This window comes from Acinetobacter sp. X9 (assembly GCF_054889255.1).
The window spans coordinates 1,095,758-1,211,100 of record NZ_CM142679.1 but is presented as its reverse complement, the minus strand read 5'-3'; the positions used below and the strand labels follow the sequence as shown (position 1 = coordinate 1,211,100).

The window sequence follows — 115,343 nt, the reverse complement described above, 5'->3', positions numbered from 1 at the left end:
AACGTGCCGAACATTATTTAGAAAAGCTAGGCCTCTGGGAAAAACGCAATATACAAGCACGTATGCTATCGGGTGGTATGAAGCGCCGTCTCATGATTGCCCGTGCCATGATGCATGAACCTAAACTTCTTATTTTAGATGAACCTACTGCGGGTGTTGATATTGAATTACGCCGCTCTATGTGGGATTTTCTAACCGAAATGAACGAAAGCGGTACTTCTATTATTTTGACTACACATTATCTCGAAGAAGCAGAAATGTTGTGTCGTCAAATTGCTATCATTGACCGCGGTGTCATTAAAGAAGACACAAGCATGAAAAGTTTCTTAAACCAGCTGAGTGAAGAGTCTTTTATTTTTGATTTGGCAGAACCCATTGCCCCACTCCAATTAAATATTATTGGTGTGAAGTTCAACTTAATTGATAGCAGCACTTTAGAAGTGACGATGGATAAAGCACATACATTAAATGACTTATTCCAACTTTTAGAATCACAAGGTATTCGTGTTCGTAGTATGCGAAACAAATCGAACCGTCTAGAAGAGCTATTCGTCAAAATGGTTGAGAAAAATCTTGAAGGAGAGGCAAAATGAATTTTAGCCAACTGCAAATTGCCCTCTGGACTCTAGTTCGTAAAGAAGTACGCCGATTTCTACGTATTTGGCCACAAACCTTATTACCACCTGCGATCACGATGAGTTTGTACTTTGTCATTTTTGGTAATTTGGTTGGTTCGCGCATTGGACAAATGGGCGGCGTGAGCTACATGCAGTTTATCGTACCCGGCCTCATCATGATGGCGGTTATTACCAATAGTTATGCTAACGTATCTTCAAGTTTCTTTAGTGTGAAATTCCAAAAGAGCATTGAAGAACTGATTATGAGTCCTGTGCCACTACATATTATTTTGTGGGGCTATGTCATTGGTGGTATTTGCCGTGGTGTATTGGTCGGAGCAATTGTGACAACAATGAGCATGTTCTTTACAGACCTTTTTATACATAACTGGTTTGTGACTATATATACAGTCTTAATTACATCTGTTTTATTTTCCTTAGGCGGCTTCATTAATGCAGTCTATGCAAAATCATTTGATGATATTTCTATTATTCCAACTTTTGTCCTTACACCTTTAACCTATTTAGGTGGTGTGTTCTATGCCATTAGTGCACTTGGCCCTTTTTGGCAAAAACTTTCTTTAATTAATCCTATTGTGTATATGGTTAACGCTTTCCGTTTCGGCATTTTAGGTCATAGTGACGTGAACGTTACGTTCTCTTTAATCATTGTGACATTATGCTGTGCTGTACTTTACGGAATTGCTTACTATTTACTTGCTCGTGGTTCAGGAATGCGTGAATGAGTGTCGAACAGTCTTTATTGGGTAAAGAAACTCAATATCCAACTAACTATCAACCTGATGTTTTATTTCCAATTGCTCGTGCTCAGTCTCGTGAAGCCTATTCGCATATTGAAGGTATTACACAAGGTAAAGATTGGTGGCATGTTTTTGAAATTTCATGGTTAAATGCTCATGCCATTCCGCAAGTTGCTATTGGCAGAATTACACTGCCAGCTTCTTCACCAAATTTGATTGAATCAAAGTCACTAAAACTTTACTTCAATAGCCTTAACTTCACTCAGTTTGACTCTAAACAGTCGTTTATTGAAACGGTTGAAAAAGATCTATCTGCTGCGGCAGGTGCAAAAGTTGAGTTAACCTTATTTCAAGTAGATGATTTAGAGATTTCTAAGCCTCAAGGCATTTGTATTGATGACTTAGATCCAGAGCGTTTAGAGCAACATCCAGATGCGACTCTATTAAAACGAGATGCGTCTGATGAAGAAGTCGAAATTGAGCTATATTCTCATCTTTTAAGAAGTAACTGCCCAGTCACGGGACAACCGGATTGGGGTACAGTTTTTATCCGTTTTAAGGGCAAAAAACCTTGTTATCGTAGTGTTTTAGCTTATATTATCTCGTACCGTCAGCATAACGGCTTTCACGAACAGTGTGTCGAGCAGATTTTTGCTGATATTTGGCAAAATTTGCAGCCTGAAAAGCTGATGGTTTATGCAACTTATACTCGTCGCGGCGGACTTGATATTAACCCTTGCCGAGTATCGGATCTTTCATGGATGCCAAAACCGATTCGATTGGCACGACAATAAAACGAATAATTTGAGGATACACCATGCCGTTTTTTGGTTTTACCCCTTCTGAAGGCTTATTGAACGATATACAAACTGGAATTGCGAACAAAAATTCTAGTGAGCCTTTATACCCACTTCGCGATAAGATTGCTTTACAACTTAATGAAGAGATTATTGATAATGTCTTAATTCAGTTAGTTCAGCACTTCCCTGCAAGTGAAAAGCGCGATACCGCCGAAAAACTAGCAGGCTATGTCAAATCAACAGTCGCTGTTCTTTTAAAACAATTGTTAAGCAAAGCGCCAAACGATGTTGTTAAACAGTCGGTAGAGTTCTCTGAAAAAAGCTTATTTAAAGATCCACAAGGTCAATATAAAGTAGGTGTAACTCTAGATCCTAGTTTAGTGACTAATCTTCAGCATAACTTCACTGAGCTTAAAGCGGGTAACGATATCAATAAAGCTGCATTGGCTGAACTGTATAAACAGTTTGGAGATGCTATGGTTAAACATTTTATGTCTGATTTTAATAAGACATTAGACCTTGGCATGATCAAGCGTAAAGCAGCTGATATTGGTGCGGCAGCTGTAACAAAAGCAGTTCATATTGCGATCGACAAACTCATCCCTAGCTTAAATCGCACTGAACTAAAAGCGATGGCTGAATATCACGAAAGTCTATTCTTTAACTAATAAAAAATAGCCTATCGGAAACCTAGCGAGAGCTAGGTTTTTTTATTGCAAAATATTGATATACATTGCCATTAATCAGGTTTATGTTAGCATGCGCCAAGCACTGATTGACCTAGTTAACGCCGCATGTCTCCTAGCCCACAATATAAGTTTTTACGCCAAGCTCCTCGAGATGGTCTTAGCACCGCTATGCAACCATCAAGGTGGCAACAACTCCACATTGACCCGTGGTTATGTCTATTTTTGCTGTTAAATGCGCTATTAGGTTTAACTGTACTATATAGTGCTTCGGCACAGGATGTAGGTCTGGTTAGTAAGCAAGCCATGAGTTTTGGTATTGGCTTTTTAGTAATGTTTGGTCTAGCCCAAATTCCGCCTAAGGTCTATCAAGCGTTTTCCCCATACTTTTATTTGTTCGGCCTATTTTCGCTTGTGGCAGTTATGGTATTTGGTGAAGTCCGAATGGGTGCTCAGCGCTGGATTGATATTCCCGGTTTCGGGAGTGTCCAACCCAGTGAGTTCATGAAAATCGGCATGCCGATGATGATTGCATGGTTTTTAGCACGAAAACCTCTTCCCCCTAGTTTTTCACAAGTTGTTTTATCATTAATGTTAATTGGTATTCCCTTTTTACTGATTGCAGAACAACCTGATTTAGGAACATCACTTTTAGTATTAGCAAGCGGTATATTTGTCTTATTTTTAAGTGGACTATCATGGCGAATGATTGGTGCAGCTGCCGCATGTGCAGCAATCGTAATTCCAATTGCGTGGGAATTTCTTTTACACGACTATCAACGCCAAAGGGTTTTAACCTTACTTGATCCAGAGGCAGATGCACTCGGTACGGGTTGGAATATTATTCAATCTAAAACTGCAATTGGTTCTGGTGGTTTTTCAGGTAAAGGTTTCCTTGAAGGCACCCAATCACATTTACACTTTTTACCCGAAGGACATACTGACTTTATTATTGCTGCATATTCCGAAGAATTTGGGCTCATCGGTGTACTTATTTTAGTAATCCTTTATTTTGCCATTATTTTTAGAACATTCCAGATCGGTTTACAAAGCTTCCATAACTATGGACGTTTAGTTGCTGGCGCCTTTGGTTTGTCTTTTTTTGTTTATGTATTTGTAAATGCGGGAATGGTCAGTGGTATTTTACCTGTAGTAGGTGTTCCTTTACCTTTTATGAGTTATGGTGGAACAGCTATTATTACTTTAATGGCCACCTTTGGTTTAGTCATGTCCATTCATACACATCGATAATCTGGAATTTTAAAACGATATGTTGTCTCAACACTTAAATAAAACTTTAAAAATGCTCGCTTTGTGTACTGGCTTAATCAGTACAAGTCATTTCGCTCAGGCCAACGATTTTGCAACACATCCTGATTATTTGAATTTTAAACAAAAAACGATGAATGCTTATGGCTTAAGTAGCGATCAAGTCGATGCAGCCATGAGTGGTGCAAAAAATTTACCAAACATTCTAAATATTATGACTCGCCCGGGTGAAAGTAAGCCTTGGTATGATTATCGCTCTATGTTCTTGGTTGAAGGCACAATTCAACGTGGTGTCCGTTTTAAAAATCAATATGCAGATGCGTTAAATCGTGCAGAACAACAATATGGCGTATCTCAAGCTGTCATTTTAGGTATTTTGGGCGTTGAAACAGGTTATGGCGCAAATAAAGGTTCTTTTATTACACGTGATGCTTTAGCTACCCTTGCTTTTGGCTACCCTCGCCGTGCTGAATATTTTGGTGATGAGCTAGCTGCTCTTATTGCATGGACTTATAAAGAAGGCTACCCAACAAATAGTATTGTTGGTTCCTATGCAGGTGCGATTGGCTATCCACAATTTATGCCAAGCAATATTAGTAAATATGGGGTGGATTATGACGGTAATGGACATATCGACTTAAGAAACTCAGCAGAAGATGCTATTGGATCAATTGCAAACTACTTAGCAAAACAAGGTTGGCAACGCGACCAACCGATCGGGTTTATGGCTCGTTACACTGGGTCAAATCCAGAAAGTATTATTGCTAAAGATTTAACGCAACCTTTCCCATATGGTGCATTAAAGACACTCGGTATTTCTCCATTGAATCCTTTAGTTAAAATTGATGATCTCGATATGGTGAATGTTATTCAATTACAAGACTATAATGGTCCAATTTACTATTTAACTTACCCGAATTTTCAAGTGATTACGACTTATAATAAGAGCCGTATGTACGCTACTGCTGTATGGTTATTAGGCACCGAAGTAGCTAGCCGATAGGCTAGCTTTTTATACTTTATGTAAAAGTCAATAAATATTTTTGTTAAATAGATCGCAATACATACATCTTTAATAACTTGTTACATTATTGATTATTTTTTAACCTAAAACTGTAAGTTTTTGCCCTTTTTGTAAAGATTTCTCGTTAAAGACTAGACACTCTCCGTAACCGATGAATATTATCCCCCCCAATATAGCAATTGCAAAAGTGAATAATAAGGCATGTTCACTTTAAATTTCAGTCAATGGCTGGAAGAAAAAAGTACATGTTCTCAGGAGTTTATACAAATGCAGTTATCGCTGAAATACGTTCTTGCACTGACGGCTAGTTTAAGTATGGCCCCACTGCACGCTGAAATGGTGCAGTCATCATCATTAAACAGTGATGTAGATGGTCCTAATCTAGCAGCACGTGTATTGAGTAAAGATACTCAAAACTTTAATTCTCGTTTTTCTAACATTAACAGTCTTTCAATCACTGAACGTTCTGGCGATCAAATCCGTCGTCAAGCTATCGCAGCAAAAATTGAAATCCCTGAAGATGAGCCTTCAGTGATTGAAAAACTTAACACAGTAGCTTCAAACACTGTTCGTAAGTTTAGCCAAACTGGTATGGCATCTTGGTATGGCCGCCAATTCCATGGTCGTAAAACTGCAAGTGGTGAAACATTCGACATGAATGCTTTAACTGCTGCTCACCGTAGCCTACCGTTGAACTGTTACATTCGAGTAACGAATAAAGACAATGGTAAAAGTGTGGTTGTAAAAGTAAATGACCGTGGTCCTTTCCATGGCAACCGTGTACTTGACCTATCATACGGTGCAGCTAAACGTCTTGGTATTACCAATGCTGGAACTGCTAAAGTAAATATTGAGCGTGTTGATGGCCCAACTTCATAAGTTATAGCCTCTCGAGTTCATGTAAAAAGCCGCAATTTTTTCTGCGGCTTTTTTATATTTTAAGTTATTAAAATGATGCCTAACTTAAAGTTAAAAAATCCTCTTTTTTTAACCCTTATCTAACTCCGAATTTGAATATTTTTTAAACAAAAAACTATGCTTATTTAGTATAAGTCAATTTCATCTCTAATTTGCGCTTAGAGCGACTTTATTAAATTTGCGCTACCCTAGTACCATTTTTCCAAAATAAATGCTATTTATGGCGTTTTTAGAGTAGATGAGTAGAGCTTTTTCATATAATTTTCCCATCAATCACAAAATTACCCTTTTTTAGATGATTTCATCATTTAGCAACACAGAAAAAATATTATAAAAAATTGCATCATTCTTGAGGTCGAATTGACCACCCTTTCAATCACAGTCACATTATTTTTTCGTTTGCCCTTTCTTCGGTTTTTTTAATGCAATGTTCCCTATAGTTGAATAGTGTTAGTTTCTTGTCGAGATCCTCAAGAACAGGCTAAAATATACTCACAAAAATAAATCGAAGTTAAAACAAGGAGTGTGCTACCAATGAAATCCATTACTGAATGGTTTGATGAATATAGCGAAAGTCATCAAAATCCAACCAATAAACAAATTCACTGGCTTTGCGTTCCCGCCATTTTATTTTCTATTATTGGAATCATTGCGCATTTCAGCACATTGCTTACTGCTTTATTACTTGTGTTGACCTTAGTATTTTATGCACGTTTAGATCTTGTACTTGCTGTTGCAATGGCTGCCTTACTTGTTGTTATGGCATGGCTCATTTACACCCTACCTGTAGGAGTCGGATTTTATATCGCTATTTTTGTGATTGCTTGGGTTGGACAATTTTACGGACATAAAGTCGAAGGCAAAAAACCGTCTTTCTTTAAAGATTTACAATTCCTATTGATTGGACCAGTTTGGTGTATGGATGCTTATCTCTCAAAAATCTTACCTAAATGGAAAAGCAGACAAAAACAAGCTCTTGCTTAAAGATGAATTTAAAGCTGAATCCTTTCGATTCAGCTTTTGCATGTTAGTAATTGATTAGAAAATTTATAAAATAAAAAAATCCTAAACTTGCTATCACACTTAAAAGAACTTTTTTTAGGTAAATAGCGATTACAATACAAAATATTGCTGCATAAATATAAGAATTATTTATCACACCTCTTAAATGGTCACCATCGAAAAAAATAACTGGAATACAGATTGCAGTTAACAAACAAGGTGCAGAATAGTTAAGCATCTTATTCAGAATAAGCGGCAGTTTAATTTTTACTTGAGGTTCTAAAAAATAATAGCGATTAAAAAAGATGATTGCTGCCAAGCCTAAAATCATAAACCAAGACATATTATTGCTCCTTACCTATTTTTTCAGTTAAAACAGCAATTAACATTCCCATTAATCCTGAAAGTAAAATCGCCCCCTCAATTTGATAAAATTTAAATAAAAACCCACTTAAACAAGTTGTTAGCACACCAGCTATGACCGGAAATCCTTTACATAACGGCACAATCATGGCAATAAAAATAGCAACGATCGAAAAATCCAAATGGTAATTTAAAAGATCAGGTATCACTGTCGCCAGCAGTATTCCCACCAAGCTAAAAGCAACCCAAAATAAATAAAAACACAGTCCAGCTCCGAGCAGATATTCCGAACTTCTTTTTTCAAATGGAGCACTCACCGCAAACAATTCATCTGTTAATAAAAAGCCTAAACTCAATCGCTTAGGTAGGGACAAAATAGAAATGTCATTTCTTAAAGTTAATGCATAAATAAAATGCTGAGCCGTTAAAAAGAAAATAGTCAAATAAATTGTAAAAACAGATGCTCCTTCCATAGCCATGCTTAAGCTAACCAACTGAGCAGCTCCAGCAAAGACGAGTCCAGACATTGCTAGTGCTTTATAGAAAGATAATCCTGCATGAATTGCCATAGATCCCGCTAAGATTGCCCACGGAATAACAGAAATTGACAAGGGCAAAATATCTATTGCACCACGTAAAAATAAATAGGATGGCTTATTTTTTGAAAACCCAACTGGCTGATTAAGCTGAATATTCATATATAAAATCCAATATAAGTAACATCTCTATACCATGCTTGATGAGTGCCGACTTATATTGGATAAAATTGCTTTAAAACTAATTTATTTATATGTTCAAACTTGCTACATATTGAGTGGGTGTGACGCCCATTGCTTTTTTAAAGTGACGGTTAAAATGGCTTTGGTCAGAAAAACCACATTGTTGTGCCACCATGGCAATTTGGTCCCCCTGTTTTAATAACTGTCTTGCTTTTTGTAAACGTGCTTGTACAAGCCAAGCATGAGGTGGCAAGCCCACATATTTTTTAAATTGCCTTAAGAAATGCCAAGCGCTCAAGCCGACCATGTCAGCCAAGTCTTGTAAAGAAAAGTTGGTTTCAGGCATTTCTACGAGCAATTCTTTAATTCTTAATATTTTTGAATATGCTTCTGGCAAATCACAAAAAGTATGATTTGATTTACTATGCCTCTTCATCAGACAAGCTAATGTCGTTAAATACATCGTTTCTTTGAGTAAAAAATTATCTTTTTGTTCTAATAAATCAAAAAGTAAGCAAAGCTGTTGAGCCAAACCTAGGTCGCGAATCACAGCTTGAGGAAACCATGGTGCTCCATGTGGATTTTCAAAAAAATCTTGGCTAACTTCTGCTAACATTTCAGGTGTTGGATAGATCGCTCGATAACGCCACCCTGATTCAACAGCCGATGAACCCGTATGAATCTCGTCAGCATTAACTAAAATAATATCACCTTTAGGAGCTACATGTAGCTGTCCCGTCCTAAAAAAAGACTGTGCTCCTTCTTCAATTACACCAATACAGTACCCTTCATGAGTATGCTTTGAAAATTGTGTTTGGTGATAATGTGCTTTTAATAACTCTAAACCGCCCAACTCTCGCACATGCAGATAATCGGCTTGCTCCCGCTGCATAAATACGTCTCATCTATTCAATAAAAAAACCATAGCATGTTTTAACAAACTGAATAGAACAAAATTGCTCTATGAAAATAATCTGATTAAACGTTCACTTGGGCTTTATTGATAGATCAGTCCGTCATGTTTAAGCCATCCACCTTCATGACGACCTTGTGGATCGTGATGAGTCCAATGTAGTACACCACCTTTTGGGTTATATTCATATTCGCCATAAAACTCAACGATGTCGCCTTTATTTAGATTAGAAATTTTAGGTGCCAAATCTATATTATGTGCAACCAAAATTGAAAGACCATTTTTTAACACTAGAATGAATTTCTGGTGTCTTGACCCATCATTATCGTCTCTTAAAATTGCTTTGACTCGACCACTTCCCTGCACTTGAACATTACTTTGTCTCTGCTCATAAGCAGCTTTTACAGTGTCCACCCCATTATTTGAAAGTGTAGTTTCATTACGCTGAGCTGCGGGTATAGTTGATGATGGTGATTGACTTTGCTTATGCCCAGATAAATCTAGACCAAAATACGCAGCAATCAATAAAATAATGACACCACCAATACTGAGATTTTTTTTATTTGTCATTGTATACCCTTATTTTAACTGAGATAAAAAAAGCCCCAATGGGGCTTTTTTTATTGTGATACGAATTACTTCGCAGCAGCTTGAGCAGCAGCAACTTCTTCAGCGAAGCTAAGTTCTGCTTTCTTCTCAATACCTTCACCAACTTCGAAACGTACGAATTCAGCAACAGTAGTACCAGTTGCTTTTAATACATCAGCAACTTTCTTGTCGTTGTCGATTACATACATTTGACGATCAAGAGCAACTTCGTTCAAGTATTTATCAACTGAACCAGTTACCATTTTCTCAACGATGTTAGCTGGCTTACCAGATTCTAACGCTTTCGCTTCAGCAATTTCTTTTTCTTTAGCGATAAGGTCAGCAGGAACAGCTTCAGCATTTACAGCTACTGGGTTGAATGCAGCAACGTGCATTGCAATACCTTTACCAGTATCAGCATCACCAGTATAAGAAACTACAACACCGATTTTTAAACCGTGTTTGTAGATAGCCAAGTTTTCGCCTTCAACGATTTTCGCGCGACGAACTTGGATGTTTTCACCGATTTTTTGAACAAGTGCAATACGAGCTTCTTCAACTGATTGACCGTCTGCTAATTTTAATTCAGCGATTTTAGCAGCATCAGTTTCACCAGCAGCTAAAGCAGCAGTAGCAACAGCTTTAGAGAAGTTAGAGAAGTTTTCGTCTTTAGCAACGAAGTCAGTTTGACAGTTAACTTCAACTAAAATTGCTTTGTTGCCTTCTTGAACGATTGTGATTGCACCGTCAGCAGCAATGTTACCAGCTTTTTTAGCAGCTTTAGCTTGACCAGATTTACGAAGGTTATCAATAGCAAGCTCGATGTCACCGTTCGCTTCTGTTAATGCTTTTTTGCATTCCATCATTGCAAGACCAGTACGGTCACGTAATTCTTTTACCATGCTTGCAGTAATTGCAGTCATGTTGATCTCCTAAAATCGGTAGAAAATAAATCTTTTCAACAAAAACGGCCCAAAGAAACTCTGGGCCGTTTGCACTCTCGACGCTTAATTTGCCACCATTACATGTCGCAAAAATGACAAGCCTGCGTCAAAACGCATTAAGCCTCAGAAGCGTCTTTCGCAGCGTCATCGCCTTTTGCTTGAGCGTTCGCTTGAGATTGAGCGTATTCTTTACCAGCAAGAATTGCGTCAGCCATAGCTGAAGCATATAGAGTTACTGCACGGATCGCATCATCGTTACCAGGAATAACGTAATCAACGTTGTCTGGGTTAGAGTTTGTATCAACGATACCGATAACAGGAATACCTAAGTTCTTAGCTTCTTTGATTGCAATCGCTTCGTGATCAACGTCGATTACAAATAATGCGTCAGGTAAACCACCCATGTTTTTAACGCCGCCTAAAGAGCGCTCAAGTTTTTCCATCTCACGAGCACGTTCTAAAGCTTCACGTTTAGTAAGCTTAGCAAAAGTACCATCTTGAGATTGAGTTTGAAGATCTTTTAAACGGTTGATAGATTGGCGAAGTGTTTTCCAGTTCGTCAACATACCACCTAACCAACGGTGATCTACATATGGTTGACCAGCGCGTTGAGCTTGTTCACGGATGATGTTAGAAGCAGCACGTTTTGTACCAACGAACAAAACTTTGTTCTTTTTGCTTGCTAATTGGTTAGCGAAGTTCAAAGCATCATTTAACGCAGGAACAGTGTGCTCAAGGTTGATGATGTGAATTTTGTTGCGCGCGCCAAAAATGTATTGACGCATTTTTGGATTCCAGAAACGAGTTTGGTGACCAAAGTGCGCACCTGCTTGAAGAAGGTCGCGCATGCTTACGTTGTAATCTGCCATTTTCTTTACCTTAAAAGTTGGGTTAGGCCTCCATATATCCGCATTCTCCACCTTTTTACGGGCACCCAGAGTAATGTGACGATATATGTGCGGATTTTTTACTCCATCTATCAAAATTGTTCGTAAAAGATATTCACGAAAAGCATTTGATAAAATGGGCGGCTATTTATACCATAGACACTTGTAAATTACCAAAAGTTTTTAGAGATCATGAACAGTACTTATACAGCTCCACGTCGATTAATCAAAACTCCAGATGAAATTGAAAAAATGCGCATTGCAGGACGACTGGCGGCTGAAGTTCTAGAGATGATCAAGCCCCATATTAAGGCAGGTGTGAGTACACTTGAACTTGATACCATTTGTCGCAATCACATTGAAAATGTGCAGCATGCTATTCCTGCATGTGTAGGCTATGGTGGAGCTCCTGGGCGCCCTGCTTTTCAACACTCTATTTGTACTTCGGTTAACCATGTTGTCTGTCATGGTATTCCCTCTGAAAATAAAATTTTAAAAAATGGTGACATCCTTAATATTGATGTCACTGTCATTAAAGATGGTTATCACGGCGATACCAACATGATGTATGTCGTTGGTGGTGAAACTTCTATTTTAGCCAACCGTCTATGCAAAGTTGCTCAAGAAGCGATGTATCGTGGGATGGCAACTGTTAGAGATGGTTCATATTTAGGTGATATCGGCCACGCAATCCAAAAGTATGTCGAATCAGAACGTTTTAGTGTAGTACGCGAATATTGTGGTCACGGTATTGGAACTGTTTTCCATGATGAACCTCAAGTACTCCATTATGGTCAAGCTGGTACAGGTATGCGTCTAGAAGCAGGTATGACTTTTACAATTGAACCAATGGTAAATGCTGGCGTATGGCAAACTAAATTGTTAGGTGACAAATGGACTGTCGTAACCAAAGACCATAAACTTTCAGCTCAGTATGAACATACTATTTTAGTCACCCAAACAGGCATTGAAGTTTTAACTGCTCGTCCTGAAGAAGACTTATCCCGTTTCAACTAATAATTTAAAAATCTTAAATAAAAGGCTACTTTATGTAGCCTTTTATTATTTATTATGTATTTTTATTAATAAATCTTTCTAAATATAAACAAATATTTCAAAAAAATTACAATTATTAATTTTTAATACACAATCTATTCAATAAAACAAGGTATGGTGGGCTCAATAAAAATCAGTAAACAAATGTCGGACATGGAGTCCTTTTATGATGAAAAAGTCATTATTTTGTATGACAGCTGCCTTTTTTGCTCTGCCAACATTCACTTATGCCGCTTCACCATATTTTAGTTTTAAAGATGGTGATGGCTTCAAACGTTTTTCTGTCTCTGCGGGTTGGCTCCATGCTATGCCTCAAGGCTCAGGAAACCCTGTCAATATCAATACTAGCGTCGCAGAAGGTACAACATCTAAAGTTGGAGATGTATCTACAAAAGCCGTTTTAGATGCAATCGACCAAAGTAAAACTTCAGGAAAATTCTGGTATAGCACTATTAGCCTTCTTGATAAGTTTACAGACACTCTTCCCTCATCACTTGCAGGTACAGCAGAAGTTAATGGTCTTTCTCAATGGCAACAACAAGGTTCTGGCTTAGAAGCTGCTGATGTTGATACTGTTGGTCTTATGTTTAATTACAACTTTACGGACAATTTATCTTTAGAAATTAAAGGTGGTATTCCTCCTAAAGTAGATATTAATGGAAAAGGTAATATTTACGCTCCCCTTTCTGGAAAAGCGACTCCACTAAAAGATGGATCTTTAATAGGAGGAATCATAGGAGATGGAATTTCCGAGGCGGGTGGAGATATTCCTTTAAAACAAGACCTGCATATTACTGATCTTTCTCAGGGAGGTAAGGCTGCGACTGCTCGTGCATGGTTACCAGCCGTTGAACTACATTATCAATTTGGTAAATCAGGGGTAAATAAGTTCCGTCCTTATATCGGAGCTGGCGTGATGTATGCATACTTTAATGATTTAAAAATGAATCCCGGTATTGAGGCCGATTTAATTCAAGCGGGTCACATGATCCAGAATATCCATGATGGTAAAGCTGGTGCAGCATTAGATCGCAAAACATCATCAGCAAATCCTATCGTTAAACTAGAAGCAACCGATACTTTTGCCCCTATTGTGACTTTAGGTGCATCTTATGACTTCAACCCGAACTGGTTTGCTGTTGGTTCAGTTTCATATTCCAAAATGAATAGTGAAGCAAAAATCTATGTGACTGACCAAAATACAGGTAAAGAGCTAATTAAAGCGAATACCAAAATTGATATTGATCCACTCATTACATATGTTGGTGTCGGTTACCGCTTCTAACTTTTGTGTCACACAAAGCTATAAAAACTTATGCACGTTTTTATAGCTTTCTTTTTTGTAGATTTTGCTTCTTTTTAAATCAAAACGCTAAAAAAATGAGCACTTTTATGAAGCCAATAGAAAAAATTTACTACTCTCCTCTCTTATGAGTATTTACTGATTTATTTCTATTTTTTAATTAATTTTATTTTTAATAAACTAACTCAATAGAATTAGAAAGTAATTTTTCCTTTTTAGTAAAATTAATTTTTTGGCACAAGCTTTGCTTTATTCATAGCAAGATGAGTCAACGATGATTCAATGAATAAACCAAGACGGCCAACGATGTCCGCTCTGATCGGTTTGCAGATAGGCAATAAATCGCCTTGCAAATTAAAATTTCGTTCAGTTCAGAGGGACGCCGTATGTCTTCAAATGTCAATCAAGATGCAAAAAAAGCAACTGAAATAAAATTATTTAGCTTTTCTACTCCTGCAATGCGTGCTTTCCACATGACATGGCTCGCATTCTTTGTGTGCTTCTTCGCATGGTTTGCCTGTGCTCCACTTATGCCAGTGATTAAAGGTGAATTTGGCTTAACCAAAGACCAGATTGCCAATATTAATATTGCCGCCGTTGCAATTACGATTTTAGTACGACTTGTCGTAGGTCCGCTTTGTGATAAATATGGACCGAGGATTACCTATACAGCCCTTCTCTTGCTTGGCAGTATTCCTGTATTTGGTGTTGCTGCTGCCAACAGTTATGAGTCTTTTTTATTCTTCCGCTTACTAATTGGTGCAATTGGCGCAAGCTTTGTTATTACGCAATACCATACAAGTGTTATGTTTGCGCCTAATGTTGTAGGCACGGCAAATGCAGCTGCTGCTGGTTGGGGTAATGCTGGTGGCGGTGCAACTCAAGCCTTAATGCCTTTGTTACTTGGCGCAATTGTCATGTTTGGTGTTGAGCAAACTATGGGTTGGCGTGTTGCATTAATCGTACCAGGCCTGATGATGGTCATTGTCGGCATTCTTTACTGGAAATTAACCCAAGACTGCCCTCAAGGAAACTTTAAAGAAGTCCGTGCACAAGGTATTGAAGTTGGCAGTGGTAAAAAAGGTGGTATGGCTATTTTAATGCAAGCTGCTCGCAACTACCGTGTCTGGATTTTATTTGTGGCTTACGGTGCATGTTTCGGTATTGAAATTTTTATCCATAACGTTGCAGCAATGTACTATGTTGATCAGTTCAAGATGGATTTAAAAACTGCTGGTTTAACCGCGGGGATATTTGGCCTTCTTGCACTCTTTGCTCGTGCACTTGGTGGTATTATTTCCGATAAAGTCGCACTCAAAAAAGGTTTAGATGGCCGCACGAAAGTACTGGTACTGATGATTTTGGGCGAAGGTTTATTCTTAATTCTCTTTTCTCAAATGAATGTCGTTGCACTTGCAATTATCTCTATGACGATTTTTGCCCTGTTTACTCATATGGCTTGTGGCGCGACATATGCTCTCGTACCATTTATTGATCGTAATGCATTAGGTGGTGTCGCAGGAATTATTGGTGCAGGCGGAAATGTGGGTGCTGTCGCAGCTGGTTTCTTGCTTAAGGGTTTACTTGATATTCAAACTTGCCTGTTTATTTTAGGTGGTCTGGTTATAGTTGCAGGCTGTAGCGTAATTTTGATTCGCTTTACAACAGAACATAAAGCAAAAGAACAAATTCTTTTTGAACAAGCCTTGCTGGAACGTAACTCTGCTGCTTAATTTTTACAAGGAGTAGAAATCAGGATTTTTTCTACTCCCTTATTTTTTATAAAAGCATACAACTCATACTTACTTTTTAATTCTTCTTAAGTATTCTTGCTGTCTATATCGATATTTTTCGATATATCTTCTACAATAAATTATCATTATTATAATTTTCCATTAATCATGACTAAAACTGGCAACCAATTTTCTCAGTCCCTCATCTATATGCTGATTGGCAGTGCAATTATTCTGGCACTTTCTCTCGGTGTACGGCATGGTTTCGGTCTCTACCTTGTACCGATGAGCCATGAATTTGGCTGGGGACAGCATGTTTTTAGTCTTGCGATAGCCATGCAGAATCTGATCTGGGGAGCTGTTCAGCCTTTTACCGGGGCAATTGCAGATAAATATGGCAGTAAAGTTGTGGTTGCTGTTGGTGGCTTACTTTATACCCTAGGCCTACTTTTAATGGCTTTTAGTTCAAGTGTACTCATTTTGAATTTAAGCTTAGGTCTTATTATTGGCTTAGCTTTATCAGCAACCTCTTTTACGGTTTTACTGAGTGCAGTAGGCCAAGCCGCCCCACCAGAAAAAAGAAGTATGGCAATGGGTATTGCCAGTGCAGCAGGCTCTTTTGGTCAGTTTATTATGCTACCTTCCACCCTTCTCTTGCTTAAAACGGTAGGATGGTCGTCAGCTTTAATGGTGAGTGCGTTGTTAATTGCGCTTATCATTCCCCTAGCGTGGATGCTAAAAGGGCCAAGCAATCAAAAACCAAAAGCAATTACTCAACCTCAGCTCACATTTAAACAAGTACTGAATATTGCTAGAAAACATAAGCCATTCTGGTGGTTAGCTTTAGGCTTTTTAGTGTGTGGATTTCAGGTGGTCTTCTTAGGTGTTCATCTACCGGGCTATTTAATCGATCACGGCTTTGATGCAGCTACAGGTACTATGTTTCTAGCACTAGTAGGACTATTTAATATTGTGGGAACTTATGGGGCAGGTTGGCTAGGAGATCGATTCTCAAAACCTAAATTATTAATGGCGCTTTACGGTAGCCGAGGCATCGCAATCATCGCATTTTTACTATTACCTCTAAGCACTTATACGGTATATGCTTTTGGCGTCATTATGGGACTTTTATGGCTCTCTACAGTTCCACTTACCAACGGGATTGTCGCAAATATGTTCGGTGTTAAATACCTTTCAATGCTCAGTGGTATTGTGTTTTTCACCCATCAAGTCGGGTCTTTCTTTGGCGGTTGGCTTGGCGGTGTTAACCATGACTTAACAGGTAATTACAATGCGATTTGGCTATGTTCAATAGCATTGAGTATATTAGGGGTAATCGTACATTTCTTTGTAAATGAGGAGGCTGTTATTCATGACGCATAATGCCTTACTTTTGAAAACAATTATGACTTTGCTCGTGATTACTCTGCTGGCCTGTTCAATCATTTTATGGAAACAAACTCCTGATTTATTTGTATATTTCAATCAAGCTTTTTGTGCCCACTAGAGATATAGACAGCCAGATGCATACTGCAAATTGTCATAAAAATATAAAAAACCTATGGTCTAATGAAAATAAAAAAGCCGGCAAGTTTGCGGGCTTTTTTATGGAAAACTTATTTAAAATCAAAACAAACGATTCATACCATTAAGTGCAGCTACACGATATGCTTCGGCCATTGTTGGATAGTTAAACGTTGTTTCGACAAAATATTTCAGAGTATTGTTTGGGCTGTGCATAACTGCTTGCCCAATGTGGATAATTTCGGCAGCGTTATTACCAAAACAGTGAATACCTAAAATTTCCATAGTGTCACGGTGGAAAAGAATTTTTAACTCACCCACTGTATCACCGGTAATTTGTGCACGAGCCAAATGACGGAAAGAAGCCTGACCTACTTCATACGGAATTTTCTCTTCCGTTAATTCCTGTTCATTTTTACCAATTGATGAGATTTCCGGAATAGTATAAATACCAGTCGGGATATCACGTACTGGCTTCGCATCTTCACCACTCATGTTTGCGCCAGCACAGCGCCCTTGGTCATAAGCAGCAGAAGCAAGTGATGGCCAACCAATCACATCACCAGCAGCATAAATATTTTCAACTTCAGTTTGATATTGATCATTTACTGAAAGTTGACCACGGTTATTTGGTACTAACCCAACATTCTCAAGACCTAAGCCTTCTGTGTTACCTGAACGGCCGTTACACCAAAGAATCGCATCGGCTTTAATCTTTTTACCACTTTGTAAATGTAGTACAACATGGTCGTCAAACGTTTCCAGGTGATCCATTTGCTCATTGTGACGAATCAATACACCTTGTTCACGTAAGTGATAAGACAATGCATCAGCAATCTCATCATCTAGATAACTTAATAATTTTTGCTGAGTATTAATCAAGTCAACTTTATGGTCTAAACCAATAAAGATTGAGGCATATTCACAACCAATAACACCTGCGCCGTAAATAATGATTTTTTGAATTGAATAATCAAGATCAAGGATTTTGTCCGAATCGAATACGCGAGGATGATCAAAGTCTAAACCTTGCGGATGATAAGGACGACTACCTGTCGCAATCACGATTTGCTTACAAATAATTGTTTCTTTAATGCCTTCATGGCTAAAAACTAAAACTGTATTTTTATCTTGGATATATGCACGGCCGTGGAATACACCGATTTTGTTACGATCGTAAAAACGTGTATGCGTATCAACCTGTTGTTGAATTACTTTATGTGCATTACGCAAAACCTGTTTCATGGTGAACTGTTTCCATTCACCTACTTTCTGAAACATTGGATCGCGCTGATAGCGGATAATACTAGAAACTGTTTGACGTAATGCTTTACTTGGAATGGTACCTACGTGTGCACAGTTACCACCCAGTTGATCACGCACATCTACAATTGCAACACGCTTACCCGCTTTTGCAAGCTTCATTGCCGCGCCTTCACCTGCAGGTCCAGAACCGAGAACTACCGCATCGTATTTAACGAAATTCCCACTAACGACCTCTTTTTTACGTGGCATTGAAAGCTCCTTCCTCACTTGAATGACCATATTTTATAATAAATTATGGCTAATATGCGGTGAATTTATGTATTTCTCAACCCTATATTTCTGAATAACCACATTTATTATATGAATAGTTATTTTCCGCTATTAACCGTAGAAGTTCGCTATAATACAATGTCAATGTCTCTATAAACGAGTGGAAAAGTTAAATATGTCAGAACACCGTAAACCTGAACAGGGTGTAAAACTTCGTGGCGCAGAAAAAGTCGCAAGAATTCCTGTAAAAGTTGTACCTACGGTTGAAGTGCCGCGTAAACCTGACTGGATTCGTGTCAAGATGACGGCACCAGAAGAAGTTCAGCGTATTAAAACCACTTTACGTGCTCAAAAACTCCATACCGTTTGTGAAGAAGCTGCTTGTCCAAACCTACCAGAATGTTTTGGTGGTGGTACAGCAACATTCATGATCATGGGTGATATTTGTACACGTCGTTGCCCTTTCTGTGATGTAGCACATGGTCGTCCAAATGCACTCGATGCAGATGAACCTCGTCACATGGCAGAGACAATTGCTAATCTTAAGCTCAAATATGCAGTAATTACTTCGGTTGACCGTGATGACTTACTTGACGGCGGTGCACAACACTTTGTGGACTGTATCAAAGAAGCTCGTGCACTAAGCCCAAATACATTGCTTGAGATTTTAGTACCAGATTTCCGCGGACGTATGGATATTGCTTTACGCATTATGACTGAATGTCCACCAGACGTATTTAACCACAACATCGAGACTGTGCCACGTCTATATAAAGCAATGCGCCCAGGTTCAGACTATCAACATTCTTTAAACTTATTAAAAATGTTTAAAGAATATTGCCCTGATATCCCAACAAAATGTGGTTTGATGGTGGGTATCGGTGAAACTGAAGAAGAAGTTATTGCTTTGCTTGATGACTTGCGCGCTCACGATGTTGACTATGTGACTATTGGTCAATACTTACAACCTTCTAAACAACACGCGCCAATTGACCGCTTTGTAACACCAGAAGAGTTCGAACGTTATGCAGAGCATGGCCGTAAACTTGGCTTTAGAAATATTTGGTCTGCACCAATGGTTCGTTCAAGTTACTTTGCTGATCGTCAATACCACGGTGAACCAGTACCGGAAGTTCGTCGCAAAGTAGATCCAGCTAAAAAAATCGCTGTTCAAGTTGTCGAAGCTTAAAAATTAAATATCTATAAAAGCCCTCTACGTTAGAGGGCTTTTTATTTGTATAAGAAAATCAATAACATTTCTTGACAAATCGATAAAACAACCCATTACACTTTCACTTAAAAATATCTTATACCTAAAAGTACGATATATCCCTGCTCTAGCATATACATCAATTGCGACATAAAAAATTAAATTTAAACAGCATTAAAAATTAGCTAGTTAAGCCTTAAATCTCTCCTCGCTTTTTTGTAACTTCTAACTTGAGGGCTTATCTAGCAAGGAGCAAGTATGATTTTCCTACTCTTTGTTTTAAGCGTTGTCATTCAGCTTTTTGCAATATGGGCAATTTTCTTTTTTAATCTAAACAGAACCATTGGTAGTGTTATTACGATTGCTGTAACCATACTTACTGCACTCATACTAACGCCATGGGCTCTCCTTTTAGGTATTCCCCTTATTGTCCTTAGTATCATTATTTTATTTGCACCATTACGCTTTAACCTGATTACTCAACCTGCATATAAAACATTAGCAAACTCAATGCCGAGCATCAGTACGACTGAACAAGAGGCTTTAGAGGCAGGTACCAGTTGGTGGGAAAAAGAATTATTTATGGGGGCACCCGATTGGTCTCAATTTGAAAAATATCCCTACCCAACCTTGTCAGCAGAAGAACAAAGTTTTATCGACAATGAAGTTGAGCTCCTTTGTAGCATGCTAGATGAATGGGAAATTCATCATCACTTAAAAGATCTGCCACCAGAGGTTTGGCACTTTATTAAAGACAAAGGATTTTTAGGACTCATTATTCCAAAGTCCTTTGGTGGCAAAGAATTTAGCTCATTTGCTCAAAGCCGTATTATGAGCAAAATTGCTTCCCGCTCACTCACCACAGCTGTGAGTTGTATGGTTCCAAACTCGTTAGGACCGGGTGAGCTACTCATGCACTACGGTACCGATGCACAAAAACAGCAATATTTACCGGGCCTTGCTAAAGGTGAAGAGATCCCATGCTTTGGTTTAACCAGCCCAGAAGCAGGTTCAGATGCAGGTGCCATTCCAGATTCGGGCGTTGTTTGTTACGGCGAATATGAAGGTGCTCAAGTCCTTGGACTTCGCATGAATTTCTCTAAACGCTGGATTACGCTTGCGCCAATTGCCACCGTTGTTGGTCTAGCCTTTAAACTTTATGACCCAGAAGGCCTATTGGGAGATAAAAACAAAACAGAATACGGTATTACTTGTGCCTTAATTCCTGCAAGTCATGCGGGTGTAAAAATAGGAGCACGCCATTATCCTGGTTCACCATTTATGAATGGAACAGTAGAAGGAGAAGATGTTTTTATTCCTATTGACTGGATTATTGGTGGTCAAGAAAATGCCGGTAAAGGCTGGCGAATGCTCATGGAATGTTTAGGCGTGGGCCGTGGTATTTCCCTTCCAGCTCTAGCAACAGCCGCAGGTGAAATGAGCTATTTAACCGTTGGTGCTTTTGCGAAAATTCGTCAACAATTTAATATTTCTGTCGGTAAATTTGAAGGCGTACAAGAAGCGACCAGTGAAATTGCCAGCGATGCCTATATGCTTGAAGCATTCCGTTATTTAGTGACATGTGGCCTAAACCAAGGTGGAACACCTGCCGTGATGACTGCCATGGCAAAATATTATTCAACTGAAACGATGCGTAAAGTCGTAAATCACGGAATGGATATTGCTGGCGGACGTGCAATTCAACTTGGGCCACGTAATTTCCTTGCCCTTACCTATCAAGCAATTCCAATTGCTATTACGGTAGAAGGCGCAAATATTTTGACCCGTTCATTGATGATTTTTGGTCAGGGCTCAATGCGTTGTCATCCTTATCTATTTGAAGAGTTACAACTCCTTCAATCTGAAAATAAAAATAACTCAGTCAAAAAATTCGATGATTTGTTATTTAAACATTTAGCCTATACCTTTAACCGTGGTGCAAGATCATTTGCTTACGGTTGGACAGGTGGCTCAAGCGATGCGCCTCAGTCAGCAGATCAATTCACTGCAAGTTACTATAAAACGATTAATCGTTTTAGTGCCAACTTCGCACTTGTTTCAGATATGTCTCTTGGCTTACTTGCAGGCGACTTAAAACGCAAAGAAATGTTATCCGGACGCTTGGCAGATATTCATGCGCACCTGTTTATTTCTACTGCGATTTTAAAATTTTATGAAGCTGGACAAAAAACTGAAGCTGAACAACTTCACGCTAAATTAGCGCTACAAAAAGCTTTCTTGAATATTCAGGAAGCATTTTGGGGATTATTTGAAAACTTCCCAGCTAAACTTCCGGCAGCATTTGTGAAATGGATCTGTTTCCCTTTTGGTCGTGTCATTTCAAAACCAGATGATGAGTTAAAACAACAAGTCGCTGAACTTATGATGCAAGAGCACCCTTTCAGAGAACAGCTTAAACATCACGTCTTCTATTCAACCAAAGCCGATGATGTAACTGGTCGTTTAGAGCATGCTTTCCAAATTCTACGAACCCTTGAACCACTTTGGGATAAGTTTAAAAAAGCTGAATCTAAAGGCAAATTTACGGGTCTTACTTTTGAAGAAAATATTGCACAAGCAATAAAAGAAAGTTTTATTTCTGAAAGCGAAGCTCAACAATTATTGCAATACAACGCAATTCGATTCGACAGCATGCTTACCGATGTTTTTGATGAAGATTTAAATAAAGATCTTCCGTTGTCGAACCCTCATCAAATTTAGTGACTGATGCCTCCACTAATTCACTATTGCAATCATTTTTGATTCGCATTAATTAATAAACAGCCATAAAAGCGTCAATCGACGCTTTTATTTTTAGGAGAAATTAATGTCTAAGCAAGATTACGAAAATGGATTAAAAGTTCGCACAGAAGTGATGGGAGAAGCTTTTGTAAAGCGCGCCCAAGAAAATACCGTACCCTTTACCCAGCCTTTACAAGACTGGATTAATGAGCATGCATGGGGATCGACTTGGCAACGTGAAGGTGTGCTACCTCGTAAATATCGTTCATTAATTACTTTGGCAATGCTCACGGCACTAAAATCACCAACTGAACTCAAAGGCCATGTTCGTGGTGCACTCAACAATGGTTGTACAGTTGAAGAGATTCAAGAAACTTTATTGCACAGCCTGCCATATTGCGGCGCCCCTGCTACACAAGAAGCTTTTCGTGCTGCTTTAGAAGTAATTCAAGAATATCAACAAAAATAACTTCAATATGAGCCAGCACACTACTGGCTCTTTTTATCTAATTCAATTTGGATGAATGCATCTGAAACTTACAATCATCAATCACAATAGCCTGACGGCAAATCCCCTCTACTTGACGCTGCTTTTCAAAAACTGCCGCTGACATCGGTTCAAAACTATCAAAAAAGCAGATTTCATTTTGATCTATAGAATAAATGAGCGACTGATTTCCAACACCTGCTAAAGTATCGTAATAGACAATCACCATTTTTCCATTTTCAATTGCAGCTTGAATATCTTGATAGCTTAGTGCTGGTCCAGTTGGAATTTTTAATACCTTTGCTTCTTTATAGCTCATTCGTTCGCTTTGGCTAATGCTAGGATCCTCATCTGAATGAAATGACACCTCAAATCCTAGTTTCTTTAAAGCGACAGCTAAGGCAATAGTATAGGTGCCTCCTTCATCGTGTCGGCAAACATTAATCAGCTCAACCACATCAATTTGTACTCCATGATGCTGAAGCAACATCCAAACTGCAAAAACGCCACAGTTTGACTCTAGGCTTGCCAACGACTCGGGAATATTTAATGCCATAATTAGAATCTAAAGTGATAATTACGCAGATAATAAACAAAACTGGATTGGCACTAAAAGCTTTTCCAAGTACAATGTTTCGCTAGTCGAGGGATGCTGCGACAATTGATCGGCACTAAAGATCAATTTGCCAGGCTCGACGATCGGTTAAACACTCGTTTTAACCAACAACGGCATCCGCGAACAGAATGATCAATACTATTTTTTCCTAGGAGATCCTGATGAACGCGGTTAATGCTTCATTTACAGATTACAAAGTTGCTGACATCTCTCTTGCTGATTACGGTCGTAAAGAAATCAAACTTGCTGAAGCAGAAATGCCAGCTTTGATCGGCTTACGTAAACGCTATGCAGCTTCTAAACCACTTGCTGGCGCAAAAATTCTTGGTTGTATTCATATGACCATTCAAACAGCTGTTCTTATTGAAACGCTTGTTGAATTAGGTGCTGAAGTACGCTGGACATCATGTAACATTTTCTCAACTCAAGACCACGCTGCTGCTGCAATTGCTGCACGCGGTATTCCAGTGTTTGCTTGGAAAGGTGAAACTGAAGAAGAATATGTATGGTGTTTAGAGCAACAGATCAATGTAAATGGTCAACCTTGGGATGCCAACATGATCTTGGACGATGGCGGTGATTTAACTGCTCTTGTTCATGAAAAATATCCTGCGCTTTTAGAACGTATTCACGGTATTACCGAAGAAACTACAACAGGTGTTCAACGTCTTATCGAAATGTGGAAAGACGGTTCTTTGAAAGTTCCTGCAATTAACGTAAATGACTCGGTTACTAAATCTAAAAACGACAACAAATATGGTTGCCGTCACTCATTAAATGACGCAATCAAACGTGCAACTGACATGCTTTTGTCTGGCCGTCGCGCACTTGTAGTGGGTTATGGTGACGTAGGTAAAGGTTCTGCTCAATCTTTACGTCAAGAAGGCATGATCGTTCGTGTAACTGAAGTTGACCCAATTTGTGCAATGCAAGCATGTATGGACGGCTATGAAGTTGTATCTCCATACAAAAATGGCGTACAAACAGGTAAAAAAGAAGATATTAACCATGATCTTCTTGGCAACACTGACCTCGTTGTAACAACAACTGGTAACTACCACGTATGCGATGCTGCAATGTTAGATAGCTTAAAAGCTGGTGCAGTTGTATGTAACATCGGTCACTTCGACACAGAAATCGACACAGCTTATTTACGTGGTTACAAGTGGGTTGAAGTTAAGCCACAAGTTCACCAAGTTTATCGTTCAGAAGACGAAAATAACTACCTGATTCTTCTTTCTGAAGGTCGCCTTGTAAACCTAGGTAATGCAACTGGTCACCCATCACGTGTGATGGACGGTTCTTTTGCTAACCAAGTGTTAGGTCAAATTCACTTATTCCAAGAGAAATTTGCTGACCTTCCTGCAAGTGAAAAAACTGCAAAAATTCGTGTAGAAGTTCTTCCTAAGAAACTTGACGAAGAAGTTGCTGCAGCAATGGTTGCAGGTTTTGGTGGTGTACTTACTCAATTAACTCAAGAGCAAGCTGGCTATTTAGGTGTTGCTGTTGAGGGACCATTCAAGTCTGACGCTTACAAATACTAAGAACTTAAGGGCAGACGGTGAACCGACTGCCCTTTTTTCTAAAAATATTGTTTCGCTGTTTACAAGGATTTGACATGACTAAACGTATACCCATTTCTTTTGAGTTTTTCCCACCGAAAACTGATGCCGGTGCTGAAAAACTTCGTATTGTTCATCAAGAATTACAACTATTAAATCCAGATTTTTTCTCGATTACATATGGTGCTGGTGGTTCTACTCGCGAACGTACTCTTGCTGCTATAGACGATTTCAATGGTAAAGGTACACCAGTTGCACCTCACCTTTCATGCATTGGTGATGATAAAGCGCGTATTGCTGAGTTACTAGATTTATATAAAACCCAAGGCATTAATCGTATTGTCGCTTTACGCGGTGACTTACCTTCTGGTCAAGTCGGGCTTGGGGAACTTCCTTATGCTCAAGATTTAGTACGTTTTATTCGTGAGCACTCAGGTGATCATTTTCATATTGAAGTTGCAGCTTATCCTGAAATGCACCCTCAAGCTGAAAACCTTGATTCAGATATCCAACGTTTTATTGAAAAAGTACAAGCTGGCGCTAATGCAGGAATTACACAATTCTTCTTTAATCCAGACTCATACTTTTATTTTATTGAGCGTCTGGAAAAAGCTGGAGTTAATATTCCGGTGGCTCCTGGTATCATGCCGATTACCAATGCCAGCAATTTAATTCGCTTTGCTGATGGTACTGGCGCAGAGATTCCTCGTTGGATCCGTAAACAATTACAAGCCTATGGCGATGACAGCGAGAGTATTAAAGCTTTTGGTCATGAAGTTGTTGTGAAGCTATGTGAACGCCTGATCGCAGGTGGTGCACCAAGCTTACATTTCTATTCAATGAATCAAGTCGAACCAACTCGTCAACTCGTTGTTGATCTTGGTTTAAATTAATTTTGTAAGGCGTACCCAATGAATCGTTTTTTTATCGAAACTGAACTTACAGTTGGTTCAACTATTCAACTGACTGAATCAGTATTTCATCATTGGGTGCGTGTCTTACGTGCACAATTACAAGAACAAGCTACTCTATTTAATGGCCAAGGTGGCGAATATCTCGCGACTTTGACAGAAATTAATAAAAAAAATGCGTTTGTCACAATTGAGAATTTTAACCCTGCAAACCGTGATGCCCCTTTTAAAGCTGTTTTAGGTCAAGTCATGAGTAAAGGCGATCGAATGGATTATGCCATTCAGAAAGCCACTGAATTAGGTGTAAGCCAGATTCAATTGCTAACTAGTGACCGCTGTGAAATGCGTTTAAAGTATGACCGAGATCAAAAAAAATTAGATCACTGGCAAGCTGTTGCAATTGCAGCATGCGAACAATGTGGTTTGAACTTAGTCCCAGAAGTATTAGCCCCTATTTCTCTTAATGAATGGTTAAGTTCTTCAGAACTTCCTCAATCTAAATTCGTTTTAGCGCCAGAAAAAGAACAAAAAGATGTATTAGCAGACATACAACCTGAACTTGCCTTATTGATTGGACCAGAAGGCGGTTTAAGCGAAAATGAAATTACTCAAGCCAATCAAGCTGGATTTATGAACTGGTGCATTGGTGACCGAGTTTTGCGTACAGAAACTGCCCCTGTTGTTGCCTTGTCTATTTTAAATTATCGATTTTTATCCACCTAAGTTCTCTGCACATTGATTAAATCATTATTTAAAGTTAACTTACTTTTATTGTATGAATAAAATTTCAAATTCTTTTTCACTGATAAATCAGATTCTTTCTGTATATATGTAAAAAAATAGGATAGAAAAATCTTATGTCTGGGCTTCAGGAAGAATATCTACAGCATCAAACAAAAATTGAACAGCTAAAACTTTCAATTCAATATATACGCTGGTATTTAGTTAGCTTAATACTGCTATGTCTCATCTCATACGCTATTTTTTCTTATTATTTTTTATCTTCAGTAACAATATTTAATTGGTCTATGGGCCTTACTATTGCATCTCTTATCTGCCTATTATTTGTTCCAAATATTTTAACGCACTATCGTACTATTAATTTTATTAAAAAAGCTGATTTTATCTTACAAAGTATTTGTTTTATTTCAGGAGTTTTATTAGGGGCAACCGTTACGGTTATTCATTTTTATCTTCCTCAAGAGCTAGTTACCCTACCAGATACTCATATTTTAATTGCTTTGTTTATCACTTCTGCCCATATCATTGGACTGACTTTTTTAACGCAACAACCTCGATACTTTTATCTCTTATTTATTCCCAGTACATTACCCCTATTAATCGCTCAATTTACACATACCCCAATTACTCAGCTGCCTTTTTATTTCGCCTATAACATCGCTTTCATAGCTACCATACTCTGTGCATACGCAACTCAACGTAACTATCAAAAAATTTCTCAACTATTATTTAGAAATAAACAGCTCATTCAAATTTCAGAACAACATACCCAGTGGGCTGAAGAGTTATGTGTACAACTTCAACAAGAAGTGAATAAATCGAAAGATATTGAAGCCCAGCTCCAATTTAATAACCATTTACTAGAACAAAAGGTACGTGAACGCACATACGATCTCACTAAAATGAATGAGCAACTCGAAAGCCATCACTATAATTTAGCTTTTGCACATGAAACGGCAGGTATTCGACCTTGGGATTGGGATATTGAAAGTCAAAGATTAGAAATTACGTTTTTCGATCAACAAAAACAAACTCAAACCGCCATTATTCATCTCAATACAATATTAGATCGTATACACCCAAGCGATAAAAAACTTTTTGATGAACGTTTAAAACAACATTTGGAAGGAATTACAGATCATTTTAATATCAATTTCAGGATTTTACGTCAAGATGGTTCATGGCGATGGATTCATGATGTAGGTCGTGTCATTACCAGAGATCCCAAAACACAAAAAGCGCTTCGTATGGTTGGAATGACCCGAGATATACATCAAGAGAAAAAAGACCAAGAACACTTAAGACTATCCGCAATTGTGCTTGAACAAGCAGCAGAAGGAATATTCATTTTAGATGAACACCTGAATTATATTGATATTAACCCTTACTACGAAAAATTAACTGGATTTTCTAAATCAGAACTTTTAAATAAAGAATTATTTAGCATTGCGATTAATCAAAAGGAATTACAACAACAATTTCATACCTCAATTACCCAACAGCTCCTCGAAACTGGGGAATATATGGGCCAATTTGATGAAAAATTTAATTCTGGCAAAAGCGTCTATTTGTGGTTACACATCAATGTGGTCAAAGATGAGTTCCATCAAATTACAAATTATATTGGATTTGCACGTGACCTCACTGAACAAAAACGTCAGGAACAGCATCTATCCTATTTAAAAAATTACGATAGTCTCACCCACTTGCCTAATCGCCTTTACTATTACAATCAATTACATCAATATCTTGTAAATCCTTCATATAACATTAAAAATTTAGCACTAATACGAGTAAATATTGACCGTTTCCGCGCTTTTAATGAATTTTTAAATAATGATAGTGGTGATGAACTCCTTAAACAGTTCGCACAAAGATTACGCTTAATCAATATCAATGCGATTTTAGTCGCCTATTTAAATAGTGATGATTTCGCAATCATTTATGAGATTTCGCCAATTCATCCAAATGTTGAGCAATATTGCCAAAACATTTTACAAGCACTCAATGCGCCTTTTTACATTGATAATCACGAATATTTTATTACCGCATCTATCGGTGTTGCATGTTTTCCTGAACATGGCAGACAAATTGATCATCTCAACAATCATGCAGAGCAAGCGCTTTCAGAGGCAAAACGTTTAGGTGGTAATACAATTTGCTATTACTGCAATAAAACAAATCACTCATATAAAACTGCCGATTTAGAGCAAGAATTACGTAAAGCTATTCAAAATGATGAATTTGTCGTTTATTACCAACCCAAAATTAATCTACACGATCAATCAATTATCGGTTTTGAAGCACTCATTCGTTGGCAGCATCCTGAAAAAGGATTAATCCTGCCAAATATGTTCATACCATTTGCTGAGCGTAGTAGCCTGATTTCAGATATTGGGAAAGTTGTTTTAGATAAAGTTGGAAAGCAACTCCAAGAGTGGAAAAATGCTGGTTATATCAATATTCAAGTCTCTGTAAATATTGTCGCTCAACAAATACATCGAGGCTTATTACTCAACGACTTAGATGAGGTTTTGCAAAAATATAATATTCAAGGTTCAGATCTCGAACTTGAAATTACAGAGTCAGCCCTTTTAGACAATACTGCCAATGTAAAAACGCTATTACATGCTATAAAACAACGAGATATCTCCATTGCCTTAGATGACTTTGGTACGGGTTATTCCTCTTTAGCCTATCTGACAGAGTACCCAATTGACGTATTAAAAATTGATCGTGCTTTCATTTCGAAAATTGGTGATCACAAACAAGAAGCAATTGTAAATGCAATGATCGCGATGGGTAAAAGTATGGGACTTAAACTGGTTGCTGAGGGTGTAGAAACAAAAGAACAAGTCACCTATCTACAAAAACAGCAATGTGATTTTTTACAAGGCTATTTCTTTAGTCGCCCTATTCCTGCCGAGCAGATTATTCCTTATCTACAAACAAATCCGCATATTTCTTAATTGTTCCAATCATCTATTTTACCTATGCTGCTTTTTCCAAAAATGAGCGTTTTTGACTGTGAGAAATAAAGAAGTAGTGTTATATTCTTTAGCATTTAGCTCACCACGGGGCTATTGGCAATTCGTCTACTATTCTCTTAATTGGTAAAAATTAAAGCGTAGTTAAAGAAGTGAGTTGCCTCTCCCTAAATGAGCAATTTGACTAGTTTGCTTTTTTGTATCAAATAGAGACTCAGATGGACGATCAATCTTTAAAACAGGCCGCTTTAAATTACCATGAATATCCAAACCCAGGGAAAATCAGCGTCACCCCAAGTAAGCAACTTGTCAACCAACGAGATTTGGCTCTAGCCTACTCACCAGGAGTTGCTGCGCCATGTTTAGAGATTGAGCGTGATCCATCAGCTGCTGCTAAATATACAGCTCGCGGAAACTTGGTTGCCGTAGTCAGTAACGGTACAGCTGTTCTTGGTTTAGGTAATATTGGACCATTAGCGTCTAAACCTGTAATGGAAGGTAAAGGCGTACTCTTCAAAAAGTTTGCTGGTGTTGACGTATTTGACATCGAAATTGCAGAAAACGATCCAGATAAAATTGTAGATATTGTTGCCTCTCTTGAGCCAACTTTCGGTGGTATCAACCTCGAAGATATTAAAGCGCCAGAATGTTTCTATATCGAAAAGAAACTTCGCGAACGCATGAAAATTCCTGTATTCCATGACGATCAACACGGTACAAGTATCATTGTAGGTTCAGCTTTGCTTAATGCATTGCAACTTGTAAATAAGAAAATTGATGAAATCAAAATTGTAGCTTCAGGTGCAGGCGCTGCTGCTCTTTCTTGTTTAGATTTACTTTGTGCTTTAGGCGTAAATAAAGAAAATATCATTGTTGCCGATTCTCGCGGTCTACTCACTACTTCACGTGAAGGCTTGGATGAATCGAAAAAACGTTATGTTCAAGACATCAAAGCAACTCAGTTACATGAAGTAATGGCTGGTGCTGATATGTTCTTGGGTCTTTCTGCTGCTGGTATTCTCACCAAAGAAATGGTGAAACAGATGGCTGAGAACCCTATTATTTTTGCTTTAGCAAACCCAGATCCAGAAATTTTACCTGAACATGCACATGAAGTACGTCCTGATGTAATCATGGCAACTGGTCGTTCTGACTATCCAAACCAAGTAAACAACGCATTATGTTTCCCTTATATTTTCCGTGGTGCGCTTGACGTTGGTGCAACAACAATTAATGAAGACATGAAAATTGCATGTGTACATGCAATTGCACGTATGGCACACGTAGAAGCAGATGCAGCTACTTATGGTGAGAAATCTGCTTCATTTGGTCGTGACTATTTAATTCCACGTCCACTTGACCAACGTTTAATTTTGGAAATTGCTCCTGCTGTTGCTAAAGCTGCAATGGACTCAGGTGTTGCAACTCGTCCGATCGAAGATTTCTCTGCATACCGCCAAAAATTATCTGAGTTCGTTTATAACTCTGCATTCTTGATGAAACCGATTTTTGCTCAAGCAAAAACTGATCCTAAACGCATCGCATATGCTGAAGGTGAAGATGAGCGCGTATTACGTGCAGTGCAAATCGCAGTTGATGAAGATTTAGCTAAACCAATTTTAGTAGGTCGTACTGCTGTTATTGAAGCTAATATCAAAAAATTAGGCTTACGTTTACAACATGGCGTAAACATTGAGATTGTAGATCAAGAACAAAACCCAATGTATGAAGAGTTTTGGAAAGACTACTATCAAACTATGCAACGCAAAGGCATTACTGTTGAATATGCTCAACGTGAAGCTCGTCGCCGTTCAACTTTGATTGCATCTTTACTGGTTAAATTTGGTAAAGCAGACGGTATGTTATGTGGTACTTACAGTAGCTATAACATTCACCTTGACTTTGTACGCAATGTCATCGGTCTAAAAGAAGGTATGAATAACTTCTTCACCTTAAATGCATTAATGCTCGAAGATCGTAACTTGTTTATTGCTGATACATACGTAAATACAAACCCGACTGCTGAACAACTTGCTGAAATGACTATTTTAGCAGCTGAAGAAGTACGTCGTTTTGGTATTACTCCGCGTGTAGCCCTGCTTTCTCATTCAAGTTTTGGTAGTGACCAGACTGACTCAAGTGCTCAAAAAATGCGTGAAGTTTATCGTATTTTATCTGAGCAAGCTCCTGAGCTTGAAGTTGAGGGTGAAATGCACGGTGATGCAGCATTAGACGAAAACATTCGTCAATTTGCATTCCCTGGCTCACGTTTCAAAGGTTCTGCAAACTTGCTCATTATGCCAAACTTAGATGCAGCAAATATTTCATTTAACTTGTTGAAAGCGACTTCTGGTAACAACGTTACTATTGGTCCAATTTTACTTGGGGCAGCAAAACCTGTTCATATTTTAACACCGACAGCAACAACTCGTCGTCTTATCAATATGACTGCTTTAACTGTTGCTGAAATCCAACAACAAGAAAAGTAATTTAGAAACTGCTTTTTACGAAAAGCATCTCTAATGACTTGAGAAAACCTCTATTCTGTAGCATGATTGCTTGAAGAATAGAGGTTTTTTCATGCAAGTGTATTTAGTAGGCGGTGCCGTCCGTGATTTTTTACTTGGGCATCCCTATCAAGAAAAAGATTATGTTGTTGTCGGTGCAACGCCGGAACACATGCTCGCCCAAGGTTTTCAACCTGTAGGCAAAGATTTTCCTGTGTTTCTTCATCCCGAAACGAAAGAAGAATATGCACTTGCACGTACTGAAAGAAAATCTGGTAAAGGCTACCACGGCTTTCAATTTTTTACTGATACCACAGTAAGTTTAGAAGAAGATTTAATCCGCCGTGATTTAACCATCAATGCCATAGCAATGGATCAAGATGGCAAACTATACGACCCATATGGCGGTCAAACCGATTTAGAAAATAAAACTTTGCGTCATGTTTCAGAAGCTTTTGCTGAAGACCCTTTACGTGTTTTACGTGTTGCACGCTTTGCGGCCCGCTATTCTTCATATGGTTTTCAGATTGCGCCAGAGACAATGCAGCTTATGCAAACCATGGCCGAATCAGGTGAGCTTGATGCCTTAACACCAGAACGTGTATGGAAAGAGACTTCTCGCGCACTTTTAGAAGATCATGCAGATGTTTATTTTCAGACATTGCGTGACTGTGGGGCGTTGAAACATCTTTTCCCTGAAATTGACGCATTATTTGGTGTACCACAGCGCCCTGAATATCATCCAGAAGTGGACTGCGGCATACATACCTTAATGTCCTTACAGCAAGCTTGTAAGTCAAACTATTCGCTTGATGTTAGATTTGCTGTTTTAGTACATGATTTGGGTAAAGCATTGACTCCAGCTAACGAACTTCCTCGCCATATCATGCATGAAGAACGTGGAGTAAAACCTGTTACCGAATTATGTGAACGTTTAAAAGTTCCAACTCAAACTCGACAGCTGGCTTTATCAGTATGTAAAGAACATCTAAAATGTCATCAGATTATGTCGTTAAAACCAGGAACTATATGGCGTCTATTACAGCGTCTAGACGTACTACGTCGCCCTGAGAGAGTGGAAGCTTTTGTACAAGCATGTGAATGTGATGCTAAAGGAAGACTCGGTTTAGAAGATCGTCCCTACCCCCAAGCTCAGTACATGTTGGATGCGATGCAAATCGTTCGCTCTATTAAAGTTCAGGATTTACCTGAAAACATTAAAGGTGCTGAGATTGGTGAAATGCTCATTCAGTACCGTATTGATGCTTTAACTGAGTTCAAACATCAGCATCAAGCCCTCTCTCATACTTAATTAACACCAAGAAAAAAGCCTCATTACGAGGCTTTTTTATCTTTACTGTTTAGGCAGCGGTATAAATTGTGATTGAGTATTTTGGTTTTTTCTTTCCCCTACTGTCACCACAAAGTTTTGTTGCTTCCCATCTCGCTCGACCATTACATTAATTTCGCTGTTAGGCGCTTGTAATGCAACATAATTAATCAAATGAGATGCTGAAGTGATTTGTTGATTATTCACCTGAATAATTTTATCACCAATCTTAATACCTGCTGATGCAGCTGGACCATTTTTCAAGACATCTGCAACCACAACACCAATTTGCTGTTTAGGTGCTAATACGTCTTCTTGTGTAGGTGGTACTAAACTAATACCTAACCATCCACGGACTACACGGCCATCTTTCAAAATTGAGTTTAGTACTTGTTGGCAAACTTTTGCAGGAATTGCAAAACCAATTCCTAAAGACCCACCTGACTGAGAGAAAATAGCAGTATTTACACCAATTAAATTCCCAGCCACATCAATTAATGCTCCACCAGAGTTACCTGGGTTAATTGCGGCATCTGTTTGAATAAAGTCTTCATAGGTATTAATGCCTAAATCAGAGCGTTCAGTCGCAGAAATAATACCTTGAGTTACCGTTTGACCTACGCCAAATGGGTTACCAATAGCCAAGACCACATCACCTACTTCATTACCACTCAACTTAAATGGCAATACAGGTAATTTATCTAAATCGATTTTAATTACGGCTAAATCAGTATCAGGGTCTGTTCCAACAATCGTTGCTTCTGCACGACGGCCGTCATGTAATGCAACTACAATCTGATCAGCTTGAGCAATTACATGATTATTGGTCAGAATATAACCATCAGCTCGTACAATAACCCCAGAGCCTAAGCTATTTTCATTTTGCTGTTGTTGTTCTGGAACCTGATTTCCAAAAAACTCACGGAAGACCGGATCACTTAATAAAGGATGATTTTGTTTAACTTTCTGGGTCGTAAAAATATTAACAACTGCTGGCGCTGCAACTTTTACTGCAGCGCTATAAGATACCACCCCGCCCGCTCGCGAAGTATCAACGAGTGGTTCAACTTTCTCAGCAGGCATTTGCACCCCATCAACTGCAACAGTTGGTTTCGGCTGATGGTATTTTTGCCATGCAATAAAACTGGCAATTACAATAATAAGTAACACCCAAGGTAACCATGTAAAGGTGCGGCGCACGTTCATATCCTCTACGCAAAGAAGTTTTTAATTAAATTAATATATTGAACAAAAAGAGTTTTCAGTTAAGCATTTTAAATTAAATATGTCGATATACATAAAAAAGTCAAAAAAGATTTGTCTAGCTTTAGTTACACAACAAAATATGTTTCTATAGCTTTAGCAATTATTACTACTCAATTCAGGAAATATCATGGCAAATTTGCATGAAATTATTCAGTGGAGCGACCAAACCTTAAAAGCAGCAGAATTTAAAGATTACGCACCGAATGGACTGCAAATTGAAGGTTCAACTGAAGTTAAGCGTATCCTTTGTGCGGTTACTGCTTCCGAAGATGCAATTGATGCTGCAATTGCTCAGAATGCAGATCTATTACTCGTACATCACGGTTATTTTTGGAAAGGCGAACCGTATCCAATTACAGGAATGCGTGGTAACCGCATTAAGAAACTCATCCGAAATAATATTTCATTAGTTGCTTATCATTTACCTTTAGATGCTCACCCAACTTTAGGCAACAATGTAGCCATTGCAGAAAAACTAAACTTGAAGAATTTAGAACCACTCGATTTAACCGAAAAACATCCGATTGGTAATATTGGTTATTTAGAGCAAGCACTTTCTGTGGATGAATTTAAAGCACAGCTTCAAAACAGTTTTGATTTTAAAGTGATTCATTTGCCAGCAGAAAAGCAAAGCATTCAAAAAGTAGGCTTCTGTACAGGTGGCGCTCAAGATTTTATTGCTAAAGCTGCTTTGCAAAATTGTGATGCTTACATTTCAGGTGAAGTCAGTGAACGAACTTTTTATGAAGCGAAAGAATTAGGGGTTCACTATTTCGCCTGTGGTCACCATGCTACTGAGCGTTATGGAGTTCAGCGTTTGGCACAAGCGATCTCAAAACAGTTTTCAATTGAAGTAGAATATTTTGAATTGAATAATCCGATTTAATTAAGTCTTTTTTTCAATCTGTGTTATGCGTATTAATTAGATCTTTATTGTGTATAGTTCTTTAAAACGATGCCCTATTGTTACCAGAATCATTTACAATAGAGCCACTTAATTGTATAACCCAGCAAATGCAAGGAATAGGAACATGACAACCATTACTTTACCTGCACTTCCATATGGCTATGATGATTTAGCGCCACATATTAGTAAAGAAACTTTAGAATACCATCACGATAAACACCACAATACCTATGTTGTTAACTTAAACAACTTAATCAAAGGGACTGACCTTGAAGGTAAAACTTTAGAAGAAATCATTAAAGCGACTGCTGGTGATGCATCTAAAGCTGGTATTTTCAACAATGCTGCTCAAGTTTGGAACCACACTTTCTACTGGAACAGCATGAAGCCAAATGGTGGTGGTAAGCCTACTGGCGCAATCGCTGCTAAAATTGACGAAGCTTTTGGTAGCTACGAAAAGTTTGCAGAAGAATTTACTGCTGCTGCAACAACTCAATTCGGTTCAGGTTGGGCTTGGTTAGTTGCTGATGAAGTAAATGGTAAATTATCTATTACTAAAACTTCTAATGCAGACACTCCACTTGCACATGGTCAAATTGCTGTATTAACAATTGACGTATGGGAACATGCTTACTACATCGATTTCCGTAACTTACGTCCTAAATACATCGCAACTTTCTTAGAAAGCCTTGTGAACTGGGACTATGCAAATGCAAAACTTGCAGGTCAACCAGCTGGTGTAGAGAAATAATTTTATTTCTTTATGAAAAACCACCCTATTTTGGGTGGTTTTTTTTATTTTTAATACAGCAAAAGCATATTAATCAAGCAAACGATTCATTTTCTTTAATATTCTTATTGACGCTTTTCGATTTCATCCATAAAATGCGCATCAGATTCTCCAATAGCTCAGTCGGTAGAGCGACGGACTGTTAATCCGCAGGTCCCTGGTTCGAGCCCAGGTTGGAGAGCCATCTACTAATCTCCCATAGCTCAGTCGGTAGAGCGACGGACTGTTAATCCGCAGGTCCCTGGTTCGAGCCCAGGTGGGAGAGCCAAGATTCTAAAAGCCCGCATTTATTGCGGGTTTTTTCTTTTCTAAGATTTAATAATTTTCCATTATTTTGAATAAAATCAATGTTTCGAATATTTTTAAACCAAACGATGAGATATTCCCTCTAATTCTGCCATTAAGGCTTGACCCAGCCCCTTTTCCTGCCTAAAATCCTTTTCCAGATTCTCCCATAGCTCAGTCGGTAGAGCGACGGACTGTTAATCCGCAGGTCCCTGGTTCGAGCCCAGGTGGGAGAGCCAAGATTCTTAAAAAAACCCACTCATCATGAGTGGGTTTTTATTTGTATGATGCCTTCACATGTTCGAATCGAGTCACTTATTTTTTATTGTTTTAGGTTGCGTAAGCACCTGTATTTTTCTTCTTGTTTGTTTACGCCCTTATTTATTTCCAAAACAAAAATTCTTTGCTCGCCCTGTCATTACAAACTTTGAAACTCAAATGTTTATACGTTTAAAACAAAGTTTTCCAAATTATCATGTGTTAGCACAAGTGGCTTTTAGCGCATTAATTACAAGTAATGACTATAAAATTCGTAGTCAGTTCAACCGTAAAGTCACTGACTTTGTCGTGCTAAATGATAAGATGGAAGTAATGGCCATTATTGAGCTAGATGACCCGACTCATCTTGAAAAAGTAGAAGAAGACCGTATTCGTGATCAAATGCTCACTGAAGCAGGTTACCTTGTAAAGCGCTACACAAATATTCCTACTGTACGCCAATTACAAAAGGATATTCATTAACAAGCTAATTGGTTTCAGAATTTGCAGCTTCTTTCTCAGCTATTCTTTTTGCCATCTCTAAACGCTGTTGTTCATATTGTTTTTTATTTTTAGCATCACTTTTTGCAGCCAAGAAAAGTATTCCAATAATCAGAAAAGGAATAAGTAAACCTAATCCCATTAATAACCAAGGAACAGATTTTTTTTCAATAGGTTGCTGGCTCATAAGTTCTTTAAACTCAAATAGTATCGATTTCAGAATGCGTAACAATATAACAAAAAAAGGGCCCTCTTTAGGACCCTTTTAATTTGAATATTTTAAATCCAAAAAATTATTGTGCGACTCCAGTACATTCTGGTTTTCCACTAGCATCAATTATAGATGGATCTACAACTGCATTTGTCTTAGCGGGCATATTAGTTTGAATAAATTGATAGATATCAGCATTTTTACAAACAATTGCTTGAGTATGCGTAGCATTTTCTACTAAATCTAGTTTAATGTTAGGTGAACCTAAAGTTACCAATCCAGCTACCATCATTTGAGTAATTGGATAAGGCACATTGGTATCATTTTTACCTTGAGCAATATATACCGGTTTATCTAAACGCTTTGTACCAGGCTGACTTGCGAGTAAAAATTTCTGAACCGTCTCATTTGACCTAAAATTAGTAACATCAAGTCCCGGATAATCGATAACTTTTTTACCTGGATTATCAGTCATAAATTTAATAATATCTTCTTTAAATTTATTAATTAGACTAAGGCTCGGATCAGCACTATCTAAACAAAGACCATTTTCTCCTGTAGTTCCTTCTGCAAACTCAGCTAAAGACTTCGCTCTTGTTTGAAATATATCTCTATATTCAAAACGTGGTTCATAGGCTTTAATACCAACACCAGTTAAAGCGGCGTAAGCTAGCAGAGTAGCATAGGAGTCAATAGAAACTCGTTTATCTAAAGCTACATTACCTGCAATTTCTTGCTGCTCAATTAATGCTAATGCATTTGGTGCTACATCAAGAATAATTGTTCCCAAACTCGACGCAGGCGCGCCTGCAACTGCACCTTTATATGTTATATCTGTATTTGCATATTCAGCAGTACCTATAGATGCCTGACCTCCTTGTGACTGACCTACAGACATCCAATCGCCGTTTAATTGTGAGCCATAACGATCTTTTACTGCTCTAACAGCTGCTAATGCTGATTTTGCTTCACTCGCTAAATTAAGATATGGATGGATTCCTTTTGTACCAAGCCCTTCATAATCTGGGGCTACAATCACATATCCAGCAGCTAATAAAGTATCAGCTAAAATTTTGAAGCGTGGATTAATCGTATTATTGCTTGGTGCACAACTATCCCCCACTCCTACAGTGCCGTGCTCCCATACCACTACGCGATAACCATCCTTTGGTTGAGCAACTTTCGGGAACATGACTAAAGCAGTTGCTTCAGCTGTTTTCCCTTGTACATTCACCATGTTATAAGTCATTACTTTTATAGATGAAGCACCACTTAAGGTATCCTTAGAATAGGCTTTTTCAGAAACATAAGTTTTATCGGGATTAACACCAATATAGTCATCATCATCGTCATTACACGCTGTAAGAAATAATGCTGAAATTGATAATGTTATAGCTAAAGCAATTTTTGACCGTTTCATAGAATATCCTTTTTATGTGTTCTTTATTCCGCATATTTTTTATGCACAAATATTAAGACATAAAAAAAGTGCTCTGCATAGAACACTTTTCAACCTCACGGTCATTTTTACTATATGAAATTTAAAAATATTCCTAGAAAAATGATTAATCCTACCCAACGATTGTGACGAAATGCCCAAAAACATACTTGAGGGTTGCGGTCTTTGGTTTTAATTGTTTGATATACAAAATCGAATGCGACTACAACTAAAGCAATAACTGCCCATGGGAATAAGATATTTTCTAAATATAGTGCAGTACCAATCAAAACAAGACTAGTTGCTTGTAAAAGAGCAATGATCTGGATGTCATATCGACCAAAAAGAATAGCTGTAGATTTCACGCCAATCTTTAAATCATATTCACGATCTGTAATTGCATATTGAGTATCATAAGCCACTGTCCATGCCAAATTACCAAAATAGAGCAACCAGCAAGTTAAATCTGGAGTTTTACCTACCGCGGTAAAGGCCATAGGAATTGACCATGAAAATGCTGCACCTAAAAATACTTGGGGTAAGTTGGTATAGCGTTTCATAAATGGATAAATAAACGCTAGAAGTAATGCCCCAAATGACCAGTAGAAAGTTTCGATCGGTAAAAAGAACAATAAAGCTGCACTTGCTAAAACGAGGCCTAAGAATACATATACAGCTTCTCTTGCACGAATCACTCCTGTTGCTAAAGGGCGCGTTTTTGTTCGCTCTACATGACCATCTACTTTACGATCAGCAAAGTCATTAATCGCACATCCAGCAGCGCGCATAAAAATCACGCCTAAAATCATGACAAATAAAATACCTAAATCAGGTATTCCTTTTGATGCAACCCAAAGTGCCCACATGGTTGGCCAAAACACCAGTTCAGTACCAATTGGCTTATCAAATCGACATAGATAATAATAAGCTTCTAAACGCTGACGCCATGTTGTGCCTGTTGCAGTCGTCATAGTGATTCCTTGTCGTGCTGCTGATTTAAAAAAGCTTCAAAAGCCGGTAAGAATGTTTCTTGGACGATAAATTTACATCCATGCCAAGTATAGCAACTTTGTCGCGTCCATCCTTCTGGCAAACGAATGACACGACGGTCACAAAGCGGAGTCGTTCTTTGAAATAGAAAAAAGCCAATCGGTTTAGAGCCGATGTGCTGAAATATACGCGCTTTTTTTTGTAAACTTTGAATTGGGAAAATACTTTTTGCTTTCACCCACGGCTCTGCTTCACAGCCATATAAGTAGGTTTCCCTCACCCATGAAGTGTGTGCATGAGGCATGTTCATCCATTGACTATCTACCAAAGTTAAACGCTGAAAGTGTTCTTTAAAGGGCTTCACACTAAACTGGCCGCCACCGAGCTCAGTGAGTTGTTGAGTCAGAGAACCAGAAGCATACAACCATGTTTTCAACTCAGGATTTAAAGCCTTTTCCTGTTTAAGTACTGGTTGCCGTTTACGCATAATCTGCTCACATGAAAACTCGCACCTAGTTTACTCCAATTTTTTGATAAAAAACGTAGATAATTCAATCAACATTCTAAGCAATAAAAAAGCCTGCATATGCAGGCTTTTTTACGAAATACGTATTACAAGCTGTAGTACATATCAAATTCAACTGGGTGAGTAGTCGTGTTAAGACGACGTACATCTTCAGTTTTAAGTTCAATGTATGCATCAAGCATTTCTTTAGTGAACACGCCGCCTTTTAACAAGAATTCGTGATCTGCTTGAAGTGCTTCAAGAGCCATATCTAGGCTATGAGCAACTGTTGGGATTTTTGCTTCTTCTTCTGGAGGAAGATCATACAAGTTCTTATCAGCAGCTTCGCCCGGATGGATCTTGTTTTGGATACCGTCGATACCAGCCATCAACAATGCAGCGAAACCTAAGTATGGGTTCATCATTGGGTCTGGGAAACGAGCTTCGATACGCTTACCTTTAGGGCTAGAAACGTATGGAATACGGATAGAAGCAGAACGGTTACGCGCTGAGTAAGCAAGCATAATTGGTGCTTCGAAGTGAGGAACCAAACGCTTGTATGAGTTTGTAGATGGGTTTGTGATTGCATTCAATGCACGAGCGTGCTTGATGATACCACCAATGAAATACAACGCCATTTCTGAAAGGCCTGCATATTCATCACCAGCAAACAAGTTTTTGCCATCTTTAGAGATAGACATATGAACGTGCATACCAGAACCGTTATCACCTACCATTGGTTTAGGCATAAACGTAGCTGTTTTTGCATATTGATGTGCAACGTTCCAAACAGCATATTTGAACTGTTGAACTTCGTCAGCTTTACGTACAAGTGTATTGAAGCTCACACCAATTTCTAACTGGCAAGAAGCAACTTCGTGGTGATGTACTTCTACACGACCTGGACCCATGATGTCTTCGATTTTTGCACACATTTCTGCACGCATATCTTGTGAAGAATCAACTGGAGGAACTGGGAAGTAACCACCTTTAACACGTGGACGGTGACCAGAGTTACCAGACTCGTAGTCTTTACCAGTAGACCAAGCAGCTTCTTCAGCGATTAATGTATGACGAGCGCCAGACATATCGATGTCCCACTTCACTTCGTCAAATACAAAGAATTCTGGTTCTGGACCAAAGAATGCAGTATCACCGATACCTGTAGATTTTAAGTATTCTTCTGCACGGCGAGCAATCGAACGTGGGTCACGCTCATAACCTTGACCAGTTGAAGGTTCAATAACGTCACAAGTCACAACTACAGTTGGTTCAGCAAAGAACGGGTCGATAAAACCAGTTTCCGCATCTGGACGTAAAATCATGTCAGATGCTTCAATGCCTTTCCAACCAGCGATTGAAGAACCATCAAACATTTTACCGTCTTCAAAAGTATCTTCATCAATAGAATCAGCTGGGTAAGTTACGTGCTGCTCTTTACCCTTAGTATCAGTAAAGCGAAAATCGACCCATTTTGCGCCACTTTCTTGTATGAGTTGAAGGACCTTGTTCGCCATGCTCATTTTGCTCCAATGAAATTTTGTTGCACTTGTTAAGTGCGTGTTAGTTGCTGGTATTTATATAGCAATTCTCATACCAACTTTATAAGACTTACCTAAAACATTGAATTGCTTATAACTATCCATGATTTAGGCCCCTTGTCTTGAACCCATTATACTGTTTGCATAGTTAAATGCACCATATTCAGACATTTTCAAATTATGGCATACAAGAATAGCTCGCAATCGCCCTAATTTAGTGCAAAATTGTTGCGCTAATATGAATCACCGCATCAATATCTAACAGTAATTTGTGATCATAATACTTTCTTATATAGAAATCTGACTTTCTTACTGTAATCCTTAAAAATAATAATCTATTGCCGATAGAACTATTAATCTCTAAATTAGACGATGGTATCTACAGTATGCCCTTGCCAAAAAAGTTTGAACATAAATACGATTTCTAAGTAACTCTACACAATTTTTTTAAATAACATCAATTACCACTCTTCACTGCCCATCCATAGAAAGGTTAAGGTTTTAAAGTGCTAATTTGATTTTTCTCATCGTAGTTTTACGCTAGGGCTGGCCTGATCAGCTTTGGTGCGCCAAGAGGAATCTTTTCAACTGATAATTTCAACTTTCTAATTTTTTACCATTTGTTATATACCTTTTTTATACATGACCAACTTGCTTTTTCATTTTAAAAAATCTAAAAAATAAAACATAACTTTTTTTTATAATTAAACAAACTAAAAGTTTTGTTTTATCTAAACTACAAATATGTTCAAAGGATTTGAAATGAAGCATGAACTCGAACAATATGACAGAGCTTTTTTCGGCCATCCAAAACCATTAAAAACTTTATTTTTTACAGAGCTTTGGGAAAGATTTTCTTATTATGGTATTCGGCCTTTACTCGTTCTTTATATGATTGCAATGGTTAATGACGGTGGTTTAGGCCTTGACCGTCCAACTGCAGCCGCGATTGTTGGGTTATTTGCTGGATCTATGTATTTAATGACCGTTTTTGGTGGCTGGATTGCCGATAACTGGTTAGGTCAGGCACGATCGGTCTGGTATGGTTCTATTATTATTGCATTAGGCCATTTATCTATTGCTCTAACCGCACTCTTTGATCAATTCTTTTTTTATTTCGGTTTAGTCCTTATTGTTATTGGCTCAGGATTATTTAAAACCTGTATTTCGGTAATTGTGGGAACATTATACAAAGCTCAGGATAGTAGGCGCGATGCTGGTTTCTCCATTTTTTATATGGGGATTAATATGGGGTCGTTTATTGCCCCGCTTATTACAGGTATATTGGCTCGCGATCATGGCTGGCATCTAGGTTTTGGGATTGGCGGCCTTGGAATGTTGATTGCTTTACTTATTTTTCGTACATTAGCGATTCCACAGCTACAGTCTTTCAATCAGTTGCGCCAACAAACTGACAACTGCAATAAACCTGTCGTAGAAAATAAAAATGCGCCTAAAATTGTATTTAGCTTTTTATTCGCAGTTGCAGTCATTATTACGCTTACCTTATTTGGTGTCATTCATATTAATCCGGTCGCGGTAGCAACTTATTTAACAGTTGGGATTGGCATCGGCATTATTGCTTACTTTGCTTATTTATTACTTTTCTTGAATTTAGAGCAACATGACAAATTTAAAATTATTATTTGTTTTGTTTTATTAGCAACATCAGCATTGTTCTGGTCTGCTTTTGAACAGAAACCAACTTCTTTTAATTTATTTGCGCAAGACTATACAGATCGTATGGTTTTCGGATTTGAAATCCCAACTGTATGGTTCCAATCAATCAATGCCCTTTTTATTATTATATTCGCTCCAATTGCAGCATGGCTTTGGGCAAGACTGGGTAAATCAAATAAAGATCCAAGCTATATCAGTAAATTTATCATTGCATTGTTACTTGCAGCTGGTGGCTTTCTCGTTATGTCTTTTGCCAGTCGTTTCGCAATTGCTGGCGGCTTAGTTTCACCATTTTGGTTAGTAGGAACTTTGTTTTTGCTTACCATGGGAGAACTTTGTTTAAGCCCGATTGGGCTATCAACTATGACTAAACTTGCACCTGATGTGATTCGAGGCCAAATTATGGGACTATGGTTTACTGGCTCAGCTTTAGGTAATCTCATCGCTGGTCTCATTGGCGGGCACGTATCGTCAGATGGTATTGATCATTTACCGACTCTCTTTATGCGATGCGTTTTGGCATTAATCGTTGGTGCAATCGTGTTATTTTTATTAAAGAAACCTATCAATAGATTAATGAACAAAAGTACCAGCAAAGTTCAACCTGACTTGGAAACTATATGAGCGTTTTAACTGTTCCAGAAAAACTAGAGAAACTTCGCAAACTCATGCGTACTCAGCAGATTGATGCGTTTGTTGTGATGAGTGCTGATCCCCATATGTCAGAATATTTACCCGACTATTGGAAAGTAAGGCAGTGGTTAAGCGGTTTTAGTGGTTCTGTTGGTACGCTAGTCGTAACTCAAAACTTTGCTGGTCTCTGGGCTGATGGTCGCTATTGGGTACAAGCCGAACAACAACTCGCTGGAACTGGCTTTCAATTACAAAAACTGACCAGTGATGAAACTTCTACACATCTCGCGTGGATTGAGAAAAATCTACCAACTGGTTCGGTCATTTCAGTAAATGGCCAAACATTATCCATTCAACAATTTAAGGCGCTCGAACATACTGCACGAGTTAAGAATTATAAACTTGAAACCCAGCAAGATTTAGTCGGAGAGTTTTGGTTAGACCGTCCTGAACTTCCATCAGAAAAAATCCATTTAATGCCTGAAGGGTTAAATGCCCTCTCACGTAAAGAAAAAATTCAGGCAATTCGCGAAAGCTTAGCTAACAAGAATATTGCGGGTCATTTTATTTCATCTTTAGATGATATTGCATGGGTCCTAAATGCACGTGGGCAAGATGTAGAATATAACCCTGTTTTTCTTTCTCATTTTTATATTAATGCAGAGCAAGCTATTCTTTTTATTGATGCTGAAAAAGTTGATGTAAGCATTCAACAAGCTTTAGCAGCCGATGGTATTGAAATTTGTAACTACGAAGATACCGCTAAGTTTTTATCGAATATCTCTGATACCTCAGTACTTTTAGATCCCGCCAAAGTATCGATTTTTCATGAACAGGCTATCGCAAAAGATATTCAGGTTGTATATGACATCAATCCGAGTACACTTTTTAAATCGCGTAAGCATGAAAGCGAAATTGCTTATATCCGTCACGCAATGGTTAAAGATGGAGTCGCGCTTTGCCACTTTTTCCACTGGTTAGAGAAAGCCCTTCATCATGGTGAAAGCATTTCAGAACTAACTATTGATGAGAAAATTACGGCTTCCCGTGCTCAGCAAGATGGATTTATAGGGCCGAGTTTTTCAACGATTGCTGGCTTTAATGCTAATGGTGCTCTACCCCACTACCGTGCAACTGAGGAGCACTATTCATTTATCGAAGGTGATGGTCTATTGCTAATTGACTCAGGTGGGCAATATGTAGATGGAACAACCGATATTACTCGTGTTGTTCCTGTAGGCACGCCGACAGGGCAACAAAAACGTGATTACACATTGGTTTTAAAATGTCACATTGCCTTGGCAAAAGCGATTTATCCAGAAGGTTTAGCCGCTCCTCTACTCGATTCAATTTGTCGCCATACTTTATGGCAACATGGTTTAGATTATCGACACGGAACAGGTCACGGCGTAGGCTTTGCGCTTAATGTTCATGAAGGGCCGCAAGTTCTTTCTTATTACGCGCCTATCCATGCCTATAGTAAGTTGCGTGAAGGTATGATTCTTTCAAACGAGCCGGGCTTATACCATGAAGGACAATACGGTATTCGTATTGAGAATCTGGTTGCAAACAGACTTCACTCAGGGTTTGAGAAAACCTACGGCGATTTCTTAGAGTTTGAAACGCTGACCCTTTGCCCGATTCATTTAGATTGTATCGTCGTTGCCATGCTAACGAATGAAGAGAAAGACTGGTTAAATGGTTATCATCAAACTGTTCAAGAAAGACTGGCCGAACATTTATCTGGCGATGTTTTAGATTGGATGATCTATAACACACGTAAAATTTAATCTTCTTGTGTGAAGAAGGCAGAATAATTTTTATTTCCAATACAAGTTTATTCTGCCTTATTTGTACTTACTATAATTTTAAAAAGCACCCATTTCCAAAGCTTTTTTCAGCAAATTTCTAACGAATGAAATAGTTAAACTGGTTACTTCTTTTTTTGTTATATTAGCCGTTTAGAAAGCGGCTTTTTATTTGAGCAAATAAAAGTACTTTTTAAAAAGTGAGTAACATTGTGAGTAATACTCTAGTCACTTATTAAATATATATTAATTATCATGAGGTTAAGTTCATCATGCTTCTAATGATCGACAATTACGACTCTTTTACCTACAACATCGTCCAGTATTTTGGCGAGTTGAATCAGGAAGTAAAAGTAGTTCGCAATGATCAAGTCACATTAGAGGATATTGAACGATGGCAACCTAAATATCTGGTTATTGGTCCTGGTCCTTGCTCCCCAAGTGAAGCTGGTATTTCAATTCCTGCAATTAACCACTTTGCCGGGAAAATTCCTTTGCTTGGCGTGTGTTTAGGACATCAAAGTATTGGGCAAGCTTTTGGCGGAAAAATTGTAAGAGCGAAAACGGTGATGCATGGACGTTTATCTGATATGTACCATAGCAATAAAGGTATTTTCAGTAATCTTCCTAGCCCTTTCTCAGCAACTCGTTATCATTCATTGGTGATTGATCAGCAAACCCTGCCTGATTGCCTTGAAGTAACGTGTTGGACCAATGAAACAGATGGCTCCATGGAAGAAATCATGGGTGTTAAACATAAGACATTGCCTGTTGAAGGCGTGCAGTTCCATCCTGAATCTATCTTGAGTCAACATGGCCATCAAATCTTTAAAAACTTTTTAGATATTTATGCATAAGTGATCCCTATGAATATTCAACAAGCACTTAACCATATAACAAAAAATATTCACCTGACTCAGCCGCAAATGGAAGACATTATGCGTAGCATCATGCAAGGTGAGGCAACCGAAGCACAAATTGGTGCTTTGATGATGGGCCTTCGCATGAAAGGTGAAAGTATTGACGAAATTACTGCTGCTGCACGTGTCATGCGTGAATTTGCGATCAAGATCGATGTCAGTGATATCAATTATTTAGTTGATATTGTCGGCACAGGTGGTGATGGTCAAAACTTATTTAACGTCTCTACTGCTTCAAGCTTTGTAATTGCGGCGGCAGGTGCAACCATTGCCAAACATGGTAACCGTGGCGTTTCAAGCAAATCAGGTTCATCTGACTTACTTGAGCAAGCAGGTATTCATCTTGATTTAGACATGCAACAAACTGAACGTTGCATCCGTGAGATGGGTGTAGGGTTTTTATTTGCTCCAAACCATCATAAAGCAATGAAATATGCTGTTGGACCACGTCGTGAGCTTGGTGTTCGCAGCATTTTCAATTTACTTGGCCCGCTTACGAATCCGGCCGGTGTAAAACGTTTTGTGATTGGGGTATTTTCAGATGAACTTTGTCGTCCAATTGCCGAAGTGATGAAGCAGCTTGGTGCTGAACATGTCATGGTGGTTCATTCAAGAGATGGACTTGATGAAATCAGCCTTGCTGCTCCTACTGCTGTTGCAGAACTCAAAGACGGCGAAATTACTGAATGGACGCTTAACCCAGAAGATGTCGGAATTGAATCACAAACTTTAAATGGTTTAGTTGTTGCGGATGCCGCTGCCAGCTTAAAGCTAATTAAAGATGCGTTAGGTAAAAATAAATCCGATATTGGTGAAAAAGCAGCAAACATGATTGCGCTTAATGCAGGCGCAGGTATTTATGTAGCAGGCATTACCAAAACTTATGCTCAGGCTGTTACATTTGCGCAAGATATTATTTACGGCGGGCAAGCATTAGAGAAAATGAGTGTTTTAGCTGAATTTACTAAAACATTAAAGCAATCTCAGGCAGATTAAGGACTTCTCATGATTAATATTCAAAATACCATTTTAGGTAAAATTGTTGACCGTAAACATGAGGAACTTGCTGCGCGTTTAAAACAACGTAATTTGCAAGATGTTGAAGAATTAGCGAAAGCGGCAACACCAGTTCGAGGTTTTGCTAATGCTTTGCAACATAAACGTCCGGGTGTGATTGCTGAAATTAAAAAAGCCTCTCCATCAAAAGGAATCATTCGCGCAGACTTTAATCCTGCCGAAATTGCCCAGCAATATGAACAAGCTGGAGCAGCATGTCTATCGGTACTGACCGATGTTGATTTCTTTCAGGGAGCAGATGAAAATATTGCGATTGCTCGCAATCATTGTGCCCTCCCTGCTTTACGTAAAGACTTTTTGGTAGAGCCATACAATGTAGTTGAAGCACGTGCTTTGCATGCGGACTGTATTTTATTGATTGTTGCTTGTTTGTCTGACCAGCAACTTGAAGAAATGTCTAAAACTGCGTTTGAGCATCAACTTGATGTATTGGTTGAAGTTCATGACGAAGAAGAAATGGAACGCGCTTTAAAGCTTTCTGAGCAATGTTTATTAGGTGTGAATAACCGTAATTTAAAAACGTTTGATGTAGATTTAAATACATCCGTTCGATTGAAAAAATTACTTCCGACCTCACGTTTATTAATTACTGAAAGCGGTATTGCGACACCAGATGATGTACATATGATGCAAGAGCATGATATTCACAGTTTCTTGGTCGGCGAAAGTTTTATGAAACAACCACGTCCAGATCAGGCTTTTACTGCTCTTTTTGGACAACCTCAAACGGTTTAATGAAGATATATGAGTAATAAAGATTCATCGCTTTCTAAAGAGCAACAGAAGTTATTGAAGCAATTTAAAAAGCAAATCTCCAATCCTCATTCAAGCAAAATCATAAATCAGCCTGAGTCTAAAAAATCTCAGGCTGAGTCTGAAGAATTGGAAGATAGCCATCTGTTTCAACAGGCTGTTGCAGGTGTTAAACGTATCAACAATAGTAATGTTGCCGATGTAAAAACACCTCGTGCCAGAAAAGTCGACGCACAAACGCTAGCGAAACGTGCAGCTGCCGAAGGTGGTCGTGATACCGAACATGCCGAGTTATCAGATACGCAAGCTGCTTTAAATCCGGTCGCAAGCCAAGCAACGCTAAGCTATCGCATCGCGACTCTGCAACATAAGGTTTTTGAAGACTTAAAAGCAGGCAAGATGCGTTGGTTTGAAGCTGTAGATTTACACGGCTGTACCATTGAACAAGCACGTGACGCAGTTTTACAGATTATCCAGATGGCAAAAGATGAAAATCAAAATGTCATCAAAATTGTGCATGGTAAAGGCCCAGAAGCGGTCTTAAAAACCTATGTCAATGGATGGTTACGTCAGCACCGCGATGTTTTGGCCTTTGTAAGTGCCCCTGAAAATCAAGGTGGTACAGGTGCCGTTCTCGTACTGCTTAAACGTGCAGAAAAAAATCCTAAGTTCGAACAAAAAAAATGATCCTTTGGGATCATTTTTTTACATCAAATACCTGTAATAATTGAGCAACTACTGCAATGGCAATCATTGCAGGTTGTTTCGATGAAATCCCTTCTATCCCGATTGGGCAAACCAAACGTTGTAATGTTTCCTGAGTATAACCACGTACTTGCATACGTTTTTCAAAAATAGCCCTTTTACTTTTTGAACCAATCATTCCTACATAAGCAAATGGTTTTGCCGTAGGTTTTAAAGCTACAAAACACAGTTGCAAATCTAATTGATGGTCATGAGTTAATATTAAAATTGCTCCTGAACGGTCAAAATGCTCGATCTCGGCTTCTAAGGTATCAGTCGTTAAGCATTGCACCTGTTCCAATAAATCGGATGGGAAAATATCATCACGTGGATCAATCCATTTCACCCGAATTCCAATAGGCAATAAACAGCGAACAATTGCTTCTCCCACATGCCCGGCGCCACAAATCAGCACTTGCATGGCATAAGGCTGAATCTGCTGGCTAAATTGCCATTGCTCACTACTGTCAGAATCAAACTCGAAACTTGGTTGTCGTTCCCTATCCATAGTCTGCCAAGTGGATGCATATTGATGTGAGACGGTACGCGATATACGCTTTCCAACTCGCCATGCTTGCAAACTCACGGATAAATCCGATGTGACCGTAGCGGGTGATATTTTTTCAAACAATAACCACATTACTCCGCCACAACACTGCCCCAACCGAGCACTGAGGTTAAAGCGTTCAATACGCCTCACACAAGTTTCCGTTTCTTTTAAAATTGCTTTAGCGATATCAATCGCCTGAAACTCTAAATGCCCGCCGCCGATCGTATCTGACTGCTGCCATTGCTGTTGCAAATTAAACCGCAACAACATGGATGCACCAACCTCTCGCGGTGTAGAACCATCAGCGCGGACTACTGTGACCAATACCATAGGCAGAGCATCAACTTGCCACGCTACAAAATCAGTCCACCATTGTAAATGTTGCATAATCTTCTACATTTTAGCCTGTGGGCGAGCAGCCAAAGCTTGTCCCCATCCAATAGCAATTGCACGTAAAATTTCTTCGGCAGTTGCTGGAGCATTGAGCACTAGCGGAGCTTTTTCGGGAATAGCCGCCTGTACCGCCTGACGAATTGCAGAGAAAACAGATAATGCCAACATAAATGGGGGTTCACCTACCGCTTTGGAGCGGTAAATGGTGTCTGCCTGATTTTGATTATTGAACAGTTTGACATTAAAAATATGAGGAATATCTACACTGGTCGGGATTTTATAAGTTGAAGGCGCATGGGTAAACAAACGGCCTGCGTGTGGTCCATGCGGCTGCCAATACAGCTCTTCTGTCGTAAGCCATCCCATCCCTTGAACAAAACCACCTTCAATTTGTCCAATATCAATTGCAGGGTTAATTGAGCGCCCAACGTCATGCAAAATGTCAGCACGTAATACTTTCGTTTCCCCAGTTAAGGTATCTATTGCGACCTCACTAACCGCTGCACCATAGGCATAATAGAAAAATGGACGCCCTAAATGGTTGACCTGATCATAGTGAATTTCTGGAGTTTTATAAAAACCACTGTCCCATAGTTGTACACGTGCCATATATGCTCGTTGAACCAAGTCAGGAAATGTCCATGAATGACCATTCGCTGTTGAAACCATACTATCTTCAAACTGGACTTGTTCAGCTTCACTTTGACTTATTTCGGCTGCAAGTTTAGCCAGACGCTCACGAATTTTAATACAGGCATTTTGAACAGCTTTACCGTTTAGATCTGCGCCACTTGATGCTGCAGTTGCCGAAGTATTTGGCACACGAGAAGTATCGGTTGCAATTAAACGAACGCTATCGATTGGTAAACCCAACTCATGCGCAGCAACCTGACATACTTTGGTATATAGCCCCTGTCCCATTTCCGTACCGCCATGGGTAATAGAAACAGTACCATCCATGTAGACATAGACCAGTGCACCTGCCTGATTGTAATGCACGGCGTTAAACGAAATACCAAACATTAATGGGGTTAACGCAATACCACGCTTAATGATGTCATTGTTCTGATTAAAGGCCTGAATAGCCTGTTTGCGTTTCGCATAATCGCTAGTCTGCAATAATTCAGCTACCAATTTTGGCGCAACATTATCACGGACTTCTGCCCCATAGTGCATACGGTCACGTCCTGCACCGGGCTGTTCGGCAAAGAAATTACGCTGGCGGATTTCAACCGGATCACAACCTAAATAACGAGCAATGTCATCAATAATATTTTCGATGACAAACATGCCTTGCGGTCCACCAAAACCACGGTATGCGGTATTAGAAACAGTATTGGTTTTACAACGTAAGTTACGTAGCTCAACTGCATTTAGATAATAGGCATTGCCAATATGGCAAATCGCACGTTCATTCACTGGCCCAGAAAGATCAGCCGAAAAACCGCAGTTTGAAGCCAGTTGTACCTTTAAGCCTTGCAGAACACCACTGTCATCAAAAGCTACAGACCACTCATAAGCAAAACCGTGACGTTTGCCTGTAGCACTCATGTCATCATCACGATCCAAGCGTAATTTACACGGACGACCTGTTTTTTTCGCTGCCAAAGATGCAATGCATGCCCACTGCGCCGACTGTGACTCTTTACCGCCAAAACCTCCACCCATACGGCGGCTTTCCACACTCACCTGATGCATATTCATGCCTAATGCATGACAAATCAGTAACTGCATTTCGGTTGGATGTTGTGTCGAGCAATAGACTTTTAAACTCTGATTTTCTTGTGGAATCGCATAAGAAATCTGTCCTTCAAGATAAAAATGCTCTTGCCCACCCAGCTCAATGGTTCCAGAAAGTTGATGGGCTGCGTTTTGAAATGCCTGCTCAACTTCACCATGGCTAAATTCAACAGGCGGTAACACCCACGATTCTTTTTCAATTGCATCTTGAATCGTTAAAATTGGGGTTTCGGGCTCATACTCAATTTTTGCCAAGCGAACTGCCTGACGGGCTTGTTGATAACTCTCGGCAACAACCACAAACAAGGCTTGTCCATAAAACTCAACCTGCTCTTCGGCAAAAATTGGGTCATCTTTAACAATCGGCCCCCAATTATTTTCAACCTCAATATCCTTTGCAGAAAAAACTGCATAGACACCATCAGCCTGACGTACGGCATCCAAATCAAACTTACTGATTTTGCCTTTGGCACAACTTGAAAATCCCACTGCCAGATGCATCGTATTTTCAAGCTCGGGTAAATCATCAATATAAGTTGCCTGTCCAGTCACATGTAAATGCGCACTTTCATGTGGAATGGAGTCGCCAGCTTTAGCCGATTTTTTAGAAACACTGAAGTCAATCGTTTGATTCATGTTAGATCTCCACCACAGCAATCAAGTCATTCACACGAGTGATCGTTTGAGACAGGATTTTTTCTACATAAAAGCGCTGTAAACAGTTTTTTGCGACTTGTAAACGATATGCCGAGCTAGCGCGTCCGTCATCTAAAGGCTGGTAGTCTTCCGATAACACTTGCTGTGCCTTAGCCATCAATTCCGCTGTAAGTTGCTGGCCTTCCAATATGGCTTCTGCATATTTTGCACGTTTGGGAATAGCTGCCATGCCACCAAAAGCAATTTTTACATTGTGAGCGACATCATCATGATCTAACTCGCATGAAATGGCCGCACATACCGCAGAAATATCTTGCTCAAAACGTTTAGCAATTTTATAGCTGGCAAATTTAAAACGCGTCTGCCCTTCACGAAGCGGAACAATAATTGCCTCAACAAATTCACCAAGTTGTAATGCTGTTTTTTGATAATCTATATAAAAGTCTTCCAAAGCAATTTCACGGGTCTGTTCAGCTGCTCGCAAAATCAATCGTGTACCTAGCGTAATTAATGCTGGCATTGAATCGCCAATCGGCGAACCATTGGCAATATTTCCACCTAAAGTTCCTGCATTTTTAATCGGCATGGAAGCAAAACGGCGCTGCAATTCTTGAAAGTCGGAATAAAAATCTGAAATTTTAATGAGTGCATCGCTCAAACTTACATTTGCTCCAATCGTTAAAGCATGGTCTGTGACTACAATCTTTTTCAGCTCTTCAACTTGACCGATATAAAGCATATCGCCCAAATCACGGCCCTGCTTTGTGACCCACAAACCTACATCTGTGCTACCTGCAACAATACGTGCTTGCGGCAACTGTAAACGTAAAGTAGCAAAATCCTGCAAAGTCTTGGGTGCAAAAAATTGCTGCTTTTGATCATTCAAATGCAATGCAGGTAATGTTCTGATCTCTTTTAATACATCAATTACTTTTTGACGTTCTAATACAACACGTGGATAGTCATAAGCTTTTTGTGCTGCATCTAAAATAGGGCGATAGCCTGTACAGCGACATAAGTTTCCAGAAAGATAATCACTGATTTTATCTTTGCTTGGAGAATGTTGTTCATTTTCGTACATTGACCATAACGACATGATAAAACCAGGTGTACAAAAACCGCATTGTGAACCATGCATATCAACCATCGCCTGTTGTACCGGATGAAGTGTGCCATCTTGTACAGGCAATAAGCTATGAAGGTCTTCTACTGTAAATAAGGCTTTACCATCTAAAGTGGGTAAAAACTGAATACACGCATTCACACTGCGTAATTGCAGGTTGTCATTGACCAACTCACCAATCACTACCGTACATGCACCACAATCGCCCTCAGCACAGCCCTCTTTTGTACCAGTCTGTCTGGTTTTACCATTTTGAGTATATTCTCGCAAAAATTGTAAAACCGTCATTGTAGGTACTACATTTTCTACTTGCTGCTGACCACCACGAAAAAAGAAGGTGATTGGACGTTCTAACATGTTTTATCCTTGTGCTTTATAATAATGCTTCTGTGCAAATATGATGCCATTACGCGATCATTTAGAACTTACCAATATTAAGCGCACATTTCATGTCCAAACACTTGACTATTAACGATAAAAAACATGAAATTTATTCATCTTTTATTAAGCTCGCGCAAAACCAAAATAAATATAGTGTGAGGATTTATGAACATCAGGGCGTGTTTCTGATACAATGCCGAGCTTGTCTAATAGAGTAAATTTATACGTCTTATGTCAATGCAGCAATCGTACGCAAATATCCTGACTGCCGTCGGTGAAGATCTTGATCGTCCCGGCCTTAAAGATACGCCTGTGCGTGCGGCTAAAGCTTTTTCATATTTAACTTCTGGCTATAGTAAAACTTTAGAAGAAGTCACCAATAATGCTGTTTTCCCATCAGATAACCATGAAATGGTATTGGTGAAGAATATTGAATTCTATTCGCTTTGCGAACATCATCTACTCCCATTCTACGGCCGTGTTCATGTTGCCTATTTACCGGAAGGCAAAGTTCTCGGTCTATCTAAATTTGCACGTATTACCGAGATGTTTGCTCGCCGTTTGCAAATTCAGGAAAATCTGACTCAACAAATCGCAGAAGCTGTCGCAGAAGTGACTGGCGCACGTGGTGTGGCTGTAGTTATCGATTCAGCACATATGTGTATGATGATGCGTGGTGTAGGTAAACAAGAGTCTACAACCCGTACAGTTTCATTTGTCGGCGATTTTAAAACCGACAAAGAAGCACGTCGCGAATTTTTAAGTGCAGTACCTGAAAGCTATTAATCTGGTTTTACTGCCAAAATAAAAGCCCGACGAAGTTGGGCTTTTTTTATATCTATCTAAAGCACTTAACCAATAAAACATAACAATTAAATTTGGTGATTTTTGTTATAAAAGTACGCATCTTTATTTTTAAACGATTTAGAGTTAATCATGCGATTTAAAAAAATTTCTTGTCTACTTTTATCCCCGCTTTTTATTTTTAGTACCTCAATTTATGCGGGCAATACACCAAAAGACCAAGAAATTAAAAAACTGGTAGATCAAAACTTTAAACCGTTATTAGAAAAATATGATGTGCCAGGTATGGCTGTGGGTGTTATTCAAAATAATAAAAAGTATGAAATGTATTATGGTCTTCAATCTGTCCAAGATAAAAAAGCCGTAAATAGCAGTACCATTTTTGAGCTCGGTTCTGTCAGTAAATTATTTACCGCGACAGCAGGTGGATATGCAAAAAATAAAGGAAAAATCTCTTTTGACGATACGCCTGGTAAATATTGGAAAGAACTAAAAAACACACCGATTGACCAAGTTAACTTACTTCAACTCGCAACGTATACAAGTGGTAACCTTGCCTTGCAGTTCCCAGATGAAGTTCAAACAGACCAACAAGTTTTAACTTTTTTCAAAGATTGGAAAACTAAAAACGCAATCGGTGAATACAGACAATATTCAAATCCAAGTATTGGCTTATTTGGAAAAATTGTGGCTTTGTCTATGAATAAACCTTTTGACCAAGTCTTAGAAAAAACAATTTTTCCACCTCTCCATTTAAAAAATAGCTATGTAAATGTACCTAAAACTCAAATGCAAAATTATGCATATGGCTATAACCAAGAAAATCAGCCGATCCGAGTTAACCCTGGTCCGCTAGATGCCCCTGCGTACGGCGTTAAATCGACACTACCAGATATGCTGACTTTTATTAATGCCAACCTCAACCCACAGAAATATCCGAAAGATATTCAACGTGCAATTAATGAAACACATCAAGGTTTCTATCAAGTCGGTACGATGTATCAAGCATTGGGTTGGGAAGAATTTTCTTATCCAGCGTCTTTACAAACTTTATTAGACAGTAATTCAGAGCAAATCGTGATGAAGCCTAATAAAGTGACTGCCATTTCCAAAGAACCTTCAGTTAAGATGTTCCACAAAACTGGCTCAACAAATGGCTTTGGAACTTATGTGGTGTTTATTCCAAAAGAAAATATTGGTTTAGTCATGTTAACCAATAAACGTATTCCAAATGAAGAACGCATTAAGGCAGCGTATGCAGTATTAAATGCAATAAAGAAATAATCGTCTTGTCTAAAAACAAAAAAAGAGAAATGAATAAACTCATTTCTCTTTTTTTATACATTTATTCTTTAAAAGAACCAAACATATCCTAGACTTGATTTCATCCAGTCTTGATGGTTTTGTTGCTCATAATCCCAGTTTAATCGAACAGCATTATTGCGATTAATCACATATTGCCACTGAGTATTTACTCTCAAATTCCATTGGTTTTGATCTTCCCAATATGGCAATTCAATTTGCACCACAGAGTTGAAACGCTCAAACCATTGATTCATACAACCTAAAGTTGGCCCCATTCCTACGCGCCACCCTTTATCTAGATTTGAACCTGTTTGTACATAGGTTTGTACTTGTCCATAGCAAATATGCTTTCGCCCATAGTCTGCAAGACTGTAACCGACCTGAGCATTAAAGCTTGCTACGCCGTGTTGTTTGTCTTCACTAAAGCTTCCATCATGAATGGCTTCCTGACGCCAACCTAAGTTAAAACCCCAACTCAGCGGTGTTTTAAATGGTTGAATTGGGTTATAAGAATTCACTTCTAACAGATCAAGACGTTCTAGTTTTAAATGGTCATCTCGCCACTGTGCATTACCATTTAAAAATAGTAATTGGGTCCCTGCACGATAGCCTCCTTGAGGATCTATTAAGTCATGGTAGGCTTGCCGATGACCAAGTTCAATAAACTTATCACCTTGCACCTCACCAGCTTTCACGGAAAAGTTACGCGCGTTATGGCCTTGAGTCGGTTCCTTTGCTGGTCTTTTTGGTTCTTGACGTTGCTTATCTAAATCAATCTGACTTCTGAGTGCTAAAAGCTGACGTAACTGCGGCTGAGCAATGCTTTCTTCAACTTTACGACCAATAAACTGTAGATATAAATCATCGTAAGCCATCTCGAGGATTTTAGCCTGATCCTGCTCAGTAAATGATTTTAAAATCTGAGAAGACTGCTGTATAGGCAGCATCGCAATTTGATGAGCCACCTTCGCCAGTGAGGCACCATGCTGATGAGCTTGGGACAATAATTGGGTTTCTAAAGCAGGTCGATATACAGGAGCTTTGGTGAGTCCCTGCTGCTGCATCGATTTAATGGTTTCCATTGGAATCGATGCATAGGTGAATTTCTCTTGCAAGTTAGATTCAGGTTTTACTAAATCAACCAACCCTAACAATCGATAGGCGCAGTTATCACTCACAAAATAATAAGGAAAGCTCACATGTTGCATTTCCCAAATATGGCTTACTAAAAACCGAGTTTCTTCAGATGATAGATTTAACTCATATTCCCACAAATCGCGGCTTTCAAAATCACCATACTCTTTTACCTTACGATAATAAGGCATCAATGAATATTCGCCTGGATACTGCCCCGTTAAACCTTTCCATGCATATGACCAGTTGTCGTTGCCTGCCACAGTTGCTGCATAGTTTACGGCGTAAGAGACAAGGTTTAACTGCTGTTGATCTTTTGGGTCCAAACGCAATAACGTATGACCAAACATTGAGCTAGGATTGCCCATAAAATCGGTCGCATAAATTAAGGTCGCTTTATGAGGCTTAATCTGCCCAATCCAATTTTCAAATTCGGTACACTTTACTTGAGGCAATTCACTTTCTTGAATGCCGACTTTTTGCATGAGCCATTGACTACGTGCCGGGAACTTACAGCGAATCGACTGGTTATCTTGAGCAGGCATAAATAATGCTGAGATATCCGCTTTCAGTTCTTCTTTTAAGTTATTTTTTCCATTTTCTGATAGGAAATAGCCAGAATAAGTGACCTCACTTTTCTGATTTTTATTGGCATACATCAGCCTTTGCCATGTAATGTCTTGATCTAGATTTTGTTGTTCTGCAATTAACCAATATTTTTGAATAGATGGATTTATATCTGCTGAATACGCAATATTCACTGCCAAAGAGGCAAAAACTAAAACAACTGACTTCATTAAGCTCATCAATTTTTATCATTAAATATAAGAAAAACCCTGCCATACGACAGGGTTTTCAGTTTCAAACTTATACGTAAGCTTTTAAAACGTCATCTTTAGCCATTACTGTTTGTAATGATGCTAAAACTTGAAGCGTATTTTGGTTATTTGCAGAATAGATTTCACCAAAGTTTGCTTTTGAAACTTTAAAGAAACGATCTTTGTCTTGAGGTTTGATTTGCATTAACTCAGCAAGTACGTTCAGGCTTTCACCTTGGCCTACTGCCATATCACGTGCTAAAGCTTCAGCATTTTCATTTGTGAATGTAACCACTTGCGCAGTTACTGTTCCGCCTTGACGGCAGCCTAAAGTACCAAAAGTAATCCCTAGTAATTGGTTAGTAAAAATACCATTTGTTGTTGCAGCAAGAATTTTAGGCACCACTCCTTTTTGGCCAGCCCATACTTGCGTACCCACACCACAACCTACATCGTTATCAGCCATAGCAACACTTGAACCAGCTGCTAACAAAGCAGCTAAAGCTAATTTTTTTAACATAGATGTATATCTCCAAAATCATTATTGATTGTTTCTTATGTATTGTTATGTGTAATTCTTATTACACGATATTAAAGATAGCGAGAAGGCTGTGATTTAGCAATTAAAAAATAAATAATATGATGAAAAGTGCTAACGAAAAAATTTACCTTAGATTCCAGTTACCTTGATTATCTCGATGACCTAATATTTTAAGCACGAGAACCAAACTTAAGAGTAATAATAAATACCATGACCCCAGTTTACCCCAACCTACCATATGCCAAGCATCTACCTGACTTGGATAGAGCCAGATTTTATAAAAAGTACTAATATTTTCAGCAATCCAGATTAGAAAAGCGAGGGTAAATAATACAGGCAACATCGGGATTTTAAATTTATATTCATTTAGCTGAAAATAAAGCTTGGTCTTCCAAAAAATAAAAATACTGATCGCAAATAAAATGTAGCGAATATCAGGTACAAAAAATTTACTCATAAAGTTTATATATGAGAAAAATGCGAGTAAAAGCATCGTTCCAAAACTTGGAAGTTTTTCAAAAGAAACCTTAAATAATCGGAGTGATCGCGCAAAAAAACTACCTACAGCCGAATACATAAAACCTGCAAATAAAGGCACAGTTAAAATTTTAAATACCGCAGGCTGAGGATATTGCCATGATGCAATCGCAGGGTGCGTTAAAAATATTTCCATGACCATGGCCATGACATGAAATAAAGCAATAACTTTGGCTTCTGCCCATGATTCAAGTTTTAAATATAAAAGACAGATCTGAATCAGCACTGCATAGATGAGTAAATAATCATAACGATAAAAACCCATATATTCATGGCTTCCCATCGGTGCTGTTAAAGCAAAAGCAATTAAAAGTAGAATACCAAACAAGGCTGCCGAAACAGCCTTGCCGATAAAATGAATTGGTAAAGTGAGATGGCGCACAAAAACTATCCTAGATATTTAGCACTATACTCATGCACTGTATCTACAAAGATTTTTGGTTGAGCAGGGTCTACCCACTGGGTAATACCGTGGCCTAAGTTAGCAACGTAACCTGTTTTTTCGCCGTTTGCATAGGCATCGTCTAACATTGCTTTTACTGCTTTTTCAATTGAAGCAGCCGAGCCATATAAAACAGCAGGATCAAGATTGCCTTGTAACGCTACGCGTCCAGAGACAACATTTCGAGCGGTATTAAGCGGAGTAGTCCAGTCCAAACCTAATGCATCCGCACCAGTGGTAATCATTGGTTCTAACCATTGACCGCCACCTTTCGTGAACACAATAACAGGAATACGGCGGCCATCTTTCTCAAGCTGTAAACCAGCAATGATTTTATTCATGTAGTTTAAAGAGAATTCGACGTATTCGCGGTGTGCTAATGCCCCGCCCCAGCTATCAAAGATCTGGATGGCCTGAGCGCCTGCATCAATTTGAGCATTTAAATAGTCAATGACTGAGTCTGCTAAATGATCAAGCAAAGCATGCAAAACTTCTGGTTGAGCGTACATCATTTGCTTGGTGAAACGGAACTCTTTACTTGAACCACCTTCAACCATATAAGTTGCAAGCGTCCACGGGCTACCAGAAAAACCAATCAGTGGAACTTGACCACCTAAAGCAGAACGAATTGTACTTACTGCATTCATCACATAATCAAGATCTGTTTTTGCATTTAACTTGGGTAAATTCGCGACATCTTGTTCAGTACGAACAGTCTTTTGAAACTTAGGACCTTCTCCAGTTTCAAAATAAAGCCCTAAACCTAATGCATCAGGAATTGTTAAAATATCTGAAAATAAAATCGCTGCATCTAAGTCGTAGCGGCGTAAAGGCTGCAAAGTCACTTCGCAAGCAAATTCTGTATTTTTACATAGAGATAGAAAGTCGCCTGCTTTTGAACGTGTTTCACGATATTCAGGCAAATAACGTCCTGCTTGACGCATCATCCATACCGGTGTGGTATCTACAGGTTCGCGTAACAAAGCTCGTAGGAAACGATCATTTTTCAAAGTCGTCATTACCAATCTCTATATTCTTTATGTGGCAGCATCATATCAAAAACATAGAGATTTTTATAATTTCAATTTCACACAAAAAACTCGTCAATCTACTAAAAAATGCATATTTACACAAAAGTCTACTGCAAGCAGCTAGGTTTTCTGCAATACTTGCAACATGTTACATCGGGTCTATTGATATTCTTTTAACCACTAAATTGCCAATCTTGGGCTCATAGAGATGAGTTATTGGTAATTTTATGCAATTTTAGATTAGATCATGCCCCTATTGCTTATATGAAAATTCTTAAGGTTGAATTACATGTTTGTTCGCTCATTACTCGCTATGAGTTTAAGTTGTATTATTGCTAATGTTGCTTTTGCTGCTTCAACAACTGAGCAACCCCTGAACCCTAAAAAGGTATCAGCTCCTGTAGAAGATCCGATTGATCCTTTAGCAGTAGATGCAGCTTCAACTGTAAAAGCTCAAGCTTCGACACAAATTACCGCTCAAGAACAAAGTGACTTAAATCGAGCGTCAACAACATTACAAAATTTGCAAAAAACTGAAGACCAAAATGCTGATTCAGGTATTGCCGCTTCAGCACCAGTAGCCGTAGCTAAAACGACCACAACAACTGCAAAGACTTCAGCTCCAGCAGTTTCTTGGACATTAGATAGCTTAAATTCGGCTGAATGGTATGAAAATATTGGTAAAGGCCAGTTTCCAGTTTACGCTCGTGCTCACGTCATGCTAAATAATGCACATGCATCACCAGGTGCAATTGACGGTATGAGTGGCAAAAACACTTTAAAAGCAATCTCTTCATTCCAGCAAATGAATGGTTTATCACCTACTGGTGAACTGACTAAAGAAACTTGGGATGCACTAGTTGCTAAGCAAACAAAACCTTCATTTATTGAATACACCATTACTGATGCTGATTTAAAAGGCCCATATGCACAATCAATTCCTTCTGATTATGCTTTACAGGCTAAAATGAAAGGTTTGTACTACACTCGTGTTAGCGAAATGTTGGGTGAAAAGTTTCATATCGATGAAGCTTTCTTGAAAACAATCAATCCAACAGCAACATTCAAAAAAGCGGGTGAAAAAATCATTGTTCCAAACGTACGCAATGATTTACCAGAAGACATTCATTTGATTATTGCACATAAAGGTGCAAAACAATTGTATCTCTTCAATAGCCGCAACCAAATGATTGCGTCATTTCCTGCAACAATTGGCAGTACTGATACGCCTTCTCCGACCGGTACTTACAAGGTAGTTGGTGTGGCTCGTAATCCTTGGTATAGCTACTCACCATCAAACTTTATTCAAGGTAAAAACTTAAAACCTCTTTCTTTACCACCAGGTCCAAATGCACCTGTAGGTAATATCTGGATTGGTTTAAGTAAAAAATCTTTTGGTATTCACGGAACACCAAACCCGTCTTTAATTTCTAAAACAGCTTCTCACGGTTGTATCCGTTTAACGAACTGGGACGCTAACGATTTAGGTAATAAAGTACGTTCTGGCGTAACTGTTAAATTTTTAGAATAATCCTCTTAAATAAAATAGCCTGCTTTATGCAGGCTTTTTTATTAAATTTTTAATATATCTCAGTGGAATATTTAGTTATTGTTTTGACTATAAAAATAAAACCTGCCAAGGTTTAATAATTACACAGCAATTTTTGTATTTAGAATATTCAGCATGGTTTGCATCTTAGCTTCTGTTTCTAACCATTCAGCTTCAGCATCTGACCCTTCAACAATTCCAGCACCCGCATATAAGCGCATTTTATTTTCACTGAGTAGACCACAGCGAATCGTCACTACCCATTCTCCATTACCCTCGGCATCCATCCAACCTACTAACCCTGTGTAATAATGTCGGTCATAACCTTCATGATCTAAAATAAACTGCTTAGCAACATTGGTTGGTGAGCCACAAACCGCTGGTGTTGGATGTAATTCTAATGCAAGATTTAATGCATTCGGTGCCTGTTGTTTGAGCATACCTTGAAATTCTGATGATAAATGCAACATTGTTGATGTTTCTAAAATATCTGGAAATTCAGAAACCTTAAGCTCTACACAATGAGTAGCTAAATTTCTAATAATATTCTCAACCACAATTCGATGTTCATGTTGGTCTTTCTCAGATTGATTTAATTCTTGTTGGCTGACGAAATTTTTTTCAGAAATTTGTGATTTGGGTCTAGAACCAGCCAAAGGATTACTGGTTACAATACGGCCTTGTTTTGATAAAAGCAGTTCTGGGCTTGCGCCTAGAATATAATTATTATGTTCCACTGGAATCACAAAATTATAAGCATTTGGATTTTGTTTTAATAAAGCAGCCAATAAGTTTTCTGGCTCTTGATGACGGTTAAACTCATATTCAACAGCCTGAGAAAGAACAACTTTTTCTACCTTCTTTTTCTCAAAAGCATCTAATGCTAACTGTACTGTACCTTCAAATTTTTGGCGTTGAATGAGTAATGATTTATTAATTATCTCAATGTTATTACGATTTTTTAATGAGTTAATCGTAGAAGATGCTTGTGTTATTTTTTTATGATCAGCATAAAAATTTAAGCTACTTTTCTTTGTAATATCAAAAGGTATAGCACCAATTAAAACTGGATTTTGATGGCCTTGCTTTTTAATTTCTTCAAAACATTTTGCAATCTCATCATTAAATTGTGCGGTATTTGCTGCAGGTGTATTTAGCGTTTTAACGAATTCGTTCACTTCGAGATAATAATTTTTCGTAGAGAAACATGAAAATTTCTTTTGACCGATATGATCTAAATTTTGCTCTACTGATATTTGAGTCTGCATCATCTGTATATCACCTCTCACATTGATTTTTTTCAAGCAAATTCTGTAGTACTTCTTTTTAAATATAGGAGTATAAAAATACTGAAACACACATTAATGCAAATGATTATTATTATCAATAATAAAATTAGTTTTCAATGCAAGAAATTGTAATTATCTCGTTATTTGTATAAAAAAATTGAACTTTAATCTCTAGATTTATCTCGATTGAACTTTCTTGACTAAGGTAAAAATAAAGAAACTCACCATCTAGTTGTTTAAAACTTATATTTTTAAAATCAATAATTTGCTTATATTTTAAATAAATTGCTTTAATGATACTTTCTTTAGCAGAGAATATTACCAAATATAAATATGCTTGTTTTTTTTGCAGCTTTTCAATTTCTGCTTGTTCATTTTTATTTAGAAAAACATCATAAAACTCATCTTTCTTTTGAAAAAAAATATAATGTTTTTGAGACTCTATATCGATCCCAAATATTTTTTCTTGAACCGTGTTATTTCTAGCATATGCGATGGCATGACATGATTTTTTTGATCCAACATGGCTAATCCCACCTATCACTCCTTCGGGCCATAGGGGTTCCCCATGTTTACCTTGATGAACAACAAAATCTTGTAAATTAATGTTTTGTAATGCATATTTTGCTGCTAAGCGTCCCGTCAAGAACTCTAATTGACGAATGAAGCGTGAGCTTTTTATATTCGGTGGAAGAAATATATTCAGCTCCTGATAGATATGATCAAGCTGAGGTATTTCTTTGATTTGGTTGAGCTGGACTTTATGTATATCTAACCCGAAAGCTGTTAGCTTTTCATATTGAATATTTATTTCATCCAGACATGAATTAGCCCCTCTACTTAACTGCTTCTCCGTATTCATAGCCTGTACTTTATTCAATATTCACGGTCAATGTTTCAACGATGGCAGCAATGTTTTTAAGCATCTTTACTCGGGTCTCGGGATTGAGAAAGTAGAAATGGTCCCCTTCAAACTCAATACTTCCTAACCAATTTTCTGTGTGTTGTTGCCATGCATCCATCATTCTCTTATTAGGAATATCAGGATCCTGTTTGCCATAAAATGCAACAATCGGAACCTCAGTCTTGTGTATGTTTTCCCTTAGTAATTGATCACTAAGATAGAAGTCGTTACGAATGATTTTGAGAAAGAATGTAAGTGCATCCTGATTATTTAAAATTTCATTAGGAAAATTATTGTATCGTTTTAATTCATCAATAATTTTTTCATCAGTTAGCTCATGCTTGTACCGCATATGTTGAATATAGCGATGCTCAGGTCGGCTACTTATAACGATTAATCTCAACTGATCACTTATGGTTTTTCCATTCAAATAATTGAGTACTTTCCAAATCAAGCCACCTCCCACACTATGTCCAAATAAAATAAACGGTGTGTCTGAATAAGCTTGTATTTCATTGGCAATTTGCATAGCCAATAGATCAGGATCATCGATCAGTGGTTCATTTATTTTTATACCATGGCCCGAATATTCAATAGGAATAATACGAATATTGTCAGAGATCTGCTTTTTCCATGGATGATAAATACTTGCGCTACTCCCCGCAGGCGGTAAACAGAACATATTATATTGAGGTTTATTCATTTAAGAATTCTCCAAATATTAAGCATTTTTCTTTTATAAAAAATGCTTAAATCAGGTTTCTGCGCTTTTTTTAAACAGAGGTTGAAGCTAAATTTATAGTTTGAGTCGGTTGCCAAATAGCTGAGTCACGATGTGTCACAAAAATAACCGTAGAAGAAAGGGCACGTATCGTTGTAACGATTTCCTGCTCAGTCTCTTCATCCAAAGCAGAGGTGGCTTCATCAAGTATTAAAATCGGCGCATTTTTGAGTAATGCTCGCGCAATTGCGACCCGCTGACGTTCACCACCCGACAATGCGGTGCCTTGTTTACCAACCGATTGATTAATTCCTTCTGAACTACGGTCAATCATTACGCCTAATGCAGCATCTCTTGCAGCCTTTTCTATTTCATCATCAGTTGCATCAGATTTTCCTAAACGGATATTTTCAGCCAGTGTTCCTGTGAACAAAATAGGTTCTTGTGTGACATAAGCAATATTCGAGACCAAATCTTCATATTTCATTTGATCAAGAGCTATGTCACCTAGGGTAATTTTTCCTCTTTGTGGATCATCAAACCTTGTAAGCAATTCAAGTAAAGTACTCTTACCACTACCGCTTGGTCCGGTAACCCATACACTGCTCCCCGATGCGATGTCGAGAGATATATTTTCAATTGTTGGCGCATAGCTAACGTCTTGTATCGAAATATGATGGCCAGTAGGAATTTGAGGGTGTAATGGCTCAGGCAACTCAGGTGGATGGGTGATCTGATTAAAATTGCGCAGTGCGGCAAACAAATCATTGATATGCAACCCTGCGGTAGCAAGTTCACCTAACGGCGCTGCTGCACGTCCAATTAAGACGAGTAATGCCAATACCAAAGCAGCCTGATTGACTCCAGCGATCACCAGATATGTTGCCATCCCAGCAATCGGTAAAACACTTGCCAAGGTTGCAACAAAACTTGCAAATGCAGCAGCACGATTGATTCGTACTAATGTCTCTTCTTGTTCTTCCCAACGATGCTCCAGTCTTTGAACCGCACGTTCTGGTCCCGCTGCTGTACGTAATAACTCAACATGATCAACCAATTCCAGCGTTGCTTGTGAAGCAGCTAAATCGGCAGTATTACGTTTTTTATCAATATGCATGAGTGCACGTTGTGCTAAGAATTGAGCAAATAAAGAGAGTAAAAGTAAGCCCAAAGCGACAAATGCTACGCCTGTTCCGGCAAGCATACCTATTCCTATTGTTAGAAACAAAGGCATAAAAGGCGCATGTAAAAAGGTTTGCAATTGATGAGCAGGAATACTCATAAACCCAGGAATTCCCTGTCCAGCAATTGTCTTAATCTGAGCACGCTGTTCATTGGTAAACCAAGAGAGCTTGGCACGAGCTAAAGATTTACCCAACTCAGCAAATAGATCCCCTGCTAAACGCACACCAGTAAGGAAGCCAGCACGGGTGACCACAACTGTCACTAATATTGCTGCAATTGCACTGATGAGAACCCAACTTGGAGACCATTGATTGACAATAGCAAATGCCAATACGGTATATGCGATTGCTTCAATTGCTGCAACAATGATCCATCCGATACCAACAATAATTAATTTTTGTTTGGCCGCACGAGGAAGCATCGAAAAAATCTGATCTTTATTTAATTTAGCAGGAGTATTCATAAAGATTTCCCTGGGTCAGTTGGGCCTTTAAGCACTAACCTGTTGTCGGCATGAGCAGCTAAGGCAAGATCATGAGTGACCATGACTATGGTTTTATTCTGGTTCTTAGCTAAGTCGCTTAATTCCAATATTATTTTTGTCGCATTGATCTGGTCGAGTGCGCTCGTTGGCTCATCTAATAAAATAATAGGAGCTGAGGATAAAAAAGCACGCGCTATTCCTAGGCGCTGTTTTTCACCGCCTGAAAGTAAAGTTGCATCTGCATTTAAATCTACTTTTAGTTGAGCCTTGAGTAGTGCCTGTTCAAGTTGTTCATCATTTGCATTAATGGCAGATAAGGACAAGTTTTCTCTTACTGTGGTTGGTAATACATCTCCACCTTGTGGAATAAACAAAACCTTTTCATGTCTTAGTTTTTCATGTAATTGCAAAATATCTGCTTTTGCTAATTGAACGACACCTTCTTGCAATACGGCTAATCCAGCAAGTGCTCGCAGTAAGGATGTTTTTCCAACTCCACTCGGCCCTGTAATTGCAGTAATTGAATTTTTTGGAAATGAATAACTTAATCGATTCAATACTTTTTGATTTTCGATTGCAAAGCTTGCATTAACTATTTCAAGTGTTACATCTTGCTCAATCTGTTGTAGATTGCCCGATGAGAGTACTGGCTCTTTTAAGAATGCAGATAAACGACTAGCTGCAGCTCGCCCAGCAGCGACATAATCAAGACCATGCCCTAAACGTAGTGAAGGTGTCACGATGGCTAAACTAAAGAAAAGTGTTGCAGCCAAGGTCATACTGTCGTATCGATAAGCCACGAGATAGGCGATGGCAAAGGTTGCAACAGCTTGTAGTAATGCAGTGGCAACAGCAGCAAGGGTTGCGACTTTACTCACCCAAGACACCATATTTTGAGTGAAATTTTGTGCTGATTGAGTATAGGCTTTTAAAGCGCCAGATTGTTGCCCATATATTCGGTTATCACGAATGCCGCGCGCATAATCATCAGCAGAACCAATAATATCTAACATGACCTGCATACGCGCAGCGCCATCCCGTTTTGATACATGGGGGACAATAATTAAATAATAAAGTGAAGCAATTGCCCCAGGTAATAATACCCAAAGGGCCATCGGGCCAACCAACACAATTAATAAAACAATAGAAACTAAAGGGATTACAGCAAAAATCGCAATTTCCGAAGGTAAATGCGCTACCATATGATGTAAGGTTGCGATATCGTCTGAAACCAGTCGTTTTAAGCTTTGGTCACCCTGTTTTGATAGGGTTGTGGTCGGTAACCGAATTAAATGATGAGCTATTTGACGACGTAATCGTGCCGAAAATCCAGCCTCTGCATCATGCACTAACCATGAAGCCAGTGCTGCCAATGCAGCCCCGACTATCCAAAAAACCGCTGAAAAGATCACCCAATAAGAAGATAAATAACCAATCAACTGAATCATGCCCCACAGGGCAGTTAAAATGGCTAAACCCGAAAATACGGCAGCAAACGTTCCTGCAAATAATTTAGGAAATGCTGGCTTGAGTGCAGGTGCCAAGGAAGAGTCTGTCATCAGATGAGATAACTTTAAATCAGACATGCTTATCTCTCTTTATATTCATAGAAAAAGCGGTACTTAAAATAAAATTTCGCTTGAATTGACCAGCAAGAATTGCCATTTCCGGCTTTAAAAAAGCATGAATAAGAAAATCGTATAAAAAGTATTTTTTTAAAAACTTTAATTGCATCAAAAACTTCCTAACCACCCTATCAAAATATTTTTAGATCATTTTCTAGACTGTAAAATTAATATGGATTTGTCTAAATCATTTTGGTTGATATGACTAAAAACCAACTGTACGTTTAGAGGCACCTTGTAAATCAAAAATAACGTCATCAATTAAGCTATCAATCTGACGTGTATCTCGGTGATGTGCCGTAGTAATTAAATGAGCCATATTTCCCGAGGTTGCCAGATAATGCTTTTTCCAGATGTGTTCAGAAGGACACGGAAATACCACAGTGATTGAATTCGGATTCCGCCAAGCAGGAATGCCCACTGCTTGAAAGCGATCAACTGCGTACTGGGCCATTTTTAGGCAATGTTGAATTCTCTGTCGTCTTTGTAAATTAGTTTGGCTACGTATTGCCGCCCACATCAACAAGACAGTATGGCCATTGCGAGAACCACTAATGGTTTGATCACGTGTAGAGATATAGTCTACATCTACTGATATACGCTCTACATTTTGGCGTTTGGCCACAACAATGCCACACGGAATCGGTGAGCCAATCATTTTATGACCAGACACACAAATCGAGTCGATGCCATGAGCAAAGGAAAACGCTTGAGGATGATCAACAAAAGGTAAAATCATGCCACTTAAGGCAGCATCGGCATGAATATAATAATCTCGGCGCATGATTCCGATTTGCGCTAAGCGCTCTTGAATCATTTCAATATCATCAATTGCGCCCGTCATGGTCGTGCCAATATTTGCAAAAATAATGGGGTGACTTTCTTTATTGATTTTTATTTTATGGATTAAATCATCATAGTCGATTTCACCATTATCTAATGATTCAATCACACAAGATTTCATCTGCAATAATTTGGCGATTTTTCCCACCGAATAGTGCGTATCTTTTGAGTAATATAATGTGGAATCTGGAAATAGCTCACGCGCCAGATAGCAGCCAAACATATTACCTTCTGTGCCACCATTGGTTACATATCCCCAGCTTTCTTCAAAGGGAATTTGAAAAATTTCGGCAAAATACGCCATCACATCTTTTTCAAAATCAAAAGAATTCAATGCGTAATTGCTATAGTCTTTCCAATCACCACAATTATTAATAGAGAATTTGAAAAAACGAAATAAAGCGGAATAATCAAAATCTGCAGATTCAGGATACCCAATATTGAAGTATTGATGTTTTAAACAGTAATTCCAGAATGTCTCTATTTTCTCTTGATCAGCAGGCGATAAAATCATTTTTTGCTCCGTTAATATGACGATTACAAGTCGTCTAAGGAGTCGCTATCAAAGATATAAATTTTATGTAAAATTTAGCGACCAGGATTTGTCGTATGCCTTATGATGGCAACCCTCTACCCTGCAATCCGTTGCCGTGCATCAACCAATGACCACCAATTTGATAAAGTGGGTGTGCGTCCTAATTCCTCAAAACTAATATTGATTCCCTGTGCTTTGAGTTCCGAAGAAAACTGCATAATTCGTAATGAGTCCAATCCATAAAGAATCAGGTTTTCTTCTGGATCTAATTCATCTTCTTCAATAAGCTGCTGGACCTTTTGTTCTAACCAAGGTCGTGTAATGCCTGTTGCTACCTGCCCCACTACAGATTCGGTATCAATGACTTGACCGCAACGTGAAGACACATATTTCAAAGCTAAGCGATGTTCTTCTTCTGAAAAATCGGCAACTGCATCCCCAACCAGAAAGGATTGTATGTCACTCATAAAGGCTTCAATTGCCGTAACCATACAACCGATATGGGCATAGACACCGCCAATAATGAGCTGATCACGATTCCAGCTTTGCATTCTTTCAAGCAAATCCGAACGTTTAAACGCGCTATAACGCCATTTCGTTAAGACAATGTCATGTTCAGCAGGAGAAAGTTGATCAATAATTTTTTGCTGATCGATTGTTGAGGCTGGCAAACCCGGTCCCCACATCGCATTCAGTAATGCGCGATCTGCCTCTGGTTGCTCATAAGGCTGTGCTGTATAAACAACAGGAACATTGTTCTGATGTGCCCAAGTTCTTAGTTGAACTAAATGATTAACAACCGTTTTAATTAATTCACTTTCAGCATCGTAAAAATTTAAAAAGTAGCGTTGCATATCATGAATTAACAAAACTGCTCGAGAAGGATCTAACTGCCAGTCTGTTTTATTATTTGGATAACTCTCTCGTTTGGGCATGAGATAAGTAGAAATTTTTGAAATAGCCATATGCTGCTCAATATTTATTAAGATGTTGTAGATGTATTTAAAATGCTGCGAAGTTGTTTTTTGTCCACCTTACCGACTGCAGTCAGTGGCAAACTTTCGATTAATTTGATCTGATCTGGAAGTTTGTATTGTGCAATACCCAATTCCATGAGATGGCGTCTGAGCACAACAGCTTTAAGTTCAGGATTCCGAGAAACAATAAAAGCACAACTCTTTTCACCGAATTGTTCATCAACAATTGCGACCAAAGCTGCGTGCATAACTTCTGGATGCAAAAGAATAAGTTTTTCTATTTCTTCCGAAGCAATCTTTTCACCACCACGATTAATCTGGTCTTTAATTCTTCCTACTACACGTAAATTACCATCCGAAGTACGCTGTACGAGATCGCCCGAATAGTAATAGTTGTCCTCATCAAAGACCTGTGAATTATGTTCAGGGCTTTGGTAATAACCACAAAAGGTATAAGGTCCCCGAGTCGCAAGCATTCCTATTTCACCTTCCGGGACTTCCCTATACTGCTCATCTACAATTTTGATTTCATCATCAGAACTGATAGGACGCCCTTGTGTCGTAAATATTTGCTCATCGGAGTCATCTAGTCTGGTGTAATTGACCAAGCCTTCGGCCATTCCAAATACTTGTTGTAATTTACAATTGAGGACTTCAGGAACTTGACGGGCTAAAGATTCAGGGAAACTTGCACCACCTACTTGAAGCAACTCTAAAGACTGAATTTGATCTTTATATTGAGCTGCTTTTTCTAGCCACATAATGACAGCACTCGGCACTAAAGATGCCATATTGACTTGATGTCTTTGAATAATAGAGAAGCAATTGAGCGGTTCAGGATTTGGTGCCATCACAACACATCCACCTGCATGTAAAACGCCTAATCCACCGGGTGAACTCAACATAAAGTTATGGGGAGCTGGTAGAGCGCACAATAACCGGGTATTTGAGTTTAAACCGCAAATCTCGGCACTGGCCCGCACACTATAGTCATAGTCATTATGCGTTCGTGGAATAAGTTTTGGTGTTCCCGTACTTCCACCTGACAATTGAAAGAAAGCAACTTCATCAGCAGGTGTAGATGAAAAATCGACTAAGGTCTTTGCTGGTGTTTCAATCCAGTCTAATAGTCCGAAATCGGTAGCTTGATGATTGAGCATCAAAATAATTTCAGGACTTAAATTTACTTCATGAAGTGAGTCAATAAATTGATTATTGCTAAAGACTTCATGCTGACGCGAACCAATTAAAAGCTTAGGTTGAATCTGTTTAATAAAGGCATTTAGTTCATATTGGCGATGGCTATATAGCGCATTGAGCACAACCACGCCTGCCTTAAGCAAGGCAAAAAAGACAATATAAAACTCTGCAACATTGGGAAGCTGTACTAAAGCTGTATCACCCTTGCCCAAGCCTTTTTCAGCTAGTCGAGAAGCTAAATTTGTTGATAGCTGGTCCAGCCCAATATAACTCAACTGACGCTCACCACAAATAATTGCCGGCGAATGCGGGTGCAATTGAACCCCTACCGTTAAAATGCGCGTCAAAGGTTGGTCAATCCAATAACCTTTATTTCGATAGTGTTGCGCTCTCTCTGGAGACCAGCGAACAAACTCAATCAACTGTTTTTTCATGACATTCTAAATATTCAATTTAATTTAATGTTTATCAAGCTATTGATTCTTCGTAAATTTTCTTACATATCGGCATAAATATTTAATTTGAATACCGACAAAAGAAAATTCTTAAGACGGACAAGCTATATATTCACAGCAAAATTGGAAATGATTAACAAATGCAACTGGTAATCATTTTCATTTGTTTGTATGATGCTGAAACAAGATTAATTTGTCAACCGAGTTATCGTTCAATGTGTGAATTAACTTCGATGCAAGCGGCCTGCTGGTTTGGTCGCTCTGGCAACGCAACTTTAGGTGGGGTTGCTGCCCACCTCTATGCAGAATTTGACGGTCAATTTATTGATCTACAAAAATTACATTTAGCACTTCAACGACTTTATAAAGAACACTCTATTTTGAGGTTAAGTTTGAGTGCCGATGGCATCGCAAACATCATGGCTGAGAAGGCTCAACAGATATTAGAAGTCGATGATTTTTCAAAGTTTAGTGATCATCAAATTGAGCAAATGCTCATGCAAAAACGTGAGCAATGGACCCATCAAAAACTTGATTTAAGTCAGGGTCAAACTGCAAGATTTTCTGTAAGTGTTCTTAAAAATAATATTTTCCGTTTTCATGTAGATACGGACATGATTGCTATAGATCCGTCCAGTTTTTTGAACTTGATGGAAGATCTTTCTTTGTTTTATGAAGACCCAGAAATATCATTCTCCCGTCCGCCTAATTTTTTTGACTGGTATCAAAAAATACGGACGGACCCTGACCTAAAAAAATTAAACCAACGAGACCGCTTATGGTGGAAACAACGTCTGCCTTATATTAGCCCTGCTCCGTCTCTACCTTTCATTAATCAAGAATTTAAAACAGCAAAAAGTGATCGTTTAAGTACTTGGTTATCGCCAAAAGAACGAACAGCATTACAACAACTTGCTAGAGAACAACACATTACTGTAACCAACCTAATATTGGGTTTATTTGCGTATACGCTTGGTCATGCAACCAAAGATCACAGCTTCCGATTAAATATTCCTACTTTTTGGCGCGAACCGGTTTTAAAAAATGTCGAAGGCTCTATTGGTGATTTTGCTAATTTAGTCATCCTTGATGTCGATATGAATGAGACAACTACCTTAGCCGCATTCTGCAAACAAATAGCAAATCAAATGCTTGAGTTATTAGAGCATTCACATTATTCGGGTGTTAATGTTCTACGTGACCTGTCCCGTTATCATGGTAGTGCACAGATTGCTCCCGTGGTATTTACAGCGGCACTCGACTTAGAAAATGATAATTTGCTTTCTGAGCGTGTCCGCCGTGTTTTTGGCTCAATGAATTGGGTCATTTCACAAGGGCCGCAAGTTGCACTTGATGCACAAGTTGCTCATGTAGATGACGGTATTTTAGTTAATTGGGACATCCGTTTAGATGCTCTACCCAAAGAATGGATCACGAATTTATTTGAATCTTTCATTCATTTACTTAAAAATCTTGCCGCACATCCTGAGCAACTGAATACACAAATTATAAGCCCAACACAAAATACCTCGTCAGATCGTACGTCTCAAAAATCATTAAATGCATTACAGCAAGCCTACCTATTAGGCCGAACTCAAGCCCTTCCTTTAGGTGGTGTTGCCATGCAAGAGTTTAGGCAGTATCACGGCAAAATGGATATTGTCTTATTAAGACAACGATTGACAGAAATGGTACGGCGGCATGACAGCTTAAGAACCTATATTGATAAAAATAGGTTCGTACAACATGTAAGCGATCAAGTGAGTGTCAATTTAAAAGAAATAGACCTAACTACATGGGAACCTGAACGTGCATCTCACCACATCCAGTCCTATAAAAATAGTTATACGCATGAGCTATTTGATTTAAAACAATCGCCTTGGAATATCACTGTATTTTTATTAAAAAATAATCTACTAACGATTTTTGTCCGCTTTGATGCATTAATTTTAGATGGCCGATCTATAGCTTCACTTATGTTAGAACTATTCGATGGACAACAACACGATATCCAAACGCAAATAGAAGAAAATGAAGCTGAAAATAGCTTGTCTGTTCATCAGGAAGATATGGCTTACTGGGAAAGAAAATTTTCTAAATTATCTAACATTCCTGCGCTTCCTTGGAAAACACCCTTACAACATTTACCGACTTCACGTTACCAACGTAATAGTCTGGTTATAGAGAAAGTTCAATTTAAACAGTTGTCTAAAATTGGCGCAAAACATTCACTGTTTAAAAACTCAATCATCATGGCGATTATTTTGGAAGTGCTATCTCATTGGAACACTGACAAATCTCTATGCGTTGCTGTTCCAACACTTCCCCTCTATGCCGGACCATTTTCCAATAGCTCTACGTTTATTGCTGTTGAGTGGAAAACTTCAGATCAATTTGCTGAACAAGCAAACCGTTTGCAAACTGAAGTTTTAGAGGGTTTACAGCATCTTTCATTTTCAGGCGTTGATCTCGCTCGACTATTATTTGAAAAAGTTGGCACTGCTCCTGTATTACCGATTGTAATTACAAATGGTTTGTCATGGCCTGTACTATCTGAATCTCATTCTATTCAGCAACTAGATGGCCTTACTCAGACGCCTCAAGTTGCAATTGATATTCGCTTTAGCACAAGAAATGACGGCGCTTTGATTTTCGATATTGATTATGCCCAAGAAGCATTTCCACCTTACATGATTGAAGATTTCTTGAATGCACTACAATTAGCAATCAAGCAAATTATTAGTTCAGAAATATTCTGTTTTGATCTCAGCAATTTTTTCAGTGAGCTTCAAAATAAACGACCATATTTCAAGAATAATGAGTCCGGTCATTCATCTATAGCACTTGATAATAATGCTAAACAGCAAAATCAACTACTCGACATTTATTTAGAAGTGATAGGCCACACGCCAAATAAGGAAGTGGACAACTCAACTCATTTTACTCATCTCGGGCTACGTCCACATCATTTAAAGGTCGTTTCAAAACGTATCAATGAAACATACGCGATTCAGCTGTCACCTGTTCAACTTATTCAATGTCGCAATATTGCTGATGTAGAGAAACTACTAACACTACATTAATTCGTATTTTGAACTTTCATCATTTTGGAAACAGATAAAGTATAAACATGAAAAAAATAGATATTACCGGAATTGGTATTGGGCCATTCAACTTAGGTTTAGCTGCTCTTTTGTCTCATCATCCCGAAATCAAAAGCGTATTTTTAGAACGCAAACCAGAATTTCGATGGCATGAAGGGTTGCTATTGCAAGGTACGACATTACAAGTTCCTTTCTTTGCCGACTTGGTTACTATGGCCAACCCTTGCCATCCCTTAAGCTATATTAATTATTTACATCAACATGATCGCTTACATCAGTTTTATTATTACGACAGTTTTTTAATTCCACGCCGTGAATACGACCATTATTGCCGTTGGGCTTCAAAACAATTGCCGGATTGTCGATTTGGAGAAAACGTAAGTCATGTGGAATATGACGCCAAGCTCGATAAATTTATTATAGAAAGTGAATCAGCCTCGGGGGAAAAACAAAAATATATAAGCCAAAATCTGGCGATTGGCATTGGAACAAAACCCCGAATTCCTGAATGGCTAGAAACATGCAAACACCCTTTGGTAAAACATTCAGCGGAGTTTGCAAAAATTCAGGAACAACTCAAGCAATGTAAACAGGTCACGGTTATTGGTTCGGGCCAAAGTGCAGCAGAATGCGTACTTGCTTTATTTAATTCACTTACACCAGAACAAGTAAAAGCAGGTGCATCTATTCGTTGGATCACACGTTCTGCCGGCTTTCACCCAATGGAATATTCTAAACTTGGGCAAGAATGTTTTACCCCTGCATATATGCAATATTTCCAAAGCCTGCCTAGAGATAAACGCCGCGATATTGCTGCTAGTCAGGGCCTGATCTATAAAGGCATTAGTTTCTCAACCATTGGTGATATATATGATGTGCTTTATGAGCGTTCAGTGGCAGGTGAGAAATCCGGTTTAAGCTTATACACAAGCTGTGAGGTTGAATCGGTTGAAGAACTTGAATCGGGTTCTCTGCATTTAACCTGTTTGCATACTCAACTCGATCAACGTTGCGAACTAGAAACTGATGCCCTTGTCGCAGCTACAGGCTATGTTCATGATTGGCCTGAATGGTTCCAAAATATGAAAGGTTCTATTTTAGCTGTTGATGATAAAAATGATTGTATTGTTCAAGAAGACTTTACGGCTTTACGTTGTGATCAAGGACAAGGTCGAATTTTCATTCAAAATGCCGAGATTTTTCAGCAAGGCGTTGGTTCTCCAGATTTAGGAATCGGAGCAACCCGAAACTCAGTGATTATTAATCAATTACTGGGGCGTAATGCTTATCGAATTCCTAAACAGTCTTCTTTCCAGCACTATGGTTTACCAAAATAAAATATGAATATTATAAAAAAACCCGCGATTGCGGGTTTTTTTATTCGGTTGAAGATTACAACAAATTAAAAGTCATATGATACAGATAGCATATACGTTCTTGGTGCGCCTAGAGCCAAATTCGATAGTTTAGGCATTCCCCAATAGGCTTTATTCGTCAAGTTATTGATGTCTGCTCTAAAAGTAATAGGATGATTTGAGATTGAAGTTTTATATCGTGCACCGACATCAATCAGCGTACGGCCAGGAATATGCAATGTATTTTCTTGATCGATATACTGTTTCGAAACTGCGGTTGCATTGCTAGATAAAGTTAAAACGCCTTGTGCAACTTCACTATCCCATTCAACACCTAATTTCCCTTGTGTTTTAGGGACACCTACGGCCATATTTCCTTCATTGCTTTGGATGGCTGTTTTAGTCACTTCAGGTTCAATATAAGATGCACCGCCCATCAAACGTACATTTTCAATTGGTGAGCCAAAGAAACTCCATTCAATTCCTCGATTACGTTGCTCTCCCCCAGACGTATATATATTAGTTGCTAAATCAGTGTAAGCACTTGGTTTTTTGATTTCAAACAATGATAAGGTATGCGCAAATGTACCTTGATCAAACTTCACCCCAAATTCTGTTTGCTTTGTTTTGTAAGGTGCAAATATTGTTGGATAGTTTGCCGCAGTAAGGGGGGCTGCATCACCTTTGGTTAAGCCCTCGATATAGTTTGCATAAATCGAAACTTTATCTGTCGCTTTAAATAGAATTGCAGCGCCTGGTGTCGTTGCATTCTTTTTATATTTAGTCAAAGTCGATGTCGGCACAAATAAATTACTACTTTCTACCTTTTGATAACGTACACCTAAAGTTAACTGTAAGCGATCTTCAATAAAAGATAGGGTATCTGCAAAACCGTAACTATTTAATTGCAATTCAGAATTAGATATTAGAGGCGCATTAAAAGGGACAGCTTTCCCCCAAATTGGATCATAAAGATTAGTCGGCCATTCAGCTCCTGCCACATTTCTTACCCCATAATCATCTTGATTATGTTTGTAATATGTCGCATTGACTACCCATTGATGTCCTACTGCTCCGGTATTAAATTTTCCTTTCAGCCCTACATCTGCCGACTTTTTTTCAACATTAAATGCCAGTTGACCAATATTTGTTTGGAGGGTTCCATTATTATCTAAAACTGTTGCTGACATCGCACCATTATATTTATATTCTGTTTTACTTTGTCCATAGGTTGCGTACCCCATCACGTTATTGGTCAGATCATATTCACCGCGTATCATGGCGCCCTTGTCTTTAATGTCCACAAAAGACCAATCTGGATTGAGTAAAGTCTCAGGTTTAGGTGGTTTCGGAATCGCGATATTTTTTCCGAGGTTGATGCCTCGTGTTACGCCATCCACTCGATCTTTGGATGTGTAAAGATCTGTCGAAACACGTGCACGATCACCATGCCAATCCATTCCTAATGAAAATAACTCAGTTTTCAAATCCTGTTTTTCTACTGGTCCAGAGCCATCCCGATATACCGCATTTGCTCGCACACCGAATTCTTTGTCAGCACCAAATCGTCGCCCAAGATCTAAATGCCCACCAAACTGAGAGTCAGACATATATGTCGTAGTCAAACGTGTTAATGGTTCATCCGTTGCACGTTTGGTAGTGAGGTCAACTGTCCCACCAATGGAACCTGTTGGTGGCATTCCATTGAGTAATGCAGAAGGACCTTTAAGTACATTTATTTTTTCAAACATTTCAGGTGAAGTTCGATAATAAGGGGTTATACCAAACAATCCATTCATAGACATATCACTCGGGCTCGACTCAAAGCCACGAATATAATAGTTTTCACTCCAGCCACCACTTGCCGCATTGGTGAACACGGATGGATCTGTTTTCGCAATCACACTTGTTATATCTTTTGCCTGTTTATCGGCGATATATGTATCCGTATAGGCAATGGTATTAAACGGGGTTTCCATAGCGGTTTTATTACCTAAAAAGCCAACTGAGCTTTTCGACGAAACTTGCCCACCTGCATAAGTATCGTCTTGTTCAGCTTTTACAGTAATTGCTGGTAAAGCTGCTACATTTGTTTGAGCAGCTTGTTGTTGTTCTAAAGTTTTTGTTGAATTATCAATAACAGCAGCATAGGTATTTGATGCACATAGAACAAATACAGTGCCTAATGCATAGCCTAATCGAAGGGCCATTTGTGCAGAGGCAATACCATTTAGTACAAAAGAACGGTAATTAATTCTTTGATCATTCCCACTTTTAAAATTACGGTTATCGCTAACGTTGTTCATTGAAAGACCTTTAATGTTGTGATTCATTTTTTATTAACTATCTGCTTAAAATACAAAGCAAAATAGTGAAAACTTATGCTGTAAAATTTGATTAAGTGATGTGCCTAAAAATTTATTGATAGCCTTTTTTCACATCTTCCATCACTATTTTGAGTGAGGTTGGGCTTGCAGCCGTGGTGTACCACGCATCTGCATCGACAAAAATGACACGACCGTTTTTCCACGCTTTGGTTTGACGTAATAATGGATTTTCAACACTGGCAGCATTAATTTTTGAGCGATGTTCCATCACAGCAGTTCGGTCCACGATATAGAGAATATCGGGGTCCGCTTTTTTGATGAATTCACTCGAAATTGGTTGCCCGTGTAGACTTGTATCCACCACACCACTTGCAGGCTTTACCCCAAAAGCATTAAAAATAAAGCCATAGCGTGACTGAATACCAAAATTACTAAATGCCCCATTGTTATGAAGAACGACTAACGCTCTTTCTGGGCGATTGGCCGTTACAGCTTGTACTTGCTTCACCTGTTCATCGAGTTCAGAAACTTTCTGGCGGGCTAAATCTTCTTTATTAAATATTTTTCCCAAGGTCATCATATGGTCTTTAACCAGACCAATATGATTACTCTCACTATTGTTGAAGTTAATATCGTAGTGAATGGTCGGGGCAATTTTTGACAGTTCCTGATACTGATTAACGTGTAATGGCGTCATCAAAATCAAGTCTGGTTTTAATGCATATATCCGTTCCATATTGGGTTGTACAATTGCACCCAAATCCTGAATTTGTGCATCTTTTTTATATTTTTCCAAAAAGTGTGGAACATAATCTTTTGGCATTCCCATAATCGGGACATTCAGTTGATCTAGAAAGTCAGCTTCATTCATATCAAGAACGGCAACGCGTTGCGGTAGATGATCTATCACCGTAGTTCCAAGCGCATGTTTCACCGTAATCGGTTCTGCTAACTTCTGAGAAGCTTCAGTGGTATCTGCAACTTTTTGATCACATGCTTGTAGAGTGACAGCTGCCGCTATGATGAGGGCTACTCCCCCATACTTTTTCTTCCAGTTCATATGTATTCAAGCTCCAGATGAGTTGAAGTAATTACACATACAGCCACGCTCACTGTATGTAATTTCAAAATCAAGCTCGTACAGATCATTTAATTGCGCCTCTGTAATCACTTGTTCGGTTAACCCACTGAAATGAAGCTTGCCGTTCTTCAGCGCGACAATATGGTCCGAATAATTCGTGGCAAAATTGATGTCATGAATGACTAAAATCACAGTGCGCCCTTGTTCATCACATAAGCGCCTGAGTGCGCGCATAATTTGAACGGCATGTTTCATATCAAGGTTATTTAAGGGTTCATCTAATAAAAGTACGTCTGTTTGCTGTGCGATCGTCATCGCCAAAAAGGCCATTTGCCTTTGACCACCACTAATTTCATCGATGTAAGATTTGCGCAACGGCTCTAAAGAAAGAAATTCAATAGCTTCATCAACCACCTGACGATCTTGCTCGGTTAAAACACCACGGCTATAGGGAAAGCGTCCAAATGAAACTAGCTCTTCTACGGTTAAGCGCAAATTAAAGCCAGGTGCTTGACGTAAAGTCGCGACATGCTTGGCGTAAACAGCGGTTTTAATATCCGCAATATTTTGATGATTAAGAAAAATCTCGCCTTTATCCGGCTCAATTAAACGTGCCATCATCATGAGCAAAGTCGATTTTCCGGCTCCATTTGGACCAATGAGTGACGTCACCTGACCTGTAGGAAATTCAACATTTACGTCAGTCAGTATTGGCTTATTTCCATATGACTTATTGATATTCTTGACATGAATCATGCGACACCTCGGGTACGAACCGTCAGCGCTAGGAAATAAATGCCACATACCAGATTGACCAAAATGCTGACGGTCGTTTTGTAATTAAAAACGTGCTCAACTAAAATTTGAGCAGCAATAAATATGGCAATCGTGATGGCACAACCCATGGGCAGCGTTAATTTATGCTTATAACTTCTTGCTAGTGCATAAGTAATGTTGGCAATGAATACGCCCATAAATACTGTCGGGCCAATCAGGCTGGTAGATACCGCAACCAAAATAGCGATCAGGGCTAAATAGAAACTGACATAGCGGTGATGATGAATGCCTAATGAAATGGCTTGCTCACGCCCTAAAACCAGAACATCCAGAACAGGGAGTGCTTTTCTACCAAGGAATAGAACAATGACTACGGCTACACTGGCATAAAATAAAGTTTCTGGTTGAGAGCGATTAAACGAAGCATAGCTAAGGCCTTGGAAAACAGAAAATTCACCAGGGTTAATTTTGAGTTGAATAAATTGAGTAACCGTCCCGACGACCATCGTAAGGACTAATCCTAAAAGCAACAGGAGAAAGACATCATTTCTACCATATGGTAATAACCACTTATGGATTACCCACGAATAAAGCAGCATTAAAACGATTGAGATAAAGAAATTACCATTTACCCCTAACTGACTTAGTCCATGCGTTCCCCAAAAGAACAACAACAAAACTTGCCATAAGAGATAAATCGCTTCATAACCCATAATTGAGGGAGTCAAAATACGATTACCGACCAATGTCTGAAAAACAATCGAGGAAAAAGCAACACAAATACCGGCTATCACAATCGTGGCAAGACGCAGAAGTCGATTAGGAATGACGTAATCAAAATCTAACCCTGAGTTTAAAAATAAAAAACATACGGCTAGGCAGATAACAATCAGATAAATCGTCCATAGCTTTGTAATACTCATTATCTGAACTCCCTCAAAATGAGGATGAGGAAAATAATTCCCCCCACACCACCTGCGGTAAGTCCGATTGGCACTTCAAATGGATAAATAATAGAACGACCAAGAATGTCGCAAATCAGTAATAGAGATGCCCCACCCAAAGCCACAATCGGCAAGGTTTTAGCTAAGTTTTCTCCGTATTTCAGTGCGACCAAATTGGGGACCACGAGCCCCACAAAAGGAATGGCACCAACCGTAATTACTGTGGTCGAAACTGTAATGGCAACCAGTATTAAACCAATGGCGGCTATAGCTGCATAACTAAGTCCCAAGCTAGAAGCCATCTCTTCACCCATACCAATCACGGTAAAGCGATGTGCGAAAAGATAAGTCAGGACAACAATCGGAAAAATAATGTAAATAACTTCATAGTGACCTTGGACAATTTTTGAAAAATCTCCTAAAAGCCACCCTTGCATACTTTGTAAAATATTAAAGCGATAGGCATAAAACTCAGCTAAGGCACTCAGTACACTGCCGTACATCAAGCCAATAACCGGTACTAAAACCGTATTTCTAAAACGGATCCGGCGGATAATTGCGATATAAATTAAGCTAGCAATAAAACAAAAAATGATCGCAAATATCATCTTACTCAGCGTGCTAGTTACCGGTACTAAAGTTAACGACACTAAAATTCCCAGTTTGGCAGCATCTAAACCGCCCGACGTTTCCGGTTCAACAAACTTGTTACGCACAATGTGCTGCAAGATGACACCACATACCGCCAACCCGATACCGGTGAGCACAATGGTAATTAAACGAGGGATACGGCTAGCTGTAAGAGTGAGCCAACTCTCATGAGAAAAAGAAAATAAGGTAGACCACTGTATTTGCTCAGCCCCGAGCAATAACGAACAAATACATAAAATGATAAAAATAAAAAATAAGCTAAATCGCATCAGTGGCGTGCCCCACTTGAGCGCAATAAAGCCAATGCAAATTGCAAATTTAGTCCCATCAAACCAAAGCGAGGGAAAATTTGTTCAACATTTGATGGGCTTATTAACCTTTCATGATTGAATATTCTCATGAAAATTCCTCAATTTTATCGAGACAACAAAATAAGTTCCTTTTGAATAGGCCCAATTACAGCCCAATTCTTAGGATCGTTTTTTTCATCTTTAAATTATTTTTTGCCGAACCAATTTCGAATTAAATGAATATTAATCAATCACTTATTATCTATTTTCTATTTTAAAAATTCGTCATTCTCAATTGGCATCATTTTATTGCAAATAATAATCTTGATGTAAATGAGAATCAATTATAGTATGTTTAAAGGTAAAATGTAACCCTACTGTTACATCAGTACAGTTCATGTGGACATCAACTCATTAGAAAAAGGTCAATTTTTGCAAACAAGCAAATCTATAACATTATGAATTATATGAAATTTAATCTAATGTAAAAATTTGCGAAATAAAAATTGATGAAAATAGCCATTTGATAAACCAGGATTCATTTATGTTGGAACAATTTTCCAAATCGCCCTCTCTCCTTTCGGTTACTGATTACGAAGAACATATCTGGATGTTGCAACTACAGCAGCCTGAACAAGTTAATCGACGATTTAATCTGTGGAAAGTTAACCAAGGTTTAGACATTCAACTGCTGATTAAAGCAATTCAAGACATTATTAAAACTACACCTGACTTAAATGTCCGCTATACATTTAGTGACGAAGGCGATTTATACAAATATCCTTTTGATGACCATTCAGCTTGCCTAGAATTTAAAAAGAGCAATACAGAACAAGTATTTGAGCAGGTAGCTACCTTAAAAGCGCAATCATGGAATGCAGAATTTCATCCCCCTTTTTTTACAAGTCTCTTAGAAACTGAACAAGACTATTTTCTTATTTTAGCGCTCCACCCGATTCTTGATGAAAGCTATCAAAAGTCAGATTTCATTCAGGCCATACAAAATAGATATCAACAATATTCAACCAATAATATGCCATTGGTACTGACGGAAATTGATATCTCACATCATCTAGATACAAGTTTCGCAAAAGCGCCACAACAACCTAACCAAACTTATGTTTCAGAAATTATTTTAGAAGAGTTCCAAAATACTCTCGCTGAACCAAAAATGAGCCAACATGATGACTTTTTTGATTTTGGCGGCCATTCACTCTTAGCAACACGAATTATTGGAAATTTGCTCAATAAACATGGAATTGAGATTCAATTTAATGATTTCTTTAAATCTCCATCTGCTGCTGACTTAGCCCAATACGCTTTCGTTAAATCTGCAAAAACTGAAAAAACCACCTTACAAAGTGTCGATAAAGCCCCGCTTACTTTAGCTCAAGATTTCCTGTGGCAAGCTTATTCTGCGTTCGATTTTAGCCCAATTTACAACTTGCCATTTGCCGTAGAATTCCTTGAAGAAATTAATGAAGATATTTTCTTGCAAGCCTTTACAGATATTGTTGAGCGCCATGCAGGTTTACGCACAATTTTTAATAGCGCCAATGGTCAAACCTATCAACAGGTGGTTCCTACATCTGAACTTCAACAATTCAAATGGTTTTGGAACAGTGCCGAAAGTAAAGATGCAACACTTGCCAGTGAAGCTTCATATAAATTTGATTTAACCCGTGAACTTCCCTTAAGAATTCGTTTAATTCGAAATGCTAAAGGCCGACAAACGCTATCATTCTTAGTTCACCACATGGTGATTGATGAATGGTCTTTAAATACGATTATGGCTGACCTTGCGCATGCTTATCTTGCTCGCTCAAATGCTCAAGCACCGAACTGGAAGGCACCTGCCCAATCTATTCTTGATTTTTCTTTACTCCAGCAAAAGCAAGGCATCAATCAAGACCATCTAAATTATTGGACTAACCTGCTAACAGGGGCAACTAAAGGTCTAAGCCTCCCTATTTCGCAAAATGAATTAAATGCTGAAAAGGAAAAACCTCCAGTCCAATGGCTCGAACTTAAATTTGCATCAGAAATGCATGACAAGCTCCTCGCATTTTCGAGACAACACAGCTCTTCTATTTTCGCGGTTCTCTATACTGCAATCGCCAATGCGTTACAGCAACAAGGTAATTTAAAAGATATTGTGATTGGTACTTCTGCTTCTGGACGAACTGATCCCGAGTTTTTTGATACGGTGGGTTACTTTACGACAATGGTTGCGCATCGCACACAATTTAGCCCATCAGATTCATTCCAATCATTGCTCCACAATATCAGCACAATGATTAATACCTCGATGGCCTATGCAGATATTCCAATCAATCATATTCAAAATGCATTAGGTATGAGCGCCGATGAAGGACTATTATTTGATGTGTTTGTTCATATACATTCAAGTAATGCTTTAAACGGCGCGCTCAAAACACCTCAGGGACAAGACCTTCGTTATCGTCAGATTTTGCCTGAACGTGATGAATCGATGTTCGGATTACATTTTGAAATTATGGAAAATGTGATTGATGAACAACATCAGTTAAGCATGATTATTACTTATCAAGCCCACCGCTTCCCGACTGCAACAGTGCAAAGTATCTGTGAAAAAATTAAGGCAACCTTAGCTCAAATCTAGTTGCCCTAAAACCAATCATGTGCTTAAAAGCAAACATCTCAACTCCGCTTTTAAGCACATTTCAATTTTCTATTTTATTTGCTGCTCTACTTTATTCACCACATCCTGAATTGTTTTGCAGCTAATGAGTGTATAAAAATCAATTTCTGTATTGAGCTTTTGAGAGAGTTTCTGAGCAATACTCATGAGTTGTTTCGGACGAACTCCTATCGCTAATATTTCACTTCTATAAAAAATATCCATTCTTTCAGCTTGGCTGTCAGCTATGCATTCACGGAAAACCGATAAGACCGAATCTCCCACCCCAGCGACTGATGACTGTGTTTTAGTGGAATTTGTAGCCAACGTAGAAGATACATAAATTTTCCCCTGAGCGATTTCTTGCACAGCTTTACGATCAATTTTTCCATTTCGGGTCAAAGGTATTGTTTCGATGCTCAAATATTTCGAAGGAATATGTGAACTTGGCAAATGCACTTTTAAAAAGTTCTTTAATTCGGGGCTATTTAAGCGAGTAGTTTTGTATTTATTTTCTAAGGTGTAAACGGCGACTAGCTCTTGAGTTTCAGTCGTTGGGTGTACACAACTTACTACGACACAGTTATGAATATACGGGTTCTTCGTTAAAGCATTTTCAACCTCGGCCGCAGAGATTCTCACGCCTTTTATTTTTAAATAACCTTCCTCACGTCCAGCAAAAATAATATTTCCATCTTCCCTAAAATATCCTTGATCACTCATGCGAAAAGCAGTTTGAGTTTCATTTTCACTCACTTGAATTTCAACGAAATCTTTATAATAAATCTCCCCATCAAGTAAATAACCATTTGATAAATTCAGGCCGGTCATATACATCGTACCGACCTCGCCCATTTGGCAAGGTTTTAGATTTTCATCCAAAATATAATAACGGTTATTTTCTAAAGCTTTTCCATACGGAATAATTTCCTGATCTTGCTCATTTATTTCATGCCATATACTCCAAATTGTGGTCTCGGTAGGTCCACCTAATGAAAATAAACGAGCGTTAGGCAATTGTTCTCTTAACTTCGAGATGAGTGAAGGTTTGATATAGTCGCCGCCTTGGGCAATTAAACGCAAAGACTGTAGTTGTTCTTTTTGAGCTACACTGAACAGCATATCGACAATAGCAGGCACACTGCTCCAAAGCGTAACCTTGTAACGATCTACTAAATTAGCCCAGACAACAGCATTTTTACTTTGCTCAAAGGATGGCACCACCAAAGTTGCGCCCACTGCCATTGAAGCAAATACATCAAATACCGACATATCATGATGAAACGGTGTTACCGCCATAATCACATCGTCAGCAGTAATTCCCCATTCCGAGATCGTTTGTTGTAGCGTGTTTTCAGTGGCTTGATTATTTAGGACCACACATTTCGGAGTCCCTGTACTTCCCGAAGTATATAAATAATATGCCGGAAGTCGGTTAATTTCGGCATTAAAGCTCGGTTTATACTCAGTTGTAGCCGATAAAATTTCATTAATATTTAGGTTTTGAACACCTGCAATGGATGAGTCACTCACCACAACATCTGCCCGACTATTCGTCAATAAATAGTTCAGTCTTGACGGCGGAGAATCCATATCTACAGGTAACCAAATGATGCCAGTAAGCGCACATGCCAAAGCGGTATAAATATGCTCAGGACTTTTTCTCAAGCAAATTGCAACCACAGACCCTGTCGCCAAATCTTGCATTTTTAGCGCATACATGACTTTGGCGACCTGAGTCCCTACCTCAGCATAACTAATGCTACGGTCTTCAAAAATAAGTGCTGTTCGATTGGAATTTTGATCAAAAATATTTTCATAAATTTGCTTTAAGAAATTTTCTACGTTGTTATTTTTATCATTCATTTGCCCTAAATTTTGACTCAAATCTTTTAGCATTTATGTTGGTCCTCACCCTATTCTTTATGCAATACCACCCCACCTAATATTCAAAACAAAGTTATAAAAATGTCGTCTTTATCGCTGTTTGTTCGAATAATAGATATCCCAGCACAATAATACAAATGATAATCATTTACAATTAATATTGTGAGAAATATCAATTTTCCCCCTTTAAAAGCCATTTATGAAAAATTATAAATATCAAAACAATAAGATAATTTTTAACCTTAGGTCTAATCGTTTAGAGGTCTATATTTAGATCTAAAAACCACAATTAATAATGATTATTATTTACATCTAGAGCCAACTTGGTTATCGTAATGAATAGAGAGACTACATCTATATCAATTATTACGCTCTATAGTAATCATGAAGCTTGGGTTATATGTATGACAAAAATTGCAGAAAAATCGAAACAAGAATATGGCGACTTACTAAAAGAAAAAGACCATTTACAAGATATGGAACAGCTTGAGATGACTATCGTCTCGATCCATACGCCGTATCCGTCCATTGTAAGAATTCAAGGAAAAATCAACACATTACAGCCAGAGCTTTGGCAAGCTCCTAATTTGGCAATTCGGTTAATTGTGAGCAATCCGCCAGAGGGGCAACCCATCTCACGCGTCTATACGGTCCGTTCCTTCAATCCTGTAAACGCTCAAATCGAAATTGATTTTGTTAAACATGAAGATTTAAGCCCAGCAATGGAATGGCTTAATTCGGCTCAAGTGGGTACAAAAATCGGGCTTATTGGCCCCCGCCCTCATTTCATTCCCAATTTCATACATAAAAAACATGTGGTCATGTTTGCCGACGATACGGCTGTACCCGCGTTATATTCGATACTGAATGAATGGGAAAATGGCGTAAGTGCGGATATTTTTATTGAAAGTTTTGAAAAAGATATTGCTAGCCAATTACCCCGTCATGACCATGTCAAAATTCATTCGTTCCATAAAGAACATCACAGGCCACAAAAAGGTCTTCTTTTAAAAGCAGCATTTGCGCTAAAAACTTATGACAATATTACGATTTGGGCGGCTTGTGAACGCAAAGAAGCCAGAGCTTTACGCCAGTTTTTTTTAGAAGACAAACAGTTTAATAAAAATGACGTGCGTATTGCTGGCTATTGGAGAGATGGCGTATCAAGTTCAGAACTAGACATATTACGTGCTCAACATTATCAAAAACATATTCAGCAAGGTAAGACGTTGAATGAATATGATGACCTTGATCTAGCGAATTAAGATCAGCAATCATTTGAATAAAACCTGCTTTGTGCAGGTTTTTTTTATGGGTCAACATACATCTATAAATATAAAGCTATACGACCATATCAATTATGCAACGACATGTTGCAGTTAACCTATTTTTTAGCCCCACATAGAACATTACTATATTTCTCAAGAGATAAATAAAAATTTGGGAGATTAGATCATGAATGCTTATCTACATCGTAGTGAAGATCGAGGGCATGTAAAAGCAGGCTGGTTAGAGTCTTATCATAGCTTTTCATTTGGTAGTTGGTATGACCCTAAATATATGGGTGTAAGCGCTCTACGTGTAATTAATGACGACCAGATTGATGCGCATAATGGTTTTGGTACGCACTCCCATGACAACATGGAAATCTTAACTTGTGTGCTAGATGGTGCAATTTCACATCGCGACACGATGGGAAATGAAGGCCAGATTAAAGCGGGTGAATGGCAACTCATGAGTGCCGGCACAGGTGTTGCCCACAGTGAAATCAACAACACTGACACGCCTGTACATTTACTACAAATCTGGATTATTCCTGATGAAAGAGATGCAGAGCCAAATTATCAGCAAATTAATCTTGACCCGCGTAAAGATCCAAACAAATGGCATTTAATTGCAGGGCCTGATGCAAATGCACCAATGCATATTCGCCAAAATGCAGAAGTAAAATCTGCCGTATTGGAAAAAGGACATGAATTAACGGTTGATACGGTTAAAAAAGTGAACTATGTGCACGTGATTTCAGGTGTAGTTCGCATTGGCGATCAAGAAGTTAAAGCAGGAGATGCTTTAGTTTTTGAAGATAAAGCGACAATTCACGCAATTGAAGACAGTCAATTTATCTGGTTCGATTTACCTTAAATCATAAAAAAAAGCCCTTTGCATAAAAGGGCTTTTTTTAATCTCCCCCGCCACCGCCGCCATCACATCCGCCTGAATCTGAAGATGATGAACAGTCATTTGAGTAACTAGAGCTATGATGATGACTCGGACTATTATCGTGAAAATGATGTGTTGTAGCAGATGAATGATCATGCTCACCAGATGGTGAGTAATTTTTTAAATTTCTGAGTAGTGCGATTAAACAAATGAGTCCAATACTAGAAAAAATGACTATGAATATAATAATAAATAACTTCAAATAACGACCTCCTAGATCAAGCTATAGAGATGCTTGTTGTGTTCCCATTTATTATATGAGTCATGTTTAATAAACAAGTTGTTTTTTTGATAAATAAAATTTGCATTAAACCAACCCCGCCAAAAAACAATCCAACAGCATTTCCCGCTCGATTGCCACATCCGAGCTTAAAAGTTGAATGATTGCACCCTCAATCATATATAAAAATAATTTGGCATCCTGAAAAGTCGCATCGTTTTTAAGTGTTCTAAGCTGGCTATAAATTTCATTGATGAGCCACGTTCTATATCTCACTGCGGTGATATAGGCTTTTGGATAGATGAGTTTCGTTTCAAAAATTGCTTTAAATAATAAATAGTACGGCCCTTCTACATCGCTATGTAAGAAATAAAGTTTCTTAAGTTTATTCTTCACGTTTGTACTTTGATCGTACTCAACCATTGAAACTACTTTTTCTTTTAAGCGTTCTTTTTGCACGATCAAACAGATTTCAATAAATCGCTCTTTTGAATGAAAGAAGTTATAAAAAGTCGCTTTTGGAATTTGAGACTCTTTCACGATTCGATCGATGCCCACGGTATGAAATCCGTGATGGTGAAACAAATGAATCGATGTATTAATGATTTGGATCGCACGTGTTGAGAGAACTAAATTTGGCATATTTTTACCGTTATAAATTCTTGTTGTTTCTAAACGAGATACTTTTTTGGGAGAAAAAAAGGCACAGCAAAGCCGTAAGACTGTGCTTGGCACATCTCAAGTTTTATAGTTAATGCAAGTTTTTTGAGCCGTAATGACTTAAAGCCTGAAAACCCTAAAGGGCATCAAGCTGCTTTAAATGTTTATGTTGTGTCGTTATAGCTTTTGGCAAAGGCTGCCAAGAAATTATGAATATGCAAAGCCAACTCCTTTTTATTGGGAGTTCTGCCGACATGAATAGAATTATGGTGGCAGAACGAAAGGGGGTTAGCAGACTGGCCGAAAAAACCCAGCACACCCGAAGGTGTCCCCCTCCCGTTCCACCGTAGAGGGGGCACGAGGGTTCGTCACTAAAAGAATTAACTTTTAATGCTTTTCGGAACGGTCTGCTAAAACCGACTGGCAATGTGGCCAGCAGGCAAAGGATAGTGCTCTGCCCTTTAGCAGTCAAGCACACAAAATGACATTTGTTTTAAATTAGATCATTAAAAGTAAGGATAAATAATGAGATAGTTATTGTTAAAGAAGGGTTTATAAAGATGGGGGTTTTAGAGATATTAAGAAATACAAATGTGATTTTAGCTTTCAGCATCTGTTCTTTGTTGTGTTTTATATACAGTTCTTAGATATTATAGGTATAAATATTTATCTATTTCATCAACTAATATGCTGAACTTTTAAGCATTAAACATCAAAAATAAATTTTTATTTAATTTATTAAGGGGAAAATATGGCTTTAATATCATGCCCAGAATGTAAGAAAGAAATTAGTGATCAAGCTAAAAGTTGTCCTCACTGCGGTTTTCCTATAGAGAAAATTAGAAATCCCTTTCTTAAAACAAATGCAGCAAGAACAACGCCTCCACCTCTTCCTGATATGTTAAGTCATAAAAGCAACCTTTCCAGCAGCTCACAAGAAACATATTCATCTCAAAAATCAAAGCTACGTACTAAACTTTTTAATCTTTTACTATGGGTTATTATCCTAGGAATTCCCATAATGATCTTCGTTAGTATTGGTACAAATACTCAGAAGAGCGATAAAATTGTAGATAAAAGCAATATATCTTCTGCAAAACCTATTAGTGAATACGCATACAATGATTATACGAAAGATCAATTTCCTAAGCTTTATGCTGAATGGGGAAGTAAATGGGTTCATAAAATTGCTAAGGTAGAAAAAGCAGCAGTACAGAAAATCGCAAATAGTGAAAATAGTTGTGATTCTATAGATTCAGCAGGTATCTCCACCACGAGGAGCGTACCAAAAAAAGAAATTGTTATTTATGTTAATTGTATGAATGGTGAACATTTTTATATTTCAGAAAAGCAAATCAAAGAAGGTCAACCATTACTTTCGCAGGCACAAAAATCCGTAGATGTAGATGAAGCTATAAGTCGGTGTAAACAACTAATTAGAGTTAATGAAACTCATCCCTTATCAATTAAATATGGAAGTGTTGATACTTTTAAAGCTCAAGGAAATGGTAATATTGTAGTAACTGTATTGTATGATTCAAAAAATGATCTAGGTGGAGAACTTCCACATAAGGTGAAATGCTATATTCCTCCAGAAGGAAAAGATGAAATCTCAAAAATAGAATAGATATAAAATGCCCTGAATAGTTAGGGCATTCTTATAAATACAATAAAAACAGAAGTATTTATTTAACTTCCAATCATATTAATTAAATATATTCTTCTTTTTAAATAGAAAATTTAACTATTTATTTTAATTTAAGATTATATTTTAAAATAAAAAAATAGGACTATATTTAATAGTCCTATTTTTCATTTAATCTTTTTTAAATTGATTGTAGTTTTTCGAGGTTTGTAAAAGTTTTTAGATCGAATGTAGCAAATGCTCCACTCCATTTCGGAATATATGGATTAGAGTAGCCATACCCTACTTTCTGATCAATATTTAGTATATTTACTATAAATTGTAAATCTCTAATATTTAATACATTTTTTATTTCTTCAAAATAAGAAGCTCTTTCAGATTTAACAAAAACTCTTAAAGGATAATATCTATCCATTGAAATATAATAAGAAGCATGAGGCCACCAAACTTTTTTATAAAAATCATTATCATGAGTAGATTGTGCTAATGATTTAATATACAGAAATACATCAGCCTCACAAATTTCTTCAAAATTAATAATTTTATTATCACTATAATCCTTTAATAAATCCCCTAAAGGCGAGTAATGTCTTTGCTTTAAATTATTTTTAATAAATTGATCCTCTAAAGGATTAAAAATTTTAAACGTTGTATACTTTTTTTCTGATGAATAACGATGATGAAAATTTTCTGGCACCATATATAGCTCATCCAGAACCTCTTTAAGCTCAATAAATTGCTCATTTTTAATTAAAATTGTTATGAGAGAGAGAAAAATTTGATAATTAATAAAACCAAATAACTCTATATCTGCGATTAAACGCCCCGATTGGATTGGAGCTACTGTTAATAAATTTAGAAGATTTTCAAGAAAACCACGGAAATGCTTAAAAATCTTCGGGTCATTAGAGTGGATACAAACCGCTTCAACAATTTTTTTAAATTCATATAAATGAGGTTGAAAATGTTCTAATTTTTGCTTAAAGACTTCCTCAATTACACTATCATTTTTAGAAATAGCAAATTTAGGTAATTCAGAATAAAGTTTATCTAAATATTGCTTTACCAAGCTACTAGCATTACTTTTCCCCTTCTCAACAGCATCTAATGCCATTTTAAATTGAGTATTTGTAAATAAGATAACCTCATCATCCTCTGCCACAATAAAACTTGGTGCAGCTCCAAGATTTTTTGGCTTTTCATATTTATATTTATCAAATGCCCATCGTACTAACTTTTCATATTCTTCGGCATATTTATCAGAATTCGACAAATCAACATGTAACCTTCCTGCATAAAAAGTGGGCTTAGATACATCAGGTTCTGCAATTACCGCAACAATCTTATTTTTATCTCGTTTACTATAAAGCTCATGAGATAAAATTGTGGATTCTGTGCCCACCCCGCCATGTCGACCATTTGCACGATCTGTATATTTACTATCAATGATCATAATAATTTTTGTTATAGATGGATCGTTAACCATACTTTCCATGAAAGCAATCGGATCATCACCTTCTCGCAGTTCCCATTTATCTAATGCGATATCAATACCATCCTGCATTAAATTTTCAGCAAGATCCAATACCCATTCTTCATGTTCAGGACTTGACCAACTATAAGATATAAATATTTTAGGAATTTGAACTGGCTGCATTTTATTTTCTCTAATCTGTAACTTATTAATAATTAAAGTTGATTTATTATAATATAAAATAATTTATTAAATTTATTTTCTCTTTAATACCTAAGTAATATTGCTCTTTAAAACTAGCTTTTATCGCTTTAAAAAATTTAGAGCCTCCACCATTAAAAAGCTAGCTTTTAATTAAATACCTATATTATCTATAAATCATACAACCAATAAAAAAAGCCCTAAACCATTATAATTTAGGGCTTTTTTAGTCATATAAAGCTATTCGAGTTTATATGACTTTAAATCTTGGTAGGTATATCCAGACTCGAACTGGAGACCTCTACGATGTCAACGTAGCGCTCTAACCAACTGAGCTATACACCTAGAATGGAAAGCATAATATTCATTTTTTAAAAGCAAAACAAGTGATTTGCCATCGAAAAAAATACAAATGAGCAGACTTTAAGCAAACTCTTTTTCATTTTCCAAAAAAGAAAAACGGTACATGGTTTAACCACATAGCGTTTCTTTAGCTGACTATTAATCTCAACTTAACAAGGGCATTTCTTTAAATTCCCACCTGCCGATGGATATCTCGAATCAACACAATGACGATAGAAAGTCGTCGCATCCATTGGTGTTAAATCAGGATGATGAGCTTTCATATGTTCCAGATAAGTTTGATAGTCTGGAACACCGACCATTAGTCGAAAGCTTTGCTGTAAACGCTGCCACAAGGTTGCAATACGCGACCAGTTCTTTGGAGAAAGTAATAGCTCTTTTTGCGAGAGCACTGTCATTTTGATGATTTTCGCAATAATGACAGTTCCATTTTTTGCAAATTTAAAATTCATCATTACTCTCCTCGTGGGGTGACCACTTTCGGATCAGCATATACAGCTGGTGCTTCATGAGCAGTTGGTGTCGGGCTTGCTAACGCACGGCGCACAATACCAATTGCAGCAATTACCATCACAATCGCAACGATCATGAAGAAGCCACAAAGTGCAGCGTTGATTTGATTTGACATCACAATCGTCTGCATTTCTTCAAGTGTTTTTGCTGGTTTAAGAATTTCACCACGCGCAATCGCATCTGAAAATCTATTCGCTTGTGCCAAGAAACCAATCTTTGGATTTTCGTGGAAAATCTTTTGCCAGCCCGCAGTCATACAGGTAATGAACAAGAAAATTGTTGGGAAAATGGTTACCCATACATATTTTTCTTTTTTCATTTTAAATAGAATAACTGTACCCAAAATGAGTGCCATTGAAGCCAACATCTGGTTACCCACACCAAATAAAGGCCAGAGTGAATTGACACCACCTAATGGATCAATCACACCTTGATAGACGAAGAAGCCCCATCCACCTACCGCAACAGCAGTACCTAGCAAATTACCAAAGAATGAGCTTGAAGATTTAACCGCAGGAATAACAATGCCCACAGTGTCTTGCACCATAAAGCGACAAGCACGAGTACCCGCATCGACAGCAGTTAAAATGAATAATGCTTCGAATAAAATCGCAAAGTGGTACCAGAACGCCATCATTTGGCGGCTGTTAAAAATTTCCGAAATGATATGTGCCATACCAATCGCAAAGGTAGGTGCACCACCTGTACGTGAAAGAATCGAGCTTTCACCTACTTCTTGAGCCAACACGGTTAGCATTTCAGGCGTAACGACAAAGCCTAAATTACGCACAGCTTCTGCCGCAGATTCTACAGTTGTACCGAGTACAGCCGCAGGCGCATTAATTGCAAAGTACACACCCGGGTCTAAGACAGTTGCACAGATCATCGCCATAATACCGACGAAAGATTCCATGAGCATGCCGCCGTAGCCAATCACACGAATGTCAGCTTCGTTATCAACGAGTTTTGGTGTTGTACCACTTGATACAAGCGCATGGAAACCAGAAATGGCACCACAGGCAATAGTAATAAACAGGAATGGAAATAAGCTACCTGAGAATACAGGGCCAGTACCGTCAATAAAATGAGTCACTGCCGGCATTTTCAATTCAGGTAATGCAATCACAATACCAACGGCCAAGCCAAGAATGACACCAATTTTAAGGAATGTTGATAGATAATCACGTGGTGCTAACAATAACCAGACTGGTAAAACTGATGCGATAAATCCATAAATTATTAAGCACCATGTAAGCTGTGTTCCTGTTAAAGTGAAAAACTCACCCCAGTAAGGATCTGCTGCAACCTGTCCACCGTAAACAATGGCAAGCATCATTAAGACGAAGCCAATAATCGAAACTTCAGCAATACGTCCCGGGCGAATAAAACGCATGTAAACGCCCATAAACAATGCAATTGGAATGGTTGCTGCAATACTGAAAACACCCCATGGACTATGGGCAAGTGCTTTCACCACAACTAATGCCAGTACCGCAAGGATAATAATCATTACCCCAAGTGCACCAAGCATGACCACAATACCGGCAAAAGAACCGAGTTCTTGTTTTGCCATTTCACCAAGTGAGCGACCGTCTCGACGTGTTGAAATAAATAAAACTAAAAAGTCTTGTACCGCACCCGCCAAAACCACACCGACCAATAACCAGATCGTTCCTGGTAAAAAGCCCATTTGCGCGGCCAAAATCGGTCCGACTAATGGCCCCGCTCCTGCAATTGCAGCAAAGTGGTGACCGAAAAGCACATATTTATTAGTGGGAACATAATCCAGACCATCGGCCAAGCGATGTGCTGGGGTTAAACGTCTTGGGTTTAATTCAAATACTTTAGTTGCAATAAATAGACTATAAAATCGATATGCGATGCTATATACACATGCTGCAGCAAGTACAAGCCAAACCGCATTGACATGTTCACCGCGACTGAGTGCCAGCATCCCAAAAGAAATTGCACCTATTATTGCCACTAGGCTCCAGACCAGCTTGGAGGGAAGCGTAGATTTCGCTTGCATTGTGTCCATTCTTAACCTCTCAATAAATAACTACAGCATTTTTATATTGTTATGTACTGTTTCTCTTAATCCCTGTGACTCTACTCCTCCTTTTTCTTTTTTCCTCTTATACTTTCGCATAAAAAAAGGGATGATTTACATCATCCCTTCGATAATAGTGTATTTTTTAACTATTATGCACGCTCTAAATAATCGCCAGTACGAGTATCTACACGAACGCTTTCTTCTTGCTGAACAAATAACGGAACACGAACAACCGCACCTGTTTCAAGCTTAGCTGGTTTACCGCCACCGCCAGATGTATCACCACGTACGCCCGGATCAGTTTCAACAATTTTCAATACAACGAAGTTCGGTGGGCTTACTGTTAAAGGTACGCCGTTGAACAACATAATTGTACATTTTTCATTTGAATCGTCTTTTAACCATTTGGCAGCATCGCCCATAGCAATTTTGTCTGCCGCGATTTGCTCAAAAGATACAGGATCCATGAAGTTCCACATTTCACCATCGTTGTATAGGTATTCCATTTCAACTTCAACGATGTCAGCTGCTTCTAAAGAGTCACCTGATTTGAAAGTTTTTTCTAATACTTTACCGGTTTTAAGGTTACGTAATTTTACACGGTTGAACGCTTGACCTTTACCTGGTTTTACATATTCGTTTTCCATGATTGAACATGGGTTACCATCAAGCATAACCTTAAGGCCTGCTTTGAAATCATTTGTAGAATAATAGGCCATGAAAGGCACACTCCAAACTTAACAAGTCAACTATGCGATATAATGCGTTGTTGCATTATCTTAATCGTGTCAAATGATAAACTATTTATACCAAGAGCAAAACTGGCAATCTCAACTGAGTGACCTTATTACTGATCCTTCGGAATTGCTAAGCCTACTCGAGTTATCCTCAGAACAGCTATTATCGGGTGCGATTCTGGCTTCTGAAAAGTTTAAATTGCGTGTTCCTCGTGCGTTCGTCGGAAAAATGAACGCTAAAAACCCGCTTGACCCGCTTTTGCTACAAGTATTACCCCATCACCTAGAACTCGAAGAACATCCTGAGTTTGTGACTGACCCATTAGGCGAAGAAGCAGCAAATCAATTACCGGGTGTATTACATAAATATAAATCGCGTTTTTTATTAACCTTGACTGGTGCTTGCGCCGTACATTGCCGTTATTGCTTCCGTCGTCATTTCCCCTATCAAGAAAATTTGCCAAAAAATGAAGATTGGCTAAATATTAAAAACTATATTGAAGCAAACCCGAACATTAACGAGATCATTTTAAGTGGTGGTGACCCGCTTACGCTTTCTAACCGTAAATTAGCACTTTGGTTAGAACGCCTATCATCTCTCAAACAAATCCAGATTCTGAGAATTCACTCACGGGTCCCAATTGTTATTCCTAACCGGATCGACGAACAGCTGATTTCTTTATTAAAAAACAGTAGGCTGCGTATAGTTCTGGTGGTACACTCAAACCATGCTTCTGAACTCGATGACTTTACTTGTTCAAAATTGTTGCAGTTATCTGACCATCACATTACTGTACTAAATCAGGCAGTATTGCTTAAGGGTGTCAATGACTCTGCACAGACGTTAATTGATTTAAGTTATCGTTTATTTGAAGCTCGCGTTATGCCTTATTACTTACATGTTTTAGATAAAGTAAAAGGTGCACAACATTTTGATTTAGAATCATCCAAGATAGATGATATCTATCGTGACGTGTTAGCGAACCTACCGGGGTATTTGGTTCCTAAACTCGTCAGGGAAATTGCGGGCGAAAAGAATAAAACACCGCTTTTTGGGGCTACAACTTTTTGAGTTATATAATAAGTGATGATGAATAATGCGCTGTCGGACATTTTTCACAATCAAACCGAACTCACTCGTGAACGGTTAAGCTTTTGTGAAGCCAATATTAAAGATCTTAATGAATGGGTCACTACCCTTTCTATTATGCAACTCGGTGATACGTCAAAAGCATTATTCACAGCCATTTTAGAACTCAATGAATTAAAATGTAGTGAAACCTTACGTTTCGACCTCATACAAACGCTTCATCCGACCATTAACAATGTACTCGCCAGCCTAGAGAAAAACTTCTTTAACCAAGGCGTGATTAGTACAGATCGTAATGAGCACATTATTGAATTAGCGATGTTGCTCCGCTGCTATTTCGCCAGTATTTATTTAAATATTGCGCAAAATAGTCATGAGCAACTACAGCATCAAAAGTTTTCACTCTTTGCCTATAAGCAAAAAAAGAATTTGCAAACGGCGCGTATCTTATCAACGTTTCATGCCCTGCAACAATTAACCAATCTCCTCTATCAGCAGCATATGCTTTATAGCGAGCCTCTTAAAGGTCAATGGTTAATAGCGCATCAGCTGTATGAAACCGCAGTTCAATACAAATACCATCTCATCAATATCAATCATATTCAGGGCATACAACACCCTTTAGCGAATATTACACAAGCTTATGCTCAGCTGATTTTGCTGGATATTTTAAATACGAACCAGATTCGTCAGTCAGAAATTCAGGCATTATTTCAATGTAGTTTTGACTGGGCAAGAATGATTCATATTTTGCCGAAAGATACCGCGTTAACGAAATATGTGGTCGATCCAAATAAAGACCATCCACCTGTTTATAATACAAAGCGTAGCTCTAACTTTAACCCTAGCATCTTCATCGGTACGCAAGCTTTACTTGAGCATGTCACTGCAACCATGCATAAAAATGCTCAATATATTTCTAAAAATGAAAAGTTTTATTTAAGCCCAGCTTTAAAGTTTCATGTTCAAACGATTTTAGGAACCACGGCTCAACGTCGTCATGAACGTTATGAGTACAATGCAGAGCTCCAAATTTGTTTTGGTTTAAGCACTGCCCATTTCTATCTATCAAAAGCAAAAAACTTTGAAGAAACGCTACAGCTTAACCATAACTATAACTTACAAAGCGAAGCTAAAGTTTTATCCAACTTAGAGAAAAAAGAACAACAAACCAGCTCTTATCAACGCTTAAGTCGTGAAAGTAAAACCATTTATCAAACCACCGTTCTCGATATTAGTGTTAATGGATATCGTATTAAATGGTCTGGCGAAGCACCAAAGAACTTAAGAACTGGTGAATACATTTTAGTTAAAGAAACTTTGCATGGACAATGGCGTGGCGGTGTAATTCGCTGGATTAAACAATCGACCGAAAAATCCCTAGAGTTAGGTTTAGAGATTTTGTCACAAGCCATGTTCCCTTGTTCAGTGCATATTCAAGCTGAGCGTCATACTCGCAATTATCATCCCGCACTACTACTAAAAACACAAAATCTAGAAGAAATACAAAATACGCTTATTTTACCGGGCTCTCAAATTTTTAGAGAGCAACAAACAATTCATTTACGATTGGGGACAGAAGAAATCAAAGTGTATCTACTCAAAGCACAACTCATTACGCAAAGTTTTATTCAATTTCATTTCGAACTTTTAAATGAGCAGCAACAAGGTCTGCTTGATCAGTTCATGATGAAAAAGGGTAATAACTCTAGCACTCAAGATTTATGGGAAGCACTAAAGTGAGAAACTCTTTATTATCTAAAAAGTTAAAACGTACTGAAACACGTTTACTCATTATTGATGACAACCAGCTACGTTATAACCAGATTTTAAATTTATTATTGGGGAATGATTATCAAGTTCAGGCATTATTACTTGATGATTTAAAAAGTTTTGAAAAACAGTTAAATACGCCGTGGGATGCTATTATTTTTGGTCGTGCTTATGACTTAAAAATTGAACAAACTCTCTCCCTCATTCAAGCATCTGAGCAGCCAAATTTACCTGTTTTATTATTACAGCCCGACGATTATCAGCCTCAGCAATATCAGGCTTATATTCAAAAAGGTATCTATGATGTAGTTACATTAGAACCATTAGATTATTTTTATATCACTCTTATTCGGACCTTGTCGTATAGCCACTTATTGCAGACTGAACAACGCCTGACAAATGAGTTAGAAACAATTCACTCCCATACACAAACATTGGTCAACAATAGCCATAAAGCAGTTGCCCTTTTTCAAGAAGGGATGCATGTTAAGGCAAACACAGAATACCTCAACCTTTTTGGATTTAAGCAAGAAGACGAGATTATTGGCCTGCCAATCTTAGATGTTTTACAACCTGATGATTTAAATGTTTTTAAACAAAGATTTAAGAAAATTTCATTAGGCCAATTTGATCAGGCACGTTTTGAAATTCAGAGTCAACATGCAGCAATCGCAGGTAACAATGCTCTAAAACTAGAGTTTATTCCTAGTCAGGAAGAAGATGCCGTACAGTTAACCATTGACTACCAACTGGATTTAAAAACACCTGCAAATACACTTTTTTCAGAAAAGAGTTATGGTGTACAAACGCCTTGGCAACAAATTAATCGACAACTATCGACCTACCCTGCTCAAGCCAACGCATTAATTTTATTTAAATTAAATCAATGCCCAGAGCGAGTATTTCAACAAGATTGGCAAACTCCTGCACAATATTTCAATCAGCTGCACAGTTTCTTAAAAGAACACGCGCAAATGCCGATTTTTAATATCGAACTTGGTGCATATGTTGGCGTTTTACAAGCTGAAAACAGCACAGTCCTTAACTCCCAACTGACTAGTCTGCAAAGTTTGCAAAAAGAGCATTTATTAAAGATTAATGAGCTTAATTACTCGATCCAATTTAAGCTGAGCTATGCCCCAATTACTGAACCTTTAAATGAAGATAGCTTTACAAGCTTACTTGCTCAAACAAGTCAGCAAGAGTTACCTAAGGCGCAGGCAGAAATTGAGTTGGCACCAACCATCGATATTATCGCTCCTGAGCCTGTCAAATCTTCTATATCGCTTGATCTAAGCCTTGAGCAAGTCGATGCTCCTTTGCAATCTTCGTTATTGCAGCAATTAAAGCAGCAGCTAGCTCGAAGTGAAATTCATTTAAAATATCAGCAAATCTACGATAAACACGATCAAGAAACCCATAACTATGAGGTGACTAGCGGTTTTATTAGCGATGAACAATGGTATGACATAAATGACTTGGCTGAATTAAGAGAAGACAGTGAACTTTCTATTCAATTAGATCGCTGGATTTTGGTTGAGGCATGTAAGCAACTACATAACTTTATTACTCAGTACCCGAAAGCTAAACTGATTATTAACCTGAATATTGATATCTTGCTCAAAGATAAATCTTTCCCTGAACTCATTTCGAAATTACTCACTATTATTGGTAGTAAGCTTGAAAGCCCACTGGTTTTACAATTTTCAGAACAAGCAATTCAGCCTCATCTTGCAATTGCTCAGCAACACATAGCTCGCCTGCGTCAACACGGCGCAGAAATTTCGATTCGGGATTTCAGCTCTTCTATGTATAGCGAATCAATATTGCAACAACTAGACGTTCAATATTTAAAGCTGCAATCGAAGAAAACTGAGCTATTAAACTCAGATGATGGCCTAACACGCTTACAAGAAAAGGTTTTGAACTATTTGACTGTAAAACCAGTCGGGATTTTACTTAGTGATCTAGATGATATGAACTTATTTGCAAACGCTTGGAATGTGGAAACGCGTTTCTTACAAGGTCGCTATTTCCAGAAAAAACTTGATCGACTAACAGACGTACAAGACCAATAATGGTCTTGTACTGAAAAACAAAAAACGGGCATAAAGCCCGTTTTTTGTTTCGTGTTGCAGTATTAACGCTTGATAGAGCGAGACATACCAGCAAAACGTTGTTTGAATTTGTCGATACGACCACCAGTGTCTACATTCTTTTGCTTACCAGTGTAGAATGGGTGGCAAGCTGAACATACGTCAAGGTAGATAGTTTCTTTACCTAAAGCAGAACGAGTTTCGATTACGTTACCGCAAGAACAAGTTGCAACTAATTTTTCATATTTTGGGTGAATATCGGCGCGCATCGTCGATTACTCCTAATTGGAAGAAAGGCTTAAACTGTCATCGCAATTGATCACTCTCAACTTAAGTTGAGGACAGGCTCAAAATGAGCAGATCAACACCACAACAGACCATTCTTTTGGCCCACCGAAACCTCTAGGGTTAGAGCTAAGCACAACAAGTGGGCAACATTATACGTCAAATAATTTTCTTTTGCGAATTAATCTTTCGATTTAGCCCAGTAATTTGCAATCACGCCACACACCATTAATTGGATTTGGTGAAAGATCATAATAGGCAAAACGATCATGCCTAATGGTTGGCCAATAAATAAGATTTGCGCCATCGGAACACCACTTGCCAAGGTCTTTTTAGAGCTACAAAAGAAAACCGTAACTTGATCTGCTCGGTTAAAACCTAAAGCACGTGGTAGGTAAAGTGCTAATAGCATAATGACTGTTAAGAGCACTGAACACGCAATTGTTAGAATGAGTAAAGTTTTCCAACTTACTTGATGCCAAAGCCCTGCCACTACTGCTCCACTAAATGCGCCATACACCACCATCAAAATCGAGCCTTGATCGAATGCTTTAACAATACTCGGAACTTTTGCCATATAAGGGAAAATATAAGGACGTAATAATTGACCTAAAATAAATGGCACTAACAGTAATAATGTAATTTGTATAATTGAAGTCGTCGGGTCAAATCCATGTTGGCTTTGGCCTAAAATAAAGAAGCTCACCAATACTGGCGTAATAAACATACCAATCAAGTTTGAAAAAGATGCACTGCACACCGCTCCCGCCACGTTCCCTTTTGCAACCGACGTAAATGCAATAGAGGATTGAACTGTAGAGGGTAAAAAGCACATAAATAAAAAACCCCAGTAGAGCTGTTGACCTAACAGAGGTAATAAAATTGGCTTAGCCAACAGACCAATCACAGGGAAAATAAGGAAAGTAAATGCAAAGACAAGTACATGCATTTTCCAATGCAAAATACCTTCAATTACAGCCTCACGTGATAGTTTCGCACCATGCAAAAAGAATAAGATTGCAATTGCGACTGTGGTCAGTGTATTGAAATATTGCGCTGCTTGACCACTGACTGGAAAGAATGTTGCGAGTAGTACCATTCCAACCAATAAAATTGTAAATCGATCAAGCGCCAATAACTTCAGCATAGCCATATCCTATGATTATTTTAGATAAATAAAAAACCCAGTTGATAAATTGACCATTTGGTCAAGCCTTCATCATACTGGGCTAAAAAAATAAAGCTAGACTTTTAAGAACTAATTCTTAAAGCATCACAGTCAATTTTTAGTTATTTGTCGCATTAGCATCTTGTTGAATCAATTCGACTTTATAGCCGTCTGGATCTTCAACAAATGCAATCACGGTAACACCACCTTTCATTGGACCCGCTTCACGTACAACTTTGCCACCACGTGCTTTAATTTCTTCACACGCTTTATAGGCATCGTCAACACCAATAGCAATGTGGCCATAGGCATTGCCTAAATCATAACTTGATGTATCCCAGTTATGGGTAAGCTCAAGCACGGTATTGGTTTCTTCATCGCCATAGCCAACAAATGCTAGTGTAAAGCGCCCTTCTTCATAATCACGCTTACGAAGTAACTTCATCCCTAATACTTCGGTATAGAACTTTAAAGATTGTTCTAAATTGCCTACTCGCAACATTGTATGAAGCATTCGCATGTTTATTCACCTGCCTTTTCTGATTCATGTGTTTGATGATCTCTCAGCAATTTTCCAACCCAAACCACTAAGATCAAGATTGGAATACCAATAAGAGTTGTCATCAAAAAGAACTTTGGGTATCCAATATTACTGACTATGGTACCTGAATATCCACCCAAAAGTTTTGGAGTAAGTGTCATGAGTGAACTAAAGATTGCATATTGAACAGCTGTAAATGAAACACTCGTTAAACTTGAAAGGAATGCAATAAATGCCGCACCAGCCAAACCAGAAGCCAAGTTATCGACAATAATGGCAAAATAAAGCCATAAAGAACTATATGGTTTAATGACCTTACCGCTGACTTCAACTGATTGACCAGAAAGCGGGTCAATATAAGCTACCGGTTCAATATTCACATCAAGTTCACTTGCCACTTTTTGATTTGAGCTAACAGCATATGGATGAGATGCAGAAAGTATTTTTTGTTCGCCATCCATTACAGCTACGTTAAGCTCTTTACTGGTCGATGCCACTAGTTTTTTCGCATCAATAGCAGCACTGAAAACACCTTTTTGATCAGTCATTTTTGCATCAAAATTTTGCCCATCAAGGCTAATGATAATTTTTTGCGTAGGAGTTAATGCTTGTCCAAAGTATTGCCCTCGAACCACAACACTTCCCTCTCCCTCTTTAAGTGAGACCTGATCATTGCCCATAACAGGTAAAATTTGTAGAGGCGATTTAGCTGACTCAGTTGTCAGTAATGGCTGAGTACGTGTAACAGGCGCTACATCATTTGAAGCATAAGCAGCTTTTACTTCAATTTGTTTTGTTCCGCTAAAAGCAGAACTTGGTACTTCTAACTTCCATAACCCGACTTCGTCTGGTTTGACTTGATAGCTGTGTTCACCAACTTTTACATCTACCATATCTAATGGCTGACCAGATTTTACTAGTCCAATAAAAATTAAATTGGTAGAGCTAGCCAAAACAGCACCGACAAACATCAGTTTCATAATGTTGATGCGCTGTGCTAAAAGACCACCTAAGAAACCGCCGACTAAACTAAATAGTACCCCATAGATTTTAACTGCTTCTGCAATTTGCTCTTTACTGAAGTTAAGATCTTGGTAGAACACATTAGAAATAACACCAGCAATAATGTCTGAAATACGGAAGAAACCAATAAGTAGCAACAACACTAATGCAAGTTTGACACCATAGCGTTTAAAGAAATCTAGAATTGGTGCAATCCATGTCTCTTTAGCCATTTGCTGGTTAACCACACCAATTTTAACGAGTAGATAACCTACAAAAATCGCAGCAGCAGTTGCAGTTAAAAATCTTAAAGCCTCTAAACCAAATAACGCAGCACTGTCTTTAATATTGCCAGCTTGTGAAATGGCCTCGGTAACCTGCCCCGAATAAATATAAGTGATTACGAATGAAATAACGGCAATAAAAAATACGAGAACCAAACGGTAGTAATCACTACTCTTATAATTTTTATAAACTCGATTTACAACAGGCTCACGCACAAGTAGGGTCGTGACAATACCCACTAACATAACGCCTGCCATGGTTAAATAAGTCGTTTTCCAAGCTTCGTAAATGTAATTACCTTTAGCAGTTCCCAAGTGGGCAGCTAGAAATAATGCACCCGCTCCAGCCACAATCATGCCAATTCGGTAACCAGCATTATAGGTAGAGGCCAATACCGTTTGCATTTCTGTTTCTGCTAATTCAATACGGTAAGCATCAATCACAATATCTTGGGTTGCTGCCGAGAAGCCAAGTAATACAGCACCTACTGCCATTTGAATAAGATAACTTTGACCTAGAGCAGGATCAGAGAAAGCCATAATACAAATAGCAAGAACGATCAAACACTGTGCAATTAACAACCAAGCTCGTCTTCGGCCTAAGGTTTTAGTTAAGACAGGCACAGGTAACTCATCGATAAGAGGAGCCCAAACGAACTTAAAAGAGTAACCTAGGGCAGCCCAACTAAAAAAAGTGACTGCACTCTTATCAATGCCCGCCTCTCCAAGCCACAAAGAGAGACTAGAGAAAATTAATAAAATCGGAATTCCGGCAGAAAAACCTAGAAACAGCATAATTAATGCACGGCGATCTAAAAATGCTTTAAAAGCCGAGACCCAACCCGAAGCTTGTGTGGTCATTCGTTTTTTATTTTCCATAAATTATAAATGTGCCTATTCAAACCCTTCTTACAATTCCTTTCAAGATTCTTTATGCAATCAATTTTGTTTTGGCGATAAAAACGGCAAGTTTGCTTGATATTTTATGCTAAACCTGTATACCTTTAAGCTTCAACCTTCGTTTTCTTTTGCTGGATATCAACAGTGACACAAAAACTTGATCAAGTGACCATCTCAACTTTATCACTCGCTAAAACAAACACCACAAACGTCACAATAAATGCATTTCCTTCAGCTTTTGAGCAACCTGATATAAAAATGACTTTGGATAAAACAGCTTTAAAACCCGAACAATTAACACATATTCCAGATTTTGAAAAAATTCCAGCTTCTACAAAACGTATAAAACCGCTTAATAACTTTTTAGGGCAAGACCGTGCCAAAGCATCGGTAGAAGCAGGTATTTCTTTACCCTACTCTGGCTATAACATTTTTGCAGTAGGAACAGCAGGCTTGGGTAAACGCACCATGATTAAGCGTTTACTCCAACAACATGCGAAAACAATGCCTACTCCAGATGACTGGGTATATGTCTATAATTTTAAGCAGGCACGCCAACCACTTGCTTTACGCTTCCCTGCTGGACAAGGAACCAAGTTTCAACATGCCCTTCATCAAACTTGGCAAATTATTTTAAAACAGCTTGAACGCCGTTTTAGTGCCGAGACCTATCATAACCGTATTGAGCGTATCCGTGAGGAAACTGGAGATGAGCAGCAACAAGCGCTTGTCGAGTTAACCAAAGAAGGTGAAGAGCTCGATTTAAAACTCATCTCCCGCAATGAAAAGCATGGCTTTGTACCTGTACAAGTAAAAGATGATCAGGTGCAAGAACTCACCCAAACAGAAATTGATGCTTTAAATACTAAGCAACGTGCTGAAATTGCAGCGAATGTTCGCTACATGGATAAAAAGCTCGAGCGTCTTGGTTTGCATTTAGGTGATTTAGAAGATGATGCACGCGACAAAGTCTCTGTGTTGAATCGAGACATCGCGACTCAAGTGGTTAAGCCACGCATGGATTTGATTTTAAATAAATATGGTCAAGTCAAAGGCCTTGAAGATTATTTAAAACAATATGCTCAAGATGTAATTAATAATGTTGAACTCATTTTAGAGCAAGAAGAAGACGACTTTGCTCCGGCAATGTTCAATCGTGTGCCTGCACGTTATCAGGCCAATGTAATTGTCTCAAACAAACCAAACAGTGGTGCACCGGTTATTTTTGAAGATTTCCCAACCCACTACAATTTGCTTGGTCATGTTGAACAACTTACTCACAACGGCACAATTACCACAGATTTCACGCTCATTCGTCCAGGTGCTCTACATCAAGCGAATGGTGGCTTTTTAATGCTTGAGGCCGAGCAATTACTCGAACAGCCTTATGCATGGCAAGGTTTAAAGCGCGCCTTAAAATCAGGCCAACTCAAGCTTTCTTCTCTTGAACATATGCTGACGTTAACAGGCTCTATCTCGATAGAACCTGCTGCTGTTCCGCTTGATATTAAAGTGGTTCTTATGGCAGAACCTGAAATTTATTATGAAATTTTAGAAGTAGAACCAGAGCTTGGTAGCGTATTTAAAATTCGTGCAGATTTTACCGATACATTACAACGTAATGACGAAAATGAACAAGCCTACATGCAGCTAATTGCTGATTATGTACAAGCGGATAAATTACTTCCGTTTGATCGTAGTGCTTTAGCAGCTTTACTTACCGACTCAAGTCGTCAGGCAGAAGACCAAAGCTCACTGTCATTACATGCTTCAACTTTGGGCGACCTCATTCGAGAAGCACATCACCATGCTTTTAAAGCCAATGAAAAGCTTGTAACTGACCAGCACATTAACTTGGCACTACAACACAGACAGTATCGCTTAGGCTATTTAAGAGAGCTTTACTGGCAAGATCTGTCACGTGGAACTCAGTTAATCGAGACTTCTGGTCATCGTTTAGGTCAAATCAATGCCCTCTCTGTTATTCACTATGCAGATGTTGAGTTTGGTTTACCTTCACGTTTGACTGCATCAGTTTATCAAGGCGGCGGCGATATTCTTGATATTGAGCGTAGTGTAGAACTTGGCGGTTCACTGCATGCCAAAGGCGTATTGCTCATGTCTAGCTTCTTGAAAGCTCATTTTGGTCGTGAACAGATTTTACATTTCTCTGCTGCTCTAGCCTTTGAACAAAGTTATGGACAAGTGGACGGCGACAGTGCCACAGTTGCCGAGCTTTCTGCATTAATTTCAGCAATTAGCCAAATACCAATTGATCAATCATGGGCAATTACGGGTTCTATGAACCAGTTAGGCCAAGTTCAACCAATTGGTGGTGTAAATGCAAAAATTGAAGGCTTCTATGATGCTTGTAAATTACAAGGTTTAACTGGCAAACAAGGTGTCATTATTCCACGTCAAAACATGCAGCATTTGATGTTACGCCAAGATGTAATTGATGCGGTACAAAGTGGTCAATTCCATATCCATGCAATTGATACGATTGATCAGGCGCTTGAGATTTTAATGGCCCGCCCTGTCGGTACTCTCGACAAAAAAGGTAAGTACAGTAAACACTCTATTTATGCTGCTGTAATGGAGCAACTCGAATATTGGCAAGCCATTGAAGATGGCGCAGAAATTGAAGAGGAGCCAAAGAAGAAAAAGAAAAATAAGAAAAAAATTAAGAAGCATGAAGAACTTACGGCGGAAGATCTGCCGCAAGAAAGTGTAGAAGAAGTTGCAACCTTAAAACAGAAGTAATAAAAAAGGGCCTGTCAAATACAGGCCCTTTTTACTTTTAGAGGCGCAAAATTAGCGAACGATTTGGATCGCTCGTCCTCCTGCTAACTGACTAAAATATTGTTTAAGTGCTTCAACACAGCGCTGAATTTTCATTGGCTGTTGGTCATGCTTGGCAACTTCTGCATACAAAGTAAAAGTTGGTAATTTCCAATCTGGCATGAGTTCAATCAAAGAACCATTTTTTAACTCTTTTTGAGCATCTAAATATAGAATTCTTGCAATACCATGTCCTTGCTGACATAGCGCTTTTGCAATTTGTAAATTATTGCTCTGCAAACGGCTTTGCATTTCAATATTAAGTGTTTCACCTGTTTTTACATGTTGAAAATTGAAATGACGCGCGTCATTCATGACATTAATTGATAATAATTCATGATCTCTTAAATCATTAGGATGCACAATTGGACTAGATTGATTCAGATAACTTGGCGAAGCTACTAAAATCTGATCGACAAAAGCCATCGGAATGACAGAGCTGCTTTCTTCTACTGGCGTAGAACTCATGCGTACTGCAATATCAATTCGCTCTTCAATTAAGTCGATATAACGATGCCCAACTTCAAAATGCACAGATAAACCGCGATGAGCTGACATCCAGTGAGATAATGCAGGAATAATGTGCTGAACTGCTAAATCAGGAGTTGTTGCTATACGCAAATCCCCAATTAAGTCATCCCTCAACTCATTAATTCTGATTTTTCCCCTTTCAGCCGCCGCCAACATTTCTTGACAGCTTGAAAAAAAAGCCTGTCCGGCTTCTGTCAAACTAAGTTTACGAGTGGAGCGATGTAATAGAATTACATCCATTTCATGCTCGAGGGAGCGAATCTGCTGGCTCACTGCACTTGTTGTAATTCCTAATTCACGTGCCGCACCACTGAATGAACTTTTTTCAACCACACAAGCAAAAACACCCATCGCACGAAGCTGATCTAACATAGGTTTCCTCAAATCTAATTCTAAATTTATAAAAAAATGCTTATTGTTGTAATGAAAGCAACCAATTATATTATACGAGGAAACCTAAGTTTTATGCATTAGCTATTTTGGTAAAAGATTTATAGGATTAATTGGTTTTCCATCCAAACGGATTTGGAACTCAAGCATGACCTGTGAAGCCCCAGTAGAGCCCATCTCGGCAATTTTTTGTCCTGCAGTTATATTGTCACCGCTTTTTACAAACATCTTGCTATTGTGGGCATACGCACTGATATATCCGTCAATATGCTTGATTAAAACCAGATTTCCGTATTCTTTTAAGCCATCAGCTGCGTAGACAACTTGACCATCGGCTGCGGCATAAATAGGGTCGCCCTGATTTCCACCATAACGGATTCCCTTGACATTATTTGCCAAATTAAACCCTTGAATCACTGGTCCATTATTCGGTTTTATCCAACGTAAGCTAGAATTTGGTGCAACTGAAGTCACTGTCGTATTCGTTGACGGTGCGGTCGTTGTAGGCTGAGTTACTGGTGTAACAGGTTGTGTGGTTGGTAGAGCAATGGTTTGACGTTTGATTTGCTCAGGTTGAGCCATGACTTGCGTAGATACTGTTCTTGGTGAAGAACCTTTCTTCAAACGCAAAGACTGATTAACATAAATACGATATGGCGGAGCAATATCATTCATTTCGGCAATACTAATATAGTCGAGGCCATAACGCATTGCGATACCACTTAAAGTATCACCTGAACGAACTGTGTAATAGTTAGGAGCCATTGCATAGCGAGAACTATTATTAATTTGTGGTTTAGAAGCACACCCTGCCATAGCAACCGTAAAACCTACAGCCACAGACAACAACATAATTTTCATTATTTTGTCTTTTTGGATATGCACTCTGCTTTGTTGCCCAATTAAATGCATTGATCTCCCTCACTAAATGCTACAAATCATTTCGGCTAAGAGTACCAAAAAAGTAAGAGGAAACACGTTCCTCTTTTTCTTTATTCACAAAGTTATAACATTCGAGGCGAATTATTGACTCAAACTGATCTGTAAATCTTCTAAAACAGCGTAATTTGTTGCATCCATTTGAATAGGAGTAACACTTACATAACCGTTTGCAACGGCAAAGAAATCAGATTGAATCTGGCTAGAAACACGTTGCGGATCTGTAACCGCCTCACCTGCTAGACCAATCCAGTAAACTTGACGGCCTCGTGGATCGACATGACTGGTAATAGGCTTAGATTGAGCACGGCGACCTTGATATGTAATCTGCGCCCCTTTTAACTGCGGCACGTCAGGAATATTGATATTAAAGATATGTCGCGGAGGCAAAGCTGGTAATCCGCTTGCAATAAAATCATGTACCCATTTAGCAGCCTGAGCATAATCTTCTTTATTGTTATAGGCACGCACATCAGGACCCGCTAAAGACACAGCGATTGCAGGTTGTTTCATTAAACGGCCTTCAAATGCAGCACCGACTGTTCCCGAATATAAAACATCATCACCTAAGTTCGCGCCACTATTGATTCCGCTCACGACCAAATCGAACTCAAAATCAAACAAACCATTCATGGATAAATAAACACAATCTGCTGGTGTACCGTTTACTGCCCAGACATCCTCGGCAATTTGAATGGGGCGTAATGGTCGATCTAATGTTAATGCACTTGAGAAACCACTTCTTTCACTTTCTGGCGCAACCACAACCACGCGTCCAAGTGGTCTTAATGCTTCAGCTAAAGCCTGTATACCTGGCGCAAAAACACCGTCATCATTCGCAATTAAAATATTCACTAAAATCTTTCTCTACAAATAAACCTAAAGGTTTTCACAATTGAATTATTTGTTGAATTATATATATTTATGCCTCCATAGCATTATAAAATTGTGAAAAAATGAAAACTTTCGCTCCTTTTTTTCAGGTATTGGGGATCAGTATCACATTGTGTACGCAAGCGGTTTTTGCAGATGAGGATATCTCAACACAAGAGGCTGATAGCTTAATTAAAGATGACATTGCCGCAACGCAAGTTTTGCAGGAAATCTGCCCAGCTTTCGTCGGACCAAATAAAAAACTTGAGTCAAACGCGCAAAAGATTATTGCGATGTATTTAAGTGGTTATTCAAATAAATCAATGACCTTAGCAACTCTACAAAACGATGCTGAATTTAAAACTTTATTAAATGAAGCACGTCTTGCGGCAAAACAAATGGATCATCATGAGCAACATGAGCTCTGTGAAGAGATCGTTAATTATAAAGAATAGATCTTACTCTCTTGTGATATAGAGACTTATTCATTTTGGGTTTTCTGTTTGCCCTTAAGCAGAAAACCAACATAACAATACATTTTTTTCATTTTTTTAAATTCTAAATTGGTTAAGCTAACGGCATATTTAGAAATTTTATTTTGGGTTATCGATGTTTATGAAGAAAAGCTTAGTTCAATCGCTCTCTTTGGTTTTACTTATGAGCATGGCAACAGCTGGTTTTGCTGCTGATAAGAAGAAAATAACTGAAAAGAAAACCGAAAATGAAAATGTTGTTGAAGTGACTCCACAACAAGGCACGACTCCTGAAGAATTAGCTGCAATTCAAGTGCTTTCTGAAATTTGTCCAAGTTTGATTGGTAAAAAAGACGCTGATTTTGCTCAAGGCTATGAACGTTTAGTTAAAGACTACCTACCAAATGAAACTGATGCTGTTTCTGCATTAGAAAAACGTAGTAAAGACAAAGGCTTCAAAAAATACTTAAAAGAAGCACGTAGCGATGCGAAAGCTGCTGGTGATGAACAAAACACATTAGTTTGCCAAGACGTGAAAGCATATCAATCGCAAAACTAAATTAGTAAAAAACTCTTGAGTTACAATACTGTTTGAAAAAGCCGACTTCTCCCGTAGAAGTCGGCTTTGCTTTATCCTAAAATGCTAGGCTCTTCTGCTTCATACAAGATATTGGAATTACCTAGAATGACTCGAAAAAGCGCTATTGCTGCACTACTCCTCTTACCAAGTTTTTCTTATGCAGCAACTGTCTTATCAGCTCCGCCAGAATTAAATAATAAGTCTTATGTATTAATGGATTATGAGACAGGGCAGATTCTCGCTTCTAAAAATGAAAACGAAAAGCTTGCACCTGCGTCTATGACAAAAATGATGACAAGCTACATCATTGAACAAAAATTATTAAAAGGTGAACTAACTGAAAATGAGCAGGTTCGTATGAACGAGTCTGCATGGTGTAAAGGAAGTAGCTCTGAATCATGTATGTATGTTCCTTTAAACGGTACAGCGACTGTTCTAGAAATGCTCCGCGGTATTATTATCCAGTCAGGTAATGATGCATCAAAAGCAATGGCTGAACATATTGCCGGAAATGAAGGCACGTTTGCTCATATGATGAATCAGGAAGCAAAACGTATCGGCATGGTGAATACCCAGTTTATTAACTCGACTGGTATGCCAGCTGAAGGTCACTATTCAACTGCAAAAGATATGGCTGTGTTAGCACAACATATTATTAAAGACAGTTCAAAATACTATCCAATTTACTCTGAAAAAGAATTTACTTTTAATGGTATTAAACAAGGTAACCGTAATGCCTTGCTTTACACTGACCCAAGTGTAGATGGTTTAAAAACAGGTCATACAGATGAAGCGGGCTACTGCTTAACTACTTCTAGTAAACGCGGTCCAATGCGTTTAATTTCAGTGATTTTTGGTACTCCAAGCATGTCTGAACGTGCAGACCAAACGCGTACGTTACTGGCTTGGGGCTTTGCAAACTTTGAAACTGCAAATGTTCAACCAGCCAATCAAGTTCTTGCAAAAGCAAAAGTTTGGTTTGGTAAAGAAGATGAAGTTCAAGTCGGTTTGGCTGAAAACTTTAGTGTGACTATGCCTAAAGGTAAAGCTGATGGCATTAAAACTCAGTTAGTCGTTCAACCAAACCTAAATGCGCCGCTTCAAAAAGGTCAAGTTGTGGGTAAACTTGTTGCTAGCCTAGATGGCAAAG

General features: G+C 38.4%; 95 protein-coding genes and 4 tRNA genes (2 of these 99 running past the window's edge). 49 read left to right on the top strand and 50 right to left on the bottom strand.

Going from position 1 to position 115,343, the window contains the following annotated elements; translation table 11 throughout:
• From ACYU0V_RS05735 to ACYU0V_RS05700, 8 genes are all read left to right on the top strand, one after another.
• Nucleotides 1-593, top strand: partial view of an ABC transporter ATP-binding protein gene (locus tag ACYU0V_RS05735; protein ID WP_017386538.1) — the 3' portion only. It extends 343 nt beyond the left edge of the window; only the last 593 of its 936 coding nucleotides appear in the window; the start codon falls outside the window, past its left edge; it ends in the stop codon at nucleotides 591-593.
• Nucleotides 590-1,363, top strand: a complete 774-nt coding sequence (locus ACYU0V_RS05730) for an ABC transporter permease (RefSeq protein ID WP_002118099.1) — start codon at nucleotides 590-592, stop codon at nucleotides 1,361-1,363. Before ACYU0V_RS05735 ends, ACYU0V_RS05730 begins: the two co-directional genes overlap by 4 nt.
• The gene (queF, locus tag ACYU0V_RS05725) at nucleotides 1,360-2,172 is read left to right on the top strand and encodes an NADPH-dependent 7-cyano-7-deazaguanine reductase QueF (protein WP_014207239.1); all 813 of its coding nucleotides are present in this window, start codon (nucleotides 1,360-1,362) and stop codon (nucleotides 2,170-2,172) included. Before ACYU0V_RS05730 ends, queF begins: the two co-directional genes overlap by 4 nt.
• Nucleotides 2,173-2,195: 23 nt before the next feature.
• The gene (locus tag ACYU0V_RS05720) at nucleotides 2,196-2,846 is read left to right on the top strand and encodes a hypothetical protein (protein ID WP_002118229.1); all 651 of its coding nucleotides are present in this window, start codon (nucleotides 2,196-2,198) and stop codon (nucleotides 2,844-2,846) included.
• Between the two features lie 126 nt (nucleotides 2,847-2,972).
• Nucleotides 2,973-4,115, top strand: a complete 1,143-nt coding sequence (rodA, locus tag ACYU0V_RS05715; RefSeq protein ID WP_005068220.1) for a rod shape-determining protein RodA — start codon at nucleotides 2,973-2,975, stop codon at nucleotides 4,113-4,115.
• A 19-nt stretch (nucleotides 4,116-4,134) separates the two neighbouring features.
• Nucleotides 4,135-5,136 (top strand): lytic murein transglycosylase B, encoded by a 1,002-nt coding sequence (gene mltB / locus ACYU0V_RS05710; RefSeq protein WP_005068218.1) that lies wholly within the window; start codon nucleotides 4,135-4,137, stop codon nucleotides 5,134-5,136.
• A gap of 288 nt (nucleotides 5,137-5,424) precedes the next feature.
• Nucleotides 5,425-6,036 (top strand): septal ring lytic transglycosylase RlpA family protein, encoded by a 612-nt coding sequence (locus ACYU0V_RS05705; RefSeq protein WP_002118141.1) that lies wholly within the window; start codon nucleotides 5,425-5,427, stop codon nucleotides 6,034-6,036.
• Between the two features lie 573 nt (nucleotides 6,037-6,609).
• Nucleotides 6,610-7,059, top strand: coding sequence for an Mpo1 family 2-hydroxy fatty acid dioxygenase (locus tag ACYU0V_RS05700; RefSeq protein WP_002118194.1), 450 nt, complete (start codon nucleotides 6,610-6,612; stop codon nucleotides 7,057-7,059).
• Nucleotides 7,060-7,102: 43 nt separating this feature from the next.
• Here the strand turns inward: ACYU0V_RS05700 and ACYU0V_RS05695 are convergent, their stop codons facing one another.
• From ACYU0V_RS05695 to rpsB, 6 genes are all read right to left on the bottom strand, one after another.
• Complete coding sequence (locus ACYU0V_RS05695; RefSeq protein WP_213689487.1) at nucleotides 7,103-7,420, bottom strand: AzlD domain-containing protein; 318 nt, start codon at nucleotides 7,418-7,420, stop codon at nucleotides 7,103-7,105.
• Nucleotide 7,421: 1 nt separating this feature from the next.
• Nucleotides 7,422-8,138: an AzlC family ABC transporter permease gene (locus ACYU0V_RS05690; RefSeq protein WP_461849359.1), complete on the bottom strand. Its 717-nt coding sequence runs from the start codon at nucleotides 8,136-8,138 to the stop codon at nucleotides 7,422-7,424.
• 88 nt (nucleotides 8,139-8,226) lie between these two features.
• Nucleotides 8,227-9,051 (bottom strand): helix-turn-helix transcriptional regulator, encoded by an 825-nt coding sequence (locus ACYU0V_RS05685; protein WP_086265824.1) that lies wholly within the window; start codon nucleotides 9,049-9,051, stop codon nucleotides 8,227-8,229.
• Between the two features lie 105 nt (nucleotides 9,052-9,156).
• Nucleotides 9,157-9,642 (bottom strand): DUF3465 domain-containing protein, encoded by a 486-nt coding sequence (locus ACYU0V_RS05680; protein ID WP_461849357.1) that lies wholly within the window; start codon nucleotides 9,640-9,642, stop codon nucleotides 9,157-9,159.
• Nucleotides 9,643-9,707: 65 nt separating this feature from the next.
• A complete protein-coding gene (tsf, locus tag ACYU0V_RS05675; RefSeq protein WP_002118238.1) occupies nucleotides 9,708-10,583 on the bottom strand; it encodes a translation elongation factor Ts in 876 nt (291 codons plus the stop codon).
• Between the two features lie 137 nt (nucleotides 10,584-10,720).
• Entirely contained in the window at nucleotides 10,721-11,473 is a 753-nt protein-coding gene (gene rpsB / locus ACYU0V_RS05670) for a 30S ribosomal protein S2 (protein WP_002118204.1), read from the bottom strand.
• 210 nt (nucleotides 11,474-11,683) lie between these two features.
• Here rpsB and map point away from each other — a divergent pair, with 210 nt between their 5' ends.
• The 4 genes from map to ACYU0V_RS05650 all read left to right on the top strand — a co-directional run bounded on the left by map (nucleotide 11,684) and on the right by ACYU0V_RS05650 (nucleotide 16,966).
• A complete protein-coding gene (gene map / locus ACYU0V_RS05665; protein WP_046811653.1) occupies nucleotides 11,684-12,508 on the top strand; it encodes a type I methionyl aminopeptidase in 825 nt (274 codons plus the stop codon).
• Between the two features lie 205 nt (nucleotides 12,509-12,713).
• Complete coding sequence (locus tag ACYU0V_RS05660; protein WP_032055410.1) at nucleotides 12,714-13,832, top strand: OmpW/AlkL family protein; 1,119 nt, start codon at nucleotides 12,714-12,716, stop codon at nucleotides 13,830-13,832.
• 404 nt (nucleotides 13,833-14,236) lie between these two features.
• On the top strand, nucleotides 14,237-15,583 hold the full coding sequence (locus ACYU0V_RS05655) for an MFS transporter (protein ID WP_461849355.1): 1,347 nt from the start codon (nucleotides 14,237-14,239) through the stop codon (nucleotides 15,581-15,583).
• 168 nt (nucleotides 15,584-15,751) lie between these two features.
• Entirely contained in the window at nucleotides 15,752-16,966 is a 1,215-nt protein-coding gene (locus tag ACYU0V_RS05650) for an MFS transporter (RefSeq protein ID WP_461849354.1), read from the top strand.
• A 243-nt stretch (nucleotides 16,967-17,209) separates the two neighbouring features.
• On the opposite strand, the gene sthA is transcribed toward ACYU0V_RS05650, so the two are convergent.
• Nucleotides 17,210-18,622, bottom strand: a complete 1,413-nt coding sequence (gene sthA / locus ACYU0V_RS05645; protein WP_002118117.1) for a Si-specific NAD(P)(+) transhydrogenase — start codon at nucleotides 18,620-18,622, stop codon at nucleotides 17,210-17,212.
• Nucleotides 18,623-18,818: 196 nt separating this feature from the next.
• On the opposite strand from sthA, the gene lipA reads away from it, so the two are divergent.
• From lipA to ACYU0V_RS05630, 3 genes are all read left to right on the top strand, one after another.
• Nucleotides 18,819-19,832 (top strand): lipoyl synthase, encoded by a 1,014-nt coding sequence (gene lipA / locus ACYU0V_RS05640; RefSeq protein ID WP_002118167.1) that lies wholly within the window; start codon nucleotides 18,819-18,821, stop codon nucleotides 19,830-19,832.
• 279 nt (nucleotides 19,833-20,111) lie between these two features.
• The gene (locus ACYU0V_RS05635; RefSeq protein ID WP_461849352.1) at nucleotides 20,112-22,574 is read left to right on the top strand and encodes an acyl-CoA dehydrogenase; all 2,463 of its coding nucleotides are present in this window, start codon (nucleotides 20,112-20,114) and stop codon (nucleotides 22,572-22,574) included.
• A gap of 106 nt (nucleotides 22,575-22,680) precedes the next feature.
• Nucleotides 22,681-23,064: a carboxymuconolactone decarboxylase family protein gene (locus ACYU0V_RS05630; RefSeq protein ID WP_000043120.1), complete on the top strand. Its 384-nt coding sequence runs from the start codon at nucleotides 22,681-22,683 to the stop codon at nucleotides 23,062-23,064.
• Nucleotides 23,065-23,101: 37 nt separating this feature from the next.
• Here ACYU0V_RS05630 and ACYU0V_RS05625 read toward each other — a convergent pair whose 3' ends face one another.
• Nucleotides 23,102-23,638 carry a cysteine peptidase family C39 domain-containing protein gene (locus tag ACYU0V_RS05625; protein WP_069031304.1) on the bottom strand — a complete coding sequence of 179 codons (537 nt, stop codon included), beginning with the start codon at nucleotides 23,636-23,638 and terminating at the stop codon, nucleotides 23,102-23,104.
• Nucleotides 23,639-23,859: 221 nt separating this feature from the next.
• Here ACYU0V_RS05625 and ahcY point away from each other — a divergent pair, with 221 nt between their 5' ends.
• From ahcY to ACYU0V_RS05595, 6 genes are all read left to right on the top strand, one after another.
• A complete protein-coding gene (gene ahcY, locus ACYU0V_RS05620; RefSeq protein ID WP_461849350.1) occupies nucleotides 23,860-25,242 on the top strand; it encodes an adenosylhomocysteinase in 1,383 nt (460 codons plus the stop codon).
• A 74-nt stretch (nucleotides 25,243-25,316) separates the two neighbouring features.
• Complete coding sequence (gene metF, locus ACYU0V_RS05615; RefSeq protein WP_004790980.1) at nucleotides 25,317-26,153, top strand: methylenetetrahydrofolate reductase [NAD(P)H]; 837 nt, start codon at nucleotides 25,317-25,319, stop codon at nucleotides 26,151-26,153.
• An 18-nt stretch (nucleotides 26,154-26,171) separates the two neighbouring features.
• A complete protein-coding gene (locus tag ACYU0V_RS05610) occupies nucleotides 26,172-26,894 on the top strand; it encodes a 16S rRNA (uracil(1498)-N(3))-methyltransferase (RefSeq protein ID WP_461849349.1) in 723 nt (240 codons plus the stop codon).
• 134 nt (nucleotides 26,895-27,028) lie between these two features.
• Nucleotides 27,029-29,881, top strand: coding sequence for a putative bifunctional diguanylate cyclase/phosphodiesterase (locus ACYU0V_RS05605; RefSeq protein WP_461849348.1), 2,853 nt, complete (start codon nucleotides 27,029-27,031; stop codon nucleotides 29,879-29,881).
• A 236-nt stretch (nucleotides 29,882-30,117) separates the two neighbouring features.
• Nucleotides 30,118-32,388, top strand: coding sequence for an NADP-dependent malic enzyme (locus ACYU0V_RS05600; protein WP_002118176.1), 2,271 nt, complete (start codon nucleotides 30,118-30,120; stop codon nucleotides 32,386-32,388).
• Between the two features lie 91 nt (nucleotides 32,389-32,479).
• On the top strand, nucleotides 32,480-33,718 hold the full coding sequence (locus tag ACYU0V_RS05595; protein ID WP_068613529.1) for a multifunctional CCA addition/repair protein: 1,239 nt from the start codon (nucleotides 32,480-32,482) through the stop codon (nucleotides 33,716-33,718).
• Nucleotides 33,719-33,760: 42 nt separating this feature from the next.
• Here ACYU0V_RS05595 and ACYU0V_RS05590 read toward each other — a convergent pair whose 3' ends face one another.
• Complete coding sequence (locus ACYU0V_RS05590; RefSeq protein ID WP_005068179.1) at nucleotides 33,761-34,936, bottom strand: S1C family serine protease; 1,176 nt, start codon at nucleotides 34,934-34,936, stop codon at nucleotides 33,761-33,763.
• Between the two features lie 193 nt (nucleotides 34,937-35,129).
• Here ACYU0V_RS05590 and ACYU0V_RS05585 point away from each other — a divergent pair, with 193 nt between their 5' ends.
• The 6 genes from ACYU0V_RS05585 to ACYU0V_RS05560 all read left to right on the top strand — a co-directional run bounded on the left by ACYU0V_RS05585 (nucleotide 35,130) and on the right by ACYU0V_RS05560 (nucleotide 37,725).
• Nucleotides 35,130-35,888, top strand: a complete 759-nt coding sequence (locus tag ACYU0V_RS05585) for a Nif3-like dinuclear metal center hexameric protein (protein ID WP_461849346.1) — start codon at nucleotides 35,130-35,132, stop codon at nucleotides 35,886-35,888.
• Between the two features lie 145 nt (nucleotides 35,889-36,033).
• Nucleotides 36,034-36,660, top strand: coding sequence for a superoxide dismutase (locus tag ACYU0V_RS05580; RefSeq protein ID WP_000208083.1), 627 nt, complete (start codon nucleotides 36,034-36,036; stop codon nucleotides 36,658-36,660).
• A gap of 147 nt (nucleotides 36,661-36,807) precedes the next feature.
• Nucleotides 36,808-36,883, top strand: a tRNA-Asn gene (locus tag ACYU0V_RS05575).
• Between the two features lie 8 nt (nucleotides 36,884-36,891).
• A tRNA-Asn gene (locus ACYU0V_RS05570) sits at nucleotides 36,892-36,967 on the top strand.
• A gap of 180 nt (nucleotides 36,968-37,147) precedes the next feature.
• Nucleotides 37,148-37,223: transfer RNA gene (locus ACYU0V_RS05565), tRNA-Asn, on the top strand.
• Between the two features lie 58 nt (nucleotides 37,224-37,281).
• Nucleotides 37,282-37,725 (top strand): DUF2726 domain-containing protein, encoded by a 444-nt coding sequence (locus ACYU0V_RS05560; protein ID WP_005068176.1) that lies wholly within the window; start codon nucleotides 37,282-37,284, stop codon nucleotides 37,723-37,725.
• Nucleotides 37,726-37,729: 4 nt separating this feature from the next.
• Here the strand turns inward: ACYU0V_RS05560 and ACYU0V_RS05555 are convergent, their stop codons facing one another.
• The 5 genes from ACYU0V_RS05555 to glnA all read right to left on the bottom strand — a co-directional run bounded on the left by ACYU0V_RS05555 (nucleotide 37,730) and on the right by glnA (nucleotide 42,410).
• Nucleotides 37,730-37,930, bottom strand: coding sequence for a hypothetical protein (locus tag ACYU0V_RS05555; RefSeq protein ID WP_130118947.1), 201 nt, complete (start codon nucleotides 37,928-37,930; stop codon nucleotides 37,730-37,732).
• Between the two features lie 106 nt (nucleotides 37,931-38,036).
• On the bottom strand, nucleotides 38,037-39,374 hold the full coding sequence (locus ACYU0V_RS05550; RefSeq protein WP_461849345.1) for an alpha/beta hydrolase: 1,338 nt from the start codon (nucleotides 39,372-39,374) through the stop codon (nucleotides 38,037-38,039).
• 110 nt (nucleotides 39,375-39,484) lie between these two features.
• On the bottom strand, nucleotides 39,485-40,363 hold the full coding sequence (gene ubiA, locus ACYU0V_RS05545) for a 4-hydroxybenzoate octaprenyltransferase (RefSeq protein ID WP_069123742.1): 879 nt from the start codon (nucleotides 40,361-40,363) through the stop codon (nucleotides 39,485-39,487).
• Complete coding sequence (locus ACYU0V_RS05540) at nucleotides 40,360-40,869, bottom strand: chorismate--pyruvate lyase family protein (protein WP_069123744.1); 510 nt, start codon at nucleotides 40,867-40,869, stop codon at nucleotides 40,360-40,362. Before ACYU0V_RS05540 ends, ubiA begins: the two co-directional genes overlap by 4 nt.
• Before the next feature lie 125 nt (nucleotides 40,870-40,994).
• Complete coding sequence (glnA, locus tag ACYU0V_RS05535) at nucleotides 40,995-42,410, bottom strand: type I glutamate--ammonia ligase (RefSeq protein WP_002052696.1); 1,416 nt, start codon at nucleotides 42,408-42,410, stop codon at nucleotides 40,995-40,997.
• Between the two features lie 762 nt (nucleotides 42,411-43,172).
• Between glnA and ACYU0V_RS05530 the strand changes: the two genes are divergently transcribed.
• From ACYU0V_RS05530 to ACYU0V_RS05505, 6 genes are all read left to right on the top strand, one after another.
• Nucleotides 43,173-44,732, top strand: a complete 1,560-nt coding sequence (locus tag ACYU0V_RS05530) for a peptide MFS transporter (RefSeq protein ID WP_372549155.1) — start codon at nucleotides 43,173-43,175, stop codon at nucleotides 44,730-44,732.
• Nucleotides 44,729-46,531, top strand: a complete 1,803-nt coding sequence (locus tag ACYU0V_RS05525; protein ID WP_461849343.1) for an aminopeptidase P family protein — start codon at nucleotides 44,729-44,731, stop codon at nucleotides 46,529-46,531. The genes ACYU0V_RS05530 and ACYU0V_RS05525 overlap by 4 nt, the downstream gene beginning before the upstream one ends.
• A 290-nt stretch (nucleotides 46,532-46,821) precedes the next feature.
• Nucleotides 46,822-47,406, top strand: a complete 585-nt coding sequence (locus tag ACYU0V_RS05520; protein ID WP_063099311.1) for an anthranilate synthase component II — start codon at nucleotides 46,822-46,824, stop codon at nucleotides 47,404-47,406.
• A 9-nt stretch (nucleotides 47,407-47,415) separates the two neighbouring features.
• Entirely contained in the window at nucleotides 47,416-48,465 is a 1,050-nt protein-coding gene (gene trpD, locus ACYU0V_RS05515; protein ID WP_461849341.1) for an anthranilate phosphoribosyltransferase, read from the top strand.
• A 9-nt stretch (nucleotides 48,466-48,474) separates the two neighbouring features.
• Nucleotides 48,475-49,281 carry an indole-3-glycerol phosphate synthase TrpC gene (gene trpC / locus ACYU0V_RS05510; RefSeq protein WP_461849340.1) on the top strand — a complete coding sequence of 269 codons (807 nt, stop codon included), beginning with the start codon at nucleotides 48,475-48,477 and terminating at the stop codon, nucleotides 49,279-49,281.
• Nucleotides 49,282-49,290: 9 nt separating this feature from the next.
• Complete coding sequence (locus ACYU0V_RS05505) at nucleotides 49,291-49,986, top strand: Smr/MutS family protein (protein WP_199113016.1); 696 nt, start codon at nucleotides 49,291-49,293, stop codon at nucleotides 49,984-49,986.
• Nucleotides 49,987-49,996: 10 nt separating this feature from the next.
• Here the strand turns inward: ACYU0V_RS05505 and xdhC are convergent, their stop codons facing one another.
• From xdhC to xdhA, 3 genes are read right to left on the bottom strand one after another with little or no spacing between them, the layout of a single operon-like run.
• On the bottom strand, nucleotides 49,997-50,980 hold the full coding sequence (gene xdhC / locus ACYU0V_RS05500) for a xanthine dehydrogenase accessory protein XdhC (RefSeq protein ID WP_461849338.1): 984 nt from the start codon (nucleotides 50,978-50,980) through the stop codon (nucleotides 49,997-49,999).
• 6 nt (nucleotides 50,981-50,986) lie between these two features.
• Nucleotides 50,987-53,362 carry a xanthine dehydrogenase molybdopterin binding subunit gene (gene xdhB / locus ACYU0V_RS05495; protein ID WP_461849337.1) on the bottom strand — a complete coding sequence of 792 codons (2,376 nt, stop codon included), beginning with the start codon at nucleotides 53,360-53,362 and terminating at the stop codon, nucleotides 50,987-50,989.
• A gap of 1 nt (nucleotide 53,363) precedes the next feature.
• Nucleotides 53,364-54,863 carry a xanthine dehydrogenase small subunit gene (gene xdhA, locus ACYU0V_RS05490; protein ID WP_461849336.1) on the bottom strand — a complete coding sequence of 500 codons (1,500 nt, stop codon included), beginning with the start codon at nucleotides 54,861-54,863 and terminating at the stop codon, nucleotides 53,364-53,366.
• A 261-nt stretch (nucleotides 54,864-55,124) separates the two neighbouring features.
• Between xdhA and folE the strand changes: the two genes are divergently transcribed.
• Both folE and blaADC read left to right on the top strand, forming a co-directional pair.
• Nucleotides 55,125-55,673, top strand: coding sequence for a GTP cyclohydrolase I FolE (folE, locus tag ACYU0V_RS05485; protein WP_002118643.1), 549 nt, complete (start codon nucleotides 55,125-55,127; stop codon nucleotides 55,671-55,673).
• 150 nt (nucleotides 55,674-55,823) lie between these two features.
• Entirely contained in the window at nucleotides 55,824-56,975 is a 1,152-nt protein-coding gene (gene blaADC, locus ACYU0V_RS05480) for an ADC family extended-spectrum class C beta-lactamase (RefSeq protein ID WP_461849335.1), read from the top strand.
• Between the two features lie 68 nt (nucleotides 56,976-57,043).
• Here blaADC and ACYU0V_RS05475 read toward each other — a convergent pair whose 3' ends face one another.
• The 4 genes from ACYU0V_RS05475 to hemE all read right to left on the bottom strand — a co-directional run bounded on the left by ACYU0V_RS05475 (nucleotide 57,044) and on the right by hemE (nucleotide 61,487).
• Complete coding sequence (locus ACYU0V_RS05475) at nucleotides 57,044-58,927, bottom strand: Lnb N-terminal periplasmic domain-containing protein (RefSeq protein ID WP_461849333.1); 1,884 nt, start codon at nucleotides 58,925-58,927, stop codon at nucleotides 57,044-57,046.
• Between the two features lie 70 nt (nucleotides 58,928-58,997).
• Nucleotides 58,998-59,468 carry a DUF3015 family protein gene (locus ACYU0V_RS05470; protein ID WP_002118800.1) on the bottom strand — a complete coding sequence of 157 codons (471 nt, stop codon included), beginning with the start codon at nucleotides 59,466-59,468 and terminating at the stop codon, nucleotides 58,998-59,000.
• Between the two features lie 145 nt (nucleotides 59,469-59,613).
• On the bottom strand, nucleotides 59,614-60,408 hold the full coding sequence (locus ACYU0V_RS05465; protein ID WP_461849331.1) for a DUF817 family protein: 795 nt from the start codon (nucleotides 60,406-60,408) through the stop codon (nucleotides 59,614-59,616).
• Between the two features lie 5 nt (nucleotides 60,409-60,413).
• Nucleotides 60,414-61,487, bottom strand: a complete 1,074-nt coding sequence (gene hemE / locus ACYU0V_RS05460; RefSeq protein WP_461849329.1) for a uroporphyrinogen decarboxylase — start codon at nucleotides 61,485-61,487, stop codon at nucleotides 60,414-60,416.
• A gap of 301 nt (nucleotides 61,488-61,788) precedes the next feature.
• Between hemE and ACYU0V_RS05455 the strand changes: the two genes are divergently transcribed.
• Nucleotides 61,789-63,030: a L,D-transpeptidase family protein gene (locus ACYU0V_RS05455; RefSeq protein WP_017398631.1), complete on the top strand. Its 1,242-nt coding sequence runs from the start codon at nucleotides 61,789-61,791 to the stop codon at nucleotides 63,028-63,030.
• Nucleotides 63,031-63,149: 119 nt separating this feature from the next.
• Here ACYU0V_RS05455 and basJ read toward each other — a convergent pair whose 3' ends face one another.
• The 8 genes from basJ to basE form a co-directional block, all read right to left on the bottom strand.
• Nucleotides 63,150-64,319: an acinetobactin biosynthesis isochorismate synthase BasJ gene (gene basJ / locus ACYU0V_RS05450; protein WP_461849327.1), complete on the bottom strand. Its 1,170-nt coding sequence runs from the start codon at nucleotides 64,317-64,319 to the stop codon at nucleotides 63,150-63,152.
• Between the two features lie 124 nt (nucleotides 64,320-64,443).
• Nucleotides 64,444-65,199, bottom strand: a complete 756-nt coding sequence (locus ACYU0V_RS05445) for a 4'-phosphopantetheinyl transferase family protein (RefSeq protein ID WP_101664783.1) — start codon at nucleotides 65,197-65,199, stop codon at nucleotides 64,444-64,446.
• 10 nt (nucleotides 65,200-65,209) lie between these two features.
• On the bottom strand, nucleotides 65,210-65,944 hold the full coding sequence (gene basH, locus ACYU0V_RS05440; RefSeq protein ID WP_068930680.1) for an acinetobactin biosynthesis thioesterase BasH: 735 nt from the start codon (nucleotides 65,942-65,944) through the stop codon (nucleotides 65,210-65,212).
• A 70-nt stretch (nucleotides 65,945-66,014) separates the two neighbouring features.
• Nucleotides 66,015-67,610 carry an acinetobactin export ABC transporter permease/ATP-binding subunit BarB gene (gene barB / locus ACYU0V_RS05435; protein WP_461849324.1) on the bottom strand — a complete coding sequence of 532 codons (1,596 nt, stop codon included), beginning with the start codon at nucleotides 67,608-67,610 and terminating at the stop codon, nucleotides 66,015-66,017.
• Entirely contained in the window at nucleotides 67,607-69,217 is a 1,611-nt protein-coding gene (gene barA, locus ACYU0V_RS05430) for an acinetobactin export ABC transporter permease/ATP-binding subunit BarA (protein WP_461849322.1), read from the bottom strand. The genes barB and barA overlap by 4 nt, the downstream gene beginning before the upstream one ends.
• 244 nt (nucleotides 69,218-69,461) lie before the next feature.
• On the bottom strand, nucleotides 69,462-70,613 hold the full coding sequence (gene basG / locus ACYU0V_RS05425; RefSeq protein ID WP_322976318.1) for an acinetobactin biosynthesis histidine decarboxylase BasG: 1,152 nt from the start codon (nucleotides 70,611-70,613) through the stop codon (nucleotides 69,462-69,464).
• A 116-nt stretch (nucleotides 70,614-70,729) separates the two neighbouring features.
• Nucleotides 70,730-71,599 (bottom strand): acinetobactin biosynthesis bifunctional isochorismatase/aryl carrier protein BasF, encoded by an 870-nt coding sequence (gene basF, locus ACYU0V_RS05420; protein ID WP_347740661.1) that lies wholly within the window; start codon nucleotides 71,597-71,599, stop codon nucleotides 70,730-70,732.
• 17 nt (nucleotides 71,600-71,616) lie between these two features.
• On the bottom strand, nucleotides 71,617-73,245 hold the full coding sequence (gene basE / locus ACYU0V_RS05415) for a (2,3-dihydroxybenzoyl)adenylate synthase BasE (protein WP_461849320.1): 1,629 nt from the start codon (nucleotides 73,243-73,245) through the stop codon (nucleotides 71,617-71,619).
• A 161-nt stretch (nucleotides 73,246-73,406) separates the two neighbouring features.
• On the opposite strand from basE, the gene basD reads away from it, so the two are divergent.
• Nucleotides 73,407-76,349 (top strand): acinetobactin non-ribosomal peptide synthetase subunit BasD, encoded by a 2,943-nt coding sequence (basD, locus tag ACYU0V_RS05410; RefSeq protein ID WP_461849318.1) that lies wholly within the window; start codon nucleotides 73,407-73,409, stop codon nucleotides 76,347-76,349.
• A gap of 47 nt (nucleotides 76,350-76,396) precedes the next feature.
• A complete protein-coding gene (basC, locus tag ACYU0V_RS05405) occupies nucleotides 76,397-77,707 on the top strand; it encodes a putative histamine N-monooxygenase (protein ID WP_461849316.1) in 1,311 nt (436 codons plus the stop codon).
• A 65-nt stretch (nucleotides 77,708-77,772) separates the two neighbouring features.
• On the opposite strand, the gene bauA is transcribed toward basC, so the two are convergent.
• The 6 genes from bauA to ACYU0V_RS05375 all read right to left on the bottom strand — a co-directional run bounded on the left by bauA (nucleotide 77,773) and on the right by ACYU0V_RS05375 (nucleotide 83,905).
• A complete protein-coding gene (gene bauA / locus ACYU0V_RS05400; RefSeq protein WP_461849315.1) occupies nucleotides 77,773-80,058 on the bottom strand; it encodes a TonB-dependent siderophore receptor BauA in 2,286 nt (761 codons plus the stop codon).
• Between the two features lie 85 nt (nucleotides 80,059-80,143).
• Entirely contained in the window at nucleotides 80,144-81,112 is a 969-nt protein-coding gene (bauB, locus tag ACYU0V_RS05395) for a siderophore-binding periplasmic lipoprotein BauB (protein WP_461849314.1), read from the bottom strand.
• A 6-nt stretch (nucleotides 81,113-81,118) separates the two neighbouring features.
• Nucleotides 81,119-81,889 (bottom strand): ferric acinetobactin ABC transporter ATP-binding protein BauE, encoded by a 771-nt coding sequence (bauE, locus tag ACYU0V_RS05390; RefSeq protein ID WP_000582117.1) that lies wholly within the window; start codon nucleotides 81,887-81,889, stop codon nucleotides 81,119-81,121.
• Entirely contained in the window at nucleotides 81,886-82,833 is a 948-nt protein-coding gene (bauC, locus tag ACYU0V_RS05385; RefSeq protein ID WP_461849311.1) for a ferric acinetobactin ABC transporter permease subunit BauC, read from the bottom strand. Before bauC ends, bauE begins: the two co-directional genes overlap by 4 nt.
• Complete coding sequence (gene bauD / locus ACYU0V_RS05380) at nucleotides 82,833-83,774, bottom strand: ferric acinetobactin ABC transporter permease subunit BauD (RefSeq protein WP_461849310.1); 942 nt, start codon at nucleotides 83,772-83,774, stop codon at nucleotides 82,833-82,835. Before bauD ends, bauC begins: the two co-directional genes overlap by 1 nt.
• Nucleotides 83,774-83,905: a hypothetical protein gene (locus ACYU0V_RS05375; protein WP_255787958.1), complete on the bottom strand. Its 132-nt coding sequence runs from the start codon at nucleotides 83,903-83,905 to the stop codon at nucleotides 83,774-83,776. The genes bauD and ACYU0V_RS05375 overlap by 1 nt, the downstream gene beginning before the upstream one ends.
• Before the next feature lie 500 nt (nucleotides 83,906-84,405).
• Between ACYU0V_RS05375 and basB the strand changes: the two genes are divergently transcribed.
• Nucleotides 84,406-86,436: an acinetobactin non-ribosomal peptide synthetase subunit BasB gene (gene basB, locus ACYU0V_RS05370; RefSeq protein WP_461849910.1), complete on the top strand. Its 2,031-nt coding sequence runs from the start codon at nucleotides 84,406-84,408 to the stop codon at nucleotides 86,434-86,436.
• A 69-nt stretch (nucleotides 86,437-86,505) separates the two neighbouring features.
• On the opposite strand, the gene ACYU0V_RS05365 is transcribed toward basB, so the two are convergent.
• Nucleotides 86,506-88,353, bottom strand: coding sequence for an AMP-binding protein (locus ACYU0V_RS05365; protein ID WP_461849309.1), 1,848 nt, complete (start codon nucleotides 88,351-88,353; stop codon nucleotides 86,506-86,508).
• Nucleotides 88,354-88,745: 392 nt separating this feature from the next.
• Here ACYU0V_RS05365 and ACYU0V_RS05360 point away from each other — a divergent pair, with 392 nt between their 5' ends.
• On the top strand, nucleotides 88,746-89,606 hold the full coding sequence (locus ACYU0V_RS05360; RefSeq protein WP_410560094.1) for a siderophore-interacting protein: 861 nt from the start codon (nucleotides 88,746-88,748) through the stop codon (nucleotides 89,604-89,606).
• A gap of 190 nt (nucleotides 89,607-89,796) precedes the next feature.
• On the top strand, nucleotides 89,797-90,483 hold the full coding sequence (locus ACYU0V_RS05355) for a pirin family protein (RefSeq protein ID WP_002118840.1): 687 nt from the start codon (nucleotides 89,797-89,799) through the stop codon (nucleotides 90,481-90,483).
• 37 nt (nucleotides 90,484-90,520) lie between these two features.
• Here ACYU0V_RS05355 and ACYU0V_RS05350 read toward each other — a convergent pair whose 3' ends face one another.
• Both ACYU0V_RS05350 and ACYU0V_RS05345 read right to left on the bottom strand, forming a co-directional pair.
• Nucleotides 90,521-90,763 carry a hypothetical protein gene (locus ACYU0V_RS05350; RefSeq protein ID WP_081312812.1) on the bottom strand — a complete coding sequence of 81 codons (243 nt, stop codon included), beginning with the start codon at nucleotides 90,761-90,763 and terminating at the stop codon, nucleotides 90,521-90,523.
• 105 nt (nucleotides 90,764-90,868) lie between these two features.
• Nucleotides 90,869-91,423 carry a TetR/AcrR family transcriptional regulator gene (locus tag ACYU0V_RS05345; protein ID WP_461849307.1) on the bottom strand — a complete coding sequence of 185 codons (555 nt, stop codon included), beginning with the start codon at nucleotides 91,421-91,423 and terminating at the stop codon, nucleotides 90,869-90,871.
• 769 nt (nucleotides 91,424-92,192) lie between these two features.
• Here ACYU0V_RS05345 and ACYU0V_RS05340 point away from each other — a divergent pair.
• Complete coding sequence (locus ACYU0V_RS05340) at nucleotides 92,193-93,068, top strand: zinc ribbon domain-containing protein (protein WP_420286273.1); 876 nt, start codon at nucleotides 92,193-92,195, stop codon at nucleotides 93,066-93,068.
• Between the two features lie 199 nt (nucleotides 93,069-93,267).
• On the opposite strand, the gene ACYU0V_RS05335 is transcribed toward ACYU0V_RS05340, so the two are convergent.
• The 5 genes from ACYU0V_RS05335 to efp form a co-directional block, all read right to left on the bottom strand.
• A complete protein-coding gene (locus ACYU0V_RS05335; protein ID WP_461849306.1) occupies nucleotides 93,268-94,743 on the bottom strand; it encodes a toll/interleukin-1 receptor domain-containing protein in 1,476 nt (491 codons plus the stop codon).
• A gap of 286 nt (nucleotides 94,744-95,029) precedes the next feature.
• Nucleotides 95,030-95,106: transfer RNA gene (locus tag ACYU0V_RS05330), tRNA-Val, on the bottom strand.
• Nucleotides 95,107-95,273: 167 nt separating this feature from the next.
• Entirely contained in the window at nucleotides 95,274-95,579 is a 306-nt protein-coding gene (locus ACYU0V_RS05325; protein WP_000980869.1) for a YbdD/YjiX family protein, read from the bottom strand.
• Complete coding sequence (locus tag ACYU0V_RS05320; RefSeq protein ID WP_005068001.1) at nucleotides 95,579-97,675, bottom strand: carbon starvation CstA family protein; 2,097 nt, start codon at nucleotides 97,673-97,675, stop codon at nucleotides 95,579-95,581. The genes ACYU0V_RS05325 and ACYU0V_RS05320 overlap by 1 nt, the downstream gene beginning before the upstream one ends.
• A 164-nt stretch (nucleotides 97,676-97,839) precedes the next feature.
• Nucleotides 97,840-98,409 carry an elongation factor P gene (efp, locus tag ACYU0V_RS05315; RefSeq protein WP_002118666.1) on the bottom strand — a complete coding sequence of 190 codons (570 nt, stop codon included), beginning with the start codon at nucleotides 98,407-98,409 and terminating at the stop codon, nucleotides 97,840-97,842.
• Nucleotides 98,410-98,482: 73 nt separating this feature from the next.
• On the opposite strand from efp, the gene epmB reads away from it, so the two are divergent.
• Genes epmB through ACYU0V_RS05300 form a run of 3 tightly spaced genes read left to right on the top strand, consistent with a single transcriptional unit; the run spans nucleotide 98,483 to nucleotide 103,368 of the window.
• Nucleotides 98,483-99,499 carry an EF-P beta-lysylation protein EpmB gene (gene epmB, locus ACYU0V_RS05310; RefSeq protein WP_005067999.1) on the top strand — a complete coding sequence of 339 codons (1,017 nt, stop codon included), beginning with the start codon at nucleotides 98,483-98,485 and terminating at the stop codon, nucleotides 99,497-99,499.
• Between the two features lie 15 nt (nucleotides 99,500-99,514).
• Nucleotides 99,515-101,260, top strand: coding sequence for a GTPase (locus ACYU0V_RS05305; protein WP_461849908.1), 1,746 nt, complete (start codon nucleotides 99,515-99,517; stop codon nucleotides 101,258-101,260).
• Nucleotides 101,257-103,368, top strand: coding sequence for an EAL domain-containing protein (locus ACYU0V_RS05300; RefSeq protein WP_461849305.1), 2,112 nt, complete (start codon nucleotides 101,257-101,259; stop codon nucleotides 103,366-103,368). The genes ACYU0V_RS05305 and ACYU0V_RS05300 overlap by 4 nt, the downstream gene beginning before the upstream one ends.
• A 62-nt stretch (nucleotides 103,369-103,430) precedes the next feature.
• Here ACYU0V_RS05300 and rpmE read toward each other — a convergent pair whose 3' ends face one another.
• From rpmE to ACYU0V_RS05280, 4 genes are all read right to left on the bottom strand, one after another.
• Nucleotides 103,431-103,655 carry a 50S ribosomal protein L31 gene (gene rpmE / locus ACYU0V_RS05295; RefSeq protein ID WP_001200845.1) on the bottom strand — a complete coding sequence of 75 codons (225 nt, stop codon included), beginning with the start codon at nucleotides 103,653-103,655 and terminating at the stop codon, nucleotides 103,431-103,433.
• Between the two features lie 197 nt (nucleotides 103,656-103,852).
• Complete coding sequence (locus ACYU0V_RS05290; protein WP_080749848.1) at nucleotides 103,853-104,824, bottom strand: bile acid:sodium symporter family protein; 972 nt, start codon at nucleotides 104,822-104,824, stop codon at nucleotides 103,853-103,855.
• A gap of 133 nt (nucleotides 104,825-104,957) precedes the next feature.
• Complete coding sequence (gene gloA / locus ACYU0V_RS05285) at nucleotides 104,958-105,359, bottom strand: lactoylglutathione lyase (protein WP_005067992.1); 402 nt, start codon at nucleotides 105,357-105,359, stop codon at nucleotides 104,958-104,960.
• Nucleotides 105,360-105,361: 2 nt separating this feature from the next.
• Nucleotides 105,362-107,545 carry an AmpG family muropeptide MFS transporter gene (locus tag ACYU0V_RS05280; RefSeq protein WP_329760273.1) on the bottom strand — a complete coding sequence of 728 codons (2,184 nt, stop codon included), beginning with the start codon at nucleotides 107,543-107,545 and terminating at the stop codon, nucleotides 105,362-105,364.
• A gap of 165 nt (nucleotides 107,546-107,710) precedes the next feature.
• Here ACYU0V_RS05280 and ACYU0V_RS05275 point away from each other — a divergent pair, with 165 nt between their 5' ends.
• Entirely contained in the window at nucleotides 107,711-110,329 is a 2,619-nt protein-coding gene (locus tag ACYU0V_RS05275) for a Lon protease family protein (protein ID WP_461849304.1), read from the top strand.
• Nucleotides 110,330-110,380: 51 nt separating this feature from the next.
• Here the strand turns inward: ACYU0V_RS05275 and ACYU0V_RS05270 are convergent, their stop codons facing one another.
• From ACYU0V_RS05270 to surE, 3 genes are all read right to left on the bottom strand, one after another.
• Nucleotides 110,381-111,310 carry a LysR family transcriptional regulator gene (locus ACYU0V_RS05270; protein ID WP_033847769.1) on the bottom strand — a complete coding sequence of 310 codons (930 nt, stop codon included), beginning with the start codon at nucleotides 111,308-111,310 and terminating at the stop codon, nucleotides 110,381-110,383.
• A 102-nt stretch (nucleotides 111,311-111,412) separates the two neighbouring features.
• Nucleotides 111,413-112,240, bottom strand: a complete 828-nt coding sequence (locus ACYU0V_RS05265; RefSeq protein WP_033847771.1) for a peptidoglycan DD-metalloendopeptidase family protein — start codon at nucleotides 112,238-112,240, stop codon at nucleotides 111,413-111,415.
• Between the two features lie 111 nt (nucleotides 112,241-112,351).
• The gene (surE, locus tag ACYU0V_RS05260; protein WP_002118784.1) at nucleotides 112,352-113,122 is read right to left on the bottom strand and encodes a 5'/3'-nucleotidase SurE; all 771 of its coding nucleotides are present in this window, start codon (nucleotides 113,120-113,122) and stop codon (nucleotides 112,352-112,354) included.
• 101 nt (nucleotides 113,123-113,223) lie between these two features.
• On the opposite strand from surE, the gene ACYU0V_RS05255 reads away from it, so the two are divergent.
• The 3 genes from ACYU0V_RS05255 to dacC all read left to right on the top strand — a co-directional run.
• Nucleotides 113,224-113,595, top strand: coding sequence for an MCR_0457 family protein (locus tag ACYU0V_RS05255; RefSeq protein WP_039759430.1), 372 nt, complete (start codon nucleotides 113,224-113,226; stop codon nucleotides 113,593-113,595).
• A gap of 154 nt (nucleotides 113,596-113,749) precedes the next feature.
• Nucleotides 113,750-114,172 (top strand): MCR_0457 family protein, encoded by a 423-nt coding sequence (locus ACYU0V_RS05250; protein ID WP_461849303.1) that lies wholly within the window; start codon nucleotides 113,750-113,752, stop codon nucleotides 114,170-114,172.
• Nucleotides 114,173-114,298: 126 nt separating this feature from the next.
• Nucleotides 114,299-115,343 carry the 5' portion of a D-alanyl-D-alanine carboxypeptidase PBP5/6 gene (gene dacC, locus ACYU0V_RS05245; RefSeq protein ID WP_002118558.1) on the top strand. It continues 104 nt past the right edge of the window, so 1,045 of the gene's 1,149 nt are visible here — the first part of the coding sequence; it begins with the start codon at nucleotides 114,299-114,301; the stop codon falls past the right edge of the window.

Excerpts from the sequence above, each read along its gene's own strand:
- ACYU0V_RS05265 (WP_033847771.1), bottom strand. The coding sequence starts at position 112,240 with ATGCATTTAATTGGGCAACAAAGCAGAGTGCATATCCAAAAAGACAAA.
- basB (WP_461849910.1), top strand. The coding sequence starts at position 84,406 with ATGTTGCAACTACAGCAGCCTGAACAAGTTAATCGACGATTTAATCTG.
- bauD (WP_461849310.1), bottom strand. The coding sequence starts at position 83,774 with ATGCGATTTAGCTTATTTTTTATTTTTATCATTTTATGTATTTGTTCG.
- lipA (WP_002118167.1), top strand. The coding sequence starts at position 18,819 with ATGTCAGAACACCGTAAACCTGAACAGGGTGTAAAACTTCGTGGCGCA.
- ACYU0V_RS05585 (WP_461849346.1), top strand. The coding sequence starts at position 35,130 with ATGGCAAATTTGCATGAAATTATTCAGTGGAGCGACCAAACCTTAAAA.
- ACYU0V_RS05720 (WP_002118229.1), top strand. The coding sequence starts at position 2,196 with ATGCCGTTTTTTGGTTTTACCCCTTCTGAAGGCTTATTGAACGATATA.
- bauC (WP_461849311.1), bottom strand. The coding sequence starts at position 82,833 with ATGAGTATTACAAAGCTATGGACGATTTATCTGATTGTTATCTGCCTA.
- basC (WP_461849316.1), top strand. The coding sequence starts at position 76,397 with ATGAAAAAAATAGATATTACCGGAATTGGTATTGGGCCATTCAACTTA.
- basJ (WP_461849327.1), bottom strand. The coding sequence starts at position 64,319 with ATGATGCAGACTCAAATATCAGTAGAGCAAAATTTAGATCATATCGGT.
- bauB (WP_461849314.1), bottom strand. The coding sequence starts at position 81,112 with ATGAACTGGAAGAAAAAGTATGGGGGAGTAGCCCTCATCATAGCGGCA.
- ahcY (WP_461849350.1), top strand. The coding sequence starts at position 23,860 with ATGAACGCGGTTAATGCTTCATTTACAGATTACAAAGTTGCTGACATC.
- ACYU0V_RS05630 (WP_000043120.1), top strand. The coding sequence starts at position 22,681 with ATGTCTAAGCAAGATTACGAAAATGGATTAAAAGTTCGCACAGAAGTG.
- ACYU0V_RS05660 (WP_032055410.1), top strand. The coding sequence starts at position 12,714 with ATGATGAAAAAGTCATTATTTTGTATGACAGCTGCCTTTTTTGCTCTG.
- xdhC (WP_461849338.1), bottom strand. The coding sequence starts at position 50,980 with ATGCAACATTTACAATGGTGGACTGATTTTGTAGCGTGGCAAGTTGAT.
- rpsB (WP_002118204.1), bottom strand. The coding sequence starts at position 11,473 with ATGGCAGATTACAACGTAAGCATGCGCGACCTTCTTCAAGCAGGTGCG.
- ACYU0V_RS05540 (WP_069123744.1), bottom strand. The coding sequence starts at position 40,869 with ATGCGTAAACGGCAACCAGTACTTAAACAGGAAAAGGCTTTAAATCCT.
- gloA (WP_005067992.1), bottom strand. The coding sequence starts at position 105,359 with ATGCGAATGCTTCATACAATGTTGCGAGTAGGCAATTTAGAACAATCT.
- ACYU0V_RS05695 (WP_213689487.1), bottom strand. The coding sequence starts at position 7,420 with ATGTCTTGGTTTATGATTTTAGGCTTGGCAGCAATCATCTTTTTTAAT.
- bauE (WP_000582117.1), bottom strand. The coding sequence starts at position 81,889 with ATGATTCATGTCAAGAATATCAATAAGTCATATGGAAATAAGCCAATA.
- rodA (WP_005068220.1), top strand. The coding sequence starts at position 2,973 with ATGTCTCCTAGCCCACAATATAAGTTTTTACGCCAAGCTCCTCGAGAT.
- ACYU0V_RS05700 (WP_002118194.1), top strand. The coding sequence starts at position 6,610 with ATGAAATCCATTACTGAATGGTTTGATGAATATAGCGAAAGTCATCAA.
- ACYU0V_RS05345 (WP_461849307.1), bottom strand. The coding sequence starts at position 91,423 with ATGCCAAATTTAGTTCTCTCAACACGTGCGATCCAAATCATTAATACA.
- basD (WP_461849318.1), top strand. The coding sequence starts at position 73,407 with ATGCAACTGGTAATCATTTTCATTTGTTTGTATGATGCTGAAACAAGA.
- basG (WP_322976318.1), bottom strand. The coding sequence starts at position 70,613 with ATGATTTTATCGCCTGCTGATCAAGAGAAAATAGAGACATTCTGGAAT.
- ACYU0V_RS05680 (WP_461849357.1), bottom strand. The coding sequence starts at position 9,642 with ATGACAAATAAAAAAAATCTCAGTATTGGTGGTGTCATTATTTTATTG.
- ACYU0V_RS05455 (WP_017398631.1), top strand. The coding sequence starts at position 61,789 with ATGTTTGTTCGCTCATTACTCGCTATGAGTTTAAGTTGTATTATTGCT.
- ubiA (WP_069123742.1), bottom strand. The coding sequence starts at position 40,363 with ATGACGACTGCAACAGGCACAACATGGCGTCAGCGTTTAGAAGCTTAT.
- tsf (WP_002118238.1), bottom strand. The coding sequence starts at position 10,583 with ATGACTGCAATTACTGCAAGCATGGTAAAAGAATTACGTGACCGTACT.
- ACYU0V_RS05580 (WP_000208083.1), top strand. The coding sequence starts at position 36,034 with ATGACAACCATTACTTTACCTGCACTTCCATATGGCTATGATGATTTA.
- efp (WP_002118666.1), bottom strand. The coding sequence starts at position 98,409 with ATGGCCTATTATTCTACAAATGATTTCAAAGCAGGCCTTAAGGTTATG.
- ACYU0V_RS05550 (WP_461849345.1), bottom strand. The coding sequence starts at position 39,374 with ATGAAACGGTCAAAAATTGCTTTAGCTATAACATTATCAATTTCAGCA.
- ACYU0V_RS05600 (WP_002118176.1), top strand. The coding sequence starts at position 30,118 with ATGGACGATCAATCTTTAAAACAGGCCGCTTTAAATTACCATGAATAT.
- ACYU0V_RS05355 (WP_002118840.1), top strand. The coding sequence starts at position 89,797 with ATGAATGCTTATCTACATCGTAGTGAAGATCGAGGGCATGTAAAAGCA.
- ACYU0V_RS05655 (WP_461849355.1), top strand. The coding sequence starts at position 14,237 with ATGTCTTCAAATGTCAATCAAGATGCAAAAAAAGCAACTGAAATAAAA.
- ACYU0V_RS05360 (WP_410560094.1), top strand. The coding sequence starts at position 88,746 with ATGACAAAAATTGCAGAAAAATCGAAACAAGAATATGGCGACTTACTA.
- blaADC (WP_461849335.1), top strand. The coding sequence starts at position 55,824 with ATGCGATTTAAAAAAATTTCTTGTCTACTTTTATCCCCGCTTTTTATT.
- ACYU0V_RS05305 (WP_461849908.1), top strand. The coding sequence starts at position 99,515 with ATGATGAATAATGCGCTGTCGGACATTTTTCACAATCAAACCGAACTC.
- ACYU0V_RS05635 (WP_461849352.1), top strand. The coding sequence starts at position 20,112 with ATGATTTTCCTACTCTTTGTTTTAAGCGTTGTCATTCAGCTTTTTGCA.
- ACYU0V_RS05705 (WP_002118141.1), top strand. The coding sequence starts at position 5,425 with ATGCAGTTATCGCTGAAATACGTTCTTGCACTGACGGCTAGTTTAAGT.
- ACYU0V_RS05605 (WP_461849348.1), top strand. The coding sequence starts at position 27,029 with ATGTCTGGGCTTCAGGAAGAATATCTACAGCATCAAACAAAAATTGAA.
- ACYU0V_RS05270 (WP_033847769.1), bottom strand. The coding sequence starts at position 111,310 with ATGTTAGATCAGCTTCGTGCGATGGGTGTTTTTGCTTGTGTGGTTGAA.
- barA (WP_461849322.1), bottom strand. The coding sequence starts at position 69,217 with ATGTCTGATTTAAAGTTATCTCATCTGATGACAGACTCTTCCTTGGCA.
- ACYU0V_RS05325 (WP_000980869.1), bottom strand. The coding sequence starts at position 95,579 with ATGATGAATTTTAAATTTGCAAAAAATGGAACTGTCATTATTGCGAAA.
- basH (WP_068930680.1), bottom strand. The coding sequence starts at position 65,944 with ATGAATAAACCTCAATATAATATGTTCTGTTTACCGCCTGCGGGGAGT.
- ACYU0V_RS05520 (WP_063099311.1), top strand. The coding sequence starts at position 46,822 with ATGCTTCTAATGATCGACAATTACGACTCTTTTACCTACAACATCGTC.
- trpD (WP_461849341.1), top strand. The coding sequence starts at position 47,416 with ATGAATATTCAACAAGCACTTAACCATATAACAAAAAATATTCACCTG.
- xdhB (WP_461849337.1), bottom strand. The coding sequence starts at position 53,362 with ATGAATCAAACGATTGACTTCAGTGTTTCTAAAAAATCGGCTAAAGCT.
- ACYU0V_RS05290 (WP_080749848.1), bottom strand. The coding sequence starts at position 104,824 with ATGGCTATGCTGAAGTTATTGGCGCTTGATCGATTTACAATTTTATTG.
- mltB (WP_005068218.1), top strand. The coding sequence starts at position 4,135 with ATGTTGTCTCAACACTTAAATAAAACTTTAAAAATGCTCGCTTTGTGT.
- ACYU0V_RS05475 (WP_461849333.1), bottom strand. The coding sequence starts at position 58,927 with ATGAAGTCAGTTGTTTTAGTTTTTGCCTCTTTGGCAGTGAATATTGCG.
- metF (WP_004790980.1), top strand. The coding sequence starts at position 25,317 with ATGACTAAACGTATACCCATTTCTTTTGAGTTTTTCCCACCGAAAACT.
- basF (WP_347740661.1), bottom strand. The coding sequence starts at position 71,599 with ATGGCTATTTCAAAAATTTCTACTTATCTCATGCCCAAACGAGAGAGT.
- queF (WP_014207239.1), top strand. The coding sequence starts at position 1,360 with ATGAGTGTCGAACAGTCTTTATTGGGTAAAGAAACTCAATATCCAACT.
- ACYU0V_RS05560 (WP_005068176.1), top strand. The coding sequence starts at position 37,282 with ATGTTCGAATCGAGTCACTTATTTTTTATTGTTTTAGGTTGCGTAAGC.
- ACYU0V_RS05610 (WP_461849349.1), top strand. The coding sequence starts at position 26,172 with ATGAATCGTTTTTTTATCGAAACTGAACTTACAGTTGGTTCAACTATT.
- epmB (WP_005067999.1), top strand. The coding sequence starts at position 98,483 with ATGATAAACTATTTATACCAAGAGCAAAACTGGCAATCTCAACTGAGT.
- ACYU0V_RS05320 (WP_005068001.1), bottom strand. The coding sequence starts at position 97,675 with ATGGACACAATGCAAGCGAAATCTACGCTTCCCTCCAAGCTGGTCTGG.
- ACYU0V_RS05365 (WP_461849309.1), bottom strand. The coding sequence starts at position 88,353 with ATGCTAAAAGATTTGAGTCAAAATTTAGGGCAAATGAATGATAAAAAT.
- basE (WP_461849320.1), bottom strand. The coding sequence starts at position 73,245 with ATGAAAAAACAGTTGATTGAGTTTGTTCGCTGGTCTCCAGAGAGAGCG.
- map (WP_046811653.1), top strand. The coding sequence starts at position 11,684 with ATGAACAGTACTTATACAGCTCCACGTCGATTAATCAAAACTCCAGAT.
- ACYU0V_RS05525 (WP_461849343.1), top strand. The coding sequence starts at position 44,729 with ATGAGCGTTTTAACTGTTCCAGAAAAACTAGAGAAACTTCGCAAACTC.
- barB (WP_461849324.1), bottom strand. The coding sequence starts at position 67,610 with ATGAATACTCCTGCTAAATTAAATAAAGATCAGATTTTTTCGATGCTT.
- ACYU0V_RS05555 (WP_130118947.1), bottom strand. The coding sequence starts at position 37,930 with ATGAGCCAGCAACCTATTGAAAAAAAATCTGTTCCTTGGTTATTAATG.
- ACYU0V_RS05335 (WP_461849306.1), bottom strand. The coding sequence starts at position 94,743 with ATGCAGCCAGTTCAAATTCCTAAAATATTTATATCTTATAGTTGGTCA.
- hemE (WP_461849329.1), bottom strand. The coding sequence starts at position 61,487 with ATGACGACTTTGAAAAATGATCGTTTCCTACGAGCTTTGTTACGCGAA.
- bauA (WP_461849315.1), bottom strand. The coding sequence starts at position 80,058 with ATGAATCACAACATTAAAGGTCTTTCAATGAACAACGTTAGCGATAAC.
- xdhA (WP_461849336.1), bottom strand. The coding sequence starts at position 54,863 with ATGTTAGAACGTCCAATCACCTTCTTTTTTCGTGGTGGTCAGCAGCAA.
- ACYU0V_RS05340 (WP_420286273.1), top strand. The coding sequence starts at position 92,193 with ATGGCTTTAATATCATGCCCAGAATGTAAGAAAGAAATTAGTGATCAA.
- ACYU0V_RS05250 (WP_461849303.1), top strand. The coding sequence starts at position 113,750 with ATGTTTATGAAGAAAAGCTTAGTTCAATCGCTCTCTTTGGTTTTACTT.
- ACYU0V_RS05650 (WP_461849354.1), top strand. The coding sequence starts at position 15,752 with ATGACTAAAACTGGCAACCAATTTTCTCAGTCCCTCATCTATATGCTG.
- rpmE (WP_001200845.1), bottom strand. The coding sequence starts at position 103,655 with ATGCGCGCCGATATTCACCCAAAATATGAAAAATTAGTTGCAACTTGT.
- trpC (WP_461849340.1), top strand. The coding sequence starts at position 48,475 with ATGATTAATATTCAAAATACCATTTTAGGTAAAATTGTTGACCGTAAA.
- ACYU0V_RS05730 (WP_002118099.1), top strand. The coding sequence starts at position 590 with ATGAATTTTAGCCAACTGCAAATTGCCCTCTGGACTCTAGTTCGTAAA.
- ACYU0V_RS05280 (WP_329760273.1), bottom strand. The coding sequence starts at position 107,545 with ATGGAAAATAAAAAACGAATGACCACACAAGCTTCGGGTTGGGTCTCG.
- glnA (WP_002052696.1), bottom strand. The coding sequence starts at position 42,410 with ATGAGCATGGCGAACAAGGTCCTTCAACTCATACAAGAAAGTGGCGCA.
- ACYU0V_RS05255 (WP_039759430.1), top strand. The coding sequence starts at position 113,224 with ATGAAAACTTTCGCTCCTTTTTTTCAGGTATTGGGGATCAGTATCACA.
- ACYU0V_RS05595 (WP_068613529.1), top strand. The coding sequence starts at position 32,480 with ATGCAAGTGTATTTAGTAGGCGGTGCCGTCCGTGATTTTTTACTTGGG.
- ACYU0V_RS05470 (WP_002118800.1), bottom strand. The coding sequence starts at position 59,468 with ATGTTAAAAAAATTAGCTTTAGCTGCTTTGTTAGCAGCTGGTTCAAGT.
- ACYU0V_RS05375 (WP_255787958.1), bottom strand. The coding sequence starts at position 83,905 with ATGAGAATATTCAATCATGAAAGGTTAATAAGCCCATCAAATGTTGAA.
- ACYU0V_RS05690 (WP_461849359.1), bottom strand. The coding sequence starts at position 8,138 with ATGAATATTCAGCTTAATCAGCCAGTTGGGTTTTCAAAAAATAAGCCA.
- ACYU0V_RS05625 (WP_069031304.1), bottom strand. The coding sequence starts at position 23,638 with ATGGCATTAAATATTCCCGAGTCGTTGGCAAGCCTAGAGTCAAACTGT.
- folE (WP_002118643.1), top strand. The coding sequence starts at position 55,125 with ATGCAGCAATCGTACGCAAATATCCTGACTGCCGTCGGTGAAGATCTT.
- sthA (WP_002118117.1), bottom strand. The coding sequence starts at position 18,622 with ATGCCACGTAAAAAAGAGGTCGTTAGTGGGAATTTCGTTAAATACGAT.
- ACYU0V_RS05685 (WP_086265824.1), bottom strand. The coding sequence starts at position 9,051 with ATGCAGCGGGAGCAAGCCGATTATCTGCATGTGCGAGAGTTGGGCGGT.
- ACYU0V_RS05505 (WP_199113016.1), top strand. The coding sequence starts at position 49,291 with ATGAGTAATAAAGATTCATCGCTTTCTAAAGAGCAACAGAAGTTATTG.
- ACYU0V_RS05445 (WP_101664783.1), bottom strand. The coding sequence starts at position 65,199 with ATGAATACGGAGAAGCAGTTAAGTAGAGGGGCTAATTCATGTCTGGAT.
- ACYU0V_RS05530 (WP_372549155.1), top strand. The coding sequence starts at position 43,173 with ATGTTCAAAGGATTTGAAATGAAGCATGAACTCGAACAATATGACAGA.